We start from the raw sequence: 105,341 nt of genomic DNA, 5'->3' as shown, positions 1-105,341 counted from the left end.
CATATACACGGTTGTCTATAGTAATAAACATCCCTTTTACATTGTGATTATCTTCAATACAACTGAGGGGGATCTCTTTGGGTCTCGAACCTTTTACATCACGAAACTCACGTAATCGCATCGCACCTGAATAGGTCACTTCATAGACCATAATTTCAAGCTTGCTGTCGTCTTGATTTCCGATTGGATTACATAAAATATATACATACCCTTCACGTAATGATCGGTAGACATACTTATATTCTTTCCATTCTTCTTCCGGCTCTCTGTCTCCTAGCGAAACCATGCCTTGCGACCAATTAATGTCTTTTCTAAACTTGATGGGAACAATCGATTTTCGTACTAAAAAAATCGGAAAACCCTTCCGTTGACAAACGCCGCATTGACCATTACTTAATACCAACGCTTTTTTATTCGCTTCGTTAACTAATTCGGGATTAAAACTTTCTTCCTGAGGATTTTCTAATCCTTCTATTTTATTTTTTTCTTGATTTTCTTGGTGATTCATTAAGTACTTCTTCCATCCATTTATAACAATTTTGTCAAAATATTTACGCTATTTCGAGTTATTTTTTAAGCTGCTTAAAGCTTGCTTTTCTTGACTTAATAATAGTCCTAATTCGCCTTGCATTTCTTCATTGTCGATGACGTCATTAATGATAGCTGTCAATTTTTCGTTTTGCGTTAATTGACCATAGATTATGCAAAATAAGACATACACTCTTCTATCATTGGGATTTTTCAATTTCGTCCCTTTATGATCATAAAAATAGTTGATAATTTGTGATAGTAATTTTTGCGGTTGCGGTTTATCGTATTCTTCATACAAATCAGTTAATGTTACCGCTATTCGATACAACTCAAATTGATTAAGTTGATTATAGTGTAATAATTGATTTGTAAAGCGTAGCGTAAAATCCCAATCATTTTGAAAAGCTTTTGAATGAAAGGTATATACATCACAATCGGTATCAATAAAGCTATAACTGGTTTCTGCTGGCAATAACAGACCAAGATGAGAATCTGGTTCAATATAACTATGACGAATTAGATCTAATGTAAAGGGTTCATAGAATGTTAAAAAGGGTTTATTTAATGCTTTTCCCGCACGGCTATAAGATTCTAGCAATGCATCGGCCAGTTGTTCAGGTGGTAAAGCGCTGGTTATAAATCCACAAACATATTGTTTTTTTGTTAAATATTCATTTTTTATTTGTATGACTGCCACTGATAATAACTCTTCATTTAAAGATTCATTGGGTTTAGCTATACAGACAATTAATGGACACACGGCCAAATCATGCAAAAGATTTGGCCGTTTAATTATAGCAAGATGATCAGCTGGCATCGTTTCTAATAAAGTTTCATCGAATATTGATGAGAGTTCACTTACTACACCTAATCTGTCAAATAACAGATATCGGTATCGGTGTTGATAATGTTCACTGCTAAGTTCACTAATTAATCGGGTATTTGCAGTAAGTAATTTATCGAGCATTGAATTATTCATTACTACTACCCTTAACAAACTGTAAATTTAAACTTAAAGACTAGCAGGCAAAAACAATTATATAGGGTATTATTTGCGATAATTAGTGGCATCCTATTTATGCTCCTTCCATTTTTTACATAAGTATAAATATCCTAAGCTTTGTACTTTAATTATTAATCTTATGTAAATATATTGAAAATTATCAATAAGAATATCTATTTTTTAAGCAAAAAGCAAAAAAAATTTACACGGTTTTGGTGTTTTTATGATTCAGGATTGATGATTCAGATCATAAATATGAATTTGAGAAAAAATAGAACAATCCTTCAAAGGGTGATAGGTTATTGGCGATGTCTACGATTTCAGATCGTATTATTTGTCATGGCGATATCTAAAAAATTATAGCGAAAAAATCAGCGTTAATGTTTTATAATTGGCAGACGTTAGACAACATTATTTTAAAACTGTCGTTTTGTTTAAAGATGTTTACTTGCTTAAATTCATCATTTAAATTCAACCAAATCATCATGTTGATGATTGACTTTTGCCAAAATTGACTGGATTTTTTTGTCATCATCAATAATTAAATAAAATGGGCGTAATTTTGGATAGTGATTTTTTAGTAAGTCACCTTTTGGAGTACCTTTAGGATAAAATTGAAAAGTAATAACGTTAGAACTGGCTATGATGTTTTTAAAGTCATCCCAATAAAATATCCCTTCTATATCATAAGATTTGACTAAAATTCCTTCTTCAAAAAAGGCAAAATAACTGGTGACAGGCCATTTTAAGCTGTTGTAAAGTTTTTTTAGTCGCCTGATTTCAAATGAAACTGCAATATAATGTTGAATAATCCAAAATACTATCATGATAGCACCGAGCAACATGACTAATAGAAGATTAAAAAATAGTTTATCTGTCGGATTATAATTTAGGTATAGCACAGTAAGCAGTACCCAAGACGCAATTAATGCGATAAAGGTTAGTATTCTTTTTTTAGGAAGGTGAAATCGAAGAACTATATTGTGGATATTGGAAAGAATAATTTTTTTAGACTCTAATTTGACATCGTAATCACACAAAAATTCTGCCTCTTCAGGATCAAAGGCGATATAAGGTTGGTTAACGGCTCCATTCATTCTGCTATTCCTATTCATTGTAGTGATAATCACTTTGCCATTATAAAAGACCCTAACACACATTGCAAAATAATTATTTGTTTATCATAGAGTTAATTTATAGCCTTGGCGATAATGAGCGTGCTTTAAGCATGATAGTAACTGTGTTTGTTGACTATTTTTCGTCCTGTGTTTGTTGACAATGGTTAACTCGGTTACGGTAATTAATTGGTTGTCTGATTTAAATAATCTCATTACAATACCTTCCCTTATCCATTGACAGACTCAATTTTATGATCACGTATCGCCATGCCACACTCAATGATTTGCCTTTTATTGTTGAGGTTTATAATTCGACCATTGCCAGCCGTATGGTCACAGCCGATACATCACCTGTTTCAATCGACAGTAAGCGTGATTGGTTTGAACAACATAATGAGGATAATCGCCCTCTTTGGTTAATTCAGCATCAAAATCAACCTTGTGGTTGGATTAGTTTATCTTCGTTTTATGGGCGACCTGCTTATTCTAAAACGGTCGAAGTGAGTTTATATCTTCATGAACAGTTTCGAGGTAAAAAAATTGGGCAATATATGCTTGCTCAAATTGAAGAATATGCCCGTAAAGTCGGTATCGATAGCATATTAAGTTATGTATTTGGTCATAATATTCCCAGTATCAGTCTTTTTAGTAAAATGCAGTATCAGCAATGGGGATTATGTCCAAAGATTGCCGAACTGGACGGTGTAAAGCGTGATTTAATTATTTTTGGAAAATCACTTATTTAAACGTTGTCAATATCAAATAACTTATGCAATTTATTTATAAGGATACAAGTTTACATGACCATTTCACAAAATTTAATTTATCTAGGACGCCAAGCCAAAATAACCAGTTCACTGATTGTGATTAATATTGCTTGGTTTGTTATATCCCGTCTTTGTGATAGCCGTAGTTTTGTTGATTCTTTAAAAAACTTGTTTTTGGTTGATTGGGGCGCCGATGTATCGCAATTGACTTTTTCGGGCCAATATTGGCGCATGTTCACTAGCTTATTTATGCATGTCAGCCTGTCACACTTGTTAATGAATATGATCGCCTTATGGAGTGTGGGCATCATTTTAGAAAAACGCCTTCCAAAATTTGCCTTTATTGGTATTTATTTTCTTTCTGGATTAATCAGTAATTTAGTCAGTGATATTGCTAATCTTGATCGTACCGTGATTAGTTGTGGGGCATCCGGCGCAATTTTAGGAATTATTACCGCATTATTGGCTTATAGTTTGGTTAATCGGGCCAATCTTAAAGAAATGCCCATCAATGCTATTATCATTAGCTTAGTGCTTACCGCTGGCTTAGGCTTGCTTCCTGGTATTAATAATATGGCGCATTTAGGGGGGGCTGTTGCCGGTTTTGGTTTGGGTTTGGTCGTGTCGTTATTGATAAAATGGTTTGGGTATTCAAGTAAATTTACAATACTGTTTATTTGTTTATTATTTATCGTGACTATCTGGGGAATTTATATGGGCTATGTGCATTATGAATTACCGGATAATTTAAAATATCATTATTAATCACATTATATTGCGCTGATAACTAAAGCTATCAGCGCCTGCTTTATCATATTAAAAACTGTTTAATATTTTCGCCGGATCAATTTTACATGCCCGTTTAGCCGGATAATAACTGGCAATTAAACTTAATAGCATGGCTGTAATAAACACAATTAGCACATCAGTTGCATGAATTTTTGAAGGTAAAAAGTCAATAAAATAGACATTTCCATTTAATACTTTATGCCCGATCAGCGATTCAATTACTTTCATGATATTTGACAGTTGCCAAGCGGATAGAACGCCTAAAACTACGCCGAGTAAACTGCCTATTAAACCCGAAATGACCCCATACCAAATAAAGATATGTTTAATTAGGCGATTATTTGCGCCCAGTGTTTTAAGAATTGCAATATCTCGTTGTTTATCTTTTACAGCTATCACTAATGTCGAAACAATATTGAAACAGGCAACACCAATCACCACAATCATTGCTAAATACATGATTTGTCGTATCATTTGAATGTCTCGATACATAAAACCGTACGAGTTTTCCCAACTGGTGTATGTGACGTTTTCGTCAAGATTTAATATCGCCCTTCCTAATAGGCTTTTAGCTAAATAAACTTGGTTAACGTTGACCATTATTCCTGTGACACTGTCACCAATATTTAAAAGTTTTTGAGCGTCTGATAAGGGGATTAACGCAACATTGTTACTTAAGCTACCACTTAAATCTAAAATTCCCACCACTTGTAAACGCACACGTTTAGGTGGTTTGAGTTGGTTATTATCACTTGATACTGGAATTAACAATGTTATCCATGCACCCTGTTTTACCGACAGTTTTTTTGCCAGTCCCGATCCGATAATAATTTGCTGACTATCGTTTTTAAAATATTGCCAACGATCATCCAATACATATTTTGGCAACGCACTTATGCCTTTTTCGCGCTGTGGATCAACCCCTTGTACCTCAACGGCTCCAAGTTTGCTTCCATTTTCGATAAGCCCTGTAAAGCTGATAAATGGTGCCGCTGAAACGATATTTTTATCTTCTTCTAACTCTTTTTGAATATGCTGCCAGTCATTTAAATTGCCATATTGAGAATATATCTGTCCATGCGGAACAACCGATAACACTCGGTTTTTTAATTCATATTCAAAGCCATTCATGGCACTTAAGCCAATAATGAGTGCGGCAATTCCAATTGCAATGCTTAAAGTTGAGATAATCGAGATAAGTGATACCATGCCACTTTTACGGCGACCTTGACGAAATTTTATTGCCGTCATTAAGGATAGATTCATTTTGTTTTCCACTAAATCGTTTTTTAATGTCCGCTTTCAGAAAGCTGCCCGTCACTCATAACCAATTGTTTATCTAATTTTTTAGCCAATTCAAGATCATGAGTAACAACCAAAAAAGCTGTTCCTTGTTCTTTATTGAGTTTGATAAGCAAATCAAATATGGCATCCGCTGTTGTTTTATCCAAGTTTCCGGTGGGTTCATCCGCCATGACTAAAGACGGGTTATTAATTAATGCCCGTCCTATTGCCACACGTTGACGTTCACCGCCCGATAGTTCGGATGGACGATGTTCAGCTCGGTTTGATAAATTAACCGATGCTAACATGTCTTTCGCCCGTTTTTTGGCTTCGTTGGGCGATACACCACCAATTAAGAGTGGCATAGCGATATTTTCAAGTGCAGTAAAATCGGGTAAAAGGTGATGAAACTGGTAGACAAAACCGATGTCTTGATTGCGTAATTTTGCTTTTGCTTGTTCTGATAATTGATTAAGCTGTTGTGATTTGAATATGATTTCACCTGATGTCGGTTTGTCCAATCCACCCAGTAGATGTAATAGTGTACTTTTACCCGAACCTGAACTTCCGATAATAGCGAGTAGTGATTGAGGATGAAGATCAAATGAAACATTTTTTAAGACTTCAGTCACCATTTTCCCTTCTTTATAGGTTTTATAGAGATTTTTAGCAGTCAGTAATGGCTGAGTATTATTCATAACGTAGCGCCTCGGCAGGTTGAATGGTTGCAGCACGATAAGCAGGATATAAGGTTGATATTAGCGATAACATGAGTAATCCGATAATAATAAAAACAATTTGTGAAGGTTCGATTAATGTCGGTAATTCTATACCTGCAAGCGATAAATCTAAGGTTTCCATGATGTTATTTAAGTTACAAGCAAGTACAAGTCCTAATGTGCTTCCTAGTAGTGTACCTATTACCCCTGAACTTGCGCCTTGTATGATAAAAATTAGCATTATTTTAAAACGTGATAATCCTTGAGTTTTTAAAATGGCCACTTCACCTTGTTTTTCCATCACCAATAAACTTAAAGACGTAATAATATTAAATGCTGCAACAATCACGATAAGGCTAATCAGTAAGCCCATGACGTTTTTTTCCATTTTTATTGCTTGAAATAATTCGCCCCGTTTTGCTCGCCAATCTTTAAATTCAAGTCCTTCCGGTAGCGGAGTATTCGTAATTTCAGCAATTTGTAGAGGGTGTTTCAAAAATAATCGCCAACCGGTAATTGTATTAGCTGGGTAACGGAGTAATTTTTGAGCATCGGTTTGGTTGACGTAAATTAAGGTTTGGTTAATGTCATGGTTAACCGAAAATAGTCCAACAACAGTAAATAAACGTTGTGATGGTATACGCCCCACTGGTGTGACCTGACTGGCATCGGTAACCATTAAACGTATTGTATTACCTACTGTCACGCCGAGTTGATTGGCTAATGTTTGTCCTAAGATTACATTATATTGCCCAGCCTGTAGATCGGATATCGATCCGGTATAAATATAATCTTGAATGGGATCATCATCTTCTGGATTGATGCCCATCAAGGTACTTACATTGATACTTTGTTCACTTTGCAATACCACGTCGCTAGTGACTAACGGCGTAATGCGACTTACGCCATTAATCTGTCCAAATTGTTCATATGCTGTGTTATCTATGACGATTTTGCCTTGTGGTGTGGTGATTTGTGCTTGCGGTAAGAACTTTAACACACTATTTTGCATCTGATCTTCTAGTCCATTCATGACCGATAACACCAGAATTAATCCCAATGATCCAAGCATGATCCCTATCATCGATAACCATGAAACAAAGCGACCAAAGCCATCAGTCTTTTGACCGTATACATAACGTAACCCAATATAAAGCACTAATGGACGAAATATTTTTGACATAAATGTTTATCATTTCCGAAACTTTTTGACAAAGTTTTGCAAGTTAAATAGAAGACGTTTATCATACAGGATTAAACAGTTATAGAAAACATCCAAGTAATTACGTTATAATGTATTAATACTTTTTGCACCAATATCAATTAAATTTATCATGTCTAAAAAACTCAATATTTCAACACTTATTCCACAAAAACCCGGTGAAGTAAAACAGTTTGGACAACTGGTGGGATCATCATTATCGAAACTGTGTGCCGATGCAATTGCTGCGCATAACGGTTTAGTGGTGATTGTCACCGATGATATGCAGCAAACAACCCGCATTTATGAAGAGCTGAAGCAATTTAGCCATTTTCCGGCTATTTCGTTTCCTGATTGGGAAACCTTGCCTTATGATAGTTTTTCACCTCATCAAAATATTGTATCTGAACGCTTATCTTGCCTTTATCATCTTGCACATTTAACCAAAGGCGCGTTAATTTTACCGATCAATACGTTAATGCAAAAAGTTTGCCCAAAAAGTTATTTAGGTGGGCATGTGTTCATTATGAAGAAAGGCTTACAAATTAGCCGTGAACATTTGCGAATGCAATTAGAAAATGCCGGTTATCGCGCTGTTAGCCAAGTCATGGAACATGGCGAGTATGCCACACGAGGCGCACTTTTTGATATTTTTCCTATGGGTAGCGATAAACCTTATCGTATTGATTTTTTTGATGATGAAATTGATAGTATCCGAACGTTTGATGCTGAAACACAACGAACGCTTGAAGAAATTGTTGAAATTGAGTTATTACCAGCTCATGAGTTTCCTTTTGATAAAGCGGCTATTGAATTGTTTCGTAGCCAATGGCGTGCAAAATTTGAAGTCAGATTAGAGCCTGAAAGTATTTATCAGCAAGTCAGTAAAAATATCTTACCAACAGGGATTGAATACTGGCAAGCCTTGTTTTTTAGTGAGCCGCTAACGACACTTTTTTCTTATTTTTTAGATAATACGCTAATTATTAATACGGTCAATATCGAGCAGTTTGCCAATAAATATTGGCAAGATATTAATCAACGTTATGAAAGTCGCAAAGTTGATCCTATGCGTCCTTTACTTGAACCCGCAGTTATTTGGTCTAAAACGGATGAAATCTTTGCTAATTTTAAACATTATCCAAGGATGATTGTATCGAATAACACGGTGGATGAGTCATCGAAAAATATCAATTTACCTTTTATGAGTTTGCCTGATATTGGTTTTCAGATTCAATTGAAAGACCCTTATCATCAATTTAATCAATTCACTGAAAACTTTAATGGCAAGATTATTTTTTCGGTTGAATCAGAAGGTCGTAAAGAAGCATTACAAGAGATTTTAGGTCGAATTCGTATCTATCCAACCAGCATTAATCAGCTTGATCAGCAAGCAACGGTTGATAACCGCTTTTGTGTCATGGTCGGTGCGGGTGAACAAGGTTTCATTGATGAACAACAGCATTTTGCATTTATTACCGAAAATGAACTATTAGGACGGCGTGTTATTCGTCGTAAAAATGAGAACAGACAAGCCATTAATACCGATAGTTTAGTTCGCAGTTTAGCCGAATTAACCCCTGGTAAACCTGTCGTGCATTTAGAGCACGGTGTAGGACGTTATGCTGGGTTAACGACGTTAGAAACTGGCGGTATTACGGCTGAATATCTTATTTTGCTTTATGCAAATGATACCAAACTTTATGTACCGGTTTCATCGCTTAACCTGATCAGCCGTTATTCTGGCGGTGATGAAGAAAATGCGCCTTTAAATAAATTAGGGACAGATGCTTGGAGCAAAGCCAGACAAAAAGCAGCAGAAAAAGTCCGTGATGTTGCCGCCGAATTGTTAGATATTTATGCGGAGCGTGAAAGTAAACCAGGATTTGAATTTAAGCAAGATCGTGAACAATACGAACTGTTTTGCCAAGCCTTTCCTTATCAAGAAACGGAAGATCAACAAAATGCCATTGGCGCCGTTATCGGGGATATGTGTTCACCTTATGCTATGGATCGATTGGTTTGTGGGGATGTCGGCTTTGGCAAAACTGAAGTTGCAATTCGCGCTGCTTTTTTAGCTGTCGTCAATCAAAAGCAAGCCGCAGTTTTGGTACCTACCACCTTACTTGCCCAACAACATTATGAAAGTTTTTGTAATCGTTTTGCTAATTGGCCAATACGTATTGAAAGTTTGTCTCGTTTTAAAACCGCAAAACAGCAACGAGCCGTCATTGATGCACTTGCAGAAGGTAAAGTCGATATTGTCATTGGCACGCATAAATTATTGCAGGAAGATGTAAAATGGAAGGATCTTGGTCTATTGATCGTTGATGAAGAGCATCGCTTTGGTGTTCGTCAAAAAGAACGTATCAAAGCTATGCGAGCCAATATCGATATTTTGACCCTAACTGCTACCCCTATTCCTCGAACATTGAATATGGCGATGAGTGGTATGCGTGATCTTTCTATCATTGCCACGCCTCCTGCTCGCCGATTAGCAGTGAAAACCTTTGTCAGAGAATACGATGATTTAGTGATTCGAGAAGCTATCCTGCGTGAAATTTTGCGTGGTGGTCAAATCTATTATTTACATAATGATGTCTCGGATATTAATAATGTGAGTGAAAAGCTAGCCGAATTAGTGCCAGAAGCACGTATTGGCGTTGGTCATGGTCAGATGCATGAACGCGATTTAGAGCGAGTGATGAATGATTTTCATCATCAACGTTTTAATATTTTGGTTTGTACCACCATCGTTGAAACCGGTATCGATATTCCTAACGCTAATACGATTATTATTGAGCGTGCCGATAAATTTGGTTTAGCGCAATTGCATCAGTTGCGTGGTCGGGTTGGTCGGTCGTATCATCAAGCATATGCTTATTTATTAACACCACATCCTAAATTATTGAGTAAAGATGCCAAAAAACGTCTTGATGCTATCGCAACCCTAGAAGATTTGGGTGCAGGTTTTGCTTTAGCAACGCATGATCTGGAAATTCGAGGTGCAGGCGAGTTGTTAGGAAGCGATCAAAGTGGTCAAATCGAAACTATTGGGTTTAATTTATATATTGAACTACTTGAAGATGCCGTAAAATCCTTAAAAGAAGGAAAAGAACCTACGCTTGAATCACTGTTGACCAGTCAACAAACCGAAATTGAGTTACGTTTACCTACATTGATTCCAGACGATTTTATTCCGGATGTTAATACTCGTTTATCTTTGTATAAACGTATTGCGAGTATCAATAATTTAGATGAATTGACCGATATACAAGTTGAAATGCGTGATCGTTTTGGGCAATTACCTGATGCAGTTCTCTTTTTGTTAGAAACAACTAAAATTCGTTTTCATGCTAATCAATTAGGCATTACTAAAATTGAATTTGGTGAAAAAGGTGGATTTATCGAATTTGGTAGTAATAATAAAATTTCTGTTGATTATTTAATTGAAATCATTCAAAAAGAACCTAAAAATTATCGTTTAGAAGGCAATAATAGATTAAGATTACAAAAAACTGATTTACAACGTGTAGAGCGTATTGAATATATCAAAAACTTGTTAACTGAATTTTCCACACATCAAGCATAACACACAACATCTTGAAAATTGTTTAATAAATAGCTCATTGCTCTGTATAGATGCCACCCACATAGCAATGAGCAGAGCTAAATTAATATTGCCGGTCAATTTGAAGTTAATATAAAACGTTATTTGTTAGCTGAATAAATATCATGTTTTGATTCCTATCTACCAAACATTTTCTTTATCCTTCTTAATGAGTAAGGTCATACTCATTTTGACCATTAGCTATGCTTTTTTATCTGTATCGCTAAGTATGCGATGAAATTAGTATCAGTATTTTCTCTAATAAATTGTGATTTTATAAAATCACTTAAAAACTCGCTTATCGTTCTGAAATCCATTAGAATTGAAAGGTCAGAATCGCATAAAACTATTTATTCATAATAAGATAGTTTATTGATAATAATTTAGTTTTACTCGTCTCTGAATTATGAGCACATAATTTATGTAATAACAATGAATTAAAAGAGAAAACCAATGAAAAAAAGTAAATTAGCTATCGGCTTTGTAGCGCTATTAGCAATCGGATATGTAGGTAGTTCATGGTATGTTGGCAATAAAATTGAGAAAGAATTGGATAGTCAATTAATAAACATTAATGAAACGATTAATGGCTACCAAAATCAATATGATATATCAATCAAAACAAGCAATTATCAAAAAAATATTTTTACATCCAAATTTCACCTTACTATAACCGAAAAACCCCGTATTGAATATGATGTCAATGAACCAAAAACCGTTTTTGATGACGATATAACTATCCATCATGGTCCATTCCCTATGGCCGCATTAATTAAAGGTAACTTTGTCCCCCAATTGGCATGGATTGAATATGAAATGACTGAAAAAGACAATCCAACTCTTTGGAAACTTGCAGGAGATAAACCTTTTATTACCGCCACTATGGGGATTAAATTTAGTGATTATGTCGTCACAAAAATTACCACAAAAGCCTTGAATACTATTGACATGCCTCAGTTTAAAGAAGGAATAGATATTTCAGAAGGCAACATCACCATCACCAGTGATTTAAATGAATTGACCTCATCGATGTCTATAAAGCTTGATAAATTAAGATATAAAATTGATCAGGTTAGTTCAATCTCATTGAGCAATCTTAAGGTTAACTTAGAAAATAAAGGAGATGATATCGTTGATCTAAACTCAAACGTTGATACTTTAACGATAAACGCTCGATCAAGTCTTCCAGTCCAAATAGATATTGATAATATAAGTAGTTCAGCTCAGTACACAATAACATTTGATCCGATCAATGGAGCTAATATACCTAATTATCAATCCAAGATGAACATAGAAAAATTGAAAACAACTGTCTTAAGTTTCAATCCACAAGCGCCATTTGTTTTTAATAATATATTCTTTAAGCAAGATGTTCGATCTAATCCAAATAATAGCTCAGAGGGCAGTTATGAGGCTAGTATTGAATCGTTCAATTTTGGCAAACAAAATTTAGGTCATGGTGAATTTAAGTTTAATTTTGAAGGATTTAACACAAAGAATCCGTTTGAAAGTTTATTCATTGAAAAAAATGCATCTGACTTTTCAAAAATTCAATGGGATGGTTTGTTAAATTGGCATAATGCTTCAGGCGATATTATTGCCAACACATCAGCGATAGTCGATAACAACTTATCAACGGATGACAATAATAATGATATTACCCCCGATCGCATGTTAAGTTATAACATTCAGATTCCATTTAAAGTATTAGCACGTATGTGGGCACAAACGGAAAATTACAATGAAACGGATGTGACTGATGATATGATTGCTGGAAAATTATATATGATTAATTTAATCGCGAAATCTAAGATTAAAGATCATCCTCTTATTTCTATTGATGAAGATAAGCAAGGTATCTATCTGGATTTGAAAACAAAACAGAGTGATTCTGACGTGATAATCAATGGACAAAAAATGAATAAAAATGATTTTAATCGTCTAATTCTTTCTCTTTAAGACTCTTTTTAGTTACGCCTAATTAGCTTGATAGGCTAACTAGGCGTTGCTTTAGGTTTATCAAAATCAAATTAATAATTATAAAAAATAATGGGAAAACAATGAAAAAAATTAAATTTACAATAGGAATAGTTGCAGTCTTAAGCATAGGATATTTAGGTTCAACTTGGTACATTGGCAATAAAATTGAAAATGAAATTGATAATACCCTGTCATTAATCAGTGAAAAAATTAATGTCAGCAAGGATATGAGTAAGATCAATATAACCAAAAGCCATTATGATAAAGGTCTATTTTCCACGAAATTACATCTAACTATCACCGAATCAGTAGATAATCAAACGGATCTTGAGAATGATAAAAATATCCTCTTTAGTGATGATATTACAATTTATCACGGCCCTTTTCCTATCGTCAATATCGCTAAAGGTGATTTTACACCTCAAGTCGCAATGATAGATTATCAAATGACTGAAAAAGCATTTCCAGAGCTTTGGAAATGGTCAAATAACCAATCATTCATCACTGGTCATGCCAATTTAAGTTTTCAAAAAGAGTTCAGTATTTATTTGAAAAATAACCCTATTAAGATAAATCTAGTCAATCATGTGTTTGGCGAAAACAATTTGTACTTAACTGAAGGTGAGTGCTTTTTCAATGTTTCTAAAGATTTTTCAACTGTCAGCGTAAATTCACACTGGGACAAATTAGAATTAACATCGGAATTCAGAAACCTATCCTTGAAACTTGATCAAGTTTCTATCAAAACCGAGCCCGAAAGCAGTCATAGCTCTTTAAATTATGTATTGGAGTTGAAAAATCTTTATTATTCAGAAGAAAATTATGATCTTATTGACAGAAATTATCAATATGTTACGACATATAAAAAAGAGCTAAATTTTCAGGATGTGAAAGCTGTTAGAAATGGTGATTTTAAAAAAGGAATATTACATAACAATTTAACCATAAATAAAGTTATATCCCAGAATTTTTTCAATGACAACGCAACCGCCATATTAAACCAAATATTAATTAATCAATCAGTAAATCAAACTGATGAGAATTATTATGATTCAATAGACTTTAAAATAGGCTCATTAACGTATGGAAACCAAAACCTTGGTTCTATCTCCTCGAATAATGAATTTATAAACATGGATGGAATCAGTATGCTGTCGTTTGTATTAGGCGAATTTGGATTTGGAATAGAATTTAGCGATCCTTATGATGTTAATCCTGATAAAGATAATAGGAGCATGTCCTATAAATTTAATTGGCATACTGATGTCGGCGATATTAATGTTGATTCGCTAGTTGATTATACTAGTCATGAGGATTTTCGTGGATTATCTTTGGACGATAATATCAATCTATTCATACTTAAACTTGATATGCCATTTGACGTTATAAATTATATTGCAGCTCAATTTGAAAATTATCAACAAAACATTGTTACACAAGAACAAATTGATGAAATGGTAATTGAGAATGAGAATGATATAAAATCGAGGTTAGGTGATTCAATTCTTTTCACTTTTGATAAAAATGGAATGAAAGGGATATATTCAGATGCCAACTATTCAGGTGATACACATCAAGCAGAAGTGAATGGTAAAATTTACAGTAAAGACGATTTTTTCACTCATTTTTGATGTGAATTGAGACAATAAATAATTTTTTAATATGCTAGCGGACATACCATGTTATGAACAATCATCTATCTAAATCACCTGAGAATCAATTTAAACGTACTATGCAAACTCGGCATTTAATTATGTTATCGTTAGGTGGCGTGATTGGCACAGGATTATTTTTTAATACCGGTTATATTATTGCAACCGCAGGAGCCGTGGGAGCGATTATTGCCTATTTAATTGGTGCTTTGGTCGTTTTTTTAGTTATGTTGTGCCTTGGCGAACTTGCGGTTGCTATGCCCGAAACCGGTGCTTTTCATACGTATGCTTCACGTTTCATTAGCCCCGCTACAGGCTATACCGTTGCTTGGTTATATTGGCTAACCTGGACAGTTGCATTGGGTTCAAGTCTAACCGCTGCGGGTATGTGTATGCAGTATTGGTTTCCGGATATTTCTGTTTGGGTTTGGTGTTTAATTTTTTGTGCAGTTATATTTGTTTTGAATATTGTGACTGCACAATTTTTTGCAGAAAGTGAATTTTGGTTTTCAATTATTAAAGTCATCACGATTATTATTTTTATTATTGCAGGCAGCGCAGCTATTTTTGGTTTTATACCGATGAAAAACGATATGCCAGCCCCATTTCTACACAATATTATAGATAATGGTTGGTTTCCACATGGATTGACACCTATCATCATGACAATGGTATCGGTTAATTTTGCCTTTTCTGGTACAGAACTAATCGGTATTGCCGCGGGTGAAACTAAGCAGCCTGAAAAAAGTATTCCTTTAGCCATAAAAACAACCATTTTACGGTTAATCATTTTTTTTGTTGGCACTATTTTTGTACTGGCGGCTTTATTGCCCATGGAACAAGCAGGCGTCATTAAGAGTCCATTTGTGATGGTTTTTGAAAATATTGGTATCCCTTATGCTGCCGATATCTTTAATTTTGTGATTTTAACTGCCATTTTATCGGCGGCTAATTCAGGACTTTATGCATCGGGTCGAATGTTATGGTCGTTATCAAATCAAGGTACTTTGCCAAAATGCTTTTCAAGATTAACCACTAAAGGTATTCCAACCACCGCTATAACAGTGAGTATGTTAGGGGGATTACTGGCACTGTTCTCCAGTGTGATTGCACCCGATACAGTCTTTGTCGCATTAACAGCTATTTCAGGTTTTGCGGTGGTAGCTGTTTGGTTAAGTATTTGCGTATCGCATTACTTTTTTAGACAAAAGCTTTCTCAAGAACAAATTATTAATTTAAAATATAAAGCGCCCTACTACCCTTTAGTCCCGATTTTAGGCACAATTTTGTGCGTGATTGCCTGTATTGGACTGGCTTTTGATCCCGAGCAACGAATAGCACTATATTGTGGCATCCCTTTTGTCATTGTTTGTTTTATGGCTTACCATTTGACGCATAAGTATCACACTCGAGTTACTCAAAATGATTAATAATAATCCGATTAAGAATTTATTAAACCAAAAAAACTTTATCATTGTTGACGGTGCACTTGCCAGCGAGTTACAACGTCGTGGATGCGATTTAAATGATAGTTTATGGTCAGCAAAAGTATTATTTGAGCAACCTGAATTAATTCGGCAAGTTCATTATGACTACTTTAAAGCTGGCGCAGACTGTGCCATTACAGCAAGCTATCAAGCAACACCTATAGGATTTGCTAAAAAAGGCATTAATCTCAATGATTCTATTGCGTTAATACAAAAAAGTGTTGAACTTGCACAACAAGCTAAACAACAGTATTTAGGCGAATTAGACCAACCTAGACCTTTACTTATTGCCGGATCTGTCGGCCCTTATGGTGCCTATTTAGCTGACGGTTCCGAATATACGGGCAACTATCAACTGAGTGAAAAAGCCTTTATGGAATTTCATTATGTCCGCATAAAAGCACTTATCGATGCCAATGTAGATTTACTCGCTTGTGAAACCTTGCCTTCTTTTACAGAAATAAAAGCATTAACAAAGGTGATTAAACAATTTCCTGCAATAAGTTGCTGGTTTTCATTTACACTGAAAGATGATCAGCATCTGAGTGATGGAACACCGTTATCATTAGTTGTCGAATATTTAAATAATATTGAGCAAATTGCCAGTGTAGGCATCAATTGCATTGCATTAGAAAAAGTGACATCGTCACTAAATGTGTTAAATAAACTCACATCAAAACCATTAATCGTTTACCCAAATTCTGGCGAAGTATATGATCCTTTGACCAAGCAATGGCACCCTAACCCGCAACATAATTGTACATTTGCTAATCAGTTAACAAACTGGATAGAATCTGGTGCTAAATTAATTGGCGGTTGTTGTCAAACCACGCCTAACGATATTGCTAATATCGCTAAATTCCTGCAAGATAAATAAAACTTTTCGTTGAGTAAGTATACAAAATCAAATAATGTTGATTTTGTATACTTTTGGTTTGATTAGTTGATTTCGATATTATCAAACTTTTATATTCAATCACTAATAAAAGACTTCATATTGAAGAGTAACTTTCTCATCAACGACCGTAATTGAAGGTAATGGATGCTTTAGCGATTTGATGCGAATTGATGATAAAACCAACTAAAGCTGGCGTTGTTTTATCATCAACATTGATATTGTCTATATCAAGTGCATAGAGTGTAAATTGATAACGGTGATTAGAGTTTTCTGGTGGGCAAGGTCCGCCATAATTTGCCGTACCAAAATCATTACGAACTTGCTGACTTCCCTTAGGCAATAAATCAATATTATTACCAGCTGATTGCTTTAACGCTGTCGCATCGACCGGAATATTGACAACCGTCCAATGCCACCATCCTGATCCGGTTGGCGCATCTGGATCATACATGGTTAATGCCAAACTTTTTGCTTCTTTAGGTACATTATTCCATTCAATGCTAGGCGATAGGTTTTTACCCTGACAACCAAATTGATTATAAATAAATTGATCTGTAAAACCATTTTTATTTAAATCAGGACTGGATAGCTGCATTTCAGATGCATAACTGTAACTAGTGAATAACAATAATACTCCGTAAAACAAGGGTTTCAATTTGGTAGAATGACGCATGTTTACTCCTTATATTTTAAATGAATAAAATAAATAACTAACTTATTGACTAATCGGCAGTTTACATCACAATGTTCTATTTCAACCTCATTTAAACTTAGTTGCTAATACTCGCTCAACCGTATCAACTATCGCTTGAGTTTGTGAATCAATTTCTATATTGACTTTATCACCAACTTTTTTATTTTTAAACGTTGTTATCGCTAATGTTTCGGGAATAAGGTGAATTTTAAAACGATTTTCATCTACTTCGCCCACCGTTAAACTAGCCCCATCAATGCCGATAAAACCTTTATATAAAACATACTTTATAAACTGTTTGGGTAGTGTAAGTTGCATCTGGCAATTGGTTGCCGTTTTTTGAATATCAACAATCGTTGCTGTACAAGAGATGTGTCCAGACATGATATGTCCACCGACTTCATCGCCATATTTTGCACTGCGTTCAATATTAACGTAATCATTCAGTTTTTTATCGCCTAATGTGGTTAAAGCTAGCGTTTCTTGCATGATATCAAATGAGACCCAATCATCTGCAAAACCTGTTACCGTTAAACAACATCCATCATTCGCAATCGAAGCACCAATTTCAATATTTTGCGTTAGCTGACTTGGAAGTTTAACTTTATAAGTTCGTAATTTATCTTGATCGTTAATATCAATTATTTGACCAACACCCTGTACAATACCCGTAAACATATTATTTCCGTTTGAATCTTTTGAGATCTCCATTTTATCGTAATCTAATAATAAATTTCTATGTTTATCATTCATTCCTTAACAAATCAATTTAATCGGTTAAGATTGGTTTGAATAACTTATGTTAAGTACTATTAGATATACCCTAAGAACTCTATTTTTTTGATACCCTATTGAAACTCAGTGTTCAAGCAGCGTTATTAGAATTTGTTAGACAAAAACTAGTCAATATTTATTAAGTCATTTTATAATGACATTCTCATTCACTGAGTAAAAATCATTTCTCAAATTTTATTAAGGATTGTTGATGCTAAAACTTATTTTAGCCATTTCATTCGGTTCTGTAGCGGGTGGTTTACTTCGCTGGTTTTTATCACTTAAATTCAATGTGGTTGCCTTTACTATTCCAATCGGAACACTATTATCTAATTTAATTGCTGGCTATATTATTGGTTTTGCCATCGCTTTTTTTAATCATTCTAATCTTTCCCCTGAATGGCGTTTATTAATCGTCACGGGTTTTTGTGGTGGTTTATCAACTTTTTCTACTTTTTCGGCTGAAATTGTTAATTTATTGCAGGAAGGCAGAGTAACATGGGCATTAGCGACAATAGGTATCCATGTTGTTGGCTCGGTATTGATGACTTTTTTAGGCATTTGGACTTATCAATATTTTCGTTCTTGATCGCTTTGTTAGCCTAATAATTGATTAGCCTAACATAACATAAAAAATATTTACAACCTTTAAATACTGTATTAATATACACTGTATATTAATACAGTTAGAGGTCATTATGCTTATTGAACAATCATCACAACAAATTATGGCGTTTGAGTTTGAATCTCCTTTTCAGCAAGTATTACAACAACAGCGACCGTTATTACGTTCATTTAATAAAGCAAAAAAATGGCAGCTTTGGTTATCCGATAGACCGATGTTAAAGCGATCTTGGGTTAACTTTGCCGGTTTAGATAAGCAAAAAGTAATCCATATCACCAATATAAAAAATGAAAATCTGGTATCAACGATTGAAAAAGCTTTACAAAATAAAACGTGTAGTTATGTCGTTGCTTGTATTAAGCAGCTTAATGAACAAGATAAAATACGTTTGCATAACGCGGTGTTAGCCAGTGATACAACGTTATTTTTAGTCAATGATGAATCCAAAGAGCAATATACTCAATACCATTAATCTGAAAAGATGATTATTTTTTAAATAAGTTAAAAGGAAAGTGATAACACCAATTAATTCGATGAAGAATCATCATCATCAATGTACGTGTTCTTTTTTCGAGAATTTTATTGAAATTGATACTTTTTTAGGCGAATTTCTAACTGATAATCATCAAGTAATAATTTGTGAAGTTAACAACTCATTTTTCATCGCTATCGTCATGTCAATACTGTTATGTTAACCGATCTGAATCCGACTGATGCCATTAAATTACAGTTTTAATCGCTTTAAGCTTTTTGGTTCTTCACCTTTTAATAAACGCATAATATTACTACTATGGCGAACAATAATGAGGCAAGAAAGCATAGTTACCGGTAAGGTCAACTCAGGTTTAAACAACCAAACATAAAATGGTGCCATAAGAAACCCGATAATAGCTGCAACTGATGAGTAGCCAGTTATCAATAAGGTCATTAGCCAAGTCAGTATAAAACATCCTGTAAAATCAAGTCCAATCGGTGCCATCATCCCTAATGCTGTCGCAACCCCTTTACCGCCTTTAAAATGAAAAAAACAGGGGAAAATATGCCCAAGACAAGCAGAAATGCCAATAATACCTAAAAAGAAGGGCGATATTCCTATTCGATACGCCAGATACACAGGTAGCGTACCTTTGAACATATCAAAAATTAAGACAACAATAGCAGGTAGTTTACCATTAATTCGTAGGATATTGGTTGCCCCAGGATTGTGAGAGCCATGCGTTAAGGGGTTGGGCAATTTCATAGCATGACTAACTATCATAGCACCTGACAATGAACCACAAAGATAGGCGATGATGATCATCGCTAAGATTTCTAATGACAAAAGCCCCTCCCTAGATGTACCTATTTTCTGATTATTATATCGATAAAAAGTTATACTAATTCAATTAATGAACTTTTTATCGATGTTTATTAATAGAGAAATAAATAAAAGTGGGGAGTTGCCTCCCGTCCTTTTTAATCCTTTAATCAAAATTGACTCTATTTTACTTTCTTTTTTGTTTATCTAATAGTGGTTTTAAATATTGACCCGTGTAAGATATTTTGGATTTTGCAACCTCTTCTGGTGTACCTTCGGCAATAATTTCACCGCCACCATTCCCCCCTTCTGGCCCAAGATCCACAATCCAATCAGCGGTTTTGACGACATCTAAATTATGTTCAATGACGACAATAGTATTACCTTTATCACGTAAAGTATGCAATTGCGCAAGTAATTGTTTAACATCGGCAAAGTGCAAGCCAGTCGTCGGCTCATCTAAAATATAGAGCGTACTACCTGTGTCACGTTTTGATAGTTCTTTGGCTAATTTAACTCGCTGAGCTTCCCCACCCGATAATGTCGTTGCCGATTGACCAATGGTAATGTAAGCCAAACCAACATCAATCAGGGTTTGTAATTTTCGAGAGATCATTGGAACCGCATCAAAAAATTCACGCCCTTCTTCAACGGTCATATTTAAAATTTCGTTAATAGATTTACCTTTGTATTTGATCTCAAGCGTTTCACGATTATAGCGTGCACCATGACATTGATCACATGGTACATAAATATCAGGTAAAAAGTGCATTTCAACTTTAATTAAGCCATCGCCTTGACAAGCCTCACAACGTCCACCTTTTACATTAAAGCTAAATCGCCCCGGATTGTACCCTCTGGCTCGTGCTTCAGGTACTCCTGCATAAAGCTCACGAATCGATGTAAAAAATCCGGTATAAGTAGCAGGATTTGAACGTGGTGTTCGTCCAATCGGACTTTGATCTATCGCGATAACTTTATCAAAAAAGTTAAGACCTTTAATGGATTTATAAGGTGCAATATCACTTTTTTCAGCGCCATTGAGTTCATTTTGAGCGAGTGGGTATAAAGTATCATTAATTAAAGTGGATTTGCCCGATCCCGATACCCCAGTGAGACAGGTAAACAGTCCGACCGGAATATTTAACGTGACATCTTTAAGATTATTACCCGTTGCCCCGATTAGCGATAACATCCGTTTTTTATCAACTTTGGTACGCGTTGCGGGGATTTCGATTTTTTCTTTACCGGATAAATATTTTCCTGTAAGCGATGCATTATTTTCCATGATTTGTTTAGGTGTTCCTTGAGCCACAACTTCGCCCCCGTGAACCCCTGCCCCCGGACCAATATCAATCACGTAATCGGCAGCCATAATCGCTTCTTCATCGTGTTCAACCACAATGACGGTATTACCTAAATCACGTAAATGAGTCAATGTATCAATTAAGCGAGTATTATCACGCTGATGTAGACCGATAGAAGGCTCATCAAGTACATACATTACGCCAACTAAACCGGCACCGATTTGACTGGCTAAGCGAATACGTTGCGCTTCACCGCCGGATAAGGTTTCTGCCGAACGTGATAACGTTAAATAATTAAGTCCAACATTAATTAAAAACTGTAATCGGTCATTAATTTCTTTCAGAATTTTTTCTGCAATTTGGGCACGTTGGCCGGTTAATACTAAGTTGTCAAAAAATTCTTTTGCTTGTTGAGTACTTAAATCACTAATCGTTGGTAAATTTGTATCGTTAATAAATACATGTCTTGCTGTTGTACATAACCTTGATCCATGACAACAAGGACACGGGCGGTTACTGATGTATTTAGCTAATTCTTCACGAATCGTTTGTGATTCGGTTTCTTTGTAGCGACGCGTTAAGTTATTTATAATACCTTCAAAAGTATGTTTTCGTTTGACAACATCACCACGATCATTGGTATAAACAAAGGTAATTTCGGTACTACCCGAACCATTTAATAAAATATCTTTTATTTTTTCAGGTAATTTTTCGTAAGGCTTATCAATATCAAATTTATAGTGATCCGCCAAAGATTTTAACATCTGAAAATAGTAAAAATTACGACGATCCCAGCCTTTTATTGCGCCCGCAGCTAACGAAACTTCAGGCATTTGTACAATGCGTTTAGGATCAAAGTACTGTTGAACACCTAAACCATCACATTCGGGACAAGCACCCGCTGGATTATTAAATGAAAATAAACGAGGTTCCAACTCAGAAATGCTGTAACCACAAATTGGGCAGGCAAAATTAGCCGAAAATATTTTTTCTTCAGCTTTTGGATCATCCAAATTAGCTACTTTAACTATACCATTGGTAATGGATAGTGCTGTTTCAATCGATTCTGCCAGACGTAGTTTTAAATCATCACGAATACGAAAACGATCGACAACAACTTCAATAGTATGTTTCTTTTGTAATTCAAGTTGTGGTGGATCAGATAAATCATAGACATCTCCGTCTACCCTTACCCGTATATAACCGCTTGCAGAAAGCTGTTCAAAAAGCTTAACAAACTCCCCTTTACGTTCGGTCACCACTGGAGCAAGTAGCATATATCGATTTTCAGCTGGTAATGCCATAATGCTATCGACCATTTGCGACACGGTTTGCGCTGCTAACGGTAAATTATGATTTGGACAACGAGGCTCTCCTATTCGGGCAAAAAGTAACCTGAGATAATCATAAATTTCAGTAATCGTACCGACCGTTGAACGTGGATTATGCGATGTAGATTTTTGTTCAATTGAAATCGCTGGCGATAATCCTTCAATGTGATCAACATCGGGTTTTTCCATTAATGATAAAAACTGTCGTGCATAGGCGGATAATGACTCGACATAACGCCGTTGCCCTTCTGCATAAAGCGTATCAAATGCTAATGAAGATTTACCAGAACCTGAAAGCCCGGTAATAACGACAAGTTTATCGCGTGGAATAATGACATTAATATTTTTTAAGTTGTGCGTTCTCGCACCTCGAATATCGATATCTTTAATTGACATAGATCTCTTCTTAAGTATGTTTTTTGTACAATTCAAATGAAAATTTAACTGTATATTATACCAGTGATGAGTGATGAAATATAGTACTAATTCACCGTTGATGAGTTTATGGGTTTTACGGTTTTTTTATTAACGCTAACAAATTTATCAATAAAATTCAATGAGCAAAATATCATAATGAGTTTTATCGTACTCCGTTAATGCCAGAACATTTAAGCATAATGTGCCAGTTAACCGACTTTTCGAAGTAAGCATTGAAAATAGATGTTCACTATTTATTAAACTCATTTGCTTGGATGCAATTTTGGCAAGTATGTCATAGTATATGCGCTAAATTCATCTCAATTTAGCGCAATGATTCCTAAATTAAAGATGATCTAAGGCTATTTTAATGACCACTTTACGAACAGTATTAATGTTATTGTTTATTGCACACAAAGGTTTATGGACTTCATTAGGAAAAAAAACAATGAAATCGTTTGAATGCAAAACCAGTAATGTTTCTTCCTTCGGGGTTTCAACAAATGCAATATCGTTAGTAGTAAGTTGATCATCGAGCCTGTTAGTGTAAGGTGGTAAAGTATTAATCGCCATTCCCTCTTGACCGTCTAATACAATTTGCACATCAATATATTTTTGATGATATTCAGGGTTAGCCTTGTCAATGTGACGAGTTGAACTATCAGATAGCATAAAAAATATCTTATCACCGTCAATGTCATAACGCCCTATAGGCGTATTTTGATTGACATTATCTTTGATATATTCAATCGATTGCTTTATTTTGGCAGGCAAATAAGGGACTAAATTTAAATGGTTAATATTACCTAAAATCATATTTGATAATCCTTCATAAATGAAACATTACTGATATCACAAATACACAGCATTTGTTTAAGTATATACTTATCCAATACATTTTAATAGATAGACTATGATAGCCTTTAGACTTTTTTGATGCCTATGACGAATGCTTTATTTTGATAAAATAATTAGTTATTGTGTTAAGTTATCGCAGTAAGATTAAAATGACCTAATATGGTCGACTTTAGACTAATCGAGTTTAAACAGAAATCGTGACATTTGATTAAGGAGGTGGTATAACACTAACAGCCATTTATTATTTACAGTCTTTATCATTATCATATCCATTTTTTAATACACAATAGCTATTCAGATCTTCTTCTTTTCTTAATAAATCATTAATTTCAATAGAATGTATGTCTTTCTAACAAAAGGTAACTATGATGAAAAATAAAGAATTGATCGAAAATTATTACAAAGATGTTTTTATTAACGGTAATGTGGATAAAATTCCTCATTATGTATCAGAAAACTATATTCAACATAATCCTCAGGTTGAAGATGGTCAAGCAGGATTTATTAAATTTTTCAAAGAGTTTATTAAAACTAAACCCAAACTCGATATTGTCAACATCAGTTGTGAAGCGAATATGGTTTACGTATTTTATAAATGTTCCCTACCAGACGGTACCGTGAATAAGGTATGTGATATTTATCGTGTCGAAGGCAATAAGATCGTTGAACATTGGGATGTCATTGAGTCCCATGTAGAAAAAGTAAAATCGGTTAATAAAAATAGTTTATTTTAGATCATTTTATGGGATAAACATGACAACCTTATCTTGGTTGGGTTTAAAGGATAAGGTTGTTATTAAACATTAAGCACGCATTTTTAATCATCAACGATAATAAGACAATTTCTCTACCCAAATGACTGTTATACTGTTTGTAATCAGCAGATTGGAAAATACTACAGCAAAAAACAGCGCTTTATCAGCGCTGATATTTCGATTATGCTGGATTATTAAGTTATTTTTTATTCCCACTCAATCGTCGCTGGCGGTTTACCGCTGATGTCATAGACAACGCGAGATATTCCGTTTACTTCATTAATGATCCGATTTGATACTCGTCCTAAGAAGTCATATGGCAGATGTGCCCAGTGAGCGGTCATAAAGTCGATAGTCTCAACTGCACGTAACGAGACAACCCAGTCGTATTTACGCCCATCCCCCATTACGCCGACTGAACGTACTGGTAAAAATACGGTGAAAGCTTGGCTGACTTTGTGGTATAGATCGGCTTTATACAGTTCTTCGATAAAGATCGCATCAGCTTGACGGAGTAAGTCACAATACTCTTTTTTCACTTCGCCGAGTACTCGAACGCCTAAACCCGGTCCAGGAAATGGATGACGATATAACATGTCATATGGTAAACCTAACTCTAACCCAACTTTACGTACTTCATCTTTAAAAAGTTCTCGTAGTGGTTCCACTAACCCCATTTTCATCTCTTCTGGCAAACCACCGACATTATGATGCGATTTAATCACATGTGCTTTACCGGTATCAGCTGCCGCAGATTCGATCACATCAGGATAAATAGTACCTTGTGCTAACCATTTCACATCTTTGAGTTTTGCCGCTTCTTCATCAAACACAGCGACAAATTCACGCCCTATAATCTTGCGTTTAGCTTCGGGATCGGCCTCCCCTTTTAGGGCTGCTAAAAAGCGGTCTTCGGCATTCACGGCTATAATATTTAACCCAAATTTATTACCGAACATGTCCATAACTTGTTGCGCTTCGTTCAAACGTAATAAACCATGATCGACAAAAACACAGGTCAGCTGATCACCAATGGCTTGATGGAGTAATAATGCCGTAACAGAAGAGTCAACGCCACCCGATAACCCTAGTAATACTTTATCTTTGCCGACTTTTTCTTTTATTCGGGTAATTGCATCGGTAATAATAGAAGATGGTGTCCATAGTTTTTCACAATGACAAATATCGATTACAAACCGTTGGAGCAATTCAAACCCTTTTATTGTATGAGTGACTTCGGGGTGAAACTGAACGCCATAAAATTGCTTTTCATCATTAGCCATGATGGCAAATGGGCAGGTTTCTGTTCGACCAATGACCGTAAAACTATCCGGTAAAGTTGTGACTTTATCACCATGACTCATCCAGACATCAAGTTGATCTATACCATCGTTGTTAGTACTATCTAAAATGCCGTCAGTTAATTTTGAGCGTCCGATAATGTCGACTTTAGCATAACCAAACTCACGTTGATTTGAACCGGTGACTTGTCCACCTTGACCAACTTGAATTGCCATAGTTTGCATACCATAACAAATACCTAAAACAGGCACACCTGCGTTAAAAACATATTCGGGGGCTCTTGGGCTATTTTGTGCTGTCGTACTTTCTGGACCACCCGATAAAATAATCCCTTTAGGATTGAATTGTTTAATTTTTTCTTCCGATACATCCCACGGCCAAAGCTCACAATAAACACCAATTTCACGAATCCGACGTGCAATTAATTGGGTAACTTGTGAACCAAAATCAAGAATTAAAATACGTTGCTGGTGGATGTCATTTTTCATCAAATTTGTTCCTAAACTATGGTCTATTACAAAATCAAGGTGGTATTGTATCATTTACCGACTAAATTGAACGGATTAAATAAAAAAACAATTGTAAATATTTTACCTTTGCAAGTTTCAATATATCCTGATACGGTATTTTATTTTGTTAATAAAACGACAATCCTTATATGAATTAGTCAGATCTTAATTATTTTCTTTTTGAATTAACTAACTGATTTTAATAATGAATATAATTTTTTTTAAGACAATAAAATTTCTTTACTTATTTAATAAGTATACTTATAATATGCAAACTTATCAAAACGAGGAAAAAACGATGAATACTATTTCAATTTCTTTTGTACTACCAACAAAGGCTACACCATCTAAAATATGGCCATACTATACTGATCTTAATTTCAGAAAATTATGGGAAACCGATCTTGAAGATTTTCGTATCACGGGCGAGTTAAAAACCGGTTCTAAAGGTATTTTTAAATTACAAAATATGCCAGAAATGGACGTGACGTTATCTAAAATAATTAATGAAAAGGAATTTACCGAACAATTTGATATGCCTGACAAAGGTTTACTCTATTTTTCACATCAAATTATTGAATTATCGCATAATCAATATGCATTAAAATCTGAAATTTCATTAAAACCGGATCCGAAAATGGATACTCATGCATCTTATAATTTTATTAAACAGATTTCGGATGATATTATTGATAAAACATACAAATTAAATAGTTTAGTTGAAGGGTAAGTTATGGCAAAGGACAATAAGTTTTTGACGCAATTCCAATCTGATTCAGAATCTGTTGGTTTTCTTTTTATGAAAACTTATTCGTCCTGGCATACAAATATAAAAAATTGTTTAAAAAAACAGTCTATCACACATCCCCAATTTATTGTGCTAGCGACCCTAGCTTATTTATCTCAATATCCTGATGAGATAACACAAGTTATTCTATCCCATAAAACGAATATTGATGTCATGACTATTTCTCAAATATTAGAGAATTTAGAGAAAAAAGATTACATTAAACGCACTTGTTCAATCAAAGATAGTCGTGCAAAATCAATTGTATTAACGCAAAAAGGGCTTGATAAGGCAAATGAAACCGTTCCTTTAGTTGAACAAATGGATCAAGAATTTTTTTCATTATTAAAAGAGGATAAAAAGCACTTTATGACGATGCTTTTAACACTCTTAAAAAACCGAACTGATTAAAGAATAGCTTGAGTTAAAAATTTAAGTATTTGCTGTTATTAGCTATTCATTATGATTATTGAGTTATCTTGCTGCAAACTTAGTTGATTAATAAGTCTAAAAAAATCAATATTTTCATTATTTAACCACAATGTTTAGATAAAAAATATACGTAATGCTAAACAAGCCATTACGTATAAGATGAGTGTAACATAGATAACACTTTGAAACTAAATCATAATTTACATTATTAATTTATACTTACCATTTATGTTCAATACCGATATTTCCTCGATAACCTTGCCGTTTGGTATTTCCAAAATCGTGTTCGTAGCGAGCATCGCCATAAAGATAAGTCTTTTCAAATAAAGGCGTTTTTAACCCAACGCCCAATTCTCCCCATGTACGAGCATAATTTTCACGCAGTTTATCTCTACCTATGGTAACTTGGCTTGGCTTGATAAAGTCATGCAGAATATTACCAATTGCATAGAATGTGGTATGCTGCTCAACTGTTGCTTGGTTATTATTACCCAAACGAATACCGATTCTACCCCGTAATAGATCCTGATTATTTTGATCAACACGACGATATTTATCTTTAAAACTATCTAAATCAACATATTGGTACACTAATTGAACTTGAGGCTCAACTATCCAATAGTCTTTATCAAGATCATTCTGATTTATTTTAAAGGTGTGCCCAGCTTCAGCCGAAATGGCAAATGCCCACCCATTTTGAGTATGTGGATTATTACCATTACGAGCTTCATATTTATTACGTAAATAGGAAAACTGTCCAACTAAATCTAAATAGTTATTCTCTACTGAAAAATAAGTATTGGTTAATCCCAAGCTCAATGATTCTGATTTGCCTTTTCCTGTTCGTTTATTATGGTCAATTATCCCATGTACAGCTCGATATTTATCGGAAAAGTCGGTATGCGCTTTGCTATAGGTTAAATAGATACCTGTATAATTATGACTTCCATCATCACTTACATTATTCAGCAAATCATGACCAAATTGGAATCCATATATATCGCTCTCTAAATTTAATCGATCTTTACCATCTTGTTTTATGTGTTTGCCTAAAATCCTACCCCAAGTTTCACTTAAAAACTCTTCACAAGTATTACAATTTGCTAAATCAAAATTGGTGTATTCTCCCCGACGTTCATGTAAAGAACCAATACTTAAAAATCCTTGTTCCTGATTGACTCTCGCCATAGCAACATATCCTGCTACCGGACTGGCAAAAATGGGTTTAGGTTTAATTGTCGGCGTCGGCGTCGGTGGCGTCGGTGGCGTCGGTGGCTCTGGCGGCGGAGGCTCTGGCGTCGGTGGCTCTGGCGTCGGCGGTTCTGGCGTCGGCGGTGGTGGCGGTGGTGGTGGCGGCGGTGGTGTCGTACCTGCTTGCATAGTCCAGAAATATTCGTCACCATCAGCTGTTTGACGTTTTGCTAGTTGAATTTCAGTCGCGCCGTTTGTGTGCGCTTCACCATGAAAATTAAGTTCATTTTTACTTTGTCCTACATAAATCACGGGAACAGTATTTATCACTGCGTCAATTTGGCTTATATTACCATCAATCACGTTTTCTGTGCCATTCGCATCTATCGGTATCACTTTAGTCCAACCAGATGCAGTACCTGTGATTTTTAACACATCAGATTGTGAATTCATCGCATAAGTATCGCTGGCATTATTCCACGATGTGTTCAATCTTATTTGAGCATCATTAGATCCGGTATAGTTACCATCGATAGTTAATATATCATTATATTTTTGATGAGAGGAATTATCTAAATTAATAATGCCTGAATTGCTATAAACATCAGCTTGTACGATAAAATCATTACCACCATCATCATTATAAGCTGCATTGATTGTTCCACCAGATTCAATTAGAATCGTATTTAATTTTGATATATTATCATTACCTTTTTTTTGCAAATTCCAACGAAAGTCATTAGCTAAATCTAACCAAACTCCTGGTTCTTTATTTATATCAAGAATTTGACCCTCCTTCTCTTTTACTTGCCCTTTGGAAATTAACCCAGTCATACTTCCTTTACCATAAGCATAAAAGCTGACAGAGGAAACTTCATAGTCATCATGTCCTTGTTCAACACCGTTAGCATCATACGTATTAGAAAAAAATTGATAATTAGGTGCAGTGTAATTACCGCTGACGTTGAGAATATAGCCGTCTTGATTAGCATGGAGATCGGTTTCATCACCCATAATTGTAAAATTAACATTTTGTTGACCTTGATCAACAAAAATTAAATCTTTGCGTGCAACAGAACCTTCAATTACGGGATCAGCACTTGTTCCTGTTGTGGTAAATATTGCATTATTTAAACTGATACTCATATTGTGTGATGCAGCTTGTTCAAATTGTCCACTTGAAGTCGCATCATCATGGGTTCCAATTTCCAAAGCATAACCATTGGTTTTAATGATCGTTTTACTATTATCAAAATTTGCTGTTAATGAAGAATTCCTAACCATTTTGATACCACTACCATTTAAAGCGTTAGTGGTATCAATAGTCAACTCCCCATGTGATTCTAAAATACCTGGCCCCTCACCTGTATTACGGGTTTTACCCAGTTTAATCCCCACACTATCCCAGTTTAACCTTGAGCTATCATTACCTTTATTAATGATGATAGTGTTTTTCTCTCCTTTCAAAATTACTTTTGGGGTTAACTGACCGTTTCGGCCTTTATTTTCTGCAACCCCATGATTGGTTGGATTGCCCGAAACATAAATACCGATTGAGCGATTTCCCGTTAATGTCATATCTAAATTATCATTGATAATAACTTGTCCTGCAGAACCATCGCCTGAATTATCATAGGCTCCTTGAATTGCTCGAATACCGTTATTTAAAATTGGCTGGGTTTTGCCCCCCTTTGCTGTTTGATTAATTTTCAAACTATCCACTGTGATGGTACTGTATTTACCATTATACGTATCTCTCTCACCGGCATTAACTGACGAACCAGCTAATAAACCATAAGAAGCAACCGTACCACTTGAATTGCCACCACGCGTATAGTTATCATTGATATTTAATTCCACATTTTTTGCAGTCAGATTAACATTGTGATAAGTGGCAAGACCTAGCATGTTACCGTTGTTATTCAAGGTAAAATTTAAATTACCTGCATTAATTGATCCGCCCGACACGCCATAGGTATATTGATTAGCCAGACCAGTGTAATCACCGTTTACATTGGCGGTAAGCGTTGTATCACCGACATTGAGTTGTTCATGTAATCGGCTTCGAGTGAGAATATAAAAACTGGCATTACCCGATTGGTTAACGGTCGCTGGGTTAATATTATTACAGCTTGGGCTATTTTGACCGACCAAATAAGAGCCATCGGCACTGGCGGTACAGTCTAAAGCAAACGAAGAAGCAGAGGTAACTAAAACACATAATGTTATCATTGCTTTACTTGCTCGTCGTACTAATTCAGAACACACTATAGTAGTACCCGTGATAACATTAAATTTCGTTTGATAAATTTGGTTCATATTAATTTCCTTCAAATTAACGATAAAAAATAAGTACGACAACAAATTACTATCGAGAATGACAACGATTTAATTAAGAACCATCTGAAACTATAGAGAAAAAACAGATTTAAACTGCATATTAATGATTAGCACTGAACTTTTTTAACGACTGTTTCTGTTTTTGACTTGTGATAGCCAAAAAAGCAAAGATTATTTTTTAGGACTTTTTTTCCTAACGATTTGGTTAGTAACACTTCATGCAGTCCAAATGGGCAAAAAAAAGATAATATCCACAAGCGTGTAGATTCCATTGGCTGATTGCATTGAACAAAATTGATATAAGGCTTTTTTTTGTTTAAATAGAGTTGCTCTTGTTCTCGATTGAGATAAGCCCAATTTAAATAGCCTAGCGGTTGGTTGTTGTGAATAAATAGAGCAAAATTTTTAGACTGAATGATAGGTAACAAAACGCTTAAAGCGGAGTTTAATTCCGCTTTTTTGTATTCAGGGTTTCGATTCCATAACCAGATCATAGCCCCTAATACCTCAGCTTCATTCCATGAGGTGTCATGATATAAACTCGGTGCAATAATTCTAATCAAGTCTTGCTCAAGACTTTTCATATAGCTTTACCTTTGTTAACATTTACATACAATTGTATTACATAAAAGATAAAAATTCATCAATTTATTTTTTATAAAAAAATAATTAAGATTGATAATCAATTCAAGGCATTAATTAATTTTTAATCAGTTATGAGATGAAGAGTGAATTGAAATTTTTTTGTTAAAACAGTATGAATTATCTTAGAATTGTTTTTATATTTTATTCTTGTGTCTCTACTCCCCTTTATATTGTAAAATTTAATTTAAAAAAACTGAGTATTGACTCTTATTATAGTCAATTAAAACACTTTTTTTGACCAATCAAATAACATTAATGAAATAGCGTTAATGGAGTCGATAAAAAAGCGTGTGGTAAAAACCTATGCATATAAAAAAAGGTGATGTTACTCACCTCTTTTTTATATTGAAATAACCGATATAAATTAGTTAGTTGCATTTTGTTCTTGCGCTGATTGGATCGCCGTTAATGCAATGGTATAAACAATATCATCCACTAATGCACCACGAGACAAGTCATTAACTGGTTTACGCATACCTTGAAGCATAGGACCAATTGAAACAAGATCAGCAGAACGTTGTACGGCTTTATAAGTCGTGTTACCCGTATTAAGATCTGGGAAGATAAATACGGTTGCTTTACCTGCAACTTGAGAATTAGGTGCTTTCGATTTAGCCACATCAGGCATGACAGCAGCATCATACTGTAAAGGCCCGTCGATCATGAGATCTGGACGTTTTTCTTGAGCAATTCGGGTTGCTTCTTTCACTTTTTCAACATCAGCACCTTGACCTGAACTACCGGTTGAATAAGAGATCATTGCAACTCTTGGTTCAATACCAAAGGCAATAGCAGTATCAGCAGATTGAATCGCAATTTCAGCCAGTTCTTGCGCATTCGGATCTGGATTAATTGCGCAGTCACCGTAAATGTATACTTGGTCAGGCATTAACATAAAGAATACTGAGGAAACTAAAGAGCTACCCGGTGCCGTTTTAATTAATTGCAATGGTGGGCGAATTGTATTTGCCGTGGTATGCACTGCACCAGACACTAAACCGTCAACTTCGTTTGCTTCAAGCATCATGGTTCCAAGCACAACGTTATCAGCCAATTGTTCTCGCGCAATCACTTCGGTCATGCCTTTGTTTTTACGTAACTCAACTAAACGCGGTACATATTTTTCACGAATATTTTCAGGATCGACGATTTCAACGCCTTCACCCAATGTCACTCCCTGTGAAGCAGCAACTTTACGCACATCATCTGGATTACCAATTAACACACATTTTGCAATTCCACGCTCTGCACAAATAGCGGCTGCTTTAACTGTTCTTGGTTCATCACCTTCAGGTAATACCACCACTTTTTTCGCATTCCGTGCAAGTTCAGTTAATTGATAACGGAATGCAGGAGGAGATAAGCGACGAACAGAATTCACTACTTGGTTTAGCGACTTGATCCAATTGCTATCAATATGGTCAGCAACAAAGTTTTGTGTGTTTTCCATGCGCTCTTTATCATCAACAGGAATTTCTAAATTAAACTGTTGTAAACAGATTGAAGTTTGGAATGTATTGGTTTTTACCGTAAATACCGGTAAACCTGTATCAAATGCAGGTTGGCATAATTTATAGATTTTTTCATCTATATCATAACCACCTGTTAATAATACCCCTCCAATTGCCACACCATTCATTGCGGCTAAACTGATTGCAACTAAAACATCAACACGGTCAGCTGATGTGACAAGTAATGCATTTGGTTGTAAATGATTAACAATATTTGGCACACTGCGAGAACAAAATGAGATGTGTTTTATACGGCGGTTTTTGATCTCACCTTCATTAATGATTTTTGCATCAAAATGTTTGGCAATATCAATTGCACGACATGCACTTAAATCCATATTCCAAGGAATGCAGCCAAGTACCGGTAAAGGACTGTGCGCATTTAAATCGTCGATTGTGATTTTTTTATCATCAAATTTTGGTGTATGATAAATTTCTGCCACATCTGGACGTGCAAGGCTTTGTTCTTCAACGGGGGCATTCACTTTATTGACAATAACACCTACGATTTTTTCATTTTTAATACCGCCAAAATTAGAACGTGCAATTTCGATTCGTTCTTTTAATTGTTCTGGAGTATCTTTACCCATATTAACAACAAAAATAATCTCAGCACCTAATGTTTTAGCAATATTATTATTTAGTTCGTTAGCAAAAGGATAATCACTGGTAGGCACAATACCTTCAACTAAAACAACATCGGCCCCTTTGGTATTTTCAGCATAAAGCGCGACAATTTCTTCCATTAACACATCTTGTTGATTTAAACCTAATAGATTTTCTACATGGCTCATTTTTAGTGGTTTTAATGCTGGTATAGATGTGTTGCTGCTTACTAAAGTGGTGGTGTTATCGGGCGCATCCCCACCTGCTCTTGGTTGAGCAACAGGTTTGAATACATTTAAGTTAATTCCTTGACGCTCCATTGCTCGAATAACACCAAGACTCACACCTGTTAACCCGACGTTTGTTCCGGTTGGGATTAGCATAATAGTACGAGACATAATCAATTTCCTCTTAATTCTTTATTAAATATAAAAACAAACCGCCATAAAGGCGGTTTTATTTGTCTTTTAAGCAGTTAGACGCGCAGCATCTTGAGCAATGACGAGTTCTTCATTTGTAGGAATAACCATTGCAATTGCTGAACCATCTTTAGTGATTGTGCCGCCTTTACCAAAACGAGCAGCTAAATTGCGTTCTTGGTCAAGTTCAAATCCTAAAATTGATAATTTTTGAAGCGCCATACGACGAACTTCTTCTGCATTTTCACCGATACCACCCGTAAAGATAATCGCATCTAAACGACCATCTAATAACATTGCATATCCACCAATGTATTTGACTAAACGATGAACAAATACATCTAGGGCATTTTTCGCATTTTCATCAGTGTCATAGTGATCTGTCACATAACGGCAATCGCTACTTACACCAGTTAAACCTAATAAACCTGATTTTTTATTTAACAAGTTATTGATATCAGCAACAGACATTTTTAAGTTGTCATGTAAGAAGAACATAATTGCAGGGTCGATATCACCACTACGAGTCCCCATGACTAAACCTTCTAACGGAGTTAACCCCATTGAGGTTTCAACACATTTACCATTTTTAACTGCTGTGATTGACGCACCGTTACCTAAGTGACAAGTGATCACATTGGTTTGATCAACTGGTTTATTTAATAATTTTGCCGCTTCACGGCTAACATAGTAATGACTTGTACCATGAGCACCGTAACGGCGAACACCATGTTTAGTATATAATTCGTTAGGAATTGCATATAAATAAGCTTCTTTTGGCATGGTTGTATGGAATGCCGTATCGAATACAGCCACATTTTTATTTTTTAAATGAGGAAATGCTGCAAATGCTTCACGAATACCAATTAAATGCGCTGGATTATGTAATGGTGCAAATGCCGCTGCTTCTTCAATTCCTTTTAGAACAGAATCATCAATTACAACTGATTGCGTGTATTTTTCGCCACCGTGAACGATTCGATGCCCAATAGATTTAATACTATCTAATAATTCTGGTTTTTGTGGGAAGATGCTATTAACAATAAATTTAATTGCTTCGCTATGTGCAGCTCCTGCGCCTAAAGATGCTTCGTTTTTACTTCCATCAAGTTTCCACTTAATGCGTGCATCAGGAAGATTAAAACATTCAGCTAACCCAGATAAAAATTCATCGCCATTTTCAGGATTGATAATAGCAAATTTTAAAGATGAGCTTCCGCAATTTAGAACAAGAACATTGTTACTTGACGACATAGTAATTCCTATAAATTGAATAAAAAGATATATACCAATCAAAATTGGTAACTCTACACATGATTTAATAATCGATGTGAATATACAAGGTGACTTCTGATATTCTGCATTTTAAGATAAAATAAAGAAAGCCCCTAATTGGATGGCACTATTTTAAGACAATAATAGGTGAATGTCGAGGAATCACAAATTTATGAATTTAGTTAAGGCATTTAAGACTGGTCAACGATATATGGAACTTTGTCCAAAAGATAAAGCACTTTCGTATTCATTTCCCGAATTAAAAATCATAAACCACATAAAAACCGCGAAGAAGTATTTACCCCCAATAATTATTGCGTTAGCTGTTTGGCAATATTATATGCCAGCACAATTAGCGGTGACGATTATCGCAATCTTGTTTGCGTTAAGTTTACCTGTTCAGGGTATCTATTGGTTAGGCAAGCGTTCACAATCTCCGTTACCACTCAATTTAGTCGATTGCTATAATCATATTCAATCAAAACTAATTGAAAAAAAAATTTTGGTAGAAAATAAAGAAACGAACGAAAAATTAACCTTCGAATCATTTATGAAGCTGATAACTTTATCAAAAAAGCATTTTGGCAATTACTTTGCTCAAGATGATAGTTCAGAAACTCATTATTAAGATCAAAATAAATGCAGAAACGGCTGGCATCACTAAAAAAACAAATTGATATACTTGAACAACAAGTCAATATATCTGAACAACAAAATTATCAAGAACACTATTTTGATGAACACTTATTTAATACTACCAAAATCAATACGGATAACGCTTTTTATTTAGAAAAAATCAAACAAACTTTTCAAGCTTTAGTCAATAATGTGATGAATCAAAAAGATGAACAAATTGTCTATTTGTCTGAAATGTTAGTTAATCAAATCACCGCCCTCACCCGTGAATTAGCGACGCATCAACTTCGTAAAAAAGAAGAATCTAAACTTTCAATTCAAGAAACACTCTCTGAAAAACATTGTCGCCATTTAGATTATTTGCGTCGATTGCAAGAAATGAAATATGAGTTATTACTTTCTGCTGAGTCAATCGATCCAATCAAGATTGCAACACTGGATAATCGTATTTATCGGTGTGAACAAGCGATCAAAAACATTGAACAGGAATTAGATACGGAAAGCGGGATTTATTAAAAAATGCCAATGCACACGGAATGAATATTGTTGACTTCGATGAACTTTTTAAATAATCGCTAAATCAACGTCTTGATTTATTGCATTAGTCCTTTGATCAAACATATAGCTAAAATGCATAATGTTATAATGAATAATTAGTATCATCTTTTTGAGTTCTATTTATAATATTAGCTATGATTAGCGATAATGTTCCAATGCTATCCCTTTCTAATATTTTAATAAGGATTTATTCATGGGTAAGATATTTGATGATAATTCTCAAACTATTGGTTATACACCTCTTGTTCGTTTAAAGCATTTTGGTCATGGTAATATTTTAGCTAAAGTGGAGTCACGCAATCCCAGTTTTAGTGTTAAATGTCGTATAGCTTCAAATATGATTTGGGATGCGGAGAAGCGTGGTTTATTAACGCCGGATGTTGAATTGATTGAACCCACCAGCGGTAACACAGGTATCGCATTAGCAGCCGTTGCCGCAGCGCGTGGTTATAAATTAACGTTAACCATGCCTGAAAGCATGAGCATTGAGCGACGAAAATTGTTGAAAGCATTAGGTGCAAATTTAGTTCTAACAGAAGCGTCAAAAGGAATGAAAGGCGCCATTGAAAAGGCTGAGGAAATGGTAGCAAGTAATCCCAAACGTAATATTATGCTACAACAATTTAGCAATCCAGCCAATCCCGAAATTCATGAAAAAACAACCGGGCCTGAAATTTGGCTTGATACTGATGGAAAGATAGATATTTTTGTCGCAGGGGTAGGAACAGGCGGAACATTCACAGGCGTAACACGTTACATTAAAAATACCCAAGGTCGAAATATTACGGCGGTTGCGGTCGAACCAAGCCAGTCACCTGTAATCACTCAAGCACTTGCTGGCGAACCGCTTAAACCAGGGCCACATAAAATTCAAGGTATTGGAGCGGGTTTTATTCCGGCTAATTTGGATTTGAGTTTAATTGATTTAGTGGAAAAAGTATCGAATGAAGAAGCGATCGAAACTGCGCGCATTTTAATGGAAAAGGAGGGAATTTTGGCGGGAATCTCTTCAGGAGCAGCAGTTTTTGCCGCTGATAGATTGGCTAACTTACCGGAGAATAGCAATAAAACCATTGTGGTAATATTACCTTCATCGGGTGAACGTTATTTAAGTACTGACTTATTTAGCGGGATTTTTACCGAAAAAGAATTAGGATGACTTAAAATAAAAGATACCGTCAATTGACGGTATTTAATCCACTTAATTTAGAGATCTATTAATAATTTAAACTGATTAAAATCGTTATTCGTGAATAATGCCAAAATGCCGATAAGCATGCGGTGTTGCAATTCTGCCCCTTGGTGTTCTTTGAATATAACCTTGTTGAATTAAAAAAGGTTCAAGCACATCTTCAATCGTTTCTCGCTCTTCGCCAATTGCAGCAGCAATATTATCTAAACCAACCGGACCACCCATAAATTTTTCAATAATAGCTAGCAGTAATTTGCGATCCATATAATCAAAGCCTTCATTATCGACATCGAGCATATCGAGTGCTTGGGTTGCTATTTTCTCATCGATGATACCTTTTGATTTTACATCAGCATAATCTCTGACTCGACGTAACAAACGGTTAGCTATTCGAGGGGTACCTCGTGAACGTTTAGCAATTAAATGAGCCCCTTCACAGGATAAATCCATACCCAAAAATTTGGCACTTCGACTAACGATATATTCCAGATCTTCGACACGATAAAATTCAAGGCGTTGTACGATTCCAAAGCGATCACGTAATGGCGATGTTAACGAACCAGCTCTTGTTGTCGCACCAATAAGGGTAAAAGGCGGAAGATCAATTTTTATTGAACGTGCAGCAGGGCCTTCACCAATCATAATGTCTAGTTGATAATCTTCCATTGCCGGATATAAGATTTCTTCAACGACTGGCGATAATCGATGAATTTCATCGATAAAAAGGACATCATTAGGCTCTAAATTAGTTAACATGGCAGCAAGATCCCCCGCTTTTTCTAAAACTGGGCCAGAGGTAGTGCGCAAATTAACACTCATCTCATTAGCAACAATATTTGCTAAGGTTGTTTTACCCAGCCCAGGAGGGCCAAAGATAAGAACATGATCGAGTGCATCACTACGCTGTTTTGCGGCTTGAATAAAAATTTTCATTTGCTCACGCACATGAGGTTGCCCGATATATTCATCCAGATACTTGGGACGAATTGCACGATCTAGAGACTCTTCTTCTTTTTGAGCTTGTGGAGCTATTAAACGATCCGCTTCAATCATAATGCTTACCTTTTTATAACGCTGATTTTAATGCTTCACGTATAAGCGTTTCACAATCCATTTCAGGCTTGATAACTTTACTGATTATACGGCTGGCCTCTTGTGGCTTATAGCCTAAAGCAATAAGGGCGGAAACAGCTTCACTTTCAATTTGATTTGAGGATTTTTTGATATTGCCAGTTTCAACAATAGTCATTGAGTCAGATAATTCTTCACCAAAGCGTTTAACACGATCTTTCATTTCCACAATTAATCGTTCTGCCGTTTTAGTCCCTACGCCCGGTAATTTAACCAGCGTTTTGATTTCACCTTGTTCAACCGCCACGATAAATTGTTGAGCCGACATTCCTGATAATATTGCCAATGCTAATTTTGGTCCAACGCCATTCACTTTGATCAGTTCACGAAACAATTCGCGTTCTTGTTCATGATTAAATCCATATAATAATTGGGCATCTTCACGAACAATCAGATGTGTTAAAACGATAACTTCTTGACCATTGTTGGGTAATTCATAAAAACAGGTCATGGGCATAAAAACATTGTAACCGACACCGCCCACATCAATAAGCACTTTGGGTGGCTGTTTTTCTATAATGATTCCGCGTAAACGACCTATCACAATTAATCCTTAATATTGAGTGTTATCAGATTTATCAATGACATGTAACAATGAAAAAAGAATAATTACTCAATCAAATACAGTATTAATGAGTAAAGTGTATGTTGTCATTGATATCGAGTGTATAAACTATTGTTGTTTAGTTTACCTGATGAAATTGAAATAATAAAGAAAAACTGTATAAATAGACAGGCAATAAAAGGAAAAATTTTGCCGACCAATTCGGCAAAATAGTGAGTAGAAACAGCTGATAATTTGCTTAAATTAAAAAGGCATTTTGAAACCTGGTGGTAATTGCATTCCACCTGTAACTTGAGCCATACGCTCTTTTTGAGCTTCATCTAATCGGCGAGTTGCATCATTAAAAGCTGCTGCAATAAGATCTTCTAACATCTCTTTGTCATCTTCATTCAATAATGACGGATCTAACTCAACTCGTTTACAGTTATGAGCGCCATTAATGCTGACTTTAACAATACCTGCACCCGACTCTCCTGTTACTTCTAATTTGGCGATTTCTTCTTGCGCTTGCTGCATTTTTGCTTGCATTTGCTGGGCTTGTTTCATTAAATTACCCAAACCGCCTTTTCCACCTGAAAACATAATTATTCCTCGTTAAATATATTTAGTCCATAATTATACAGGACGAATACTTGTTTCATCAATCTTGGCTTCAAAATATTGGCAGATCATTGCCACTTTTGGATCTTGATTAATTGTCACTTTAGCTTGCGCAAGTTTTTGTTGATAAAGATCTTCACGCATTTCCAAAGGTGTTTTTATCGTTTGATTATCATCAATAATAACGTTAATTTTTAACGGCTTTTGTCGATAATTCGACATCGCTTTTTCTAATTTTGAAATATTTGCTGATGCATTAATGAGATGTTTTACCGCTGATCGCAAATGTAAAACGATATTTTCATCATCTATTTGTTCAATAGAGCAATTTATCGCAATTTGCTTAATTAAAGGCGCAATATCGAGTTGCTCAATTTCGGCACACCATGCGTCTTTTTGCACCATTTCATCAATTAATTTTTTCATCATTTCGGGTGTTTTATCACCATTTAATGATTCGCGAAAACTTTTCGTATCAATGATTAATTCATCTTTGGTTTCAATCAGCCCACACGCCTGCCATTGATAATTTTCTGCGGTAATTTGCTCTTCATCCTTATCGGGCTTATTTAAGTTATTTTCATTTGACTCTACGTGTGAACGTTTGTCTGTGCCATGCGCTAATGATGCATTGATACTCGCCTGAATTGGTTGATTTTTTTCAACCAGTTCAGACTTTTTTTTATTTTGTTCCTCTTGTATTAATTGCATCCGCATTTCTAAAATACTTTTCGTCATTGAAGAGACATCGTCTGGGATCGGCATATCGTGTTTAGCCGGTTGTTGCTGATTATTTTGAGAGTGTTTTATATCAGATTGTGCGTTACTCTCAATACGTGATGTCTTTTCTAACTCATCTTGTTGAAAATTGTGCTCTGATTGTGGTGTGCCAGATGCTGATTTTTGATGAATATCAGTCACGGGCGGTACATTACTCATCGAGTCAGATGTGGCGTTTGATATGTCACTCTTACTAGCTGATGCTTGAATAGGTAAAGGCTTTGATGGCTGCGGTGCCTGAACCGTTGGCTTTGTATTTGACACTAACTTATTGTTATCATTAGTTTTAGGTTGAAATGCTAATGCTCTTAGAAAGCTCATTTCAACACCTATTTTTTTATCGGGTGAATAGGCTAATTCTTTTCGCCCCATTAATAATATTTGATAAAATAACTGAATATCATTTGGCGCAATGTATTGTGCTAAAAAGCGTATTCGTTCTTCATTATCGGTATAATCACCCAATGCTGTTGGTACAATTTGTAATAAAGCGATTTGATGCAAAAGCGTAATGGTTTCAGCCAATAAGTTATCCCAATCCACGCCTTGTGTTGCAGCTGCTTCAATCTGTTGCATCAAAGCATTGCCATCATTTTGATAAAGTGCCTCAACCAATAAAAAAGGAATTGTTTTATCCAGTGTCCCTAACATAACACTGACTGATTGCGCATCAACAACGCCATTACCTAAGGCAATAGCCTGATCGGTTAAACTTAAGGCATCTCGCATACTACCATTAGCCGCTTTGGCTAATAACTGAATCGCCTTTGGTTCAGATTCAATTTTTTCAAGTTGTAAAATGTGAGAAAGCTGTTCCGATATAAGCGAAGTATCAAGCACATTTAAATGTAAATGTAGACAGCGTGATAATATGGTAATCGGTAACTTTTGTGGATCGGTTGTTGCCAACAGAAATTTAACATGTTCTGGTGGTTCTTCTAATGTTTTTAGCAAGGCATTAAAACTGCTGCGAGATAACATGTGCACTTCGTCAATTAAATAGACTTTAAAGCGCCCTTTAGTTGGCAAGTATTGAATGTTATCTAATATTTCACGTGTATCTTCAACTTTAGTTCGTGAAGCGGCATCAATTTCTAAAAGATCGACAAATCTGCCTTGCTCAATATCACGACAATTATCACATACCCCACAAGGCGTGGCAGTAATCCCAGTTTCGCAGTTTAAGCCTTTAGCAAGTAAGCGAGCAATGGAGGTTTTTCCAACACCACGCGTGCCTGAAAATAGATAAGCATGATGAACCCGACCTAGCGAAAGTGCATTTGATAGAATTTTGAGGACATGCTGTTGCCCTACGACTTCAGTAAATGATTTTGGTCGCCATTTGCGTGCCAGAACTTGATAACTCATATTCACCATTGCGTATAACTAATCAATTTGGCATCAATAATATCATAAAGCGTAAAATTAGTCTTTAAGATGACAGTAAACAATTTACAATACTTTATTGAATGAGAATCCAGTCAATTTTTATTATTGACGTTTATTTTAATGAATGCTTTAAATAAATAGATTATTAATAAGAAATGAATGATAAGAATAAATTAAGTTTGTTGTAGTTAGTTATTCAGAAATATGGGCGTGTTTACTAATACGATTCATTGTAGTTGAAAATTTGAATCCAGAGTAGATAAATCTCAACCATTATTTCGATTCCATAATGGTTGGATTATTCTTATTTATTATTGATTCAAATATGACCAAGCATATTGTGCGTAAAATTCTGCGCCCATAATCATGCCGTCTTCATCAACATTAAAACAACCATGGTGATGTGGCCACTGTGTATCTTTTTCAGGATTACCCGAACCCACTAATGCAAATGCACCAGGAATGTTTTCAGTATAAAAACTAAAGTCTTCACCGCCAGTTGTTGGTGGCTCAAAATAAAGGGCTTGTTCACCAAACGATTCAACGATGACTTTCTGTGCTAAAAGCGCAGATTGTTCATCATTAATGACGGGTAAGGTGCCATAAATGTATTCTACTTCAGCCGTTGCACGATACATTGCAGCGACTTGATTGGCGTAACGGCGAATAGCATCTTCGATTTTATTTCGCACTTCAACACTAAAACAGCGAACCGTACCTTCTAAAACCGCATTTTCCGCAATGACATTAAAACGAGTACCGACATCCATTTTTCCTATCGTGACCACCGCCGGGGTAAGCGGAGACACTTCGCGAGAGACAATCGATTGTATGTTCATCACAAATGAAGATGCCACCATGACAGCATCAACCGTGTCGTGAGGCATCGAGCCATGCCCGCCCTTTCCTTTGAATCGGACAGTGAGCAAATCGGCAGAAGCAAAACTTGAACCTACCACACAGGATACTTTTCCGACAGGTGTTTGTGACCAGATATGCATACCAAAGGCTGTATCCACATCATCTAATACACCTTGTTTTATCATGCCTTTTGCACCTTGTGCGATCTCTTCAGCAGGCTGAAAAACTAATCTCACATTACCTTTTAGTTGATCACGTATTGCATAAAGCGCTTTTGCCGCAGTCAGTAGCATGGCTGCATGCGTGTCATGTCCACAAGCATGCATCTTCCCGTTTATGGTTGATTTATAATCAATATTGTCGCTTAACTCTTGTACCGGTAACGCATCGATATCGGCTCTTAATAAAATCCTATTACCCGGTTTTCCACCTTGAATATCGGCAATAATACCGGTTGGCTCTGTACGGCGATAAGGAATGCCAATTTTATCGAGCTGCTCTGCAATTTTATCTGTCGTTCTGAACTCTTCCCAAGGTAATTCTGGGTGACGATGCAAATCACGACGAAAAGCAACCATTTCTTTTATATTTTGTTGTACTATCTTTTTAATATCTTGATTTATCATTTTACTACCTTTGTTCTTGTTATTTAGTCCATCAAAATTAATGCGTTTGATATTGAAAACATATTATAAGAAGATAGTTACAAAAAACTGTTCTTAAATCTTGTTATCCGATTAATTGTCATCAAACTTGTAGACATTTATCCTTTACTGTGTTGCTGGTGCGACTATCATATTGACCATAAAGCCTGCTAAAACAACCGACACTATAGTGACTGAAATAAATCCACCAATCAACATAGGCGGTAACATATGACGAGTGAGTACCTCTTTTTCTTTTTCATTTTTGGTTAAATTATTAATCACTTCATTGGTAATAATATAATCAGCAGGAAACCCATAGAGCGCTGTCAACGCAATTGAAAACGCCATTTCTCGACTAACATTTAGCATTTTTCCGGCAATAAGCGAAAAGATAAACATACCAAGTACAGCTGATAATATAAAGACAACCAGAGGCGTAATTAATCTTACTAGCATGTCAGGTGTAGCTTGACTTAATGTGTCAAAAATAAACAGCATAAGTCCCATGACAGCTAAACCAAAACCACCCGCCTTTTTTAATGGATGGCGTTCAAGAAAACCACACGATGCGGCAATCACACCGAATAATAAACAAAGTACAAATGGACTTATACTGATAATAGGATCCAATACTTTCGCCACGTAATAAGCAAAAAAGCCAATAATCGCAATTCGTAAAAAAATAAAATAAGTTGTGTTATACCGTGCTGAAAACATCGCAAACATTTTTGGCATAGGATGTTCATCATTAGATTCGGTTTCTTGTTTATTCGATGTAGACTTAGGATCATTTAAAGCATTCCATGTACCCTCATGATACTGTTTAAGCACTCTGCGCCCTTCACGTTTAAGCATGATTGAAGTTAGTGGATAACCAATAAAGCCTTGCATGACATAAATAATAATGGCAAACACAGCAAGATCTTGCAAACCGGCCTTTGTTGCACCGCCTGCCATTATGATAGCGGAAACAATCCCACCAACTAAAGGCGGAATCGCAACAATAACTGTGTTGTAGTCAAAAAATAAGTATCCAACGATCACAACCACAATGATGATTCCAATAATGCCTGACAGTGAAATAACGATAGTTTTCCATTGACGCAGTAACTCTTTAACTGAAAGCAAAGTTCCCATGTTAACGACTAACAGATACATAAACATGACAGCAACAACTTTAGGTATTCCTGCTCGAGCGACAATATCTTTTGGGAAAAAAGTGAAGTAACCTGCTAAGAAAAGCACGGCACAAACAAAAACTGACGGCACCCATGCTTTGGTTCGTGTAGATACGATATCGCCTAAAAAAAGAATTAGTAGCAATAATACTAATGCAAGCATTTGAGACATATCATTCATTGTTGACATAAAAAGCTCCATTTTATTGGTTGTTAATTATTTAACTTTTCCTGTTGGATCATACAAATAATTATTATGCTAAGTTTATTTTTAAATAGTTTTAATATTATATATTGTTAATCATGTATTCTTTAATTTTATCAAGAAAAAGATTGCCATATTTTTCTAATTTAATTTTACCAACACCAGTAATATTGAGTAATTGTTGTTTGCTTTCAGGCATCGTTTGTACCATTTCGAGTAAGGTTGCATCACTAAAAATAATATAGGGTGGAACATCTTCACTATCGGCAATGTCTTTACGTAATTTTTTAAGATAACCAAATAAAATACGCTCTTCATAAGATAAGATAGTGGTTAAATTTATTGCTCTTGCATAACGATTTAAACGACTTTTCTTCACAATTTCAAGTCGTGGTTTAGCCAAGGATAATGCAATTTCACCTTTCAATATTTGGCGTGCACGCTCTGTTAATTGTAGGGTATTATACGCAGCAATATTTTGTACTAGATAGCCATGATAAATTAATTGCCTTATCACATGAAGCCAATAATCAATGGAGTGTTCTTTTCCAATACCATAAACAGATAAACGATCATGTCCGTTTTCTTTTATCTTCGATCGGTTTGATCCTCGTAAAACCTCTGCAATATATTGCGCACCATAGCGCTGCTCAACACGATATATACAAGATAATACTTTTTGCGCATCAACTAAACCATCATAATGTTCAGGAGGATAAAGGCATATATCGCAGTTATTACAAGGTTCGTGTCGTTGTTCACCAAAATAGTTGAGTAAAACGATACGACGGCAAGTTAAACTTTGGGCAAATGATTGCATTGCATCGATTTTATGGAATTCAACATCTTTGTGTTGTCCTTCCATTTTTTCACTAATCTGTTGTCGGTACCAGCTCAGATCATTGGCATTAAACAGTAGCATAACTTCAGCCGGCACACCGTCACGCCCTGCTCGCCCAGTTTCTTGATAATAAGCCTCGATACTGCGTGGACAATCGGCATGAACAACAAAACGAACATTTGGTTTATTGATGCCCATCCCAAAAGCAACGGTTGCAACAATGATTTGTATATCATCTTTTAAAAAAGCTTCTTGTGCTTGTTGGCGTTGTTGATTAGTCAGTCCAGCATGATAAGCTGCAACGGAAAATCCCCGTGCAGCAAGTCTGGTAGTCATATCTTCTACTTTTGAACGACTAGCGCAATAAATAATGCCGCTATTCCCTTTTTGGGTTTCAATGAATGAGACAATTTGGTCGGTTAAATTATATTTTTCGACAACAGTATAACGGATATTTGGACGATCAAAGCTACGAACGACAACTAAGGGATCCACTAAATTTAACTGGGTAATAATATCTGCTTGAGTCATTTTATCGGCAGTTGCCGTTAAAGCAACAATCGGCACACCAGGAAAACGTGCTGAAAGTTGTCCCAATTGCCGATAATCAGGTCTAAAATCATGCCCCCATTGTGAAATACAATGTGCTTCATCAATTGCGATTAAAGACGGTGGATTTTGTTCGATTAAACTTTGAAAATACGCTAATGCCAATCTTTCTGGTGAGATATATAAAAGCTTAATAGAATGATTAAGGTATTGTTCAATGACATTTTGCTGTTCGGATGACGATTGAGAACCATTTAGATAAGCAGCAGGAATACCATTTGCGGCTAATTGATCTACTTGATCTTTCATTAGCGAAATTAAGGGTGAAATCACGATTGCCGTTTTGGGTAGGATTACAGCGGGGATTTGGTAACATAACGACTTTCCGCCACCAGTAGGAATAATAATTAAAGTGTCACGCCCATCGATAATCGATTCGATAATTTCTTTTTGTTGATTTCGGAAAGATTTATAACCAAAAACATTATGCAAAACTGTATCAATCTGATCTTTTATCGACATGCTAACCTAAAAATAAATCACTGCTGTTAATTTATCGAGTATAGCTAAAAATAAAGCAACAAACCACCTTGAACTGATATTTGTTTTCAATTTAGATTTGTTATAGTTTTAAAACTAACAAATTTTGTGTTTTTTATAGTCAAAAATGTTCAACAGCTGAAAAAACAACCAAAAAATAATTTTTTTACTTGCTTGTAATCAATTTGAAAGCTAATATTTGCGTGTTTCAAATTTACGCCCGTAGCTCAGTTGGTTAGAGCATCACCTTGACATGGTGGGGGTCAGTGGTTCGAGTCCACCCGGGCGTACCATCATAATTTTAATGAATGCGTATCAAAACAATAAGTTCCAATATCCTTAACTAATCGTTTTTTCGAATTTTCACATCACAAAGTTTTTATTTAACTAAAATTATTCAAAATAAAATATAGATATAAAGTTTTAAATTCAAAAAATTAAAAAAATATCAACTGTTAAATATTGTAGTATAAATTAATTATTGAATGCACATTAGTATCTAAATTTAATATCTCAATTTGCTAGCTAATTCAATGTATTTAGCGCAGAATATTCCATTTAAAGAATGGTATGCTATGTTTTTTCTATCTAAATTATTTCAATCTTCAAATTCAAAATTAGTTAATAACTGGCTTGATAACTATCTAGATATTCTATTAAAACGTAATTTAAAACCTAAAACTATCGAAATAAAAAAATATTTAATCAAAGTTATCAGACAAAGCATTGGAAAAAGACCTTTAGCAAAAATCACACCTCAAGATATTGCTCAACTCATTAAGATTTATACTGATCAAGATAAAGCACCATCAGCGAAATGTATGTATCATTTACTCAAAGATATATTTAGAGAAGCTTATGCTCAAGGCTGGAATGATAAAAATCCAACTGATCCAATAAAATGCCCAAAAGTTACGGTAAAACGATCTCGAATGACATTAAATGAGTTTAAAAAAATATTAAATGAAGCTGACAAAACGGGAAATAAAACGTTACATGATGCAATGATGTTAGCCATAGTAACGGGTCAACGTCGTTCCGATATCGCAACTATGAAAAAATCTAACATTAAACGTAATTACTTATTAATTGAACAATATAAAACTGGAGCGAAAATAGCATTACCGGTTAAATTGAAATGTAAAAAACTGAATATTAGTTTACAAGATATCATTGATTCAACCAAAAATAATTATTTGCTAAGCAATAATAATAAACAAATAAAGTTAGATACAATAACAAGACAATTTGCACGCTTACGTGATAAAGTTTTTAAAAAAAATTATTGGACAGGTACACCTACCACATTTCATGAAATAAGATCATTAGCAGAACGTTTATATCGAGAACAACGACTCGATACAATGACTTTATTAGGACACAAATCCCAACAAATGACAGATAGATATAATGACAATAGAGGTAGGGAATATAAAAAACTAAGGATTAATAAAGCATCCTATTTATGAGGTAGGTGACCAGGTCAATTTTAAAAATCGACCAACTGTTAACGGAATACCGTTATTATTGGCTGACGATACGCGTTTCGCACCAATGTTGTGGCACTCAAATATTCCGCCGGCCGGTTTCATTTGTATGTGGGGGCAAATCATCACAAAATCATCATCCCCGCGTTTGTTTGAAATTTACGGTAATATATTGCCAGATGCTCGCGAACAGGTTTTAAAATTTTCCAGCGAAACGAGACAACCGTTGACACTGGAGGCTGGAACTCAAATATCTGAATGGGTCGGATCAATTAACGGCGAGTTATGGACAGGATTAATTAACGCTGACACAGGACTCGATTTTTACGAGTATCAACGTTATTCGTCATCTAATGTTGAATACACTAAATTGGGTTCTATATACAAAAAAATACGAGTTCCGAATATTGCGTTTAATTTGATTGTGAGGTATGAATAATGTTAAAAAATGGAATTGCGACAGAAAACACAACATTAACATTGTATAACTACGATGCAAAAACTAGAGAATTAACATTTAGCGATAAATATTTGATTTTATCCGGATCTGGACTACCAGCTAACACAACAGAAATTCCACCTCATGCACATAAATCGGGATTTTCTCAAATATTCGACGGTAAAAAATGGGAGTACGTTTCAGATTACCGACGAGAAACAGCATATAACACAACTACAAAAATGCCGGTCATTATAACACAGCTAGGTGATATTCCTGACGACCTAACGCTATTAGAGCCGTTCGAATTTTGCACGTGGGACGAAAAAATAAAAAATTGGGTATTAGATGAAAATCAAAAAAATACAGCTATAATTCAAAAAAATGAATCTATTAAAAATTTATTATTAGCAACGTCAAATGAAAAAATAGCCCTTTTGCAGGACATTATTGATTTGGATATGCGCGAATCAAACGAAGACGAGCAGCTAAAACAGTGGAAAAAATTCCGAATTTTAGTTACTCGTGTTGATACCAATCAAATAGATGTAAAATGGCCGGAACAGCCCGAGTGACTACTCGGGCATTTCAGGAAAAACAACATTAATATCTGATGTGTCAATACGAGAAACATTAATCGTAAATAATTCTAGTTGTTCTAGTAAATTTTTTTCGTTATCTGTGGCTACGTTATATTTTATAGCACGTTGTAATAATGTTATTTTTGCATTTGCATCATTAATCAGTTTATCCCTAAGAGCAATATTTTGTTTGATTTTAAAATCGTTTTCAGCGTTTTCATCTAATACCCATTTTTTACTGTCCCATTTGTGAAAACCCGATGGCGGCGGTTCTGAATACGTTAAATCATTAAATATAACACACCCCGCATTGATTGCGTTAAATAAATCAATGTGTTGATCTTTTGTGATTTCAATTGAATCTGGTGGTATATCAATATTGATTTCATCTATATAAAATGATTGTGTTTTAAAATTATAAAAATGTTTCATACTCAAAATCCTAATGCTATGTAAAATAAATCGGTGTCAGCATATTCGCCAGGCCCACATCTTCCCCAACATCTAAATTGTGATGCTGAAATTGGGTGTGCCGATGTTGAATTTGCGCCGTAATACCTATCGCTTGTCATAACCAGAAAACACGTATGCGGAAACGCTGTATGAAACGATTGTATATAGCCATTCACCCCAGCAGTTTGAGAATATCTTGATTCCCCCCATTGAATCACTAATCCGCTGGGTAGTTTTATATAACCATTTTTATTGAATGATCCGGTGTAATCGTTGCTACAAATTAAATCGCGGTTATTAACAGTTGGCCGTTCTTTAAAATCAACATGTTCACCTACCTCATAAATAGGATCACTACCATTCATTATTTTTTGTGCGGGTAAAGCATTAAAATAATCTGCCTGTAATCTTTGCCACTTAGAGGTGTCGCTCGACGGTTGTGCATTGTCATTTTTAACTATGGCTATGTATAAAGCACCATTATATTTTATAATAGCATTTTCTGGATAAGTAACTAACTCACTCCATTCTGGCACACCTTGTTGTAACAGATACAGCATATTTTTATCAATACGGTTAAATGCGCCATTCATCCATTCAAGCGGTGGTTTTGATGCGGTTTGATCGATGGTGATTCCCCAGCCTCGACTTACATCAGGAAAATCCGTAACTTCCCCTTTTTTTGCTGAATCTGCAAAGATTAAATAATCTGGTTTTTTTTGTATAATCATTGAATAGTTCCTATTTCTTGAAGTCGAACAAATTTGCCTAAATTAAAACCGAATGATGCATTGTCATGCGAAAATCCAAACGGTTCGTTATTAATTAGAACAATATATTGATACATAACACCAACAGGTCGGGCTAAAATATCCATTTTACTAATTGCATATAAAGTAAGTGAATTGAGTTGATCACTGTTAACTAATACATTCATTGTCATATTTTGGGAATCAATAATATTTCCATGTTTGCCAATCACGAATTTAATTGATTTTACAATGTTTGATATTTCACCACTTTGATAATTTTTAGTAATTTTTGCCTTAATAAAGAAACGATAATCGCTATCATTTAATACAACAGATGCCGTTAAAGCATCGCCATGTCGATAAAATTCACCAATATCAAATGATAATGCTGTGTTATCTTCTAACCATCCAAAATATTCTTTGGTGATAGCAGAAGGTAACACACGCGAGACGCCAACATGACGACCAATCAAATCAAGTGCATAACCTGTCGCGTCGTTGATGCTGAGAACATCCGCAATTTGAATGACATTGTTAAACGTGTTACCAGTCTCTTTATTGATAGCTCTGATAGTGCCTAATGCCTTGGGTTTTGTACGATATTGCCAAATGAGGAATTTTTCTCTATTCATCTATTAGCACCTCAACATGCGTTATCTGTGCATACTCTCGATAATCGATATTGACAATGTTGGCACTGTTTACAGCGAGTTCTTTAATATAAAATCCGTCAACTAAGTTAATGCTTGAAATAATGCGAGATGCATACACATTTTCACCAATTTCAAAATCAAGACTTTTTAAATTAGCTTTAATCTGTTCTGAATTAATATCATTAAAAGATTTGTAACGACCAATTGTCATTGAGACATTGATATCGACTTTTCTTGGTCTATCAAAGTGAACTTTTCGAGGTATTTCATCTAATAAATACATCGTCTCAATTTTTCCAAATAGTCCACAACCGCCAATTTTCTTTTTAGTGATCACCTCTGCTATTTGTTCATCATCGCCACCAAGGATCACAGCATTAAATGAATGAGCAGGCACACCCTTTTCATCCGTTTTATTCGTATAGTTTTCATATACTACGCATTTAGTCACACCGGTTATATTCATTAATGCAGACTGTATGCCTTGGCGATCATCATAATTATTGATTGAATGAGATAACATAAAGCGTTTTAATAGTTGCGCATCAGTTTCTTCATCAACTCCGCCATAGCTTTGGGTGTTGGCAGTAATTTTATCTATGCCGATGATAATAGTGCTCGGTGTAAATTCATCCATTGCGTTAACGGTATAATGACCTAACTCTAGCGACCTAAATTTTGAACGAGCACTACCTAAATCATTTAATTTTATTGGCTCAGTTGTTACCCATTTATTTTTGTTTTTATCAACATAAATAGCGTTTTGAGGAATCAATGTGTTTGGCATTCCATTAAAAATGACTTCATCGATGTATGAATATGATGCGGTTATTCTGGTTAATCCTGCATACATTGCCCGTTGTTCCAACCACTGCCCAGTCGCTTGATAAGGGTCTAACATCTGAATAATAAATGATACTGCTTGATGTATGTTCGATAATTCCTGAGAAAATAAACCGAGCAATTGCCCATCTGGCGTATCACTATCTAAATTGACATTTTCACCATAAATCGATTTAAAACTTGTTATTAAACGATTTTTAATTGTGTCAAAATCATCAATAACAATTCCTTTATCTGTTATCTGTAACATTAAATGAAGCCTCATTAGAATTGTTGAATTTATCTGTGTAGGTAATTTGAATGAGAAACTCACGCGTCTCGCTATCCAATAAAATATCGAACTCATCAATACTAATCACACCTTCAATGTTGAAAATTTGTTTTTTTATATCAATTTCCAACTGTTTAGTATTTGGGTTTTTATCAAGATAATCAAACCATGCAATGCCGTCATTACGATCTAAAAACCAATCTTTTTTCAAGGATAATAATTTAGTTTTTACACACTGGGCTATTGCATCTGACTGATGTAAATAATTAGCCAAACCTTGCCCAAATGTCCAATCATGATTATTGTCTAGCTCTCTTACTTTCATGTTGGCTCTCCTGTCGTGTCATCGCCGCTTTTCACACCTGTATGTCTATGAGTATTCAAACTAATTCCTTTGTTTGTTATGACATCTTGTGCAGTGATTATGCCGGCACTAATTGTATTGCCATTAGATTGATTGAAACTACCAATTTGGTCATAGTTTCCAAACTGTTGCTTATTTCCTTCATGTACAATATTGCCTTTGATATAGATTGTTCCTTCCGTTAATCGAATATGAGTTTGACCGTCATCTGTTTGCATCGATACGCCATCATGATAAAAATCTGGAATTTTGTTAGGCACACTGTTACAACCTACGATAAAAAAACCATCGCTTAAGTCATTCATGCGATTATCAAGCGGTTTTGATGCTTCGCCCGATGCAAACCAGCCATCAATGCAACGACTGGAAAAGACCACCAGACCTTCATCACCTGCTTTGATAGGCACCGTCATACAAAAACCGCCGGCGTGAGGAAATTGTGCAGGAACATCAACCAATGGCGGAATCGATATCTCTTCCCCATTTGCTAATACTCTATTAATCATCGGTTTACATTGCACTGTATGACCATCAAAACTTATCACCTTTGCAGGCAATGCCGTATAAATATTTGATTGGGCACGTTTAATTTGATTTTCAATTGCTTGGTATAGCGTATCAACCATAATTTACCTACGAATTTAAGCCAATAAAAAACCACCTTTGGCAGGTGGTTAATTTATTGTTGGTTACAGAGTAATTGTCTAGTATTGACTGATATAATGATTATTTTAATTAAAATAACTTATTGTTTTATAAAAATATATCAGAAATTTAATTTTGATTTGATAGATTAGAAAATATTTGAAACGAATGGAAATAAAAAAATTACGTTAAGATTGCAATCTTTAGCTTCGGGAACGTTAGCGTATATCTGCTAACTTTAATATTACAGTAAAATGTTTGATTAGATTAAGCGTGTTAACTTTGTTTTTACTAAGCTTTACTTAAAACATCTAAACAATGGTACAATAACCATAAAACTGACCTGATTCCAAAAATTGCAATCTTTTTTAGATATTAATCATGAATATTCATTTGATTGCATTAATAGAGTTAATTAATTTGCTCAGCAAGTTTAATCACTTCTGAAACAGTTTTACCATCAAGTTTTTGCTTCATGATTTCTTCCATTTTCTTATTATCGTAATTTGCTTCAGTAGCCGCTTGCATATTAATTTTACTCAAAGCTGCTGTAAAAGATTGCGCTTCACTGAAGTTAAGGTCTTTTACAACTTCAGCTAATGATTCTTGATATTTTTCAGGTGTTGAAGCATCAATCTTTTTATCGCCACAAGCAGTTAATAAAGTTATAGACATTAAAAGTACAAGTAATTTTTTCATTTTTCCATCCTTTTATAAATTATATTGGGATGCTCATCCTATATCTAAATTGATAACAAATCAAATTTTTTCGAAGTTACCAAAAATACACTGTAATTTGCTTTGCCAGTTATTCCCATATAGATCCCCACTATGTTGTAGCGCTTTAATTTTATAGTCTCCATTGAGTTCTGTGAGTTTAGATTCAACTCGAATTAATGCACCTATCTTATAATGCGGATTACATAATGTTGTTATTTCTAACCCTTTATCTGTCTTTTTAGGCGTTCCTATCATGCCCGTCGTTCTTGAAATAACAAATCCTTCATGATTTGAAATAGCCTTACTTTTGGGGATAACAATCAGTTCGTCATCCTGAATAGACCAATCGGCATCATTATTATTTGCTATTTGGTGCATAAGTTCGCGAGTATCACACATGAAAACTTTTCCGCGAGGAAGTGCTTTATTATTAGGAAGATTAACATTGCCTTTTTTTAAACCAAAACTTTTTAACGCTTCATTAAAAAAATCATTGTCAGTTTGTCCTTTTTCTAATGTTTTGATAATAACTTTTTCTGTAAAAGCTTTATGACCATCAGCACACCTTAGGGTCGTGATAATATCCAGTTCAGAAAGTTGATTTTCCACCGTTAAAATATCGCCACAAAAAATCATCCGTAAAACATCATCCTGATAACTTACATATAATTCTACATAATCATATTGTTTTGTGCTGATTAAATTACGATTTGAATCGTTGAGGTTGTATATTGAAATTTCAGCGGTGTTAGGATCGGAAGTAAGTGTTTTGTTGACCGAGAAAGTGACTCTAAGATTGTTCAATACAATACTTTCTTTACGATTGCCTATTTTCAGTTCTAAAACTCGCCCGAATTGTCTCACGATATTCATCCTTTGTCATAATTAATAATTGCATTCGATTATGTAAGTCATTTTTCGTTATTGCATTAATTCCTAATCCTGATTTGTCATAAAGGACTAAAACAAAAGGAAGGTCAAATTCAATAAGCGCTGGACTGCCTACAGACAGTCCTTTATTGGTTGTAATATATTGATTATTGTTAATATCAAACAAATCAAATTGGTAGCCGACTAATACCGTATTGAATCTTAATGTTAATCGTAAATTCATATCGTATAATGTAAAGGTTTGTTCTAGCACATCATCATAAGTTGTCTGAATTATATACATACTTAATCTCTCAAATTTTCTTTATTTACCAACAACTAATCACTTTTTTAGCTTTGAAGTTATCTACATTACTTAATAAACCAACTAAAAATCTTATAAAGAACAGATTTTAGTTCTTCGATTTTCTGTGGTTGTGTTTTACCAAGATTCTGTTTTTTAACCGTTTGATTTAGACCACTTGCAATTTGCGTTTCGACGATAAAAATTTCTCGAAACGTTAAGGAAAACTCACCATAAGTATTTTTTTGTTGAGTCAAACCCACAGAACTTAGAACCATATTATTATATTGCTTAGCATTAGTTTGCAGGATAACAGGTTCACCACTCCGTTGAATTGCCAGCAATTTTTCGTAAGCGTCTGCAATACGATCTGAAAATAAGCTATTTATAATAGGAGACTGATATTCAGGTAGAAAATCGGCCACGACTTGATTCAACCTTTCAGCGCTTGTTTGAAAATGTGATGCAAAACGATTTACCATGTTTTCCGCTTGTGCTGCAAAAGTTTTGATTGGCATAGGCAAAGGGTAATTGGATAAATCTATTCCCAAAAAATGGTCAATCGAGAAAGTATTTTTTTCATATCCCACAATAAGACCATTTATTGAAATCTCTTTTGGTTCTAAAACTGCATGATCGGCAATATTAGCCCCATTTTCAATGGGATTTTCTGTGACTTTTAATTTTGATGTATGCTGTTCGACAGTATTAATATCTAAACTGAATACAAAATTGTCAGTAACAATTAACCCACTATTTTTTGATGATTTGTTTAAAATAGATTGAAACATCAGTTAGACCCCATCGCTGTAACTGTATTATCATTGATTCGTCTCGCAGCATTGTCGACAAGATTGCAAACTTGATCGAGACCATTCTGAGGTGTAGTTACATTCATTGTATTATGAATTATTATTTCACTGTTATTATTGACGTTTTTATTTAATGCAGATAAACCTCCAGCTTTTGCTACATCTGTACTCACGAGTGCAAGATTTTGGGTTGCGGAATAATTCGTGGCTTTAAGATTTTCTTCTTGAGCTTGTTCATCTTTATCACTACCAAAACCAAAAAAAGAAAGTACACCTTTTATTTTACTTTTCATCTTATCGATGACAGCAAAAAACTTGTCTTCAATCCATTTCAAACCATCTTTAAAAGGTTGCGTAATACAGTCAAGAATACCTGAAAACGTTTTTCCTAAATTATCGATTAAAGATGTGACATCAACACCCCAAATCTCAAATAATCCTTTTATGAATTCCCAAGCAGCTTTAAATGGCGCTGTAATAAAATCAGTTATTGCTTCAAAGGTTTGACCAATTTTCTCAGTTGTTGAAGTGCTATCATCCGTCCAAATTGTAAATAAGCTTTTAACCAATTCCCAAGCAGCCTTAAATGGTGCCGTAATTAAGTCTAAAATTGCGTCAAAGGTAGCGCCTATTGCATTGACCGTTTTCTCGGCATTTTCTTCACTCATACCAAAGTACATGAGTATATCTTTTATACCATTTTTAAAGAAATTAGTAACTTTATTCCAAAAATCAGAAAAAAAGGAAACAAGAAAATCCCAATTATCGTATATAAGATAAGCAGCCAAAGCGATAGCAGTAATAATAGCCAGAATTGGATTAGCTATCATGATAGACGTCAGTGTTTTTATTGCACTGCCAATTGTTTTAATAATTTTAACTAAATTTCCAAGCGTTTTGAGAGCATTACCAATACTTAGAATAGCATTGGAGATTGAGGTAATTAATTTAGCCTTAGCTGATACCCACGCTATTTTTCCGCCTAATAAAAGCAAATAGCCCAATACGGCAAAAATAATACTTTTCCAGTTTTTATCTAAATTTTGCCACCAATTTATCGCATTTTTTATGTTGTCGATACAGGCTTGCCAAAATGGACCAAATAGACTCTTACCACCTTTCAAGAAAACCATAAAATCATCAATGATCAACAATAATCCAGCTATCAAACCGATGACTAGCCCAATCGGACTGAACAGCATAGCACGATTTAAAACTGCCCAAGCAACACTTAAGGCTATTATGGCGTTTTCCCAACCAATGGTATTAGAAATTATCATATCGATAAATTCAAAAGCATGTTTTATAACTTGAATAAAATTCGAAAGAACACTAATTACGACGTTGATACCTTTGGCAATCAATTCCTTGTTAGCTTTGAGCCATTTATTAAAGCTTATTACAAGTTCAGTTACTCTTGGTAATAATCCTAAAGCAATTTTCGTTTTTATGCTGTCAATCGCAAGACCGGATTTCTCAAGTTCGATCTTATATTTTTTTACTTGTGCCAGTTCACTTTTTGAAATCGAAAATAAGAGATTTTTTTTGCCAGCAAGTTCTTCTGCTTTATCAATAGCGCTATTAAAAGCGCTAATCAATTTTTCCCCATAGTTTTTGGCTGCAACCGTAATACTTGTTAAAGCTTGTTTTAAAATCTCAAATTTAGATTTAGCTTTTTCAGATGACTCAGCCGCTTTATCATTAGATTGACTCGCATCATTAATCGCATTATTAAGTGTAGTATTTATAACTTTGCCAATGTTAGATAACTTCATTGCACTGATTTCTAAAAAAGTCGTGACTTTAGTTAGATTGTTTACCTGTGAGATATCAACACCAATTTTTATCAAATATTGCTCTAGATGCACTTTAATTCTCCTTTGGCTTTTCAGCCAATCTAACTTCTGCTATCACATGGTGCATATCGATAACATCATCAAGTGAATATACAGTTTTTAATTCGTGGAGTGTTGCATAATTGTTGACAATAACACTCCACATAAACCAATCTATATCGCTTTCTTGGCTATCTCCTCCAAGCTGAGCGTATTTAGATTGGATAATAGGCCACTTGGTAAAAAAGCCAAAAAATGGAACTTCAATCCTTCAATGATGATTTGGTAATAATGACTTCTATGCGCATTAAAAAATTCACTGGCTTCTCTTGGATTTTGGAATAGTATCTTTTTTCCAGCTTCATCTGTGGCTGTGACATAATCGAGGATAAATCGCTCAATTTCTTCAAATTGCTCAGTACCAATATTCGAAGCTAACTGTCCAATATCAAATCCGGATGTAGTATCACCGACAGAAAAACAGCCCTTTAAGAGGGCTGTGAGTTTTTTGAGATATTTATTGGCTTTGTAAAAATCTGCTTGTTTAAAGGTATAAACAACATTATCTAAAGTATAATCTTTGTTTTCCATTATTGACCTCCTTTGATGTTAAATTCAGCTTTCGTTGCTTTAAGTGTCCATGTTAAACCATTGTGAGCTGTACCACGTGCAATAGTTGGTGGCGTGGTAAACCAACATCCAGTCAATAAAAATTCATCACCATTACGCAAATCTTTATAGGTAATTAACTTACCTTTAGCTTTTGTAGGATTATTAATTTGGGCTTGTCGTAATTGATTTAATACTTCGTTAGTTTCAGTGTGCTGTAATGTTTTAATCGTGACAGTAGCACCTTTATTGCAAGTGTTAACAAACACCCCTTCACCATTGATACCATAAGTGATATCACCATCATCGCCTATGGGTGCAATACTAATGGAATCTTGAGCATTTTCATAACCTGTTATTTCATAGCCATCTATTGTTAAGACAGCATCTTCTAAAGAAAAAGATTTATTAGACATCGTGTATCCTTATCGATTAAATTGAACAATAATATCAACGCTGTGACCTGCACCAGCAAGTTTCAATGCGCAATTAATTGGCATCATTTTGCGCGCTTCACGATCAGCCGTGTCTTGCGTATCAAAAGAATCTGAATAGAAATAGTATCCATTCACCGTATCGCCAAATTTCAGCTCACCAATATCGCCAAGCGACCATTTACCCATGCCAAGAAAACCGTTATTGACAAATTGCTCACCAATAATTTTTAACTTGCTGATTAAGCGTTGTTGTCCTTTATCAGTTTGTGGAATTTTAGTCGGTTCACCTTGTAACGCATTAAATGCTTGTACTTGAATTGCATTAATGAATGCATCTAGTCCTGTGGTTTCATCAATGAATGTCCCACCAACCATAACGCCTTCTGCAAGCATATTAACACCAGCATAATCTGTATAAAAATTGACACCTAAACGACGACATTTCATCGCTTCATTGACAGTGATTTTGTCGTCTGATGTAACACTAGCTTCTTGTTTAAATTTGACTGTTTTAGCGGTATTAATACCTGTCCATACGGTGGTTAACGCAATGCCCATAAGTTCAGCTGCTGCATGGCTATTACCTTTGTTGTTATATTGAACCATCAAACGTCCGCTATTTCGTTTTGACAATGTTTTTAAAACATTATCATCACTGTATTCAATATTTTTTTCTCGAGTTTCGGTATAGGCTAATACTTTGGCATTTTCAACCCCTTGAGCAACAACCCAATCATGCGCTTCCACTAATTCACTATCTGTAATAGTATTTGCAAAATACACACCATACCAATTTTGATACTGATTTTGCAAAGCTGTTAAAGCTTCTGCTGGTGACTCTTTTCGATAAGTTGTTGCATCCTCACCTTTGATTAATGAAGCTTTGCCATCAACTAAGTGTGTGAATTTACCAATATAGGTGCCATCCAATTGAGCATCAAATACATAACCAAAGTTGTCGCCTTTACCTTCTTTTCCGGCAACTAAAATAAATCGATTACCAACCGCATCATAAATGATTGAAACACTTAAATCTTTTAATTTATTGTTGATTACCGTTGCAACATCATTCATACTTGATACATTGCTAAAATCCAGAGCAGTAATTTGATGTTTAGCATCACCAAAGTAAAAAGAAAAATAACCATCTTTAATACTCTTAAATTGAATATAGCTGACAGCTAAAGCAGAGCCATTAATTTTTGAACTCAACGCTTTAGTGGTAACCCCCTCTTGCATATATTTAGCAATCAATGCCGTTTTCGGTTTAGGTTGAGCAGAGAATAATGCGCAAGCAGCTTGATATGCATCAGAATCAGTGCCAAATAAATTTGCAACTGTTGTTGCATCTGAAACAACAACATAACGAGTATCTTTGTTGCTGAATTCTTCACACATATCTTTTGTAAAAATAGCCACAACGCTTAGGTCACGTTTTTGTGCCCCTCTTGGCGATTGTTGTAGAGTTGCATCTACGACTTGACTTAATGGTAAACTCATTTAGTAACCTCGAATGTAAAATTAACGCTATCACCGCGTTTAACGCTGGTTTTAACGATTGGATTGATGGAAAAAATAAGATCTACTTGTGCATGTTGAACGGTTTTGTCTGCAGAAGTTGTAGATACGTTTTCAATATCGGAGCATCGAAGATACCCCATTCTTAATTTCTTTAACTTTTGCCAAACAGGCGTGAACTGCATTGATTCTGTTAATTTGCATAGCTGTTCATAGGCATCTTTACCGTATGCTTTGACGGTAATTGTTGCTTCTTTTAGTGTCGATATCACTTCTTCTTCATCTTCACCGTGATATAAAATTTCTTTGCCTATCTCGGTTTGAGACATATTAAGAACAGTGATGAATTTATCTAAACGAGAGACATCGGGTATGTTATCCTCCTCAAATATAATTGTTTCAGGTAAAGACAGAATTTCCGCTATCAAACGTCTAACTTCAGTCATTTCAAGCTTAGAAACAGTCGTGATTGGCATAATGACTCCATAAAAAAGAAGATAGGGTTTAACGATAAGGTGATAATATAAAAACCTGGCTGTTGTTGATTTATTATTTGTAATAAATTGATAAATCTAGTTGAATTGATTGTTCACATTATCCATTGTTAAATCATATAAACAGGGATTAATTAGGTTAAAAATTTTTTAACCCAATCGAAGTAAAAACAATTGTGATTGTATAAAACTAGTTTGATATAACGTTATAAAACTGCGTTAATCATTAGGATGTAATCATCATAACGCCTTATATTATTTAATATTAAATAAAGGGTGATGCGTAATTTATTTATTACACATAAACAGTGTGTTATTTTGAGGTGCAATGACCTGACAGTAGTATTGTTGCCATCCTTCGATTAGGGCTTGGTTATAGCTGATTGCGTGGGTGAGACGGTAATAATCTTGTTGAGAAGATTTTGCAAGTCGTAAGGCTTTGTCAGCAATATCGCCGGTGGCGGCACTATTTCGTTCGAGGGTGGCGACTTTGATGCGCAACTCGACAAGACCATTATCCACATCATCACGTAAACTATCTGTTTTAACCTGTTCATCTTTTATTGTCTCAAGAATATTTGACTCAATTAATTTAATGGCATTGTTACCTTGTTTATATGCGTTAAATTGCGCTTCTAACGCCGCCGTTTTAGCCATTGCCAGTTGTTCACCTTGCCAACAGTGAAACGCAAAATAAATCGCTAAACCGGTTATTACAATGCCACTATACGGTAATAACTTAATCAGCAATGTTAATTTATTCATCATACTAATCCGTTTAAATACACCGTTTTACCACCATTTTTGACGGCGGTCAGCATTATTTGGCGATTATGAGTGGGACTGAATCCGATATGAACCCATTGATTATGCTCCTGAATAAGCTTATCAAACACGACTCCTGCATCTATCAATCGTTGACAGATTTGTTTCGGTGTGCCAAATGGCGAACGGAAGTCAACCGCCAAACCTTGAGTGTGTGCACTACTTGCCACCCCGCCTACCCGGGCATTTAATGCCGGACAACGGTAACCGGAAGTAATGATGATGGGGTGCTCAAGGGCTTTTCTGACCAGTTCAAGTTTTATTGCTGTTAATTGGATATTGGGCATCAGTGCTGCCGGTACCGAATTGTCAATTTTTAATCGACTGGCTGTTAGTGAGTAGGTAAACTCATCCAGTTTAAAATGTTCAGTCAGTTTCATTAGTTTTCCTTTTAATCATCATGTCCACGTGTTTTTTTTATTAATTGTTCTTCAAGCGCTTTAATTAAGGTTGCGCCCGACCACCCCGCTAAACCGGCAACACCGCCGGCCAGCTCAAACTGCCAGTTAAAATAACTGGCTGCCAACACCACCAGCGCGCCGGCAAAAGTAGAAATAAATATCTGAGCAATTAAAATCATCAGATTAAACTTATTCCCATTAATAATGTTTTTGATCATAACTGTGATTTAATATAGACATTTTATTGGAAGAAAAAGGTAAAGTGATAAAGAGGTTACCTATCATATTTTCATATCAGACTTGATAAAATCATTTTAATAGGTAACGCTACTTTTGAAGTATTAGTCAGTGTAAATTCATCCCTAATACTAGCTAAATAACAACCCTTGTTGAATGGGTTAAATACTCCTTATAATCATTATAAGTAAGTTCCGCAAACGGCTCTTTTTGCTTCATCTATACCCCAAGCACTAGGAAACGAAATCATTCCATCGTGACTTGAAACCAGAATCGCTTCTGAAATGGCTTCATTATTGTCATTAGTGGTATTGTGAGATTCATTAGTATAATACCAACCAAATTTCCAATTAGATTTTGGATAAGTTACAATCAAACTATTATACTGTTGATTAAGCGATCTCCCCCACTCACTGAAGACACCATATCCAATTCCGCGTGTAAACACATTATAAATACGACCTTTCGCACCATCTAAATTTTTAGTCGAGAACTCGGATGAATTATTTAATTCTTTTCGGCTCAACAATTTTGAAGAACCTGTACATTGAGCCCTTGCATCGTTTTGATTTTGGAAAGATTGTAATTTTGGTTCAAGCCATAAATCAAGACTGAATGTATAATCATAATGGATTTTATCATCAGATTTTAAGGTTGCCGTTATAGTGACCGTTTTAGTAGGCTGGTTAAGCGTAATTAAACCATCTTTATCAACAGTAACAGAACTATTATTTGTCGTGAAGGTATAATCGTTTTGTACACCACCCATGACTAACTGAAATTGCGCACCGGCAAAACCTGTCGTTGGAAAATGTTTTTTAGATAAGGTAGGTGTCACTTTAAATCCTTGATTGAAGACATAATCTTCAGTTACTCCGCCACCTACTGCAAAATTAGGTTTATTTTTAGGAATGTTATTTATACCAATTCCGGTGAGATTCCACTTTTCATCATTCTCAGATTTGTCATTTTTAACTGAACGCCATTGAGTAAGTGGATCTGAGATAAGACTATAAGGTTTTGCAAAGCAAGTATTAGCGATAGCTATTTGATAAGTTTTTGTTATAGGCTGAGCACCCATTGATTGAGTTTCAATAAAATTGACAGGATCGCTTTCATTAGGATCGCCAAATTGAGTATGAACTTTAATATCAGTCGCGGTGATTTCTAATTTTAACGGCATTTTATATTTGTTATGGCTACAAGCAATATTATTAAAATCTGCAGGATCGATTTTAACATTATTACTATCCTTCCAAACATAATTTAATGTGTTGCTGATGGGTTGCTTAGGATCAAAAGCATCATTATTAATATCAAAATAATCACCCTTATTATCATCAATAGTTGTTCTAGGAACAAAATAACTTTTTATGACAAAATCATTTAAGTTAGTCGTATGATCAAAATATTTGGTGGTATTACTAGTGATGTTACCGGATATTTCATTGTAATCAGTACCGTTGTAATTAAAACCTAATTTATTAACGATCGATTCTGTTGCAAAAAAGACAGGTTTATCCCCTTTTATCGAATTGACGGTCGTTGTTGATAGTGCTGCATTAGCAGGATTAACTGAAATGAAAGCCAAAACTGCACTTAAATAACTCAGTTTAGTTGCAGTCCTATTTTTTTTTAGCATAGATAATAAGCAATTTAAATGCGAACCTATATTCAATTTAGAGATGACTAAATGGTTAGGTTTGTATTCACTAAAATTTCGTGAATTAGGGTTGATAATGTGCTTCATATAGTTTTCTTCATTAACAAAATAACAAATCAATCACAAATCTTAAGATTGATTTAATAACTTCACATTCATCCAATTAATTTAAATGAAGAGGTGATCCTTTTAAATATTATTGATCGGATTTATCGATCCATCAACACCCAATCAATTTAAAATCACTATCAAAAATAATAAGATACTGCTATATTCCTTACATTATTTTCAATATGAGGAGATAATAAAATTGATTTAATAATTGAAAAATTTATCCACTTAATTTAAAAGAAGAGATAATCTTCAAAAATATTATTGATCGGATTTATCGATCTATCAATATACGATCAATTTAGAATCACTATCAAAACAACATAAAATCACGATATTTATGACATATTCGTTATAATGCAAACATAAAAACAGGTTAATCACATTAGTTCACACTTTAAAATAACATAATGAATAATATTAATTTATTTTTAAGCGTTTTATCTAGGTTTTATACAATTCATTTTCTTCAATAAATTTTTCCTATCAAAATTATAGGTTAAGTAAGTTACAATTTATTAAAACATATGTAAACGGATTGTTATGAATAAGTAAGCAATGTGTAATTTGTACAAAATGAATTCAAATATTTCAATGAGAATTTTCCTAAGATTAAAAATATGATTAAAAAAGAAGATTTGATAAAAATGTTATTAATCATACCATTGACTAAAAATAATCATTCTCATCAATTAAATACATTTGATGACTAATTGATGAGAAAAATGTTATCTAGAAACTAATTTCTGTTCCAACAAAATAGCGACGTCCATCTAAGGTTTTACCAAAGTCTTCATTGTCAACATCTTTATCAAACAAGTTATAAATACCCGTGTAAATTTTTGCTTTCTTGTTGATTTGATACGCTGCTCCCATATCCCAGAACGTATATCCAGGATACGTGACATACCTACTTTGTTTACCCATTCGCTTATTGGCGTTTTCTTGTCCGTAGTATGCCATCTTAGCCCATAAGTCCCAATTATGACTGATGTACCAATCCAATTGCATATTAAATTTTTGTTTAGGTGTACGGTTTAATGCACGTCCTTTATTGATACCGGTTTTTTGTTCTGTCTTTGTCCATGAATAATTTGACGTCAACAAGAACTCATTAAACAATGGCGTTTTAAACGTTAATTCAACGCCTTTAAGATCGGCTTTATCGACATTTTCTCTGCCTTGAACAAAATCAAATTTTTCTTGGTAACCATTCACTTTACATTTACCTTTTCCAGCTGGTCCCTGACAAATGTAATAAGTTTGAATCTTATCTTTATATTTTGTATAAAACGCCGTGGCTGAAGCATCTATTCCATAATCATTAGTATAGCCCAGTCCAATTTCGATATTGTCTGATTTTTCAGGTTTTAAATTAGGATTTCCCAGTACCATTCCTTTATTACCCGTGCCGGAACCCCCTGTAACTTGTCCCCAATCAGCAACGACTTGCCGTAATTGTGGTGTTGCATAACCCGTTGAATAGCCGCCTTTGAGAGTGAAATTATCATCAATATTCCATACGCTATAAACTCTTGGATTCCAGTTGCTTCCATAATTTTCATCTTTGTTATAACGTAATCCAACAGTTAAATTCCAATTTTCTAATAAACTTATTTCATTTTCAGCAAATAGAGCATAATTCCAACGATCTATTTTAGTTAATGTCTTCTTCAATTGATTACCTTTATCGTGTAACTCTTGGTAATTATATTTTCCCCCTACTGTTAACATATTAATATTAAGCGGAATTGTTACACGGGTATCAAGATCGGTATTTCGAATTTTCATCTTTCTTTCCGGGTTATTATTACCTTCATAAGCAATAAATGAAGTTGTCGAAATATCACCAAACAGCCCAGTATGAGTTAAACTATACGTATTACGGCGATTATCACGAGGAAAATCGCCTCTATTCTTAGCTCGGGTATTACCCGCTGTTGCCTTACTTTTTTGAATTGAACGCCCCATATCTAAATCAAATCGTTGCGTATCTGTTGCATTTAAAGACAGCTTACCATTTAGACTTTGAAGTTTTTGTTGGGCATGACCATTCAAAAATTTATCTTCATTTCGTTTTGAATATTGACCATATAGTTGGATGCCAACTCTATCATCAATAATCGGTCCCATGACTGAAAAACTTCCTGTATAAGTGTTTTTTTCTTCAGAACGATAAGGAATTACAGATTCTAAACGTAATCCTGCATGCCATTTATCTGACACTTTTTTGGTAATAACATTAATTACCCCACCCATTGCATCAGAACCATACAGTGATGACATAGGACCACGGACTACCTCAATGCGTTCTATAGCCGTTAATGGTGGTAACCAACCTTGTTCAAATCCGGAACCGTCACTATTTGGTCGCGTTTCTCGGGTGCTGACTTTTTTACCATCAACTAAAATCATCGTATATTTGGCATCCATACCTCGAATGCTTATATCTGTTGAATCACCGCTACCGGTAATGGTGACACCAGGAATATCTTTTAACGCATCAGTGACATCACGATACGATTTTTGACTAATTTCTTCTGAGGTAATAACAGAAATGGTTGCAGGGGCTTCTTTGATTTGCTGTGCAAAACCCGAAGCGGTAACAACCATTGTATCAGTATCTGAACTATTCACAGCGGCTAGTGCTGTACTTGATAATAATAAAAAACCTGAATTAATGACATAATTTGTCAGTTTAAATTTTAGCTTAACGTTCATTTATTATAACCCCATTATTTATAATGATATTTTATAATTACCCATGAGTATGAACACTACATTAGATGATAATAATTATCAATATCTTTTATTAAATTATTTTTCGCTAGACAAGCAACTTACTTTAAATGATAATAATTATTATTTACATTTAATATAAAGGGTGTCTATGAACAGAAAGAAAAAATTGCTGCTAAGTAGCATTGCATTAATAGTTTTGGGGTTAACCGGTTGTCAATCACCGTCGAAAATGACTGTCACAAACAATAGTGAAACGATCATCGTACCTAAATCTCCGAAAAAAATTGTTGTCATGAATTATGGAGCATTAGATACATTAGATGCTTTAGGTAAAGGCTCAATAGTGACGGCAATCCCACAATCGGTCATTCCATCCTATTTGAATCAATTTAAAAGGGATGATGTGGTTGATACGGGTAATATGAAAGAACCCAATATAGATGCAATTAAACAAACTAATCCTGATCTTATTATTATTGATGGACGTCAAGCAAATAAAAAAGATGAGTTGTCAAAAATTGCCCCAGTGCTTAATTTAAGTGTTGATAGCAAACATTATTTTGAATCAACAAAAAATCATATCAATTTGTTAGCGAGCCTTACCGGAACCGAAAACACAGCAACTCAACTCATTGCTTCGCTCAATAACAAAATCAACCAAGCTCAAAGAATGACCTCAGCAAGCCCTAAAAAGGCCATTGTCGCTATTCACAACAATGGAAAAATGATTCTTATTAATAATAGCTCAAGTGCTGTGCTAATCCATGATGTGTTGAAAGTCAAAAGAGCGGTACCACTTTTAGCTAACCAGCTAGCTACAAATGGAGAACGCCCAGCACCTACTTTTGTTGACGATAAATATATTAAAACCGTTAAGCCAGATATTATTTTTGTCATTGACCGAAGTCATGCTATTGGTCAACAAGCCATGAAAGCCAACTATTTTGATACAAAAGTTCTCAATAAAAGTAAAACCACCGTTGTCTATTTGACACCTGATCTTTGGTACTTATCTGGTGGTGGAGCAGAAAGTTTAGACCGTCAAGTGTCTGAAGTGCTCAATGCTTTAAACGATTAACATTTTGTTTAAATTAATTCATACAGCCCAATTAAAAGGCTGTATGAGTTAGCATTCAACGGATTTATCACATTAAATCGACCTGCCCACAAGTATTCTTAGGTCACAAAATTTGAGAAGGTAATATTCATCTATTAAGTTGTGCTCGCATGATTTCAATCAAATATGGTAAATTTAACAGGTCAAAATCCCACTTTATACACTTGCCTGACGTTACCACTTAAAACCCATTTTCTGTTAATTAAGAATTTGAAAATCAGTATATTTACAATGCTTAAATGTGTTAAAATGCCGACATTTTAAATTAACAACAACTAATTAATCGATAAAATTTATTTTATTATCAATTTAATTCCTCTTTAAATATTAAGCATTATTATAAATATTATGAATATGTCATCCCCTACTATTGGATTTGTGAGCCTTGGTTGTCCCAAAAATTTGGTTGACTCAGAGCGAATTTTAACTGAATTACGAACACAAGGTTATCAAGTAGTACCAAGCTACGAAAATGCAGATTTAGTTATCGTCAATACTTGTGGCTTTATTGATAGCGCCGTACAAGAATCGTTAGAAGCCATTGGCGAAGCTTTAAATGAAAATGGCAAGGTCATTGTGACAGGCTGTTTAGGTGCAAAAGAAGATCAAATACGTAATGTACATCCTAAAGTACTTGAAATATCGGGCCCCCATAGCTACGAGGCAGTACTTACTCATGTCAATAAATATGCCCCTAAACCCGCATATAATCCCTTTACCAGTTTAGTACCACAGCAAGGTGTGAAATTAACGCCTAAGCATTATGCGTATTTAAAAATATCAGAAGGTTGTAATCATAACTGTACATTTTGCATTATTCCATCGCTACGTGGCGAAATGGTTAGCCGACCAATTGGTAATGTACTTGATGAAGCAAAGCGATTAGCTGATAGTGGCGTTAAAGAGTTACTCGTTATTGCTCAAGATACTTCAGCATATGGTATCGATATTAAAAATCGTACCAACTTTTGGAATGGTATGCCATTAAAAACTGATATTCAAACGTTATGCGAACAATTAGCAACGTTAGGCATTTGGGTAAGGCTCCATTACATGTATCCTTATCCAAGTGTTGATAATTTGATCCCGTTAATGGCGGATGGGAAAATTTTACCGTATCTGGATATACCACTTCAACATGCCAGTCCTTCGGTTTTAAAATCAATGAAACGCCCAGGCACCATTGATAGAACACTTGAACGAATTCATAAATGGCGAGAAATCTGTCCAGATATTACTTTACGTTCAACGTTTATTGTTGGTTATCCAGGGGAAACAGACCAAGATTTCGAATTATTACTCGATTTTTTAAACAAAGCTAAGCTTGATCGTGTGGGATGTTTTCCTTATAGCCCGATTGAAGGTGCAGCAGCCAATCAGCTCGCAAATCAAATTCCGGAAGAAATTAAACAAGAACGTTTTCATCGTTTTATGCAATTACAACAGACAATTTCTACCCAAAAATTACAAAATAAAATTGGCAAAACCTTATCGGTTATTATTGATGAAGTGGATGAAGAAGGCGCTATTGGACGCAGTATGGCTGATGCACCAGAAATTGATGGCGTTGTCTATTTAAATGAAGAAAAAAATGTTCACGTTGGTGATATTGTTCAAGTTGAAGTTGAACATTCCGATGAATATGATTTATGGGGAACTGTTAAACAGTAAACACATCTAATGAAACAACATTATCGAAACGAAATCAAAAAACTTATTGCCCTTTCGGTACCCGTACTGATAGCACAAATATCGCAAACAGCGATTACCTTCGTCGATACCATTATGGCTGGTAACTACAGTAACACAGCATTATCAGGGGTTGCCATTGCAGTCTCAATTTGGTTACCAACCATATTATTTGGACAGGGTTTACTTAGTGTCTTAACACCGATTATTTCCAATTTAAATGGGGCTGCTAAACGTCATCAAGTTGCTGATCACACTCGACAAGGAGTCGTTATTGCCTTGTTCTTATCAGTGATAATGATGTTCATTTTATACCATTCAGATAAACTGATTAGTTTAAGAAGTTCAGTTGAACATCCTATCGATCCTGAAATGGTTGAAGTTGCCGTTTCTTTTTTACGTGCCATTATGTGGGGTGTTCCCGCGTTCTTATTATTCTTAGTTTACCGAAATCAGTGTGAAGGGTTATCCAATACCAAACCAGCCATGGTGATCATCTTTATTGCATTACTTGCCAACATTCCCATTAATTATGTATTAATTTATGGAAAATTAGGTTTGCCTGCTTTCGGTGGAGTTGGATGTGGCATTACCGCAGCGATTATATTTTGGCTAATGTTTTTTTTAATTCGCCTTTATACGTTAACCACCACTAGCCAACGTGATATTCGTATAACACCTTTCACAAAACTTATTGATTGGTCTATTATTAAAAAAGTTATCCTGTTAGGCACGCCTCTGGCATTGGCTTATTTTTTCGAAATGAGTTTATTTGCCGTCATAGCATTACTGATTGCCCCATTGGGTAAAATTACAGTTGCGGCACATCAAATCATATTTACGATTAGCAGTTTAACATTTGCCATTCCGCTTTCACTCGGTGTTGCTACTAGCATTCGTGTTGGTTATTTGTTAGGTCAAAAAAAGCTATCTCTTGCCAAACATACCGCATATATAAGTTTAGCTATTTCGTTGGCTATAGCAATTATTGTCGCATTAATTTTGGTTGTCTTTCGAACACCAATCATTGCATTATTTACTAAAGAAGTTGCTGTCATTACGATATGTATGCACCTAATTATTTTATTAGCAATCTATCAGGCTTCTGATTATTTGCAAGTTGTAGCCAGCAATGTGCTTCGTGGTTATAAGGATACGCAAAGCATCTTCTTTATTACATTGCTTTCTTATTGGGTAGTAGGATTACCTGTAGGTTATATCTTAGGTTTAACCGATCTGATTATAGCGCCAATTGGAGCTGCCGGTTTTTGGATTGGCATTATTTTAGGTCTGGCAGTCGCCGCTATTTTATTAATAGCCAGAATGATCTATATCCAAAAACAGCCTGAAGCAATAATATTAAATCGATCATCAAAATAACGATTTATTGGCTAGTAAGCCACTTCTCATCTTAATATTTAACACTTATCAAATTAACCGATAAGTGTTAAATCATTGATAGCCTTTACTCCATAACAACTATTCAATACAGTTAACCATTTTTTAACTCAAACAGCTATTTTATTCCTTCGTTTAAGGCTGTTAAACGCCTTTTATTAGGTACATAAATGATAGAAAAATCATTTAGTTCAATTCAAATTGAATCAAACACAAAATGACGATATAAATTGATTAAATAATAATTCACTATATAATCACGTGCCTTGTAGATAAATTTAATATAGTGTAATAATGTTGTGAAGCTCTCTAAAAAAATTTTGTTTTCTCATTGTATTTGTCTTAGCCTTGCAGTCTTAGTCGTGTATTTATTAGGATATCCGAAAAGAATAGATCGTATATTGCTTACTTATTTTTCATTAATTTTCCTAGGCAGATTCACCATTTTTCGATTTTTTTTTGGTCTATCATTTGTTATAGCTGCTCTTTACTTTCCCATTGCTTATTATTACGGCCCTCCTAATGTAGCAGTAATAAGTGCTTTGTTTGAAACAGACATGGACGAAGTAAATGAATTCTGTTCGCAAATATCTACTTATCTATTTTTGATTACCTTTTTACTAATAATCGCTTTTGTTCTTATATTTATCAAACTGCCATTTCCTACTGTTCACAATTATTACCTGATTATTTTTACATTGATTTTATTGTGCTATAAACCGATTAAAGCGTATATTAAGTTTATCCCGACCCCTTCTCATTCACTGTCTGAAGAGCTAATGGATAATGTGAAATATCCTTTTTTTGAATTTTATAAAGCGCTTTTTACCAGTGGAAAAATTTATTGTTCCGAGAAAGAAGCACAACTTAAACAAATTGAACAACAAAATACGATTCCTATTTTATCGGTTAATCCAGACCACAAAAATTACCTTATTATTATTGGTGAAAGTGTCCGTAAAGATTATATGAATGCCTATGGATTTAGTTATGACAATACGCCTTTTGCCACGCAACATGCAAATGTGATATGGGATGGTTTAATCGCACCCGCTTCGAATACGCAAGCATCTGTCCCTCATTTGATTAGCCAAGCTATTTATTCGGACGATAAAATAGTGAATGCTCAGTTAAATAATAATATTGTTAGTATTGCTAACGATGCAGGATTTGAAACTTATTGGCTTTCTAATCAAGGCAAACTCGGAAAAATTGAGATTACCGTACCTCGGATTGCCGCTTATGCAAACTATAACTTTTACACCAAAAAAGGGGAATACAATGGTAAGTCATCACACGGAAAACATGATACTTTACTATTACCAGAATTAGATAAAATATTATCAGATAAACAGGCTAAGCCAAGACTGATCGTCATGCACCTTATGGGATCTCATTCCAATTTTTGTCGTCGATTACAATTTGATATTCAATTCAATCTATATAACGAAAATATCTCTTGTTATGTCAGCAGTATAAAAGAAACGGACGACCTGATTAAATCAACAATTGATATACTAAAAAAACATAATGAAAATTATTCGCTTGTCTATTTTGCCGATCATGGTCTCACCCACTTGGATCAATATCAAGATTTAAGACATAACTGGGAATACCAAAATAGCTACGAAGTACCTTTTATTTTCTTTGATTCGAAAAGTACAACACAACAAAAAATTGAGAAAAAAATCTCAGGTTATCAGCTTGTTTACTTGTTAAGTAAATGGATGGGTATCACCTTAGATGTTTCACATGAATATATGCAAAACAAGTTGACAGATATACCACACCAAACAAAAATTAAAATTAAAGATTGGAAAAATGAGTTATATCCTTATGAGAAATTAAAAAAAGATCCGAATCCTTTTTTTATCAAATAAAATCATAATATCTTAAGATAGATACCAAAAAAAACGCCATTATCTAAATGGTAATGGCGCTTTAAACAGGAATTACAATTATTTCAATAAATCATTGGCTTTTGCAATCACATTTTCAACTGTAAAACCAAATTTTTCAAATAACTGTTCTGCAGGTGCTGATTCGCCAAAACTTGTCATACCAACAATTTTGCCATTTAGCCCCACATATTTATACCAGTAATCACTAATTCCGGCTTCAATCGCAATACGCGCAGTGACTGAAGAAGGTAATACTGACTCTTTATAAGCGCAGTCTTGTTTATCAAATGCATCGGTTGAAGGCATTGAAACAACCCGTACATTTTTCCCCGCTTTTGTTAATTGATGATAGGCTTCTACTGCTAATTCGACTTCTGAACCCGTCGCAATTAAGATCAACTCTGGCGTTCCTGCACAATCATTTAAAATGTAACCGCCACGATAAACATTGGCTAATTGTTCAGCTGTTCGTGGTTGTTGTTTAAGATTCTGCCTTGAGAAGATCAATGCTGTTGGACCATCTTTACGTTCAATGGCATATTGCCATGCTATGGCTGATTCAACTTGGTCACATGGACGCCAAGTACTGACATTTGGTGTTACCCGTAAACTTGCCATTTGTTCAACAGGTTGATGTGTTGGTCCATCTTCACCTAATCCGATTGAGTCATGGGTATAAACAAACAGTGAACGAATCTTCATTAAGGCAGCCATGCGTACCGCATTTCGTGCATATTCCATAAACATTAAGAATGTTGCCCCATAAGGAATAAAGCCGCCATGAAGTGCAATACCATTCATAATAGCTGACATCCCAAACTCACGTACACCATAGTGAATATAGTTACCATCCGGATTGGCTAAAATTTCTTTTGAGCCTGACCACATTGTTAAGTTACTTGGAGCAAGGTCAGCCGAGCCACCAAGAAACTCAGATAATACTGGTGCAAAAGCTTCAATTGCATTTTGTGATGCTTTACGTGTCGCTATCGTTGCTGGGTTTGCTTGCAATTTATTGACAAAATCGGTAGCCACTTGTTGCCAATTTTCTGGTAAATCGCCCTGCATTCGTCGTTTAAATTCGCTTGCAAGTTCTGGATATGCTTTGGCATAAGCTTCAAAGCGAGTGTTCCACTCATCTTCAATTTGTTTGCCTTTGGTTTTCGCATCCCACGCTTCATAATAAGCTTTCGGAATGTCAAACGGCGGATAATTCCACCCAAGTGCTTGACGGGTTGCTTCAATTTCAGCATCTCCCAGTGGTGCACCGTGACTGTCATGACTGCCCGCTTTATTTGGTGATCCAAAACCTATAACTGTTTTACACATCAGTAAAGAAGGTTTATCGGTCACAGCTTGTGCTTGTTCAATCGCTTGAGCAATGGCATTTGCATCATGACCATCAATACCGCGAATAACATGCCATCCATAAGCTTCAAAGCGTTTCGCGGTATCATCAGTAAACCAACCTTCTATTTCGCCATCGATTGAAATACCATTTTCATCATAAAATGCAATGAGTTTTCCTAATTTCAGTGTTCCAGCCAATGAGCAAGCTTCGTGTGAAATCCCTTCCATCATACAACCATCACCCATGAATACATAGGTAAAATGGTCGACTATAGTATGACCTGGTTTATTAAATTGTGCAGATAAAGTTCTTTCTGCAATTGCCATACCAACTGCATTAGCAATGCCCTGTCCTAAAGGTCCGGTTGTGGTTTCAACGCCCGGAACATGACCATATTCTGGATGCCCTGCTGTGATTGAATGCAACTGACGGAAATTTTTCAAGTCATCAATGCTAACTTTATAACCGGTAAGATGTAGTAAACTATAAATTAGCATCGAAGCATGACCATTTGATAATACAAAACGGTCTCGATCTGCCCAAGTTGGATTGTTCGGGTTATGTTTTAAAAATCCACGCCAAAGTACTTCCGCCATATCAGCCATACCCATAGGCGCACCCGGATGACCTGATTTTGCTTTTTGTACACCATCCATGCTTAATGCCCTTATCGCATTCGCAAGCTCGCGGTGAGATAGCGTCGTTGCATTCATGTTTTAATCTCCAAAATATATTTTAAGTTATTCAAATTCATTTTTTCTGTATTTTTGAAACAGATTTATATTATTAACTTTATAAAAAAAGTGAAAGGGGAATGGTGATTCCCCCTTTATTATAGAAGTGTTGCAATCATCTCTTCTAATTTACCTTGATCCACCGCAAAGGCACGAATTCCTTCTGCCAATTTTTCGACAGCCATGGCATCGCTATTATGTTGCCATCTAAATTCAGACTCGGTAATCGGTGCAGGTCGTTCAACGACAGTTTGATTTGGATACAGTTTTTGTTCAACAGGCGCTGTTGAATGTTGCATTTCAGCCAATAAATTTGGCGCAATCGTTAATCGGTCACAACCGGCTAATGCTAAAATTTGTTCAACTTTACGGAAGCTTGCCCCCATAACTATCGTTTTATAACCATGTTGTTTATAGTAATTATAAATATTACGTACTGATACCACACCTGGATCTTGATCGGCAATATAAGGTTCAATTGGTTTTTTAGCTTGATACCAGTCATAAATACGACCAACAAAAGGCGAAATGAGAAACACATTGACTTCAGCACAAGCACGTGCCTGTGCAAATGAAAATAGTAACGTTAAATTACAATTAATGCCCTCTTTTTCAAGAACTTCGGCAGCTTTAATCCCTTCCCATGTTGAAGCAATTTTAATCAAAATTCGTGATTTATCGATACCTTTTTGTTGATAGAGTTCTATAATTCGGCGGGCTTTTTCGATACAAGCTTGTTTATCAAAAGATAAACGAGCATCCACTTCTGTCGAAATTCGTCCGGGTACAATTTTCAAAATTTCCGCACCAATATTGACAGCAACTTGGTCACAAGCATTAACTAATTGTTGTTCTTTGCTACCACCTAATTTTTTTGCAGTTTCAACTGCAGAATCAATCAGATAACGATATTGAGGAAGTTGAGCGGCTTTTAATACAAGAGAAGGATTCGTGGTTGCATCTTCTGGTGAAAACTGTTTAATTGAATCGATATCACCTGTATCGGCAACAACGACGGTTAATTTTTTAAATTCATCTAATTGACTCATATACTTCTATATCCTCTACAGCTTCAATTTTCTAAAAGATTATAATAGCATTTATCTAGTGATAAAACGACTTAGCGACTCGTTATTTTAACGTTTTTATACATTTAACAATAACCTGAAATAGATAACAAAAAAGCAAAATTTTCACACAGTTGTGATAGCAATTATAGCTTGTTTATCTCTACTATCAGTTTGTTATTTTTACATTATAAATTGATTTTTTAATGTGACCTAAATCACGAAATTCACTTTATCAATATGAAAAATATCTCGATAAAAAATCAATCTAGTATTTTTCAGCTAATCGTTAACGCTATATTGACCAGCCCTAAAACAAAAATGCATGATATTAAATATTGACTAAATCCATGCATAAATCGTTTTATTCGCAAAATTACAACCAGCACAGTTATCACATTTTTTCGACTGACAAAAATCGGGTTGTTCTACAACGATGAGTTGCATCACTTTTTTCTTTACCCAAAAGTTTAGTATCGGCATAAGGGCACTTTCAGGCAATCTAAAATGACGTGCTATATCTTGCAATTCCACGCGCCCTTTTAATTGTACATAATCACGAATCGAGGTCATTAACATTTTCTATATTAGTCTTATAGGTTTTACCTACTTTGTTCTCCAGAGAATCAAATGATAAAAGTAAATCAATCACAACAAGATGATTTTCTTTATTTTTTATGATTGAATATATTATTTTTCTTGAATGAATCATTCCCCACTTTGCGCAGAATAAACATCATCAATGTTATCAATAGTCCACAAGCGAACAACCAATAACTTGCAGTATTTGAATAGGCAAGTTGTGTAAATTGATAATAGATTGTCGCCACCAACCAAGCAATTGTGAATGTCCATACTGCAACAAAAATCATCCAACGCCACCCTGCTTCACGATAAATAGTCCCTAATACTGCTGTACATGGTGTATAAAGTAAGATGAATATTAAATAAGCTATTACGGCTGACGAAGACGTAAATGATGTCTTAATTTTAGAAATAGCAGTGGAATTGATCGCTAAATCAGTTTGTAAAGTATCGATATCATCATTTAATGATGACAATCCAAGAGGGTCAGTAATCGTTTCAGACAAAGCAAATAAATTATCTGGAATAGTGGCAAAAGCCGATTTAATGTCTTCAAACCAATCCGATTGCTCATCATCTTCTGGTTGACTATCCATAGAATAAAGTGAATTTAACGTCGCAATGATGGACTCTTTTGCAAAAATTCCCGTAAAAATGCCCACTGTTGCTGGCCAATTTTTGTTATCGATCCCCATGGGTTGAAAAACAGGTGTAATTTTTTGGCTTATGACTGATAATACCGATTGATTAGTATTTTCATGTCCAAAGGTATTATCTGTTCCCCAAGAGTTGAGTAAGCTTAAAATCGTCACCATAATTACAATCGCTTTTCCGGCTTTGAATATAAAACTTTTCAAGCGTTGCCAAGTTAAGCGTAAAATGCTACGAAGGGTTGGAATTCGATAAACTGGCATCTCCATAATAAAAGGGGTCAACTCACCTTTTAATAACGTGTTTTTTAAAATCATCCCCGACAGGACTGCGACACCAATACCAAGCAGATATAACATAAATACAACGAAAGAAGCATGAAGCGGGAAAAATATAACCGCAAATAATGCATAAACCGGTAATCTTGCCCCACAAGACATAAAAGGGATCATGCAGATAGCCATTATACGATCTCGAGAACTTTCTAATGTACGCGTGCCCATAATTGCTGGTACACCACAGCCAAAGCCCATTAACATAGGCACGAAAGCTTTACCCGGTAAACCGATAAAACGTAAAACCCGATCAACCACCATTGCCGCACGCGCCAAGTAACCGGAATCCTCTAAAAAAGATAAAGCAAAAAACATCGCGGCAATGACAGGAATAAACGTTGAAACAGTTTGAATCCCATTGCCTATGCCATCAGACAATATGACACGAACCCAATCGGGCGCATGAATGAATTGTAATAAATTTGCTGTTCCATTGACAAAAATTGCTCCAAAAAATTTTTCAAAAAAATCGATAAATACCGAACCAAAATTGATAGCGACCATAAACATGGCATACATCACAATTAAAAAAAATGGTATCCCTGTAAAGCGTCCAAGCGTAATTTTATCGAACTTTTCTGAAATATCGGGACTTAATTCCCGAGGTTTAGCAATAACCTTTTTACACACTTGATCAATCGTTTCATATCTGGCACTTGCTAGCGCAACATCAATTTCATTATCACACCATGCCGAAAGGAGTTGTCGACAAATTTCAAGTTTTTCTAATTCAAGTGAATTAAACTGATCTGTGTTGTGTCCTAATAAGGCTTCAATTAATTGCCAGCGATTAAGTTGATGAACACGACTTTCTTCTGGTAACTCACTAATATAACGAGTCAACAGTTTTTGCTGAGAGTGTCCTAACGTGTCTATAGAAGGTTGAGCTTTTTGCTTGTTGAGAGCCCTATTTTCAATTGCTTGATAAAATAAATTAATACCTAATTTTTTGGTTGATGAAATAGGTACTACAGGACAGCCCAGTAAAACGGATAATCGTTGGTAATCGATTTTTTCGCCCATATTCTTAACCGTATCAATCATATTGAGTACAACAATCATCGGTACTTGTAGATCAATCAATTGAAATGTTAGATATAAGCTTCGCTGTAAATTGCTGGCATCAATAACATTAATAATGACATTATTTTTTTCTGTCAGAATAAATTCACGCGTTATCCATTCATCTTGCGACATTGAAACCGCATCAGACTCAATAGAGTAAGTCCCCGGTAGATCTACGACCTCGTATTGGTGATGGTGATAAGAAAATAAACCTAATTTTTGTTCAACTGTCACGCCAGGCCAATTACCGACTCGCTGTTTTAATCCTGTCAGTAAATTGAACAGTGTTGTTTTGCCACAATTTGGATTTCCAACCAGTGCTATTTTCACTCATTTATCTCCGTTACTTCAATGGTTGCTGCTTCACGATGCCTTAAACAAAGAAAAAATCCACGTATTTTAATCTGAAGTGGGTCTCCCAAAGGAGCCACACGAACAATCGAAATTTTACAGCCTGGTGTTAATCCCATTGCCAGTAACTTTCTACGAAAAGGTAAGGATTCAGGTAATAGACGAGAGATAACCGCCTCATTTCCTAAAGGGAGGTGATTTAATGTTAATACTGACATTAATGTTCCTGTGAATTATGCTAGCACGTTTTATTCTGCTTATTTTAAAAAATATTCACCTATAAAAATAGTTTTAAAATGCGAATAATTCGCAATATTAATATTTAATATTTAAAAAAATAGAAAAGTAACTTTAAAAAATAAAATTTATGTCAAAAATAAGGATTAATATGTTTTTTTCAAGTGTTTTGCTCTGAAAAACAAAAAGAATCTGAATAAGGTTAAATTTAAGCGATTAATCTTTCGATTATTCATTTAATTAATGTTTAGAGTACTCAGCCAATTCAAAATTAGAGATTCGGTAAGACAACTGATATAATTTGACTTTATACTTTGCTTAAGGAATGAGAATTATGTTAACCATTTACGGTATTAAAAACTGCAGTACAATGAAAAAAGCGTTCACATGGCTTGATGAAAATAAAATCAAATATCAATTTCACAATTACAAAACAGATGGACTGTCAACTGAACAATTACAGACTATTTTGAAATTGGTTGATTGGCAAAGCCTACTTAATACACGGGGTACAACATGGCGTAAATTGGATGAATCAGTACGTGCTAACGTTGACAATGAGCAAGCTGCGATGAAACTGATGCTGGACAATCCTTCAATTATAAAACGACCGCTAATAATCAAGGGTAAGCATGTATTACTCGGATTTTCAGACGAAAGTTATTCGCAATTTTTCAAACAACAACAATAAAACCGAGATCATTATGACAGAGCCTGTTATTGAACTAACCAAAGCATTGATTGCCGAAAAATCGATAAGTCCGGATGATAAAAATTGTCAAAATATCCTTATCGAGCGCTTAACATCACTTAACTTTATCATTGAAGAATTCAATATTGGTCGCACTAAAAATCTTTGGGCTTATCATGGCGATCCGTCAGAAACAACACTTATGTTCGCTGGTCATACCGACGTAGTGCCTGCTGGCGATGAAAGCCAATGGCTGTATCCCCCATTTGAGGCAACCATTGATACTCATGGTGTACTTTATGGCCGTGGCGCATCAGATATGAAAAGTGGTGTCGCAGCAATGATCTGTGCTGCTGAAGATTTTGTTAAAGCAAACCCCAATCACCGTGGTCGTGTTGCGTTTCTAATTACCTCTGATGAAGAAGCTGATGCAACCGATGGAACAGTTAAAGTTGCTAATCGTCTTATTGAACGTCAGGAACGTGTAGACTATTGTATTGTAGGAGAGCCTTCTTGTGATAAGGTTTTAGGCGATCAAATTAAAAATGGGCGTCGAGGTTCTTTGACAGCAAATTTAATTATTCATGGTATGCAAGGTCATGTCGCCTACCCTCATTTAGTTGACAATCCTGTTCATCGATTTGCCCCTGCATTGGCTGAACTGGTTAATACGGTTTGGGATAATGGCAATCAATATTTTCCGCAAACCTCTATGCAAATTGCAAACATTCAAGCAGGCACAGGAGCTGAAAACGTTGTGCCCGGTGATCTATCGGTGCAGTTCAATTTTCGATACAGTAGTGAACTCACTGACGAATTAATTAAAACCCGCGTTGAGCAACTTTTACAAAAACATAAATTAAACTATACGTTAAATTGGCGTTTATCAGGTCATCCGTTTTTAACACCGCAAGGTGAACTGACTCAAGCTACAGCAAGTGCGATAAAAGAATACACAAATATTGAGACAAAATTATCAACAAGTGGCGGAACATCAGACGGACGTTTCATTGCAAAAATGGGCTGTCAGATTATCGAGTTTGGGGTATTAAATAAAACAATCCATAAGATTAACGAAAATGTAAATTGTCAGGATATCATCACACTGAAAAAAATTTATCAAAGAATTTTGGAAAAATTACTCGTTTAATAAGATTGGCTAAGTTATCTAACTTGTTAAATCTGCTCAAACAAAATTTGAATAGATTATTTAATGCTACTTTGGACATTCGACTAAACGAGCGTCACTAACATGCATCCAACAAAGGTAAAAAAATGGAGTGGATAAAAGATTATTGGTGGGTAATTTTATTATTCATCTTAGGTATTTTTATTAATGCCATTAAAGCTCTCAATAAGCTTAATTTTAAGTCTTACATTGATAAAAAAGGAATTAAACCCATACCTTATGATGATGTGGAGAATAACCAAACTCCAAAAAGTGGTGAGGATAAAAACAAAAAGTGATTAATTTCGAAAAAATTAATCACTTTCTTCCCTATCGGATATCGTTAATATCACTTTTAAATAAAGCTTGATGGCGATAACGATCGACCCACATCGCAGTTGAGCCACAAACTGCAATTGGCATAATAATTAGGTTTAATAGTGGCACCATAGTAAAAAAACTAACTAAAATACCGTAGACTAAATTATCAACTTTATCCTGCTTAAGTAACTCACGCATACGATGAAAAGTAATCTTATGATTATCGAAAGGATAATCAGCGTATTGAATATTAATTTGCCATGCAGTAAATAAAAACCAAATTATCGGTGTGACTGTTTGACCAATAACAGGAATAAAATACGTTAATAATATTGGGATAGACCATAATACATAATTGACTAATTTTTGAATTTCACGACCAAATATTCTAGGTAAATCTTTGATTAAACTTAACCAAGAAGTATCGGGTGCAGGTATACCCGTTAATTCAGCTTCAACTTGTTCGGCAAGCAAGCCGTTAAACGGTGCAGCAATAAAGTTAGCCACTGTACTAAAAAAATAACAAAATAATATGACTAAAATCAGAATCACCATAAAACTAATAATATAGCCAAGCCAAGAAAGCCACCCCGGTACATAAGATAATCCCCAGTCAACCATGCCGGTAATTGTGGAAAAAAACCAATAAAATAGCGCTGACATAATCACCATATTCGCCAATAAAGGCAAGAATACAAAATGTCTAATTTTCGGGCTGAATGCTAATGACCAGCCTAACAGAAAATATTCAAATCCCGATCTACGCCGATCATGATTAAAATTTGAATTAAATCTTAATTTATCTACATTATTACTCTTCACTCTTGTTCCTTTTAAACATGAAATAACGCTAAATTCAACTTATCAGCATGGTTTTCAATAAAACAACATTGCTATTTTTCATAAATAACTTCATTGTTACTATTCAACCATTGCTTAACCTCTTGTTTAATTGTTTCTAATAATGCTTTTCGCCCAGTCAATTGAAATTGCTGAATGATCGCATTGCCTTGATTTTTATTTTTCAGTAAAGCACCTAAGACAGATAATTTCACTCGATTATTTTGCTTATCATTAAATTGTCGTAAGCGACATAATGAAGCATAAGTTGCTTCGAATGCTCGATGAAAATAACAAAATCCGTATAATTCCATAATATCTTGCTTAGTCAATTGCTGATCAGTATCAGCAATAAGCATTTCATCAAATGGGAGTGCGATGATCTCTTTTAGCCACATCATGTTACGTTGTAACGTTTTGGATAGCACGTTAACCAAATTTATACCATTTTGGTTAATCGGTTTTATTGCCATTACCGAATATGTGCCACTACTTGCCTCTAAACGACTACCAACATGTACAAGTACAAAACCTACAGATGACCAAAACTGATAATTTTCCCTACTATAGGCAAAACTCACGGATAAAAAATCTTGATGTTGTTTTTTTGCCGCTTCATAAGTATGTTGTATCAATTGCGTTGCAATATTTTGTCTTCGATAAGAAGCTATCACTGCAATGCGATTGATTCTGACAGATTTTAATTTTGCTGCTTGTTTAACACCTGCATGGGCTACCAAAGATTGTGCAACCATATTTCCTTTTGGTCTACGGTTACCCTTCCATATTTCTTCAATTAAGTCATCCGGTAAATCTCCTTCCTTAACCGTTATGGCTGCACCAATTAGGTTATGACTCTGTTTAGCCTGCCAAATCGTCAAATTTGTCGCGTCTAAAAGTCGCCTTAAATCAACTAACGTAGTTTGATAATGGGCTGTTTTCAGTAAATAAAAGATCTCCTTCAAACTACTTAAATCATGACGCGCTACTATGGAATAATCAATTGGCTTTGTATTATTTATTCGCTGATTTTCTGCTGATATTAGTCCATTGAGAACTAAACAATCAGTAAAATATTCTAACTGATCATCGCCATTCCACCGAATTGGTTTTTCAAGATGAAAATGATCACATTGCTTATCATTTAATAATTTTAATAAAAAACCTTGTCCGGTACCTTCGTAACCTTCAACCGTAGTAGTCAGTAAAATACGGCTTTTGTCTAAATTCACGAGTTGCAGCAATTTTTTTAGCATTGGCAAAGGTATCATGGCTGCTTCATCAATAATAAGATAGTCAGCAAAATCATCGACACCTTTTTCGATTAATTCATCAGGTGCATAAAAACGAACATCAGGTTTAGCAAAACGAAAGAAAGTGGTCAACGATTTTTTGTTAGGAGCCGTAACAATGCAATGTCGATAGTGAGAGAATTGACCTGCCAAAGCGGATTTTCCCCTACCTCGTTTTGCCGTGATAACATGGATAGGCTTATCACTGTTTAACATTTGTTTTAATGTGTGTTGCTGTTCATCATAATCAGTCGATGTCAAATAACATTCAGAAAAGTTATTTTTTTGGAAACCGTTAAATTTAGAGATAGTGTGCTGTAAATGGTTTATAAAATTAGGCACAGGTATTGGATAAGCATTTTCATTCCAACGTAAACTATCTTTGTCTGCCCAAAGATTATAATTTTCAGGCAATAACAAAATCAATCGGCTTCCTTTTACAAGCGTTCCTGACAACATGGCAAATGCTTCTAAATTAAATGACTGAGTTGCATCAAAAATGGCATGTAAATACTCTTGTCCTAAAAGGGTTTTAGTATTGGATATTGATACGATATTTGGCACATAATTTGATAATATGGCTTGATCACTTATTGTGATCCAATCCCCTTTATGTTGCTTAATGATGTCACTTAATTGACTGAATAATTTCGTTACATCACCACGTAACACCCATAAAGTTCTGGTGCTATCAAGATTAATCATCGACTAACTTTTTCCAATCAATATGGAAAGCAAGCCTGCGGCAATAAGGGGGCCAACTGGAATACCTTTGAAAAAGGCAACACCAATCAAGGTTCCAATGATTAAACCATTAACAATGGTGGGATGTGCGCCAATTAAAGAAACCCCACGGGTACCTAGCCAAGAGACAAGTACGCCGACAAAGATAGCTAAAATTGATTGCCATGTTGTGAATGATTTTAATATGTCTTTGATACTCAAAGATCCGTCGGCAAGCGGAACCATCATAGCCGCCGTTAAAATGACAATACCAATTGTCAGTCCATATTGATTTAAAAACGGAAAATAGGTCGACAATGGTGTTAATTTAAATAATAGTAGCAATAATACGGCAAAAGTGACTGTGTTATTATGCGTTAAATAACACAGTGCAGCTAAACCCAGTAAAAGAAAAAAGGAGATATCAAATTGAGCAAACATTACAAAGCAACGCCGATTTTGGTGGCGACTTCCTCATAAGCTTCAATGACACCGCCAAGCCCTTGGCGAAAACGATCTTTATCCATTTTTTTTAAGGTCTCTTTTTCCCATAATCGACAACCGTCAGGGGAAAATTCATCACCTAACGTAATTTCACCCTTAAACAATCCAAATTCAAGTTTATAGTCCACTAAAATAAATCCTGCTTTATCAAAAAGATCGGTCAAAATTGAATTGATTTTAAAGCTTAGTGCCTTCATCGTTGATAACTGTTCATCAGTAGCCCAACCAAATGTTTTACAATATGACTCATTAACCATGGGATCATGCAATGCATCATTTTTTAGGAATAATTCAAATGTTGGCGGATTTAACACCTTACCTTCTTCAACCCCTAAGCGTTTGACCAAAGAACCTGCGGCACGATTTCGAACCACACACTCCACAGGTACCATATCCAGTTTTTTGACGATGACTTCTGTATCAGACAAAAGCGTTTCAACTTGAGTAGGAATACCTGCTTCACGTAGTTTATTCATAATAAAATAATTGAATTTATTATTGACGCGCCCTTTACGCTCTAATTGTTCAATACGTAAGCCATCAAAAGCGGAAGTATCATTGCGAAACTCTAACACTAATAGATCGGGATTTTCAGTAGTATAAACCGTTTTTGCTTTACCACGGTAAAGCTCAGCCAACTTTTTCATGGTTCTAACCTTATATCAAATTGCCAACAAATGATTAAGGAGCTATTCGCTCCTTAGTTTTAAACTTTTCGATACTCACGTATTTGTACCAATGCAATAAATAATAAGATGCTATTGTTTGCTATATCGTCTCGAATAGTGAAGTTCAATCTATAGCCAGTTTTACATAAAAGAATTAACTAAATTCTTCACTACTGATTATCTTAACTATTTATCAAAATGTTACTTGTCACAAATAATATCTCATAGCGTCTTGCTTTATTTTGAATCTTCATGAATGGTTTTGTCTTCGACGGCGTTTTCATCTGTTTGTTCTTGCGCCACTTGTGATGACTTTGGTGCAACCTCATCCATTATTAAATTAAATAAGCGAACAACGTACCGTTGCACTTCAATAGAATCAGAAGAAATATCTTGTGTACCACGAGTTAATGTTTTCAACTCGACAATGATATTTTCTGTACCAGGATAATTTTGCCGATGAATAACATAAGACGCTTGGATGTTCGGCTCTTCATCACTTGAAAAAATTGAAGCATTGCCCGTAACAATAACATTATTATCACTGCTACTAATCGGAATATTGTATTTATTCAGCGCAGTTGGGATAACAGACCATACATTCGCATCAGCAGGCGCATTTAATGAAGCGGTACCATAGTTATAAGACGCATAAGAATCAGGAATAGTTGGAATAGGAATGATAGGTGCCCGAATATCCACTTGCTTACCATATACAGCGCCTTCATTTTTATTAAAATGAATATAATATTCGGAACTTTCAGCAGGTACCGTTACACCCTGAGGGACAGTTAGCGGTTTCAAAACTGGCGAATTCAAATAATCTTCGTTCCCATCAACTTCTCGTTTATAATTTTGATCGCTACCACAACCAACCAAAAATAAAGATGCAATGGCTGTCATCACCATTGTGTTTTTAATCGCTTTGTTTTTTAACATAGTTTTATTAAACATAGATATCTGCTTATAAATTATTGGTTATACATAAATTAGAGTAAATTCGCATCTTTAAGAGCTTTTTCAACCACAGACACAGAAGCATCTGTAAGTGAAACCAGCGGCAAACGGATCGTATCGTTCGCCATTAGACCCAATTTTGTGCAAGCCCATTTTGCTGGAGTTGGGTTAGGCTCAATAAATAAGCTACTATGTAGTGCTGATAACGTATCATTCAGCTTTCGAGCTTCTTGAATTTGATTTTTCGTTGCAAGCTCACAAATTGTTGCAACCTGTTTGGCAGCTACATTCGCTGTCACGGAAATCACACCGTCACCACCTAAAATCATGAAATCTAAGAAAGTCGCATCATCACCACTTAATAATTTAAATTCACTACCAACAAGTTTACGAGTTTTATAAACTCTTGATAAATCTCCTGTTGCATCTTTCAATGCAACAATATTTTTTATTTTAGATAATCGTCCAACTGTTTCTGGCTTAATATCACTGCAAGTACGACCCGGGACATTATAGATTATTTGGGGTAAAGCTGTATTTTCCGCAATTGCTTTAAAATGTTGATAAAGACCTTCTTGAGTTGGTTTATTATAATATGGCGCAACGGTTAAACAGCCAACTACACCAATATTTTCAACACGGTTAGTTAATTCAATTGCTTCTTTAGTCGCATTTGAGCCAGTTCCGGCAATGACATTTATTTTGCCATCTGCATATTCGATCGTTCTTTTAATTACATCGATATGCTCATGATGATCAAGCGTTGCTGATTCGCCAGTGGTACCAACAGAAACAATTGCCGATGTGCCATTGGCAATATGATATTCGACCAATTTTTTTAAGCTTACTTGGTCTACATTTCCTTTTGTATCCATTGGAGTAACAAGGGCGACCAGACTTCCTGTAAACATAAAATGACCTCTCATATTATTTATTGATAACCAACTTCAAGAATAAAAAATCTACCGACAAGTATGCGATATTTCTTATTTAAATTCAACTTTTGTTATGCAGGATTATCAATATCAATAAAAATAGTTTCAAGGTCATATTGCTTGGCTAGCCATTCACCAAGTTTTTTGATTCCGTAACGTTCAGTGGCATGGTGCCCTGCTGCATAAAAATTAATTCCATATTCTCGAGCAATATGAATGGTACGTTCAGAAACTTCACCTGTAAAAAAAGCATCAAATCCTTGTTCTGCTGCTGCTTCTATAAAGTCTTGACCACCACCACTACACCACGCAATTCGTTTAATTATTTGAGGAGCATTATCGCCACAAAATAATATTTCTCGTGAACGATGATGCAAAACTTGTTCAAGTTTTTGCTTAAATTGCAGTGATGTGGTCGGTTCAATGAGTGTCCCTTTAAACAGTAAATCGGTTATATCCTCACGTTTATCCACTTCAATATTGAATAAATCCGCAAGTAATGCATTATTGCCGATAACAGGATGTCCATCTAAAGGCAAATGATACGCAAATAAATTAATATTATTTGAAAGCAATGTTTGCAAGCGTTTATATTTAATTCCTGTTATCGTTAGTGGTTCATTTTTCCAAAAAAAGCCATGATGAACTAAAATCGCATCAGCATCTAATTTAACGGCTTCATCTAATAAACGTTGACATGCGGTTACCCCAGTTATCACTTTTTTTATTTGCTTACGTCCTTGTACTTGTAAACCATTAGGTGCATAGTCACGGTAGCGTTCAACTTGTAATTCATGATTAATAATTTGTTGAAGTTCAAAATTTTGCACGTTTTCCTCTCGTATTTTTAATGACTTTTTAAAGAACAATATGAATTTTTTAATAAAATCCTTTAATGAATCTCGAAATTATTATAATCGAAATATTGGCAATTTTTTTATAAACCAGCCTATATGATTAAGTATAAACTATTATAAATTATCTCACGTAACGATTCGATATAGTGATATTAATGGTGAAATTTTAAATAAATTCTTTCATGTTTACAGAAGGTCAATAAATAACATCCTGTTTTAAAATGATTTTTGGATGCATGAAAACACGGAGTTAAACAAATTAACAAATTTGTTCTTTTCTATTATTTATTAAGTTTTAGCTAAATGATACATTACGTCGGTTTATATTCAATGAGGTATATGTTTTGCCATTTTTAGGTATAGGATTCAGTACAATTATCGCTCTATTTTTTGCTGTTCATGTAATTAAAACAGAGCAAGAACGATTTTGGCTGTCTATATTGTTCCTTTTTCCTTTTATTGGTAGTTTGATTTACTTTTTAGTCATATTTCTACCTGATTTTAGACAAACCTCAGTGGGATATCAAATTGAATCAAAATTATTAAAAGCGTTAGATCCGCAACGTGAACTTCGCGAAGCTTTAAGTAATTATGAAATTTCGCCCACTGTTGAAGCAAAAGTCTGTTTAGCTAAAGCACTCGTTGATAATGATAGAGCTCATGAAGCGTTAATTTATTATCAAGAAGCATTAACTGGGATCTATGAATCAGCACCAGATATTTTATTACAATATGCTTACGCACTCTATCAAGTTGAACAGTACAAAAAGGCAAAAGAAACTTTGGATTATCTAAGAGATAAAAATCCAACTTATCGTTCTGATGAAGGACATTTACTTTATACCAAAATCTTAATTGGACTTGATTTAAAAAAAGAAGCTCAAGAAGAATTTAATGCATTAATCAGTTATTATCCAAGTTTAGAAGCCGCTTCATACTATTTACAAACCTTAATTGAGTGGCAGCAATTTTCACTCGCTAAAGAAGTTTTACAAAAAATTGAACTACGCTTAAAACACATGCCTAAACATGCTAAACGTATTAATCAGACTTGGATAAAATCAATTGAACAATCTAAACAAAAATTATACAGATAGCGTTTTTAGTGTTTTTATTTAGTATATTTTTTTTCGAGTTCAACAGTGCTGAATCGAAGGTAAAACTAGGCGAATACGGTAAAAACTGGCATAATAATTTTATTTTATGCTAAATAAGACAACTATTGTGCCAAATGCTAAATTATGTGAACGCTTCCGTGGTTTTTATCCTGTTGTAATAGATATAGAAACATCAGGATTTGACCCAAAACTTAACGCTATTCTAGAAATTGCGGCAATCACACTACAAATGACTGAAGAGGGATGGCTGATTCCAGACCAAACCCTTCATTTTCATGTCAATCCATTTGAAAACTCAATTTTAGAACCGAGTGCCTTAGCTTTTAATGGTATTGATATCGACAATCCATTAAGACAAGCTGTTGACGAAAAAATGGCGCTTGAAGCGATATTTAAAATGGTTAGATCGGGAATTAAAGCAAACGATTGCAATCGTGCTGTTATGGTTGCGCATAATGCAAACTTTGACCATAGTTTTTTAATGGCAGCAGCAGAACGAGCCAATATTAAACGTAATCCGTTTCACCCTTTTGCTACTTTTGATACTGCAGCACTGAGTGGTTTAGTGTTTGGGCATACCGTTCTAGCAAAAGCATGTGAACTTGCTCGCATTCCTTTTGATCACAAGTTAGCCCACTCTGCACTTTATGATACCGAAAAAACCGCTATTTTATTTTGTGAAATAGTGAATCGATTTAAGCGATTAGGAGGCTGGCCATTGCCTCAACTCGAGCCAAGTTCAATAGATGAAGAAGTTCAAGAGATTTAAGAGAGTAATTAAACTCTCTTATTTAAATAATGTGTCTATTTTTAAGCTTTATGTTTTTCAGCTGTCTGTTTTATTAATGTTTGCAGTTCACCAGTTTGGAACATTTCGATCATAATATCACATCCCCCTACTAGTTCACCTTCAACCCATAACTGTGGAAAAGTAGGCCAATTTGCATAGTTTGGTAATTCAGCACGAATATCGGGATTTTGTAAAATATCGACGTACGCAAAAGGCTCACCACATTGAGATAATACTTGTACTGCTTGTGCTGAAAAACCACAACTCGGTAATTTAGGCGAGCCTTTCATATACAGAATGATAGGATTTTCTGCAATTTGTTTTTTTATCTTATCAAGTGTTGTCATTTCAGTTGTCATAACGATTTATTCCTTGTTATTTAATATCTACTTTACGTCGTATTTTAACTTAGAAATAAGGCGAGTTATACTCTTACCCATTTAGTTGACGTAATGATAACCTTTAATTACGTCATTAGTAGATAAATTAAGTCAGTAATCAATCGGGACATGAGCAGATAAATTACTTTAAATTCAGTGAGTAACATGGTTTTATTTTGCATTAAAAGAAGCCAAACAAATAAATAAAAGGCTTAACCTATTAGTGTAATAAATGCATTCATTAATAATGAGATCTCACTTAGCAATGACTTTTGTGTCAATGATATATTTTAATTTAACTTTAGTTAACACAAATAATCAAAACATTAGTTTTAGCAAGTTGCCTCAGCCCTTTTACAAATTGACACAATATAGTATGCTACTTACATTTACAGTAACTAACATTCAATTCAAAAAACATCGTGCATCCAATAATCTTAACTTTACGTAAAGTCTTTTATAGTAGTAATCTACTTTTTAGTATTCGTATGTTAATCAGTTTAACAGGTTCAACCTTGGTTCCTTGGTACTTAGGCTATGTGTCGTATGTCATTCCTTTAACACTGGGTGTTGTGGCAGCAGGATTATCCGAAATTGATACACGTTTACTAAGCCGATGTATAAATATTTTATTAACGTTAGTGTGTTTTGCAATTGCTACCTTTTCTGTCGAACTATTATTTAATATTCCACTTCTATTCATTATAGGGTTAATGAGTTCAACATTTATCTTCATTATGCTTGGTTCTTTGGGTCAACGTTATGGTGTGATTGCTTTTGGATCGTTATTGATCGCAGCCTATACCATGTTAGGGCATAATTTATTTGATGATAATTACACGCTACCTTGTTATTTATTACTCGGCGCTTTATGGTATAACATTGTCTCTTTGATTGAATCTCTCATTCAGCCGATTCGAACGACCCAACAGACTATTTCAACTTGTTTTGTAAAATTAAGTCATTACCTTGATGCTAAAGCAGCGATGTTTGACCCAGATGAAACTCATGAATTTAAAAGTCAAACATTAGAATTAACCGAATGTAACAATCAATTGATTAATGTGTTTAATCAGGCTAAACACGCTCTTTTTAACCGATTAAAAGCTTATCAAGGCCAATCATATGTGAAAAAAATGCTTAGTTATTACTTTGTTGCTCAAGATATTCATGAGCGAGCAAGCTCTTCACATGGTGATTATCAAGCGCTAAGTCAACATTTTAAACATAGTGATATTTTATTTCGCTTTGCACGAATTTTGAATTTACAATCAAAAGCATGTGCCAAATTAGCTGTTGCCATTAAAATGAATCAAACTTATCAGCATGATTCCTTATTTGCTCGTCATTTTTCATATTTAGAAGAAGCTATTGCCCATTATCAAGCTAAAAATAAAACGGAAGCCTTACTGGTTAAATCCCTACAAAATCTTTATCAAAATTTGTTATCTATCGACTTATTATTAGCAAATATTGATAATGAACAACATCTTTCAAAAGACAAAGAAAATAATGAATTAATTGATGAGGAACTCACAAGTTTCTATGATATTTTTGCTAAAATTAAGCATAATTTAACTCTCAAGTCTTCCCTTTTTCGTCATGCAATACGTATGAGTATTGTCCTGTTTGTTGGCTATATCATCATTTATTTTTCTAATCTTTCTCATGGTTATTGGATTATCCTTACCAGTCTTTTTGTTTGCCAACCAAACTATTCAACGACTAAATATCGACTAAAATTACGTATTCTTGGTACTATCTTGGGTATTATTGTCGGCATTCCGTTAACCTATCTATTTCCAAGCATCATTGAACAGTTAATTTTAATCATCATAACTGGTTGGCTATTTTTCTTATTTAAAAATTCTCAATATGCTTACGCTACCGCATTTATTACATTATTAGTCTTTTTTAGTTTCAGTTTAATTGGCGAAAATAGTGTAGAAGTTGCTATCCTACGAATTATTGCAACACTGATAGGCTGTTTTATTGCATGGTTTGCTGTTAGCTTTATTTGGCCAGACTGGAAGTTTAGAAATTTAACCAAACTAATTGATCGCGTTTGCCATGATGATAGTCACTATCTGGCGCTTATTGGAAGTCAATATTTAACGGGTAAAACCAATGACCCAAAATATCGATTAGCAAGACGCGCCGCCCACGATAGTAATGCTGACCTATCGACATTGATTAGTCTGATGACAAAAGAACCTCATGTAAATCGAAACGTGATTGAACAGGGTTTCCGTTTATTAACGCTTAATCACACTTTAATCAGCTATCTTTCAACATTAGGTTCGCACCGAGATAAAATCATTGCTCAACATACATTGGATCTATTTGATGATCTAGCAGTCTATATCATCAATCTTTTAAACGATAAAAAAATCGATGAAAATGAACAAGTCATGAAAAAAATGATTTCAAATTATATTGAAACCATTTCCATTAATGACGAACAAAACACCAATGATATTTTGGTTTTGCAGCAACTGGCATTAATATTAGACATTTTGCCAGAATTCATTCATTTAGTAGTGGAGTTAGAAGAACCAACAAACTGATTGCTTAGAAAATTTAGATGTTTGAGGATCATTAATGAATCTGGTCAATACAATTAATTATATTCTCAAACATCTAATAAAAATTTTTGGAATGCTTCAAGGTAATTTTAATGAATAAATGGATTTTCTTTACCAATGTAAACTAATGGATTGGTAAAATCCTTTAATTTATCAGCATCAATTTCAAATCCAAATAAAAAATCGGATTCAAAATAAGGACCACTATCTTTAATAGAGTGATCAGGGCTAATTATTGCTATAGCATTCAACTCATTTAATGCAAATGACTTAAGTTGTTTCGAATCTTTATCAAACACGAAGACAAAATCTGAATTTGATAAGCCTGATTTAGCTATAAATATTTCATAGTCTTTACCTTCAATACGGTAATATTTTTTTTTGTATTCTGCACTTACCGGATCGGTATGATTTTGCTCTGCATGACTTAAGAAAAAAGCTTCTATTGAACGACCACCATGTTTAAGTAAATCATCAGTGACAGGGATAAAGGCAAAACGTTTTTTTTCTTTTAAATAATCAATATAGATTAACTCACGTACTTCAACATTTTTGGCTATTTGTTCATTATCAGATAGATTTGATGCAGGGGCAGCTATTGCATAACAAACAAAATTTAATAGTGTAACAACAACTAAAATACCAATGTTTCTAAATAATTTTTGAATATAACTCATACTACATCCTTGATTTTAAAAATATTTAAGCGTATAGGGTTAAACTATAATGTTTTTATATTATGATTAATCTGTCTAAATACAATACAATCTAATGAACATAGAAAAAAACTTTTTGATACCATTAACTATTGTATTTATTTTTAGGCAATTATACTCTTATTTATGTAACAACAACTCAAAAAAATATAAAAAAACGAATAGTATATTCTCGCTATTGTATATTTTTACCTTTTCAGTTCAAAAAATATCTTACTGATTTAATGATTTTTTTCAATATATTATGACCATAATTTTTAAATTTATATGATCATTAAATGTTTTAAGTGTATTACATCAATTTAATAATGCGTTATGCCATATCCAATAAAATCTTAGTGATTATTATTTTTATTTCACTGCCAATGCCGTTTATTAAGATAAATTATTGTTACTGGTTGTCGAGCTCACGGTTTTGGCACACTGAGTGTGCCTTCCTATTACATTTATTTTTATTGTAATTCTTTCAAATACCAATGTGCTTTGGTTAAATTTTAACTAGATAATGTCTTGAAAATACCATTTAATGGCGATTATCACATTTAAATTCTATTCCGTCCCTGTAAGGCACAATAAAATCGAGGCCTTCACAACCAAATGAAAACCACTCAAAACCAAATACCACTGGGGGTAAATCTTTGAATAATTGTCCTGCCCATTGGAATTTTTCATTTTCATAATCATGGTAATTATTTAACCCAACTAATGACCTACTTTCACCTTGATACATGCGCCTTTTAAAAAGAGTGTTACCTTCTTTATCTACAACTAGAAGTTCTCTTTCAAAAATTTTATAAATATCTCGTCGTTGTGGCTTTTCTTCATCTACATAATCCTGAACATAAAAAGTCATATTATTCGCATTGGCCATGTAACTTTTTAGATACTTTGGGAGATTTCCATAATTTCTATTTGATAATTTATCTGGTCCTGTATCCGGATAATTTGCATTTGGAATTAACCGCCAATCAAGTGGTGTAAGTTGTTCTTGTGCAAAAGGATTATTTTTTGTTATAGAAACGAATAAATCATAATTTGAACGAAACCTTGGCAATAAATCTTGCGGTAAGTCGAATCCAATTCGATAATCTTCCGTATTATAAGGAGGGGAACCTTCGTATCTAAAAACATCTAATATTGCCGTTGCTACCATAGATGAAATTGGATAGGAGTAGAGTTGATTGTTTGTGTAATCATAAATCCAGAAATACGCATCTTCTGCAATCCCTGCCATTTTCATAAACAATTTACGTTCTTTGTCGGTTAATGTATATTTTTTTGGGGTTAGATTGGCAGGTAGTATTTTCTTGTCAGCATCGGGCGGTAAAGTTTCCGATAACGATATATGAAAAAATATCCTATCAGGGTCGATATATTCGACGCTCTGCACATAATATATATCAACATCTTTTATTACTTTTATGTTCGATCCTGAAGTTTCAGATGTATTCGACTTGGTGTTGGTGCTGCAATTGCTGAGTAATAACAATGTGATAAAACTCATCAATAATAAATATAACTGTTTTTTCATTTTATTTCCTATGCACTTTTTTATAAGACAACGTTATGCCACTAGTTGTCTGATTCACTGTTTTAGCACACTTTGTGTGCCTTACTATTACATTTATTTTTATTGTAATTCTTTCAAACACCAACAAACTTTGGTTAAAGTTTAACTAGATAATATTTTGAAAGTACCATTTAATGGCGATTATCACATTTAAATCTTATCCCGCCCTTATCAGGCACAATAAAATCGAGGCCTTCACAGCTAAATGAAAACCATTCAAAACCAAATACCACTGGGGGTAAATCTTTGAATAATTGTCCTGCCCATTGGAATTTTTCATTTTCATAATCATGGTAATTGTTTAACCCAACTAATGAGGTTCCTTCCGATTGATACATGCGCCTTTTAAAAAGAGTTTTACCTTCTTTATCTACAACTAGAAGCTCTCTTTCAAAAATTTTATAAATATCCCGTAGTTGTGGCTCTTTTTCATCTACATAATCCTGAACATAAAAAGTCATATTATTCGCATTGGCCATGTAACTTTTTAGATACTTCGGGAGATTTCCATAATTTCTATTTGATAATTTATCTGGTCCTGTATCAGGATAATTTGCATTTGGAATTAACCGCCAGTCAAGTGGTGTAAGTTGTTCTTGTGCAAAAGGATTGTCTTTTGTTATAGAAACGAATAAATCATAATTTGAACGAAACCTTGGCAATAAATCTTGCGGTAAGTCGAATCCAATTCGATAATCTTCCGTATCATAAGGAGGCGAACGATCGGATCTATAAGAATCTAATATCGCCGTTGCTTCCATAGATAAAATTGGATAGGAGTAGAGCTGATTGTTTGTGTAATCATAAATCCAGAAATACGCATCTTCTGCAATCCCTGCCATTTTCATAAACAATTTACGTTCTTTGTCGGTTAATGTATATTTTTTTGGGGTTAGATTGGCAGGTAGTATTTTCTTGTCAGCATCAGGCGGTAAAGTTTCCGATAACGATACATGAAAAAATATCCTATCAGGGTCGAGATATTCGACGCTCTCCACATAATATATCTCGACATCTTTTATTACTTCTATGTTCGATCCAGATGTTTCAGATTTATCCGAATTGGTGTTGGTGCTGCAATTGCTGAGTAATAACAATGTGATAAAACTCATCAATAATAAATATAACTGCTTTTTCATTTTATTTCCTATGCACTTTTTATAAGACAACGTTAGGCTACTGGTTGTCTGATTCACTGTTTTAGCACACTTTGTGTGCCTTCCTATTACATTTATTGTTATTGTAATTCTTTCAAATACCAATGTACTTTGGTCAAATTTTAACTGGATAATGTCTTGAAAGTCCCATTTAATAGCGATTATCACATTTCAATGCTATCCTATCCTTTTCAGGCACAATAAAATCGAGACCTTCACAGCTAAATGCGAACTATTCAAAGCAAAATACCACTGGCAGTAAATCTTTGAATAGTTGCTCTTCTCATTGGCATTTTTTAATTTAATTTTATTTACTCTGTGCTTTTAGCCATGCAATTTCTTGCGCCCAAATATCCGGATCGATAGTTTCGAGAATCAGCGGGATTTCATCAATTCTTGGATCTTGCATAATATATTTAAAAGCCGTTTCACCAATGTTCCCTTTTCCTAAACTATTATGGCGGTCAACATGGCTGGCAAGTTCACTTTTGGCATCGTTTAAATGCATGCCTCGTAAATATTCAAAACCAACAATTTTTTCAAATTCGGCGAACGTTTCTTGACAGGCTTTTTCAGTACGTAAATCATAACCGGCAGCAAAGGCGTGACAAGTATCAATACAGACACCAACGCGACTTTTATCTTCCACTTGGTCAATGATTTGTGCCAAATGTTCAAATTTGTAACCTAAATTAGAGCCTTGACCTGCGGTATTTTCAATTACAGCAACCACATTGTTAGTTTTATCTAACGTAATATTAATGGATTGAGCAATCCGGCTGAGGCATTCATCAACTGATATCTGTTTTAAATGACTACCCGGGTGGAAATTAAGTAACGTTAATCCGAGTTGCTCACAGCGCTGCATTTCATCTAAAAAGGCGGTGCGTGATTTTTCAAGTTGTTCACTATCCGGATGACCTAAATTGATAAGGTAACTATCATGAGGCAATATCTGTTTACTAGTAAAGCCGTATTTTTCACAGCGCTTTTTAAAGCTATCGATCATAGCGCTTTCAAGTGGCTTTGCATGCCATTGACGTTGATTTTTGGTGAATAGCGCAAAAGCAGTTGCACCAATTTGATAAGCATTGATTGGGGCGTTATCGACCCCACCAGAAGCGCTCACATGCGCGCCAACATATTTCATACTTTTGAATCCTGATAATTGTGTTAAAAAAGGGAGTGTATAATTAGTTTGAACCACTATTGCGTTGCAACTGATCACGTAAGTTAGGTGGCACACCTTTTATCACTAATGAATCGGTTTGCGGATCCCATTTAATTCGTTCTCCAAGGAGATCGGAATCAAAACTTAATGTTAATCCCCCTCCACTTCCTGAGAATTTTTTAAGTTGGCGCAAAGCACTACGATCAACCGGAAACGTTTCTTCCAAATCGTAATCACTGTTTTTAACAAATTCCATAAAATTGTTATCACCATGAGTTGGTAATTCATTGGCGAGATTTTTAAGCTCAATTTCTTCACCGGCTTGCAACTGAGCTTGGCAATAATTGTAAACATTTTCACGTGCATGAACTTTGTCTTGTTTATCAAATTGCATTTCCTGACAATAATCATCAACCGCTTTCACTAAAGTTTTATTCTGTGCTTTGGCATCTAACCCTTCACTTGCACCTAAGTAATCCATAAAAAAGTCTGATACTTTACGCCCTACTCTTCCTTTTAAAAAGGTTAAGTAACGTTTAGAATCTGCATCGGTTTCCCATTCAGTGATATCAATTCGAGCGATAATATCAGCATGATCAATATCTAAATATTGTGTTTCAGATATATCAAGTTGTTCATTGACTAACATACTCGAACAACTATTTAAAACCGCAATGATCAGATACTCTATGGCTAAATAACGATAGTGACAAAAAACGACTGTGCCACCTTCAGCAAAAGGATATTTAGCCAGTTCATTGCGTAACTGTTTGGTAGATTCTTGACTAAAATGTAAAAAATCTTGGTTGCCAAGCCGTAATTCTTTAAGGGATTGTTCAAATAAACTTTCTTCGTTGAACAGACCATATGCTTTACTTTTATTATTATAAATACGGTTTATATCTTCAATTAAATTAACCACAGCTTGTTGATTACTTAACATCGAGTCACGCAATTGTAGTTCAATTTCAGTATCGCTTTTTCTAATTAATTTATGCAAGATAACTTTTTCTATTTGTACACTCATTAGGGATTCCTATTTGGATCGCAGTATTAAATTATGATATATTTTACCAAAGCACTGAAAAAGTGCTATCAACAAATGAAAACCTGTTTGACTTATATGAGATAAACATTCCAAAATCGGCAATAACATCTTATCTACTTAAGCTTTCTTACCATTTAAGGCTACAATAGATGACGATGACTCGCTTTCTTAAAAAAATTTACTGGTATTAATTGAATATTAATTTTAAATGTTGGTTTGATAAATCGTCAAAGTAACGAATTTTGCTAATTCAACTAGCAAACATTACTGACTTTAAATAATATATTAAACTATATTGTAAACAAATAACTTTTAAAAAACCTTATTGTGGTAAGAATAACTATGGCTCACTCCAAAGATATTTATAATGATTTCAGAAATAAAAAAATCAGTTCATTATTTTGGCAATATGCATTGCCTGCGGTAATAGGAACAATTGTTAATACGTTATATAACATTATTGATGGTATTTTTATCGGTCATTGGATTGGACGTGAAGCACTCAGCGCCGCTGGGCTTATTTTGCCAGTCATGAATTTTGCGGCAGGAATAGGTATGTTAGTTGGAATAGGTTCTGCTAGCCGAATATCAATTTTTTTAGGGCGAGGCGAAAATGATCAGGCAGAAAAAGTTGCCGGTACCTCGTTTATGTTAACTGCGCTATTAAGTGGTTTAACATTGTCATTATTGCTTTTTTTTGTTGATCCCGTATTACGGTTTGTGGGGTCAAGTCCCGTTAATCACACTTATGCCAGAGAATTTTTAGAAGTCTTTTTACCTGGCAGTATCTTCCTGACATTGACGTTTAACTATAATAATATGATGCGTGCAAGTGGTTATCCGTTTAAAGCGATGGTAACGATGTTTGTCAGCGTTATTGCTAATATAATTTTAGCGCCAATCTTTATTATTGGTTTGGGTTGGGGTATGCGAGGGGCTGCTCTGGCAACCACACTATCTATGTTGATAAGTTTTCTGTTTGTCATGCAGCATTTTATTAGTAAAAACAGCAATATTAAATTGTATCTACGCAATTTCAGACTTAATTTAAAAATTGTCAAAGCGATCCTATCCATCGGGATGTCACCTTTTGCTATGCAAATTGCCGCTTCCGTTGTGGTTGTGTTTATCAACTGGCAACTTAATCACTATGCACCATTAGCCCATGAATCGAGCGATGATGCTATCGCAGCTTACTCAAATGCAAATCGACTTATTACCTTAATTATTATGATAGTCATCGGTATTAATCAAGGCATGCAACCTATAATTGGTTACAATTATGGTTCTAAAAATTACGCACGAGTTAAAGCAACGTTTTTTTATGCGGTTAAGGTTGCAACGGTGGTCACATCTATTGGATTTATACTGGGATTTTTTATTCCCGATACACTTGTTCGTGCTTTTAGTTCTGAACAGGATTTGGTTTCTTTATCAGCTATAGCGCTTCGCTATACGACACTTTCGTTTGCTTTTGTTGGATTCCAAATGGTGACAACAAGCTTTTTCCAATGTATTGGCATGGCAAAAATTTCGATCCTATTAAGTCTTTCAAGGCAGATTTTAATTTTATTACCTGCGTTATATATTTTACCGCTATTCTTTGGTTTTGATGGTGTTTGGGCAGCATCGCCAACAGCAGATCTGCTATCGACAGGAACGGCCTATATTGTGCTCTATTGTTATTTTAAATCCATTAAAAATCGAGATTGTTCATCAAAACTAAATGAATAATTTTTCAGCTGTTTAGAATCGGTTATTAGGTTAGATTAAGCCATACAGTTGTATCGTTTTTGATGTTATTAATAATTATCTATAAAAAAAGCAGTACTTAATTGTACTGCTTTGTATTTAGTAAGATATTACTATTATTAGAATGAATAATTTAAACCTAGTTGTCCACCAATTCGTGAATATTTATCTGAGCCAAATCGAGTATCAAGTTGAGCATAAGCACTTAGTGATTTTGTCATGCTTCCACTCACACCGACTTTAAACTCTGCGTAGTTTTTACCTTGATTTGAGTCAACATGTTTTCCTTTTACTTTCGCTTCTGGTGAAGATGAATCATATAGCCAGTTTGCTTCAATAAATGGTAACACGCCGTAACCCGATTTTGTGCTTTGACCATAGTAACGTGCACCTAGGCGTAATTGCGCACCATCTGCATTAATGTTGTCAACTTTACCTGCACGACCTAAATTAAACTTATCACTGTCTAACCAGGTATAACCAATTTGAGCATGTGGCTCAAGTAACCAGTTTTTCTCATCGCCTTCAAGGACAATTAATCCATAACCAACTTCAGCAGATAAACTTAATGCGTTCCCATTATATTTGCTTGAATAGTTTCTTGAATTTGATAAATGAACTGAAGTTTTATGTTTGAACCAGCTATATTGTGCCCAAGTATCGACATAAAGCCCTTCACCATTGGTTTGTGCATTCCAGTTACCGTAAACCCCTAAGTTATAACCACTAACACTGCCATCACCGTTACGTTTACTGTGTTTTTGTTGAGTGTCTATTGAGCTGTGACCGTATCCACCATAAACCCCTACTTTAAATTGGTCTAAAGATAATACATCCACACCCATTTCAATCACTGATGTCTTCATGTCTATTGATTGTCTACCATTAAACATATCAGTCTGAGTTCGGTCATAGCTATAACGCATCCAAACATTTGAATCCGGTACATAAATTGAGGTATCACGGTCGTGAGCACTATGACGGAACATATTTAATGCCGCTAATTGGTTACCAAATACTGATGCTACTATCGGTGATTTATAAACATTTGAAAATGCGTTGGTATATTCAATGACTAATTTGCCATTTTCATCACGTCCAATTGTATAGTCAAATTCACTATCTTTTTTCTCAATGATATTCCAGATAGCATCATCTTGACCGACAACATCAACTAGATTGATTTTACCGCGTTCTGAATTTCCTCGGCCGATTTCAGTTATATCAATATTGGTTTTTCCTGACGTATTACCTTTTACGACAAGTTTATCTGACTCACCTTTTTCTGTATCCACATACATATTCAGTTTGCCATCTTCTCCACGGTAATCACCATTGACAGTTAATACTGTATTTGCTGAGTCTTTACCTAAATCGATAGTCCCACCATTGACTAAATTGCCAATTGTTTGGTTATGATCTTCTAAATTAAGTGAACCTTTCTTATCAACGTTATAGTTAGATTTTTCGCTAAAGACATTCTCGGCTTTCGCATTCCAAGAACCACCAGTTATATTAGTGTTTCCTTCATAAGTATGTTTACCACTAATAAAGTTATCACCAGAGATTACATTGACATCCCCATTTCCATCAATATCCCAGCCTACTTGATAATCAGTGTTAGTATGATTAATATTTAATTTACCACCATTTCTTAATCCAACTTTTGGCGTATCAATAGAACCTGCTTTTTCAGCGGCTTTTCCAACTTCGCCACCGATATTAAGGGCGCCATTTTGATCAACTCGAATACCGAGATCCTCACCAGATTTATCGCCTTTTTGAGTTTTGATGGCTGCATCATTTGCAACGGTTAAACTAGCAGAATGATTACCACCCTCATTGACGATAATTTCAGACATCACGTTCAATTGAGAATTTTTACCATCAATTAATACTTTACCATTTCTGATAGCTAGCTTGTTGTATGTACCTGCATCACCATCAGCAATATTTAAACTACCACCATTGGTCACATTAATTTCACCATAGCCATCTTTATCAGCTGATTGCGTTCCTACTCGCATACCACCTGAATTAAAAGCAGAACCTTCACCGTCAATATTAATAATCGCATTTCCATTACCACTTGCGACAAATGTAGCTCGAGATGAATTAATAACACCACCATCTAAAATATTAACTACAGCCTTACCGTCGCCGGCAATCCCCATATCTTGTGAGTTAACTTGATTTATTGTACTGCCTTTACCTGATACAGTTAAAGTTGTATTAGAAGTGCTAGAATGACCTATACGTAATGAAGACCATCCAGTATTGGTAAAAGTGCCGCCATTAGTAATAAGAATATTAGCGTTACCTTGAGATCCTAAATAAGCATCACCAGTAGAGTTAATGAAATGACCATTGTCGAGTGTAAATTGAGCAGAAGTATCTACATCATGTGCCACTATAATTCTATTAATTTTTAATGTACCATTATCACTAATTGTTAAATGTCCGTTTTGACCAATGATATATTCATCATTGCTGACTACGCCATTAGGCAAAGTTCCAGTGTCATCACCTTTAATAATTTGATTGGTATCTATATTAACACGTGCAGCAAAAGCATTGCCGGAAGATAAAACAGATAAAGCCCCAAGAATTGTGGCATTAATTAATACTGATTTAGTTTTTTTACCTCTTCCTCTGGCTAATTCCGAAACTGCCAGACTAATTCCTTGTCTATTTTTCAAAACTTTATAAATTTTATTCATTTGTTAAATTTCCTTCATTTTACAATATTAAACATAGTCACTAAGATTCAAGAGACTTATGTAAAAAACATTATTGATCGGATTAAGCGATCAATCAACATTTAATCTATCGAAAATTTCTAATAAAAAGCGTAATATAATTATAATTAATTGTTTTTTTTGTTAATTGTAAGTTAATGTAAAGTTAACAAACTGATTATTTTTGCACAAAATTTTCATATTCTGCGTTTAAAATACATAATCAATTAGCAATCTTTTTTTTTCAATATATTGTTCATGTTATGATTTTTTTTAGACTAAATTCTTTATTTAGTCAGTGCTAAATATCCCCTTTTTCAATTTAGTTTGAATCACATATCTTTTTTCTATAAAAAAGCAGTACTAAATCGTACTGCTTTGTATTTACTAAGATATTACTATTGTTAGAATGAATAATTTAAACCTAGTTGTCCACCAATTCGTGAATATTTATCTGAGCCAAATCGAGTATCAAGTTGAGCATAAGCACTTAGTGATTTTGTCATGCTTCCACTCACACCGACTTTAAACTCTGCGTAATTTTTACCTTGATTTGAGTCAACATGTTTTCCTTTTACTTTCGCTTCTGGTGAAGATGAATCATATAGCCAGTTTGCTTCAATAAATGGTAACACGCCGTAACCCGATTTTGTGCTTTGACCATAGTAACGTGCACCTAGGCGTAATTGCGCACCATCTGCGTTAATGTTGTCAACTTTACCTGCACGACCTAAATTAAACTTATCACTGTCTAACCAGGTATAACCAATTTGAGCATGTGGCTCAAGTAACCAGTTTTTCTCATCGCCTTCAAGGACAATTAATCCATAACCAACTTCAGCAGATAAACTTAATGCGTTCCCATTATATTTGCTTGAATAGTTTCTTGAATTTGATAAATGAACTGAAGTTTTATGTTTGAACCAGCTATATTGTGCCCATGTATCGACATAAAGCCCTTCACCATTGGTTTGTGCATTCCAGTTACCGTAAACCCCTAAGTTATAACCACTAACACTGCCATCAC

92 protein-coding genes and 1 tRNA gene are annotated in these 105,341 nt (G+C 34.8%); 30 read left to right on the top strand and 63 right to left on the bottom strand.

All coding sequences use genetic code 11. The features are described 5' to 3' along the window. From J3U36_RS09620 to J3U36_RS09610, 3 genes are all read right to left on the bottom strand, one after another. Window positions 1-508 (bottom strand): toxin VasX (locus tag J3U36_RS09620; RefSeq protein ID WP_267385898.1); only part of this gene is annotated, 508 nt, incomplete at its 3' end. Window positions 509-556: 48 nt separating this feature from the next. Next, on the bottom strand, window positions 557-1,510 hold the full coding sequence (locus tag J3U36_RS09615) for a hypothetical protein (protein ID WP_267380120.1): 954 nt from the start codon (window positions 1,508-1,510) through the stop codon (window positions 557-559). A gap of 485 nt (window positions 1,511-1,995) precedes the next feature. Further along, the gene (locus J3U36_RS09610; protein WP_267380119.1) at window positions 1,996-2,631 is read right to left on the bottom strand and encodes a hypothetical protein; all 636 of its coding nucleotides are present in this window, start codon (window positions 2,629-2,631) and stop codon (window positions 1,996-1,998) included. Window positions 2,632-2,903: 272 nt separating this feature from the next. Between J3U36_RS09610 and J3U36_RS09605 the strand changes: the two genes are divergently transcribed. Both J3U36_RS09605 and J3U36_RS09600 read left to right on the top strand, forming a co-directional pair. Beyond that, window positions 2,904-3,398: a GNAT family N-acetyltransferase gene (locus J3U36_RS09605; protein WP_267380118.1), complete on the top strand. Its 495-nt coding sequence runs from the start codon at window positions 2,904-2,906 to the stop codon at window positions 3,396-3,398. A gap of 54 nt (window positions 3,399-3,452) precedes the next feature. Further along, window positions 3,453-4,184, top strand: coding sequence for a rhomboid family intramembrane serine protease (locus J3U36_RS09600; protein ID WP_267380117.1), 732 nt, complete (start codon window positions 3,453-3,455; stop codon window positions 4,182-4,184). 51 nt (window positions 4,185-4,235) lie between these two features. Here J3U36_RS09600 and lolE read toward each other — a convergent pair whose 3' ends face one another. The 3 genes from lolE to lolC are packed head-to-tail and all read right to left on the bottom strand — an operon-like array spanning window position 4,236 to window position 7,385. Next, entirely contained in the window at window positions 4,236-5,474 is a 1,239-nt protein-coding gene (gene lolE / locus J3U36_RS09595; RefSeq protein WP_267380116.1) for a lipoprotein-releasing ABC transporter permease subunit LolE, read from the bottom strand. A 23-nt stretch (window positions 5,475-5,497) separates the two neighbouring features. Further along, complete coding sequence (lolD, locus tag J3U36_RS09590) at window positions 5,498-6,190, bottom strand: lipoprotein-releasing ABC transporter ATP-binding protein LolD (RefSeq protein ID WP_267380115.1); 693 nt, start codon at window positions 6,188-6,190, stop codon at window positions 5,498-5,500. After that, complete coding sequence (lolC, locus tag J3U36_RS09585; RefSeq protein ID WP_416379841.1) at window positions 6,183-7,385, bottom strand: lipoprotein-releasing ABC transporter permease subunit LolC; 1,203 nt, start codon at window positions 7,383-7,385, stop codon at window positions 6,183-6,185. Before lolC ends, lolD begins: the two co-directional genes overlap by 8 nt. 160 nt (window positions 7,386-7,545) lie before the next feature. Between lolC and mfd the strand changes: the two genes are divergently transcribed. From mfd to mmuM, 5 genes are all read left to right on the top strand, one after another. Next, window positions 7,546-11,004, top strand: coding sequence for a transcription-repair coupling factor (mfd, locus tag J3U36_RS09580; protein ID WP_267380113.1), 3,459 nt, complete (start codon window positions 7,546-7,548; stop codon window positions 11,002-11,004). A 471-nt stretch (window positions 11,005-11,475) separates the two neighbouring features. After that, a complete protein-coding gene (locus J3U36_RS09575; protein WP_267380112.1) occupies window positions 11,476-12,981 on the top strand; it encodes a DUF945 family protein in 1,506 nt (501 codons plus the stop codon). Between the two features lie 101 nt (window positions 12,982-13,082). Continuing rightward, window positions 13,083-14,633, top strand: coding sequence for a DUF945 family protein (locus J3U36_RS09570; protein ID WP_267380111.1), 1,551 nt, complete (start codon window positions 13,083-13,085; stop codon window positions 14,631-14,633). Between the two features lie 53 nt (window positions 14,634-14,686). After that, window positions 14,687-16,084, top strand: coding sequence for an S-methylmethionine permease (mmuP, locus tag J3U36_RS09565; RefSeq protein ID WP_267380109.1), 1,398 nt, complete (start codon window positions 14,687-14,689; stop codon window positions 16,082-16,084). Further along, window positions 16,077-17,018: a homocysteine S-methyltransferase gene (mmuM, locus tag J3U36_RS09560; protein WP_267380108.1), complete on the top strand. Its 942-nt coding sequence runs from the start codon at window positions 16,077-16,079 to the stop codon at window positions 17,016-17,018. Before mmuP ends, mmuM begins: the two co-directional genes overlap by 8 nt. 139 nt (window positions 17,019-17,157) lie before the next feature. Here mmuM and J3U36_RS09555 read toward each other — a convergent pair whose 3' ends face one another. Continuing rightward, window positions 17,158-17,712, bottom strand: coding sequence for a YbhB/YbcL family Raf kinase inhibitor-like protein (locus J3U36_RS09555; RefSeq protein ID WP_267351899.1), 555 nt, complete (start codon window positions 17,710-17,712; stop codon window positions 17,158-17,160). 87 nt (window positions 17,713-17,799) lie between these two features. After that, window positions 17,800-18,411, bottom strand: coding sequence for a riboflavin synthase subunit alpha (locus J3U36_RS09550; RefSeq protein WP_267351897.1), 612 nt, complete (start codon window positions 18,409-18,411; stop codon window positions 17,800-17,802). A 307-nt stretch (window positions 18,412-18,718) separates the two neighbouring features. On the opposite strand from J3U36_RS09550, the gene crcB reads away from it, so the two are divergent. Together crcB and J3U36_RS09540 are read left to right on the top strand one after the other, a co-directional pair. Then, entirely contained in the window at window positions 18,719-19,096 is a 378-nt protein-coding gene (crcB, locus tag J3U36_RS09545) for a fluoride efflux transporter CrcB (RefSeq protein WP_267351896.1), read from the top strand. A 109-nt stretch (window positions 19,097-19,205) separates the two neighbouring features. Next, window positions 19,206-19,604 (top strand): cell division inhibitor SulA, encoded by a 399-nt coding sequence (locus J3U36_RS09540; RefSeq protein ID WP_267351895.1) that lies wholly within the window; start codon window positions 19,206-19,208, stop codon window positions 19,602-19,604. 252 nt (window positions 19,605-19,856) lie between these two features. On the opposite strand, the gene plsY is transcribed toward J3U36_RS09540, so the two are convergent. The 3 genes from plsY to J3U36_RS09525 form a co-directional block, all read right to left on the bottom strand. Then, on the bottom strand, window positions 19,857-20,453 hold the full coding sequence (gene plsY, locus J3U36_RS09535) for a glycerol-3-phosphate 1-O-acyltransferase PlsY (protein ID WP_267380107.1): 597 nt from the start codon (window positions 20,451-20,453) through the stop codon (window positions 19,857-19,859). 163 nt (window positions 20,454-20,616) lie between these two features. Beyond that, on the bottom strand, window positions 20,617-23,457 hold the full coding sequence (gene uvrA, locus J3U36_RS09530) for an excinuclease ABC subunit UvrA (RefSeq protein ID WP_416379840.1): 2,841 nt from the start codon (window positions 23,455-23,457) through the stop codon (window positions 20,617-20,619). A 372-nt stretch (window positions 23,458-23,829) separates the two neighbouring features. Continuing rightward, complete coding sequence (locus J3U36_RS09525; protein WP_267351891.1) at window positions 23,830-24,300, bottom strand: YhcH/YjgK/YiaL family protein; 471 nt, start codon at window positions 24,298-24,300, stop codon at window positions 23,830-23,832. A 410-nt stretch (window positions 24,301-24,710) separates the two neighbouring features. Between J3U36_RS09525 and J3U36_RS09520 the strand changes: the two genes are divergently transcribed. Beyond that, on the top strand, window positions 24,711-25,076 hold the full coding sequence (locus J3U36_RS09520; RefSeq protein ID WP_267360047.1) for a nuclear transport factor 2 family protein: 366 nt from the start codon (window positions 24,711-24,713) through the stop codon (window positions 25,074-25,076). A 227-nt stretch (window positions 25,077-25,303) separates the two neighbouring features. On the opposite strand, the gene guaA is transcribed toward J3U36_RS09520, so the two are convergent. Next, window positions 25,304-26,887, bottom strand: coding sequence for a glutamine-hydrolyzing GMP synthase (gene guaA, locus J3U36_RS09515; protein WP_267351889.1), 1,584 nt, complete (start codon window positions 26,885-26,887; stop codon window positions 25,304-25,306). 319 nt (window positions 26,888-27,206) lie between these two features. Between guaA and J3U36_RS09510 the strand changes: the two genes are divergently transcribed. Both J3U36_RS09510 and J3U36_RS09505 read left to right on the top strand, forming a co-directional pair. Beyond that, entirely contained in the window at window positions 27,207-27,638 is a 432-nt protein-coding gene (locus tag J3U36_RS09510) for a hypothetical protein (RefSeq protein WP_267380105.1), read from the top strand. Between the two features lie 3 nt (window positions 27,639-27,641). Next, window positions 27,642-28,106, top strand: a complete 465-nt coding sequence (locus tag J3U36_RS09505) for a MarR family winged helix-turn-helix transcriptional regulator (protein ID WP_267380104.1) — start codon at window positions 27,642-27,644, stop codon at window positions 28,104-28,106. A 240-nt stretch (window positions 28,107-28,346) separates the two neighbouring features. Here the strand turns inward: J3U36_RS09505 and J3U36_RS09500 are convergent, their stop codons facing one another. The 4 genes from J3U36_RS09500 to J3U36_RS09485 all read right to left on the bottom strand — a co-directional run bounded on the left by J3U36_RS09500 (window position 28,347) and on the right by J3U36_RS09485 (window position 36,093). After that, window positions 28,347-31,637 (bottom strand): autotransporter outer membrane beta-barrel domain-containing protein, encoded by a 3,291-nt coding sequence (locus J3U36_RS09500; RefSeq protein ID WP_267380103.1) that lies wholly within the window; start codon window positions 31,635-31,637, stop codon window positions 28,347-28,349. 128 nt (window positions 31,638-31,765) lie between these two features. Then, on the bottom strand, window positions 31,766-32,242 hold the full coding sequence (locus J3U36_RS09495) for a toxin-activating lysine-acyltransferase (protein WP_267380102.1): 477 nt from the start codon (window positions 32,240-32,242) through the stop codon (window positions 31,766-31,768). 425 nt (window positions 32,243-32,667) lie between these two features. Further along, on the bottom strand, window positions 32,668-34,818 hold the full coding sequence (gene pta / locus J3U36_RS09490) for a phosphate acetyltransferase (protein WP_267380101.1): 2,151 nt from the start codon (window positions 34,816-34,818) through the stop codon (window positions 32,668-32,670). 69 nt (window positions 34,819-34,887) lie between these two features. After that, window positions 34,888-36,093, bottom strand: coding sequence for an acetate kinase (locus tag J3U36_RS09485; protein WP_065558167.1), 1,206 nt, complete (start codon window positions 36,091-36,093; stop codon window positions 34,888-34,890). Between the two features lie 193 nt (window positions 36,094-36,286). Between J3U36_RS09485 and yfbV the strand changes: the two genes are divergently transcribed. The 3 genes from yfbV to cysK all read left to right on the top strand — a co-directional run bounded on the left by yfbV (window position 36,287) and on the right by cysK (window position 38,467). Next, window positions 36,287-36,742 carry a terminus macrodomain insulation protein YfbV gene (gene yfbV, locus J3U36_RS09480; RefSeq protein ID WP_267351883.1) on the top strand — a complete coding sequence of 152 codons (456 nt, stop codon included), beginning with the start codon at window positions 36,287-36,289 and terminating at the stop codon, window positions 36,740-36,742. 11 nt (window positions 36,743-36,753) lie between these two features. Then, the gene (gene priC / locus J3U36_RS09475) at window positions 36,754-37,266 is read left to right on the top strand and encodes a primosomal replication protein PriC (protein WP_267380100.1); all 513 of its coding nucleotides are present in this window, start codon (window positions 36,754-36,756) and stop codon (window positions 37,264-37,266) included. Between the two features lie 235 nt (window positions 37,267-37,501). After that, on the top strand, window positions 37,502-38,467 hold the full coding sequence (cysK, locus tag J3U36_RS09470) for a cysteine synthase A (RefSeq protein WP_267351881.1): 966 nt from the start codon (window positions 37,502-37,504) through the stop codon (window positions 38,465-38,467). 84 nt (window positions 38,468-38,551) lie between these two features. Here the strand turns inward: cysK and ruvB are convergent, their stop codons facing one another. The 7 genes from ruvB to recQ all read right to left on the bottom strand — a co-directional run bounded on the left by ruvB (window position 38,552) and on the right by recQ (window position 47,768). Continuing rightward, window positions 38,552-39,553 carry a Holliday junction branch migration DNA helicase RuvB gene (gene ruvB / locus J3U36_RS09465; RefSeq protein WP_267351879.1) on the bottom strand — a complete coding sequence of 334 codons (1,002 nt, stop codon included), beginning with the start codon at window positions 39,551-39,553 and terminating at the stop codon, window positions 38,552-38,554. A gap of 13 nt (window positions 39,554-39,566) precedes the next feature. Next, on the bottom strand, window positions 39,567-40,175 hold the full coding sequence (ruvA, locus tag J3U36_RS09460) for a Holliday junction branch migration protein RuvA (protein WP_065558172.1): 609 nt from the start codon (window positions 40,173-40,175) through the stop codon (window positions 39,567-39,569). 264 nt (window positions 40,176-40,439) lie between these two features. Further along, window positions 40,440-40,778 carry a YbaB/EbfC family nucleoid-associated protein gene (locus J3U36_RS09455; RefSeq protein ID WP_267351877.1) on the bottom strand — a complete coding sequence of 113 codons (339 nt, stop codon included), beginning with the start codon at window positions 40,776-40,778 and terminating at the stop codon, window positions 40,440-40,442. Between the two features lie 33 nt (window positions 40,779-40,811). Further along, on the bottom strand, window positions 40,812-42,944 hold the full coding sequence (gene dnaX, locus J3U36_RS09450) for a DNA polymerase III subunit gamma/tau (protein ID WP_267380099.1): 2,133 nt from the start codon (window positions 42,942-42,944) through the stop codon (window positions 40,812-40,814). 332 nt (window positions 42,945-43,276) lie between these two features. Then, window positions 43,277-44,452 (bottom strand): M20 family metallopeptidase, encoded by a 1,176-nt coding sequence (locus tag J3U36_RS09445; RefSeq protein WP_267380098.1) that lies wholly within the window; start codon window positions 44,450-44,452, stop codon window positions 43,277-43,279. Between the two features lie 144 nt (window positions 44,453-44,596). Next, window positions 44,597-45,823 (bottom strand): hypothetical protein, encoded by a 1,227-nt coding sequence (locus J3U36_RS09440; protein WP_416379839.1) that lies wholly within the window; start codon window positions 45,821-45,823, stop codon window positions 44,597-44,599. 115 nt (window positions 45,824-45,938) lie between these two features. Continuing rightward, the gene (gene recQ / locus J3U36_RS09435) at window positions 45,939-47,768 is read right to left on the bottom strand and encodes a DNA helicase RecQ (RefSeq protein WP_267380096.1); all 1,830 of its coding nucleotides are present in this window, start codon (window positions 47,766-47,768) and stop codon (window positions 45,939-45,941) included. Between the two features lie 234 nt (window positions 47,769-48,002). On the opposite strand from recQ, the gene J3U36_RS09430 reads away from it, so the two are divergent. The 4 genes from J3U36_RS09430 to J3U36_RS09415 all read left to right on the top strand — a co-directional run bounded on the left by J3U36_RS09430 (window position 48,003) and on the right by J3U36_RS09415 (window position 50,287). Then, window positions 48,003-48,079 (top strand) — tRNA-Val (locus tag J3U36_RS09430). A gap of 240 nt (window positions 48,080-48,319) precedes the next feature. Further along, window positions 48,320-49,255, top strand: a complete 936-nt coding sequence (locus J3U36_RS09425; RefSeq protein ID WP_267380095.1) for a tyrosine-type recombinase/integrase — start codon at window positions 48,320-48,322, stop codon at window positions 49,253-49,255. Window positions 49,256-49,340: 85 nt separating this feature from the next. Further along, window positions 49,341-49,712, top strand: a complete 372-nt coding sequence (locus J3U36_RS09420; protein ID WP_267385897.1) for a hypothetical protein — start codon at window positions 49,341-49,343, stop codon at window positions 49,710-49,712. Further along, window positions 49,712-50,287, top strand: a complete 576-nt coding sequence (locus J3U36_RS09415; RefSeq protein WP_267379931.1) for a tail fiber assembly protein — start codon at window positions 49,712-49,714, stop codon at window positions 50,285-50,287. The genes J3U36_RS09420 and J3U36_RS09415 overlap by 1 nt, the downstream gene beginning before the upstream one ends. Here the strand turns inward: J3U36_RS09415 and J3U36_RS09410 are convergent, their stop codons facing one another. From J3U36_RS09410 to J3U36_RS09315, 20 genes are all read right to left on the bottom strand, one after another. After that, window positions 50,288-50,725: a tail fiber assembly protein gene (locus tag J3U36_RS09410; protein WP_267379928.1), complete on the bottom strand. Its 438-nt coding sequence runs from the start codon at window positions 50,723-50,725 to the stop codon at window positions 50,288-50,290. A 2-nt stretch (window positions 50,726-50,727) separates the two neighbouring features. Next, window positions 50,728-51,477 carry a gp53-like domain-containing protein gene (locus J3U36_RS09405; RefSeq protein WP_267385896.1) on the bottom strand — a complete coding sequence of 250 codons (750 nt, stop codon included), beginning with the start codon at window positions 51,475-51,477 and terminating at the stop codon, window positions 50,728-50,730. After that, window positions 51,474-52,130, bottom strand: coding sequence for a DUF2612 domain-containing protein (locus tag J3U36_RS09400; RefSeq protein ID WP_267351857.1), 657 nt, complete (start codon window positions 52,128-52,130; stop codon window positions 51,474-51,476). Before J3U36_RS09400 ends, J3U36_RS09405 begins: the two co-directional genes overlap by 4 nt. After that, window positions 52,123-53,244, bottom strand: coding sequence for a baseplate J/gp47 family protein (locus J3U36_RS09395; protein ID WP_267379991.1), 1,122 nt, complete (start codon window positions 53,242-53,244; stop codon window positions 52,123-52,125). Before J3U36_RS09395 ends, J3U36_RS09400 begins: the two co-directional genes overlap by 8 nt. Then, entirely contained in the window at window positions 53,225-53,590 is a 366-nt protein-coding gene (locus tag J3U36_RS09390) for a hypothetical protein (RefSeq protein WP_267379993.1), read from the bottom strand. The genes J3U36_RS09395 and J3U36_RS09390 overlap by 20 nt, the downstream gene beginning before the upstream one ends. Beyond that, window positions 53,587-54,255 (bottom strand): Gp138 family membrane-puncturing spike protein, encoded by a 669-nt coding sequence (locus J3U36_RS09385; RefSeq protein WP_267379995.1) that lies wholly within the window; start codon window positions 54,253-54,255, stop codon window positions 53,587-53,589. Before J3U36_RS09385 ends, J3U36_RS09390 begins: the two co-directional genes overlap by 4 nt. Before the next feature lie 430 nt (window positions 54,256-54,685). Next, the gene (locus J3U36_RS09380) at window positions 54,686-54,973 is read right to left on the bottom strand and encodes a DUF6694 family lipoprotein (protein ID WP_267351849.1); all 288 of its coding nucleotides are present in this window, start codon (window positions 54,971-54,973) and stop codon (window positions 54,686-54,688) included. A 60-nt stretch (window positions 54,974-55,033) separates the two neighbouring features. Beyond that, window positions 55,034-55,858 carry a phage protein gene (locus J3U36_RS09375; RefSeq protein ID WP_267351848.1) on the bottom strand — a complete coding sequence of 275 codons (825 nt, stop codon included), beginning with the start codon at window positions 55,856-55,858 and terminating at the stop codon, window positions 55,034-55,036. Then, window positions 55,812-56,168, bottom strand: coding sequence for a phage baseplate plug family protein (locus J3U36_RS09370; RefSeq protein ID WP_267351846.1), 357 nt, complete (start codon window positions 56,166-56,168; stop codon window positions 55,812-55,814). The genes J3U36_RS09375 and J3U36_RS09370 overlap by 47 nt, the downstream gene beginning before the upstream one ends. A 68-nt stretch (window positions 56,169-56,236) precedes the next feature. Then, window positions 56,237-56,959: a phage baseplate protein gene (locus tag J3U36_RS09365; protein ID WP_267351844.1), complete on the bottom strand. Its 723-nt coding sequence runs from the start codon at window positions 56,957-56,959 to the stop codon at window positions 56,237-56,239. Further along, window positions 56,959-58,848 carry a hypothetical protein gene (locus J3U36_RS09360; protein WP_267380000.1) on the bottom strand — a complete coding sequence of 630 codons (1,890 nt, stop codon included), beginning with the start codon at window positions 58,846-58,848 and terminating at the stop codon, window positions 56,959-56,961. The genes J3U36_RS09365 and J3U36_RS09360 overlap by 1 nt, the downstream gene beginning before the upstream one ends. 141 nt (window positions 58,849-58,989) lie before the next feature. Then, window positions 58,990-59,406 (bottom strand): phage tail assembly chaperone, encoded by a 417-nt coding sequence (locus tag J3U36_RS09355; protein WP_267380003.1) that lies wholly within the window; start codon window positions 59,404-59,406, stop codon window positions 58,990-58,992. Then, entirely contained in the window at window positions 59,406-59,840 is a 435-nt protein-coding gene (locus J3U36_RS09350; protein WP_065558727.1) for a phage protein, read from the bottom strand. The genes J3U36_RS09355 and J3U36_RS09350 overlap by 1 nt, the downstream gene beginning before the upstream one ends. 9 nt (window positions 59,841-59,849) lie before the next feature. Continuing rightward, window positions 59,850-61,361 carry a DUF3383 domain-containing protein gene (locus tag J3U36_RS09345; RefSeq protein WP_267380006.1) on the bottom strand — a complete coding sequence of 504 codons (1,512 nt, stop codon included), beginning with the start codon at window positions 61,359-61,361 and terminating at the stop codon, window positions 59,850-59,852. After that, a complete protein-coding gene (locus tag J3U36_RS09340) occupies window positions 61,358-61,855 on the bottom strand; it encodes an LIC_12616 family protein (RefSeq protein ID WP_267360092.1) in 498 nt (165 codons plus the stop codon). Before J3U36_RS09340 ends, J3U36_RS09345 begins: the two co-directional genes overlap by 4 nt. Before the next feature lie 306 nt (window positions 61,856-62,161). Beyond that, window positions 62,162-62,638, bottom strand: coding sequence for a lysis system i-spanin subunit Rz (locus J3U36_RS09335; protein WP_267385895.1), 477 nt, complete (start codon window positions 62,636-62,638; stop codon window positions 62,162-62,164). Further along, window positions 62,638-63,078, bottom strand: coding sequence for a D-Ala-D-Ala carboxypeptidase family metallohydrolase (locus tag J3U36_RS09330; RefSeq protein WP_267385894.1), 441 nt, complete (start codon window positions 63,076-63,078; stop codon window positions 62,638-62,640). Before J3U36_RS09330 ends, J3U36_RS09335 begins: the two co-directional genes overlap by 1 nt. Before the next feature lie 11 nt (window positions 63,079-63,089). Further along, window positions 63,090-63,317, bottom strand: a complete 228-nt coding sequence (locus tag J3U36_RS09325) for a phage holin family protein (RefSeq protein WP_267385893.1) — start codon at window positions 63,315-63,317, stop codon at window positions 63,090-63,092. Between the two features lie 200 nt (window positions 63,318-63,517). Next, window positions 63,518-65,086: a hypothetical protein gene (locus J3U36_RS09320; protein WP_267349631.1), complete on the bottom strand. Its 1,569-nt coding sequence runs from the start codon at window positions 65,084-65,086 to the stop codon at window positions 63,518-63,520. 756 nt (window positions 65,087-65,842) lie between these two features. Next, window positions 65,843-67,831 (bottom strand): TonB-dependent receptor domain-containing protein, encoded by a 1,989-nt coding sequence (locus J3U36_RS09315; RefSeq protein ID WP_267380066.1) that lies wholly within the window; start codon window positions 67,829-67,831, stop codon window positions 65,843-65,845. Between the two features lie 169 nt (window positions 67,832-68,000). On the opposite strand from J3U36_RS09315, the gene J3U36_RS09310 reads away from it, so the two are divergent. From J3U36_RS09310 to J3U36_RS09295, 4 genes are all read left to right on the top strand, one after another. Next, window positions 68,001-68,930: a siderophore ABC transporter substrate-binding protein gene (locus tag J3U36_RS09310; RefSeq protein WP_267380068.1), complete on the top strand. Its 930-nt coding sequence runs from the start codon at window positions 68,001-68,003 to the stop codon at window positions 68,928-68,930. A gap of 393 nt (window positions 68,931-69,323) precedes the next feature. Then, window positions 69,324-70,640, top strand: a complete 1,317-nt coding sequence (gene rimO, locus J3U36_RS09305) for a 30S ribosomal protein S12 methylthiotransferase RimO (protein WP_267381805.1) — start codon at window positions 69,324-69,326, stop codon at window positions 70,638-70,640. Window positions 70,641-70,649: 9 nt separating this feature from the next. Next, complete coding sequence (locus tag J3U36_RS09300; RefSeq protein ID WP_267360631.1) at window positions 70,650-72,038, top strand: MATE family efflux transporter; 1,389 nt, start codon at window positions 70,650-70,652, stop codon at window positions 72,036-72,038. Window positions 72,039-72,835: 797 nt separating this feature from the next. After that, on the top strand, window positions 72,836-73,936 hold the full coding sequence (locus J3U36_RS09295; RefSeq protein WP_267380074.1) for a phosphoethanolamine transferase: 1,101 nt from the start codon (window positions 72,836-72,838) through the stop codon (window positions 73,934-73,936). A gap of 78 nt (window positions 73,937-74,014) precedes the next feature. On the opposite strand, the gene tkt is transcribed toward J3U36_RS09295, so the two are convergent. The 5 genes from tkt to J3U36_RS09270 form a co-directional block, all read right to left on the bottom strand. Then, window positions 74,015-76,021, bottom strand: coding sequence for a transketolase (gene tkt / locus J3U36_RS09290; protein WP_267360627.1), 2,007 nt, complete (start codon window positions 76,019-76,021; stop codon window positions 74,015-74,017). 119 nt (window positions 76,022-76,140) lie between these two features. After that, window positions 76,141-77,091: a transaldolase gene (gene tal / locus J3U36_RS09285; protein ID WP_267349642.1), complete on the bottom strand. Its 951-nt coding sequence runs from the start codon at window positions 77,089-77,091 to the stop codon at window positions 76,141-76,143. A 360-nt stretch (window positions 77,092-77,451) separates the two neighbouring features. Then, entirely contained in the window at window positions 77,452-77,682 is a 231-nt protein-coding gene (locus J3U36_RS09280; RefSeq protein WP_267349643.1) for a FeoC-like transcriptional regulator, read from the bottom strand. A 95-nt stretch (window positions 77,683-77,777) separates the two neighbouring features. Continuing rightward, window positions 77,778-80,075, bottom strand: a complete 2,298-nt coding sequence (gene feoB, locus J3U36_RS09275; RefSeq protein WP_267380077.1) for a Fe(2+) transporter permease subunit FeoB — start codon at window positions 80,073-80,075, stop codon at window positions 77,778-77,780. Next, window positions 80,072-80,314, bottom strand: a complete 243-nt coding sequence (locus J3U36_RS09270; RefSeq protein ID WP_267349646.1) for a FeoA family protein — start codon at window positions 80,312-80,314, stop codon at window positions 80,072-80,074. Before J3U36_RS09270 ends, feoB begins: the two co-directional genes overlap by 4 nt. 353 nt (window positions 80,315-80,667) lie before the next feature. Between J3U36_RS09270 and J3U36_RS09265 the strand changes: the two genes are divergently transcribed. The 3 genes from J3U36_RS09265 to J3U36_RS09255 all read left to right on the top strand — a co-directional run bounded on the left by J3U36_RS09265 (window position 80,668) and on the right by J3U36_RS09255 (window position 82,491). Then, a complete protein-coding gene (locus J3U36_RS09265; RefSeq protein ID WP_267380079.1) occupies window positions 80,668-81,024 on the top strand; it encodes an ArsC family reductase in 357 nt (118 codons plus the stop codon). Window positions 81,025-81,037: 13 nt separating this feature from the next. After that, window positions 81,038-82,174, top strand: coding sequence for a succinyl-diaminopimelate desuccinylase (gene dapE, locus J3U36_RS09260; RefSeq protein ID WP_267380081.1), 1,137 nt, complete (start codon window positions 81,038-81,040; stop codon window positions 82,172-82,174). Window positions 82,175-82,299: 125 nt separating this feature from the next. Then, window positions 82,300-82,491 (top strand): hypothetical protein, encoded by a 192-nt coding sequence (locus J3U36_RS09255; protein WP_267380083.1) that lies wholly within the window; start codon window positions 82,300-82,302, stop codon window positions 82,489-82,491. 31 nt (window positions 82,492-82,522) lie between these two features. Here the strand turns inward: J3U36_RS09255 and cysZ are convergent, their stop codons facing one another. From cysZ to J3U36_RS09220, 7 genes are all read right to left on the bottom strand, one after another. Then, window positions 82,523-83,335 carry a sulfate transporter CysZ gene (gene cysZ / locus J3U36_RS09250; RefSeq protein WP_267380085.1) on the bottom strand — a complete coding sequence of 271 codons (813 nt, stop codon included), beginning with the start codon at window positions 83,333-83,335 and terminating at the stop codon, window positions 82,523-82,525. A 71-nt stretch (window positions 83,336-83,406) separates the two neighbouring features. Beyond that, entirely contained in the window at window positions 83,407-85,350 is a 1,944-nt protein-coding gene (locus J3U36_RS09245) for a tRNA(Met) cytidine acetyltransferase TmcA (protein WP_267380087.1), read from the bottom strand. A 3-nt stretch (window positions 85,351-85,353) separates the two neighbouring features. Continuing rightward, the gene (locus tag J3U36_RS09240) at window positions 85,354-85,809 is read right to left on the bottom strand and encodes a DUF441 domain-containing protein (RefSeq protein WP_267380089.1); all 456 of its coding nucleotides are present in this window, start codon (window positions 85,807-85,809) and stop codon (window positions 85,354-85,356) included. Continuing rightward, window positions 85,809-86,519, bottom strand: a complete 711-nt coding sequence (purC, locus tag J3U36_RS09235) for a phosphoribosylaminoimidazolesuccinocarboxamide synthase (protein WP_267380091.1) — start codon at window positions 86,517-86,519, stop codon at window positions 85,809-85,811. The genes J3U36_RS09240 and purC overlap by 1 nt, the downstream gene beginning before the upstream one ends. 258 nt (window positions 86,520-86,777) lie before the next feature. Beyond that, window positions 86,778-87,494, bottom strand: a complete 717-nt coding sequence (gene bamC, locus J3U36_RS09230) for an outer membrane protein assembly factor BamC (protein WP_267380092.1) — start codon at window positions 87,492-87,494, stop codon at window positions 86,778-86,780. A gap of 35 nt (window positions 87,495-87,529) precedes the next feature. Continuing rightward, on the bottom strand, window positions 87,530-88,408 hold the full coding sequence (gene dapA / locus J3U36_RS09225; RefSeq protein WP_267360616.1) for a 4-hydroxy-tetrahydrodipicolinate synthase: 879 nt from the start codon (window positions 88,406-88,408) through the stop codon (window positions 87,530-87,532). A 95-nt stretch (window positions 88,409-88,503) separates the two neighbouring features. Next, window positions 88,504-89,262: a Nif3-like dinuclear metal center hexameric protein gene (locus J3U36_RS09220; RefSeq protein WP_267380093.1), complete on the bottom strand. Its 759-nt coding sequence runs from the start codon at window positions 89,260-89,262 to the stop codon at window positions 88,504-88,506. A 371-nt stretch (window positions 89,263-89,633) separates the two neighbouring features. Here J3U36_RS09220 and J3U36_RS09215 point away from each other — a divergent pair, with 371 nt between their 5' ends. Continuing rightward, complete coding sequence (locus tag J3U36_RS09215; RefSeq protein ID WP_267349666.1) at window positions 89,634-90,386, top strand: hypothetical protein; 753 nt, start codon at window positions 89,634-89,636, stop codon at window positions 90,384-90,386. A 106-nt stretch (window positions 90,387-90,492) separates the two neighbouring features. Further along, the gene (gene rnt, locus J3U36_RS09210; RefSeq protein WP_267349667.1) at window positions 90,493-91,176 is read left to right on the top strand and encodes a ribonuclease T; all 684 of its coding nucleotides are present in this window, start codon (window positions 90,493-90,495) and stop codon (window positions 91,174-91,176) included. 41 nt (window positions 91,177-91,217) lie between these two features. Here rnt and J3U36_RS09205 read toward each other — a convergent pair whose 3' ends face one another. Beyond that, the gene (locus J3U36_RS09205) at window positions 91,218-91,544 is read right to left on the bottom strand and encodes a Grx4 family monothiol glutaredoxin (protein WP_065558000.1); all 327 of its coding nucleotides are present in this window, start codon (window positions 91,542-91,544) and stop codon (window positions 91,218-91,220) included. 455 nt (window positions 91,545-91,999) lie between these two features. On the opposite strand from J3U36_RS09205, the gene yccS reads away from it, so the two are divergent. Then, window positions 92,000-94,144 carry a YccS family putative transporter gene (yccS, locus tag J3U36_RS09200; RefSeq protein WP_267380094.1) on the top strand — a complete coding sequence of 715 codons (2,145 nt, stop codon included), beginning with the start codon at window positions 92,000-92,002 and terminating at the stop codon, window positions 94,142-94,144. 107 nt (window positions 94,145-94,251) lie between these two features. Here the strand turns inward: yccS and J3U36_RS09195 are convergent, their stop codons facing one another. From J3U36_RS09195 to yejK, 5 genes are all read right to left on the bottom strand, one after another. Next, window positions 94,252-94,839 carry a hypothetical protein gene (locus J3U36_RS09195; protein ID WP_267349672.1) on the bottom strand — a complete coding sequence of 196 codons (588 nt, stop codon included), beginning with the start codon at window positions 94,837-94,839 and terminating at the stop codon, window positions 94,252-94,254. Between the two features lie 562 nt (window positions 94,840-95,401). After that, a complete protein-coding gene (locus J3U36_RS09190) occupies window positions 95,402-96,409 on the bottom strand; it encodes a hypothetical protein (protein ID WP_267385892.1) in 1,008 nt (335 codons plus the stop codon). A gap of 170 nt (window positions 96,410-96,579) precedes the next feature. Continuing rightward, window positions 96,580-97,587, bottom strand: a complete 1,008-nt coding sequence (locus J3U36_RS09185) for a hypothetical protein (protein ID WP_267385891.1) — start codon at window positions 97,585-97,587, stop codon at window positions 96,580-96,582. Window positions 97,588-97,912: 325 nt separating this feature from the next. Next, window positions 97,913-98,755 (bottom strand): deoxyribonuclease IV, encoded by an 843-nt coding sequence (gene nfo, locus J3U36_RS09180; RefSeq protein ID WP_267377848.1) that lies wholly within the window; start codon window positions 98,753-98,755, stop codon window positions 97,913-97,915. 43 nt (window positions 98,756-98,798) lie between these two features. Beyond that, window positions 98,799-99,803, bottom strand: coding sequence for a nucleoid-associated protein YejK (gene yejK / locus J3U36_RS09175; RefSeq protein WP_267377846.1), 1,005 nt, complete (start codon window positions 99,801-99,803; stop codon window positions 98,799-98,801). Window positions 99,804-100,166: 363 nt separating this feature from the next. Here yejK and J3U36_RS09170 point away from each other — a divergent pair, with 363 nt between their 5' ends. Continuing rightward, window positions 100,167-101,558, top strand: coding sequence for an MATE family efflux transporter (locus J3U36_RS09170; RefSeq protein WP_267349680.1), 1,392 nt, complete (start codon window positions 100,167-100,169; stop codon window positions 101,556-101,558). Between the two features lie 137 nt (window positions 101,559-101,695). Here J3U36_RS09170 and J3U36_RS09165 read toward each other — a convergent pair whose 3' ends face one another. Both J3U36_RS09165 and J3U36_RS09160 read right to left on the bottom strand, forming a co-directional pair. Next, on the bottom strand, window positions 101,696-104,296 hold the full coding sequence (locus J3U36_RS09165) for an autotransporter outer membrane beta-barrel domain-containing protein (protein WP_267385890.1): 2,601 nt from the start codon (window positions 104,294-104,296) through the stop codon (window positions 101,696-101,698). Window positions 104,297-104,718: 422 nt separating this feature from the next. After that, window positions 104,719-105,341: autotransporter outer membrane beta-barrel domain-containing protein (locus J3U36_RS09160; RefSeq protein WP_267385889.1), on the bottom strand; the 623-nt coding region annotated here is incomplete at its 5' end.

This window comes from Gilliamella sp. B3817 (assembly GCF_026536705.1).
GTDB lineage: Bacteria > Pseudomonadota > Gammaproteobacteria > Enterobacterales > Orbaceae > Gilliamella > Gilliamella apicola_I.
The sequence above is the reverse complement of the archived record's forward strand: the minus strand, read 5'-3'. Positions and strand labels throughout refer to the sequence as shown.

Excerpts from the sequence above, each read along its gene's own strand:
- lolD (WP_267380115.1), bottom strand. The coding sequence starts at position 6,190 with ATGAATAATACTCAGCCATTACTGACTGCTAAAAATCTCTATAAAACC.
- J3U36_RS09320 (WP_267349631.1), bottom strand. The coding sequence starts at position 65,086 with ATGAAGCACATTATCAACCCTAATTCACGAAATTTTAGTGAATACAAA.
- J3U36_RS09485 (WP_065558167.1), bottom strand. The coding sequence starts at position 36,093 with ATGTCGTCAAGTAACAATGTTCTTGTTCTAAATTGCGGAAGCTCATCT.
- crcB (WP_267351896.1), top strand. The coding sequence starts at position 18,719 with ATGCTAAAACTTATTTTAGCCATTTCATTCGGTTCTGTAGCGGGTGGT.
- purC (WP_267380091.1), bottom strand. The coding sequence starts at position 86,519 with ATGAAAAAGTTGGCTGAGCTTTACCGTGGTAAAGCAAAAACGGTTTAT.
- J3U36_RS09205 (WP_065558000.1), bottom strand. The coding sequence starts at position 91,544 with ATGACAACACTTGATAAGATAAAAAAACAAATTGCAGAAAATCCTATC.
- J3U36_RS09510 (WP_267380105.1), top strand. The coding sequence starts at position 27,207 with ATGAATACTATTTCAATTTCTTTTGTACTACCAACAAAGGCTACACCA.
- J3U36_RS09455 (WP_267351877.1), bottom strand. The coding sequence starts at position 40,778 with ATGTTTTCAGGTGGAAAAGGCGGTTTGGGTAATTTAATGAAACAAGCC.
- J3U36_RS09365 (WP_267351844.1), bottom strand. The coding sequence starts at position 56,959 with ATGTTTCAATCTATTTTAAACAAATCATCAAAAAATAGTGGGTTAATT.
- J3U36_RS09600 (WP_267380117.1), top strand. The coding sequence starts at position 3,453 with ATGACCATTTCACAAAATTTAATTTATCTAGGACGCCAAGCCAAAATA.
- J3U36_RS09520 (WP_267360047.1), top strand. The coding sequence starts at position 24,711 with ATGAAAAATAAAGAATTGATCGAAAATTATTACAAAGATGTTTTTATT.
- J3U36_RS09500 (WP_267380103.1), bottom strand. The coding sequence starts at position 31,637 with ATGAACCAAATTTATCAAACGAAATTTAATGTTATCACGGGTACTACT.
- J3U36_RS09395 (WP_267379991.1), bottom strand. The coding sequence starts at position 53,244 with ATGTTACAGATAACAGATAAAGGAATTGTTATTGATGATTTTGACACA.
- J3U36_RS09270 (WP_267349646.1), bottom strand. The coding sequence starts at position 80,314 with ATGTCAGTATTAACATTAAATCACCTCCCTTTAGGAAATGAGGCGGTT.
- J3U36_RS09335 (WP_267385895.1), bottom strand. The coding sequence starts at position 62,638 with ATGAATAAATTAACATTGCTGATTAAGTTATTACCGTATAGTGGCATT.
- J3U36_RS09605 (WP_267380118.1), top strand. The coding sequence starts at position 2,904 with ATGATCACGTATCGCCATGCCACACTCAATGATTTGCCTTTTATTGTT.
- J3U36_RS09400 (WP_267351857.1), bottom strand. The coding sequence starts at position 52,130 with ATGAATAGAGAAAAATTCCTCATTTGGCAATATCGTACAAAACCCAAG.
- J3U36_RS09440 (WP_416379839.1), bottom strand. The coding sequence starts at position 45,823 with ATGTCTCAAATGCTTGCATTAGTATTATTGCTACTAATTCTTTTTTTA.
- J3U36_RS09555 (WP_267351899.1), bottom strand. The coding sequence starts at position 17,712 with ATGCGTCATTCTACCAAATTGAAACCCTTGTTTTACGGAGTATTATTG.
- J3U36_RS09405 (WP_267385896.1), bottom strand. The coding sequence starts at position 51,477 with ATGATTATACAAAAAAAACCAGATTATTTAATCTTTGCAGATTCAGCA.
- J3U36_RS09315 (WP_267380066.1), bottom strand. The coding sequence starts at position 67,831 with ATGAACGTTAAGCTAAAATTTAAACTGACAAATTATGTCATTAATTCA.
- J3U36_RS09540 (WP_267351895.1), top strand. The coding sequence starts at position 19,206 with ATGCTTATTGAACAATCATCACAACAAATTATGGCGTTTGAGTTTGAA.
- J3U36_RS09195 (WP_267349672.1), bottom strand. The coding sequence starts at position 94,839 with ATGAGTTATATTCAAAAATTATTTAGAAACATTGGTATTTTAGTTGTT.
- mmuM (WP_267380108.1), top strand. The coding sequence starts at position 16,077 with ATGATTAATAATAATCCGATTAAGAATTTATTAAACCAAAAAAACTTT.
- J3U36_RS09325 (WP_267385893.1), bottom strand. The coding sequence starts at position 63,317 with ATGATCAAAAACATTATTAATGGGAATAAGTTTAATCTGATGATTTTA.
- recQ (WP_267380096.1), bottom strand. The coding sequence starts at position 47,768 with ATGTCGATAAAAGATCAGATTGATACAGTTTTGCATAATGTTTTTGGT.
- lolE (WP_267380116.1), bottom strand. The coding sequence starts at position 5,474 with ATGAATCTATCCTTAATGACGGCAATAAAATTTCGTCAAGGTCGCCGT.
- J3U36_RS09425 (WP_267380095.1), top strand. The coding sequence starts at position 48,320 with ATGTATTTAGCGCAGAATATTCCATTTAAAGAATGGTATGCTATGTTT.
- J3U36_RS09340 (WP_267360092.1), bottom strand. The coding sequence starts at position 61,855 with ATGCCAATCACGACTGTTTCTAAGCTTGAAATGACTGAAGTTAGACGT.
- J3U36_RS09505 (WP_267380104.1), top strand. The coding sequence starts at position 27,642 with ATGGCAAAGGACAATAAGTTTTTGACGCAATTCCAATCTGATTCAGAA.
- pta (WP_267380101.1), bottom strand. The coding sequence starts at position 34,818 with ATGTCTCGTACTATTATGCTAATCCCAACCGGAACAAACGTCGGGTTA.
- bamC (WP_267380092.1), bottom strand. The coding sequence starts at position 87,494 with ATGTTTAATAAAACTATGTTAAAAAACAAAGCGATTAAAAACACAATG.
- J3U36_RS09185 (WP_267385891.1), bottom strand. The coding sequence starts at position 97,587 with ATGAAAAAGCAGTTATATTTATTATTGATGAGTTTTATCACATTGTTA.
- J3U36_RS09350 (WP_065558727.1), bottom strand. The coding sequence starts at position 59,840 with ATGTCTAATAAATCTTTTTCTTTAGAAGATGCTGTCTTAACAATAGAT.
- J3U36_RS09330 (WP_267385894.1), bottom strand. The coding sequence starts at position 63,078 with ATGAAACTGACTGAACATTTTAAACTGGATGAGTTTACCTACTCACTA.
- rnt (WP_267349667.1), top strand. The coding sequence starts at position 90,493 with ATGCTAAATAAGACAACTATTGTGCCAAATGCTAAATTATGTGAACGC.
- J3U36_RS09495 (WP_267380102.1), bottom strand. The coding sequence starts at position 32,242 with ATGAAAAGTCTTGAGCAAGACTTGATTAGAATTATTGCACCGAGTTTA.
- mmuP (WP_267380109.1), top strand. The coding sequence starts at position 14,687 with ATGAACAATCATCTATCTAAATCACCTGAGAATCAATTTAAACGTACT.
- J3U36_RS09265 (WP_267380079.1), top strand. The coding sequence starts at position 80,668 with ATGTTAACCATTTACGGTATTAAAAACTGCAGTACAATGAAAAAAGCG.
- nfo (WP_267377848.1), bottom strand. The coding sequence starts at position 98,755 with ATGAAATATGTTGGCGCGCATGTGAGCGCTTCTGGTGGGGTCGATAAC.
- J3U36_RS09165 (WP_267385890.1), bottom strand. The coding sequence starts at position 104,296 with ATGAATAAAATTTATAAAGTTTTGAAAAATAGACAAGGAATTAGTCTG.
- tal (WP_267349642.1), bottom strand. The coding sequence starts at position 77,091 with ATGAGTCAATTAGATGAATTTAAAAAATTAACCGTCGTTGTTGCCGAT.
- mfd (WP_267380113.1), top strand. The coding sequence starts at position 7,546 with ATGTCTAAAAAACTCAATATTTCAACACTTATTCCACAAAAACCCGGT.
- cysK (WP_267351881.1), top strand. The coding sequence starts at position 37,502 with ATGGGTAAGATATTTGATGATAATTCTCAAACTATTGGTTATACACCT.
- J3U36_RS09190 (WP_267385892.1), bottom strand. The coding sequence starts at position 96,409 with ATGAAAAAACAGTTATATTTATTATTGATGAGTTTTATCACATTGTTA.
- J3U36_RS09420 (WP_267385897.1), top strand. The coding sequence starts at position 49,341 with ATGTTGTGGCACTCAAATATTCCGCCGGCCGGTTTCATTTGTATGTGG.
- J3U36_RS09245 (WP_267380087.1), bottom strand. The coding sequence starts at position 85,350 with ATGATTAATCTTGATAGCACCAGAACTTTATGGGTGTTACGTGGTGAT.
- J3U36_RS09615 (WP_267380120.1), bottom strand. The coding sequence starts at position 1,510 with ATGAATAATTCAATGCTCGATAAATTACTTACTGCAAATACCCGATTA.
- J3U36_RS09300 (WP_267360631.1), top strand. The coding sequence starts at position 70,650 with ATGAAACAACATTATCGAAACGAAATCAAAAAACTTATTGCCCTTTCG.
- J3U36_RS09170 (WP_267349680.1), top strand. The coding sequence starts at position 100,167 with ATGGCTCACTCCAAAGATATTTATAATGATTTCAGAAATAAAAAAATC.
- J3U36_RS09310 (WP_267380068.1), top strand. The coding sequence starts at position 68,001 with ATGAACAGAAAGAAAAAATTGCTGCTAAGTAGCATTGCATTAATAGTT.
- dapE (WP_267380081.1), top strand. The coding sequence starts at position 81,038 with ATGACAGAGCCTGTTATTGAACTAACCAAAGCATTGATTGCCGAAAAA.
- J3U36_RS09570 (WP_267380111.1), top strand. The coding sequence starts at position 13,083 with ATGAAAAAAATTAAATTTACAATAGGAATAGTTGCAGTCTTAAGCATA.
- J3U36_RS09355 (WP_267380003.1), bottom strand. The coding sequence starts at position 59,406 with ATGGAAAACAAAGATTATACTTTAGATAATGTTGTTTATACCTTTAAA.
- J3U36_RS09370 (WP_267351846.1), bottom strand. The coding sequence starts at position 56,168 with ATGTATATAATTCAGACAACTTATGATGATGTGCTAGAACAAACCTTT.
- guaA (WP_267351889.1), bottom strand. The coding sequence starts at position 26,887 with ATGAAAAATGACATCCACCAGCAACGTATTTTAATTCTTGATTTTGGT.
- J3U36_RS09295 (WP_267380074.1), top strand. The coding sequence starts at position 72,836 with ATGGATAATGTGAAATATCCTTTTTTTGAATTTTATAAAGCGCTTTTT.
- dapA (WP_267360616.1), bottom strand. The coding sequence starts at position 88,408 with ATGTTTACAGGAAGTCTGGTCGCCCTTGTTACTCCAATGGATACAAAA.
- tkt (WP_267360627.1), bottom strand. The coding sequence starts at position 76,021 with ATGAATGCAACGACGCTATCTCACCGCGAGCTTGCGAATGCGATAAGG.
- J3U36_RS09410 (WP_267379928.1), bottom strand. The coding sequence starts at position 50,725 with ATGAAACATTTTTATAATTTTAAAACACAATCATTTTATATAGATGAA.
- J3U36_RS09380 (WP_267351849.1), bottom strand. The coding sequence starts at position 54,973 with ATGAAAAAATTACTTGTACTTTTAATGTCTATAACTTTATTAACTGCT.
- dnaX (WP_267380099.1), bottom strand. The coding sequence starts at position 42,944 with ATGAGTTATCAAGTTCTGGCACGCAAATGGCGACCAAAATCATTTACT.
- J3U36_RS09345 (WP_267380006.1), bottom strand. The coding sequence starts at position 61,361 with ATGAGTTTACCATTAAGTCAAGTCGTAGATGCAACTCTACAACAATCG.
- J3U36_RS09415 (WP_267379931.1), top strand. The coding sequence starts at position 49,712 with ATGTTAAAAAATGGAATTGCGACAGAAAACACAACATTAACATTGTAT.
- J3U36_RS09390 (WP_267379993.1), bottom strand. The coding sequence starts at position 53,590 with ATGAAAGTAAGAGAGCTAGACAATAATCATGATTGGACATTTGGGCAA.
- J3U36_RS09280 (WP_267349643.1), bottom strand. The coding sequence starts at position 77,682 with ATGACCTCGATTCGTGATTATGTACAATTAAAAGGGCGCGTGGAATTG.
- ruvB (WP_267351879.1), bottom strand. The coding sequence starts at position 39,553 with ATGATTGAAGCGGATCGTTTAATAGCTCCACAAGCTCAAAAAGAAGAA.
- J3U36_RS09385 (WP_267379995.1), bottom strand. The coding sequence starts at position 54,255 with ATGGTTGATACGCTATACCAAGCAATTGAAAATCAAATTAAACGTGCC.
- J3U36_RS09610 (WP_267380119.1), bottom strand. The coding sequence starts at position 2,631 with ATGAATGGAGCCGTTAACCAACCTTATATCGCCTTTGATCCTGAAGAG.
- yfbV (WP_267351883.1), top strand. The coding sequence starts at position 36,287 with ATGAATTTAGTTAAGGCATTTAAGACTGGTCAACGATATATGGAACTT.
- priC (WP_267380100.1), top strand. The coding sequence starts at position 36,754 with ATGCAGAAACGGCTGGCATCACTAAAAAAACAAATTGATATACTTGAA.
- J3U36_RS09525 (WP_267351891.1), bottom strand. The coding sequence starts at position 24,300 with ATGATTTTAGGTAATATTAACCATTTAAATTTAGTCCCTTATTTGCCT.
- J3U36_RS09240 (WP_267380089.1), bottom strand. The coding sequence starts at position 85,809 with ATGTTTGCTCAATTTGATATCTCCTTTTTTCTTTTACTGGGTTTAGCT.
- J3U36_RS09550 (WP_267351897.1), bottom strand. The coding sequence starts at position 18,411 with ATGTTTACGGGTATTGTACAGGGTGTTGGTCAAATAATTGATATTAAC.
- rimO (WP_267381805.1), top strand. The coding sequence starts at position 69,324 with ATGTCATCCCCTACTATTGGATTTGTGAGCCTTGGTTGTCCCAAAAAT.
- J3U36_RS09445 (WP_267380098.1), bottom strand. The coding sequence starts at position 44,452 with ATGATAAATCAAGATATTAAAAAGATAGTACAACAAAATATAAAAGAA.
- J3U36_RS09575 (WP_267380112.1), top strand. The coding sequence starts at position 11,476 with ATGAAAAAAAGTAAATTAGCTATCGGCTTTGTAGCGCTATTAGCAATC.
- J3U36_RS09255 (WP_267380083.1), top strand. The coding sequence starts at position 82,300 with ATGGAGTGGATAAAAGATTATTGGTGGGTAATTTTATTATTCATCTTA.
- yejK (WP_267377846.1), bottom strand. The coding sequence starts at position 99,803 with ATGAGTGTACAAATAGAAAAAGTTATCTTGCATAAATTAATTAGAAAA.